This window comes from Gordonia bronchialis DSM 43247 (assembly GCF_000024785.1).
GTDB lineage: Bacteria > Actinomycetota > Actinomycetes > Mycobacteriales > Mycobacteriaceae > Gordonia > Gordonia bronchialis.
In genome coordinates, this window is record NC_013441.1 from 2,342,315 (window position 1) to 2,457,213 (window position 114,899).

Consider the following 114,899-nt stretch of genomic DNA (forward strand, 5'->3'; position numbering starts at 1 on the left):
GTGTGGGTATCGGGCTCATCCTGGGTTGGCTGGCCGTGCTGGTCCTGACCTTCCACTGGGCGCGGGTGGTGTGGGCGCGCAGCACCTACCACCTGGCGCTGGAAGAAGAACGTCGCAAGGAAGCCGCGGCGCGTGACGCCCACGCGCTGTCACTGCAGCGCAAACACGACAGCCGCGACCTGGGCGACACCGACTAGTGTTCTGAGTCATTAATTCGTGTGCAGTAGTGGGCGATGGAGTCGAGGATCTGGTCAGCGGTCTTGACCCACACGTAGGGGCGGGGGTTGTCGTTCCAGGTCTCGATCCATGCTCTGATGTCGGCGTTGAGCGCTCTCACGGTGCGGTGGGTGGAGCGTTGGAGCTTCTTGGTGGTCAGTTCGGCGAACCAGCGTTCGACGAGGTTCATCCAGGATGAGCTCGTCGGGGTGAAGTGGACAACGAATCGTGGGTGCGAGGTCAGCCATCGTTTGACCGCGGGCGTCTTGTGGGTAGAGGCGTTGTCCATGACCAGGTGGACGTCGAGCTCGTCGGGCACCTCGGCGTCGATCCTGCGGAGGAATCCGATGAACTCCGTTGCGCGATGCCGTGAGTGAAGCGAACCGATGACTTTGCCCGACGCGATGTCCAACGCCGCGTACAGGCTGGAGGTGCCGTTGCGCACGTAGTCGTGGCTGGCCCGTTGCGGGGTGCCCGGGAGCATGGGAAAGATCGGCTGGGTGCGATCGAGCGCTTGGATCTGGGTCTTCTCGTCAACGCAGAGCACCAGGGCACGTTCGGGTGGGTTCATGTAGAGCCCGACGACGTCGCGGACCTTCTCGGTGAACATGGGATCTTTCGACAGCTTCCACGAATCCTGTTTGTGTGGAGCCAATCCGAACGCTCTCCATACACGCGAAACAGTTGACTGCGACATGTCGAGATGCTCAGCCATCGCCCGCGTCGACCAGTGTGTCGCATTCTTCGGAGTGGTCTCGAGAGTTGCGGTGATCAGGTCTTTGATCTGCTCGTCGCCGACGGTTCGAGGTCGCCCGGGCCGGGGTTCGTCGAGCAACCCCTCGCAGCGGTGCTCGACGAACCGGCCTCGCCATCGCCGCACGGTACCTCGGTTGAGGCCGAGTCGTTGTGCCACTTCGGTATTCGACCCGCCATCAGCGGCAGCGAGAACGATTCGTGAGCGCATCGCCAAACCCGAGGCCGTCGTTCGCCGACGCGCCCACCCTTCGAGCTCACGGCGCTCGTCATCGGTCAGAACAATATCCACTGCTCGCGGACCCCGGGTTGCCATTCCCCAGTCTATCAACCGAATGACAATTAATGACTCAGGACACTAGCGGTCGGTGACCGCGCTCTGCGCGGCCTGCGCCCACTCCCGCCACTGTGCCGCCTGCTCGCGCAGCCCGGCGGCCTCGGACTCCTTGCCCCGGTCGGCGGCCTTGCGGGCCTGCTCCTCGAGCGCGGACGCTCGATCGGCGAACTGCGCCGCCCGTGCCAGGGCCTCGGGGTCGGTGCGCTGCCACTGCGACTCCTCGGCGTCGCGGATGCGCTTCTCCAGCGCGCGGGCGCGGGCCTCGAGCGATTGCATCTGATCGCGCGGGACCTTGCCGATCTCGTCCCACTTGTCGCGGAACACCCGGAATTCGCGCCGGGCCGCCTCGAGGTCGGCGGCCGGGTCGATCGCCTTCTCCGCGTTGTCGAGCAACGCGACCTTGGCCTGGGCGTTGGCGGCGAATTCGGCGTCACGCTCGGAGGTCGCGGCGTTGCGCGCGGAGAAGAACACGTCCTGGGCGGCCTTGAACCGCTGCCAGAGGGCGTCGTCGGCGTCGCGGGGAGCGCGTCCGACCGCCTTCCACTCGGCCAGCAACTCCCGGAAGCGCGCCGACGTCGGGCCCCAGTCGGTGGACCCGCAGAGCTCCTCGGCCGCCGCGATCAGCTCTTCCTTGCGGGACCGCGCCCCGGCACGTTCCCTGTCGAGCTCGGCGAAGTGGGCGCCGCGACGGCGGTTGAAGGCGTCGCGGGCCTTGGCGTAGCGCTTCCACAGCACGTCGTCGGTCTTGCGGTCGACACCCTTGATGGTCTTCCACTCGTCGAGGATCTCGCGGAGCCGGTCACCGGCGGACTTCCAGTGCGTGGCCTCGGCACCGAGCTGCTCGGCCTCCGCGGCCAGCGCCTCCTTGCGTGCGATGGCCTGTGCGCGCGCCTTTTCCCGGTCCACCTTGAGCTGATCGGCGACCACGTCGGCACTCCCGACGATCGCGTTGAGGCGCTTCTCGAGCGCGGCCACATCCCCGATGACGTGGGCCTGCGACAGTCCGTCCAGTAGGTGCTGCGCCGCGGCCTGTGCCTTGCGCGGATCACCCGACCGTGCCGCCAGTCGCTCTTCGAGGATCTCCACCTCGGTGGCGAGATCGTCGAAGCGATGGGCGAAATGTTCGAGTCCCTCTTCGACGGTGCCCGCATGCCACGACGCGATCTCACGTTCGCCCTCGGCCGTCTTGAGCCAGACCACACCGTATTCGTCGATCCGGCCGAACTGGTGCGGATCTCCGTGGCTGATCAACGTCGGGGCGATCGGCGGGGGGACGGCTGCGGCGTCCGCCGTCTTCGCAGTGCCGCCCAGACGCGGACCAGGTTTGGGTCGCGGGCCCGGCTTGGGTATCGACGCCGGACTGGGTGGCGTCGGGGCGGGCTGGTCCGTCGGCGTGTCCGTCGCGGATGCGGGATCGGTCGGGTTGGTCATGTGCAGTCCTACCGCTGGTTGGTGCCGCGCGTCACGGCTGCCGGTCGCTGGAGACGAGGGTCGTCGCGCATCCTACGCGCGCCTGCCACCTCGACAGTACGGATCCATTCAAGCAGTTCAGGACGGCAGATGTGGCGGCTGTGGGGGTCGGGGTGCGACGAGTCCGGCCGGGCGGGACACCGCAACTGGTTGGCCGCCGGGCGAACCACTACTTTCATGGTGTGTTGCCTGTGTCGTCCGAGGTCGTCTTCGTCCCGAGTGCCCCGCTGCTCGTTCCCCGGCTCGCTGGACCCGCGGCCACCGACACCGAACCGGTTCGCGACGCCGCGGTGTCGGCGCTGCGGATGGCCGCCGAGGGCATCGAACGGTGGGTGGCGATCGGCGTCTCCGATGAGGCCGCGCGTGGACGACTGTCGACACCGCACACCGGGACCTTCGCGGGTTTCGGCGTCGACGTGCCGGTGACACTGGACCGCGGCCGGTCCGACGGCGCGACGACCACACCGGCACCGATGGCAACGCCCATGCCGTTGTCGATGCTGATCGCCGGCTGGCTGCGTGGACAGGTGGGCGTGGTGCGCATGGGAGCGATCCTCGTCGGACGTGACACCACTCCCGAGGAATGCACGCGCATCGGGACCGAGCTGGCCGCGGAACTCGAGATCGGCGGACCGGGCGCGGAGGCGGTGCCGATCGGGGTGCTCGTCGTGGGCGACGGTGCGACCGCGCTGTCGGCGAAGGCGCCCGCCGGCGGCCGCCGGGAGTCGGCGGTGGTGTTGCAGAAGGTGATCGACCAAGCGATCGGCCGGCCCGACCCGATCGGGTTGGCCGAGCTCGGCGTGGCCGACTGCGAGGCCGAGGGCGTCGGGGGTCGGGTGGCGTGGCAGGTCGCGGCCGCGCTGTGCGCCGGTGGCGAACTCGCCGCGCGCGTCGACTATTGCGCGGCACCCTTCGGGGTGGGATACACGGTGGCGCGCTGGACCGCCAAGCCGCCCACCGGTCAGGGATCGTGATGGCCGATCGCGATCTCGCCGTCCGGCCCGTCGCGGTGGTGGGACCGACGGCCGGCGGCAAATCGGACCTCGCCCTCGACCTGGCCGAACACCTCGGTGGCGAGATCGTGAACATCGACGCCATGCAGCAGTACCGCGGCATGGACATCGGCACCGCCAAGGTGCCGGTCGCGCAGCGACGCGGCATACCGCATCACCAGATCGACGTCCTCGAGGTGACCGAGGTCGCGACGGTCGCCCGGTATCAGGCCGCCGCCACCGCCGACGTCGAGCGTCTGCTCGCCGCCGGGCGGGTACCGGTGATCGTCGGCGGCTCGATGATGTACATCCAGGGGTTGCTCGACGGCTGGAGCTTCCCGGAGACCAATCCCGACGTGCGTCGCCGCTACGAGGATGAGCTCGAGGCGCTCGGCGTGGCGCACCTGCATCGACGGCTCGGCGAGGTCGACCCGGCGGCAGCGGCCTCGATCCTGCCCACCGATGGCAGGCGCATCGTGCGGGCGTTGGAGGTGGTCGAGATCACCGGGCGTCCGTTTGCCGCGTCGGCACCGACGATCGGCGAACCACGTTGGGGTACAACAATTCTCGCTCTCGACCGGGATACCGCAGAGCTCGATGGCCGGATCCGCGAACGGACCCGGGCGATGTTCGCGGACGGTCTGGTGGACGAGGTCGTCCACCTCCGCGAGCACGGGCTCGCCCACGGCCGGACGGCGTCGCGGGCCATCGGATATGTGCAGGTCCTCGCGGCGCTGGCCGGCGAGTACGACATGGCGGCCGCGGAGGAACTCACGTTCATCGGTACCCGGCGCTATGTGCGGCGACAGCGGTCCTGGTTCCGCCGGGATCACCGCATCCGGTGGCTCGACGCGGGGGAGCCGGCGTTGCTCGACCGTGCGCTGTCCGCGATCGGCGACACCGCCCCCCCACGTACCCTGGAGTGATGACGACCAGCACCGGACTGCGTTTCGTGAAGGGCCACGGCACCCAGAACGACTTCGTGATCCTCGCCGACCCGGCCGCCGACCTCGACATCGACGCATCGCTGGTCGCCGCGCTGTGCGACCGGCCCCGCGGTATCGGGGCCGATGGCCTGCTGCGAGTGGCGCGGGCGGGTGCGCTGGTCGCGGCCGGGGTGCTCGAGATGCTGCCCGACGGTGTCGCACCCGACGACTGGTTCATGGACTACCGCAACGCCGACGGGTCCATCGCCGAGATGTGCGGCAACGGGGTCCGCGTGTTCGCCCACTTCCTGCGCGCCCGCGGTCTCGTCGACGTCGATGAGTTCACCGTCGGGTCACGGGCGGGCGGCCGGCCGGTGACCGTTCACTCCCACGACGCGCTGTCCGCGGACGTCACGGTCGAGATGGGGCAGGCGACGGTCGATTTCGATGCGGCCGTCCGCATCGGCGACGACCTGTACGTGGGCACGAAGGTCGACGTCGGCAACCCGCATCTGGCCTGCGTCGTCGGCGATCTGGACGTCGACGAACTCGCCGCGGTCGACTTCACCGCCGGGGTGCGCCTCGAGGCCGCCGACTTCCCGCACGGGGCCAACGTCGAACTCCTCACCAGGCCCGCGGTGGCCGACGACGGCGTGCTGACCGCACACATGCGTGTCTTCGAACGAGGCGTCGGCGAAACCCGCAGCTGCGGAACCGGTCTCGTCGCGGCGGCGGCGGCCGCCTTCGCCGGGCGCGGCGAACCGGGTGGCGATCTGCGCATTCACGTCCCCGGCGGGACGGTGCTGGTGACCATCGCCGCGACGGGCACGCGGCTGCGCGGACCGTCGATGCTGGTAGCCGAAGGTGAACTCCGCGACGGCTGGTGTGGCGGTCCCGGCGGAAAATGATGTGCTTGCCTGGTCGGCCACGTGCCATGATGGGTCCTGTATGACCGAATCAGCAGCACATATGTCCCCCGAGATCGACGAGCCGCCACAGTCCGTTGACGACTGGCTCGACGATCATCCCCAGTCCGCGCCGACCACCGGCGAACTCCAACTGTCCGAGCGTGCCTCTCTGCAGCGTGTCGCCGGTCTGTCCACCGAACTCACCGACGTCACCGAGGTCGAGTACCGGCAGCTTCGTCTTGAGCGGGTGGTGCTCGTCGGGGTGTGGACCGAGGGCAGCGCCGCCGCGGCGCGCGCCAACATGGTGGAACTCGCCGCGCTCGCCGAGACCGCCGGCTCGCAGGTCCTCGAAGCACTCATCCAGCGGCGCGGCAAACCCGACCCGGCCACCTACATCGGCTCGGGCAAGGCCGAGGAACTGCGCGAGGTGGTCCTGGCCACCGGAGCCGACACGGTGATCTGCGACGGTGAGCTCACACCCGCCCAACTGACCGCGCTGGAGAAGGTCGTCAAGGTGAAGGTGATCGACCGTACGGCCCTGATCCTGGACATCTTCGCTCAGCACGCCACGTCTCGGGAGGGTAAGGCGCAGGTGTCGCTGGCCCAGATGGAGTACATGATGCCGCGCCTGCGCGGCTGGGGTGAGTCCATGTCCCGGCAGGCCGGTGGTCGCGCGGGCAGCAACGGTGGGGTGGGCCTGCGCGGTCCGGGTGAGACCAAGATCGAGACCGACCGCAGGCGCATCCGCGAGCGAATGGCCAAGCTGCGCCGTGAGATCCGCGGGATGAAGAAGGCGCGCACCACCAAGCGCGCGGCCCGGCGTCGGACCGAGATCCCGGCGATCACCGTCGCCGGTTACACCAACGCGGGCAAGTCGAGTCTCGTCAACGCGATGACCGGTTCCGGTGTGCTCGTGCAGGATGCGCTGTTCGCGACGCTGGATCCCACGACGCGCCGCGCCACCCTCGACGACGGTCGCGCGGTGGTGTTCACCGACACCGTCGGGTTCGTGCGGCATCTGCCGACCCAGCTCGTCGAGGCGTTCCGGTCCACGCTCGAGGAGGTCGTCGACGCCGATCTGCTCCTGCATGTGGTCGACGGATCGGATCCGTTTCCCGCCGAACAGATCGCGGCCGTGCGCCGGGTGGTCAACGAGATCGTCGCCGAGGAGAAGGCCGACGCACCGCCGGAGATGCTGGTGATCAACAAGATCGACGCGATCGACGCCACGCGGCTCACCGAGTTGCGTGGTGCGCTCGGCGCCGACGCGGTCTTCGTCTCCGCGCGCACCGGTGAGGGACTGCCGGAATTGTTCGATCGAATCCGCGAGTTCGTCGGCCGATCCGACGTGGAACTGACCATCGCCGTGCCCTTTTCGCGCGGCGACATCATCTCGCGCATCCACCGGGAGGGTGAGGTCCTCGCCACCGACCATCACGCGGACGGCACCACGATGCGGGTTCGCGTGCCGTCGGCCTTCGCCGGCGAATTGGCACCACTGACCGTCGACCCCTGATCGCACGACCACAAGAGCCGGCCACCTGAGGGTGACCGGCTCTTGTGCTGCGATGAGGTGGTTACTCGGCGTCGAGGTCGCTCTCGACCAGCTTCACGATCGTGTCCAGCGTGGACTGGTCGTCGGCGGTCACCACCACCTTGGTGCCCTTCTCCGCGCCGAGGGTCATGATCATCAGGGCCGACCCGGCGTCCACCGGGTCGCCGCCCTCGAGGGCCAGGGTCACCGGCGACCCGGCCTCGGCCGCGGCCTCGGCGATGATGGTGGCCGGCCGGGCGTGCAGACCGACGGCCGATCCGACGGTGGCGGTGGTACTGGGCATGTGGGTCACTCCTTCAGGTGGAACGGACTAACGGTTGGGATTCACTGCTGTTGTCGTCTTGCGCACCACTCTGCCAAGTTCGGCGCCGCGGTGACGGGATTCGAGCAGACGTGTCACGCCGCGACGGCGTCGTAGGCCGGCACCTCGAGGGCGTCGCGGCTGCGATGCCACTGCTTGGCGGCGACCACCAGGACGGCCGAGAGCACGGTGCCGGCCACCAGGGACACCAGGAACAGCAGCCAGTTGTTCATCGTGAAGAACACGAAGATGCCGCCGTGCGGGGCTCGCTGGGTCACTCCGAAGGCCATGATCAAGGCACCCGACAGCGCGCCGCCCGCCATCATCGAGGGAATGACCCGCAGCGGATCGACCGCGGCGAACGGGATGGCGCCCTCGGAGATGAACGAGGCGCCGAGCAGCCATGCCGCCTTGCCGTTCTCGCGCTCGGGCTCGGTGAAGAGGCCCGGACGCAGCACGGTGGCCAGCGCCATCGCCAGGGGCGGGACCATCCCCGCGCACATCACGGCGGCCATGATCTCGAGCTGAGCGGTCGAACCGACCGCCAGACCGGTGGTGGCGAACAGATACGCGGCCTTGTTGACCGGTCCACCGAGGTCGAAGCACATCATGAGTCCCAGGACGACGCCGAGGATGACCGCCGAGCCGCCGGACATGCTGTTGAGGCCGTCGGTCATCTTCTCGGTGACCCACGCCAGCGGCTTCCCGAGCAACATGTACAACACGACACCGATGATCAGGCTGCCCAGAAGCGGGATGATGACCACCGGCATCAGGCCACGTGCCCACTGGGGCAACGGAAGTCGGGAGATCCACAGACAGACGACGCCGGCGATCAGACCACCGATCAGGCCGCCGATGAAGCTGGCCCCGACCTGAACCGACACGAGTCCGGCGACGAAACCGGGGGCGATACCGGGCCGGTCGGCGATCGCGAACGAGATGTAGCCGGCCAGCGCCGGGACGAGCATGCTCATCGCCAGACCTCCGACCGCGAAGAGCACCGCTCCGATGTACTGGCCGAGACCGCCGGCCGGCAGGTCCCACAGGCTGTTGTGCAGGGCGATGAACTGTCCGTCGTTGAGGGCTTTGTCCGGATCGAGGGTCTTGTTCGCGATCTCGTAGCCGCCGAGGAACGGCAGGAACGCAAGCGCGATCAGCAGACCACCCGCCGCGACGAACGGGATCATGTAGCTCACACCGGTCATCAATGCCTGCTGCAACTGCTTGCCCAGTCCGACGCCACCTTCCGGTGCGTCGCTCGCCGCACCGTCGCCGTCGCCGGCGGTGACCACGGCCGCGTGGGGATTCGTGGCTGCGGCAACGGCTTCGGCAATCATCGCATCGGGTTCGTTGATCGCACGCTTGACGCCGGAGGCGATCACCGGCTTGCCGTGGAAGCGTTCCTTGCCCTTCACCCCGACATCGGTGGCGAAGATGACGGCGTCGGCGTCGGCAATCGTGTCCCGGGTGAACGGGGTGGTGGCCGACGACCCCTGGGTCTCCACCGCGAACTCCACACCGGCCCGTTCGGCGGCGTACTTGAGTGCGTCGGCCGCCATGTAGGTGTGGGCGATGCCGGTGGGGCAGGCGGTGATCGCGACGATCCGTGGCCGGTCGCCGGTCGCGGCGCCCTCGCCGGGGGTACCGCCGGCGGGTGCCGCCTTGGTCGTCGTTGTCGCCGTCGCGGTGGCGGCGGTCGCGGCCTCGGTGGTGGCCGGGGAGGTGGCGGGCTTGGCCTGCGGATCGATGGCCTCGTTGACCAGTTCGATGACAGCGGCGTCGCTGGGGGCGGCGCGCAGCGCGGAGACGAAGTCCGGGCGCACGAGTGCGCGGGCCAGCGAACTGAGCAGCTTCATGTGCTCACTCGCCCCGCCCTCGGGGGCGGCGATGAGGAACACCAGGTCGGCGGGACCGTCCGGGGCGCCGAAGTCGACCTTCTGTGACAACCGGGCCATCGCGAGGCTGGCATCGGTGACCGAGGCGGCGCGGGCGTGCGGGATGGCGATGCCGCCGGGCAGACCGGTCGCCGACTTGGCTTCCCGGTCGAGGGCGCCGCGGGTGAGTTCGGCCGGGTCGCTGGTGCGCCCGGCGGCGCCGAGGGAGTCGGCGAGGTAGGTGATGACGGCGGCCGGGTCGTTGCCGGCGTCGACATCGAGGCTCACCGTCGCCTCGGAGATGATCTGTTCTGCCATGGGGGTTCCTTCGGGTGACTTCCTGCGTTGTTCGGGTCGGGGTTGTTCGGGGTGGGGTTGTTCGTGGGTCGGGGTCGTTCGGGTGGTCGGGGATCGGGTCGGGAGGGTCGTGGATGCGGTCCGTGCGCGTGCGTCAGGTCACTCGGGTGGCTCCGGTCAGCTCGGTGATCCGCACGCCGGCCAGATCGAGCTGGTCGGGAGTGGGAGCCTGCGTCCCGGCGAGCGCAGCCGCCGCCGAGCCGTAGGCGACGGCACTACGCAGACGTTCGGGTGCCGACAGATCGCGGCTCTGCGCGATCAGGTAGCCGGCCAGCGACGAGTCGCCCGCGCCGACGGTGCTGCGCGGGACGATCGGCGGCGGGGTGGCGAACCACGACCCGTCGGGGGTGGTCAGGATCGCGCCGGTCGCGCCGAGCGTCGCGAGTACGGCACCGCCGGTGCGGTCGACGATGCTGCGGGCGGCGTCGACGATGGGCCCGAATCGACCCTCGGCGGCCGACCTGCGCAGCGCGGCGGCGTCGGCTCCGGTCACTTCGGCGAGCTCATCCTCGTTGGGCTTGAGGAGATCCACCCGCCCGAGGGCCGCGGCATGTAGCGGGGCCCCGGAGGTGTCCACGGCGATACGGCAACCGACGTCGGCGAGGCCGTCGACGAGGCGTCGATACCAGTCCACCGGCATACCGGGTGGCAACGATCCGCACAGGGTCACCCAGCTCGCACCGGCGGCATGGCGCTCGACGAGGTCGGTGAATGCGACCAGCTGTGCGTCGGTGAGTTGCTGCCCGGGGGCGTTGAGTTTGGTGGTGGTGCCGTCGGGTTCGGCGATGGTGATGTTGGAACGGATCTCGCCGTCGACGGCGACCGTCTCATACGGCAGGTCCACCGCGTCGAGGGCACGCAGCAGCGGGTCGCCGTCGCGTGCGGGAAGCAGTGCGCGAGTGGCGATTCCGGCCTCCGCGATCACGCGGGAGACATTGATGCCCTTCCCGCCCGCCTCGGACCGGGTCGCGGTGGCCCGCTGGACCTCGCCGCGCTCGAGACGACTGGGCATCTCCAGCGTGCGGTCGAGGCTGGGATTGGGTGTGACGGTGAGGATCATGCGATCACCACATCGATCCCGCGGGCCGAGAGCGCCGCCGAGAAGGTGGGGTCGACCCCGGAATCGGTGATCAGCACGTCGACGTCGTCGAGGTCGGCGAACCCGGACAGGTCCTCGCGGTTCATCTTCGACGAGTCGGCGAGCACCACGACCCGCTGGGCGACCCGCACCATCGCCGACTTGACCGCCGCCTCGTCGGGATCCGGCGTCGAGAGGCCATGTGCCTCGCTGATGCCGTTGGCGCCGACGAAGGCGGTCGACACCCGCAGCCGCTCGAGGGCCGCGACGGTCTCAGCTCCCACGGTGGCTTGCGTCAGCCCGCGCACACGCCCGCCGATGGCGTGCAGACTCGCCGAGTTCTGGGCGGCCAGCAGACTCGCGATCGGCAGGCTGTTGGTGATGAGGGTGAGCCGACGGTCACGGGGGAGGGCGACCGCGGCCTGGTAGGTGGTGGTGCCGGCATCGAAGAACACCGACCCGCCGTCGGGTGGCAGGAACCGAACCGCAGTGCGCCCGATCGCTGCCTTCTCGTCGGTCTGGGTGACCTCGCGCTCGTCGATGCCGCGTTCCCCGATGACCCGCATCACGCCGGCGCGGACCGCTCCGCCGTGGACCCGTTGCAGGTGTCCGGCGCGTTCGAGGGCGGCGAGGTCGCGGCGCACCGTCTCACTGGTGACCTCGAATCTGGTGGCCAGCGCGGCGACCGACGCACGGCCGTTGGCGCGCACCTGCTCGGCTATCGCCTGCTGTCGTTCTTCGGCGTACAACACCGCTCCGATCTGTGCTGGAACCGTCTGCGCTCTGGCTTCGATTGTGTGGGAACTTCGATGTGTGTTGGAACTTCGATTGCGTGGGAAAGTGTGGCATTGCTTGTGGGTTCATCTTTGTTTACGCCTGTTTGCGTTGACAAGTCAAGCATTTCTTGTAACTTTGATCACGGGCGTTGAAATCGGCGAGCACCAGTCACACACGACCGGGTGGTCGCCACCGGCGCGACCGTGATCACCTGGATGGGACGCGCCGGCCTGTTGTGCACACGCGACCGGGAGGTCGTATGAGGCGCCGGCACGGCGCGCCGGACGAGACGACGATCGAGAGGGGTCCTCAGTGACCGAGACACTGGCGGGGTCGACATTGCAGGGCACACCGGTCGTCGGAGGGTTGGCCTATGGGCCGGCCATCTGGCCGGGTGAGCGGCCGTCCCACGACCCGGAGACCCTGGGCGTGGGCACCGAGGTCGCCGAGGCCGATCGGGAATCGGAGATCGGACGGTTCACCGACGCCGCCGGCGTCGTCGCGGGACGCCTGCGCGACCGAGCGTCACATAGTTCCGGCGCGGCGGCGGAGGTGCTGGCGGCCACCGCCGGCCTCGCCGAGGACCGCGGCTGGATCGGCGCGGCATCCGGATTGATCCGCAAGGGCGCAACGGCACCCGCTGCGGCGGCCGCGGCCACCGAGCAGTTCGCGACCATGTTCACCAAGCTCGGCGGGTTGATGGCCGAACGCGTCACCGACCTCAACGACGTGCGAGACCGCGTTCTCGCCGAACTGCTCGGGCTGCCCGAGCCGGGGGTCCCGGAACCCACCGAGCCGTCGGTTCTGCTGGCCGACGACCTCGCGCCCGCGGACACCGCAGGACTCGATCCGTCGACCACCGTCGCACTCGTCACCCGCTTCGGCGGACCGACCAGCCACACCGCCATCATCGCTCGTCAGCTCGGAATCCCCTGTGTGGTGGCCGTTTCCGGTCTCTCCGAGGTTCAGGCCGGTACCCCCGTCCTGGTCGACGGCAACCGCGGCACCCTGGCTATCGAGCCCGACGAGGCCTCGGCACGCGCTCAGGTCGAGGCGAGTAGACGGCATGCGCAGGCGGTGTCGGGATGGCAGGGCCCCGGCCGGACCGCGGACGGACACGAGGTCTCGGTCCTGGCCAACGTCGCCGACGGGGCATCGGCCCGCACGGCCACGAAATATCCGGTCGAGGGAATCGGGCTGTTCCGCACCGAACTCGCCTTTCTCGACCGCGCCGATGAGCCCTCGGTGGACGAGCAGGCCCGCATCTACGGTGAGGTGCTCGAGGCCTTCGCCGGCAAGAAGGTGGTGGTGCGCAGTCTCGACGCCGGTTCGGACAAGCCACTGAAGTTCGTCAACCACAAGGACGAGGCGAATCCCGCCCTCGGTGTGCGCGGCGACCGCATCGCGATCGAGAATCCCGACATTCGCGCCCACCAGCTCGATGCCATCGCCCAGGCAGCGGCCGCACTCAACACCACGCCGTGGGTGATGGCACCGATGATCGCTAGTCCCCGGGAGGCGGCGGCCTTTGCCGCGGAGGTTCGCGGCCGGGGCATGGTGCCCGGCGTGATGGTGGAGATCCCGGCAGCGGCCATCCTGGCCCACGCCATCCTGGCCGAGGTGGACTTCGTGTCGATCGGCACCAACGATCTGACGCAGTACACGATGGCCGCCGACCGGATGTCGGCCGACCTCGCCGCCCTGACCGATCCCTGGCAACCGGCCGTACTCAAACTCATCGAGAGTGTCGCGACCGCCGGTCAGGAGCTCGGCAAGTCGGTGGGGGTCTGCGGCGAGGCCGCCGCCGACCCGAACCTGGCATGCGTGCTCACCGGACTCGGGGTGACCTCCCTGTCGAGCGCGCCGGTCGCCGCAGCCGGCGTGGGCGCACGATTGGCCGAGGTCACCCTGGACGATTGCCGCGCGGCGGCCGCGGCCGCGCTGGCCACCGCCGACCCCGGCGATGCGCGTGCGGCCGCGGCCGAGGTGCTCGACGCCGCCGCGACACGGCACGCGACCGCGGTCTGACCGGTGTGACCGATCAGACCCGCGCGAGGTGAACTGCGTCGGATCTACACGCGGCGCATGACCGTGACGACCTTGCCGAGAATGGCGGCGTCGTCGCCGGGGATCGGCTGGAAGTGCTCGTTGTGCGGCATCAGCCAGATGTGGCCGTCCTTGCGCTTGAAGGTCTTCACCGTGGCCTCGCCGTCGATCATGGCGGCGACGATGTCGCCGTTGTCGGCGACGTTCTGCTGACGCACGACCACCCAGTCCCCGTCGCAGATGGCGGCGTCGATCATCGACTCGCCCACCACGCGCAGCAGGAACAGGGATCCGTCCCCGACGAGCTCACGCGGGAGCGGGAAGACATCTTCGACGGCCTCCTCGGCGAGGATCGGTCCACCGGCGGCGATCCGCCCGAGGACGGGTACGAACGTCGGTGTGGGCAGGTTCTCGGCCGACGGTGCGGGCTCGGATTCCTGGACGTTGACCGCGCGCGGGCGGTTGTGGTCCCGCTTGAGCAGGCCCTTGCGCTCGAGGGTGCGCAACTGATGCGCCACCGAGGAAGTGGACGTGAGGCCCACCGCGTCGCCGATCTCGCGGATGCTCGGCGGATATCCGCGCTCGCGCACGGACTTTCGGATCACGTCGAGCACCCCCCGCTGACGCGGGGTCAGCGACGCCTCGGCGACGATCGGATCGGCGGGGGTGGTGTCCTGATCGCGATCGGCGCCGCGGGCGCCGGTGCGCTTCGGCCGTGAGTCGCTCATCTGGTTGATTCCTCTCTCTGGCCGCCGCGGTGCGGCGGGATGACATGCCGGTGGTGGACCGCCGGGGGCGGCCATTTGTCGGTACCGGCCGGCAGGGTGTGGCTGTGCTCTTCGTCGGCGGGCTTCTGACTGGTGTCCATCGCGCTGATCTGAATGTCGCCGGTCTCCGTTTCGCTGTCTGTGGCCGAGCCTAGCGGAGTGTTCGGACATCTTCAAACATCTGTTCGACGTGTCGCGAGACATTGTCGGAGGCGCGTGGTACAACTCGAACATCAGTTCATCGAACACGTGGGCGACGTCGATCACGGGTCCGATGACTGCCGACAGACCATCCCAGATGGTCGTCCCACCAGGGACGATCCCGAGTTCGGAGGCCACCATGAGCATCGCCACCATGAGCCCGCGCACCGTCGGTTCGTCGCGAGTCGAGCGCGCTACTCGTCCTGATGTTCCCCTGCGGACACCGTCCGCACCGAGTGTCACGACGCCTGATCCGACCAGCCGGCGTCCGGCCACCCACCCGCGCAGCACCCCGCGTCGAACCGCCCGGCCGGCGCCGGACGCGGCGGGGCGCACCCGCCGTCCGGCGGGGCGCACCGACCGGCCCGCGGACCTGACCGCGGCAGGAGTCGGTGCGGGCGGCACACGGTGCGCTCAGCCCGTCGGGCATCGCGGCGGGCGCACGCCCATCAGCGGTATCCACGCCCGTCGGCGTGCCACCGCGGTCGGCGTCCTCGTCGGGGTGGCGCTCGCGGTGACCGTCTGGGTGATCGGCATCGTCGGCAACAACTACGCCGATTCGGTGTCCCCGCAACCGGTCAGCACGCAGGTCGTCCACGTGCGGGCCGGGGATTCGTTGAGCAGCATCGCCGCCCGGGTGGCCCCGGACATGCCGCGTCAGACGGTCATCGACGAGATCGTCGAGCTGAATGACATGCCGTCCAGCGGACTTCGGGTCGGGCAGCCGCTGCTCACCCCCGCATACCGTTGATCGACGGGCGGTATCCTCGATGACACAGGGACCGGTCGGGAACCGACCCGGCGTGCGCATCGCATGTGCCGGCGCGTCCCGCGACAGGCGTGAGGAACAGATGCGCTGCCCCTTCTGCAAGAACGAGGACACCAAGGTCATCGACTCACGTGTCGCCGACGAGGGGCAGGCGATCCGGCGGCGCCGCGCATGCGCCGAATGCGGTCGCCGGTTCTCGACGGTCGAGAGTGCGGTGCTCGCGGTGGTCAAACGCAACGGTGTCACCGAGCCGTTCAGTCGCGAGAAGGTGATGCGCGGGGTTCGGCGGGCATGTCAGGGCCGTGAGGTCGGCGACGACGACCTCGCTCAGCTGGCACAGCAGGTGGAGGACGCCGTACGGGCCAGTGGCTCGGCCGAGATCCCCAGTAACGAGGTGGGTTTGGCGATCCTCGGACCGCTGCGGGACCTCGACGAGGTGGCGTACCTGCGGTTTGCGTCGGTGTATCGCTCCTTCGACTCGCTCGACGACTTCCAGCGCGAGATCGACGATCTGCAAGGCCGCACGGCCGACTCGGCGCAGGACGCCTCGGCGCATCCCGATCCGGTGTCAGCCGAGTCGGTCCAGAGTTCGTAGCGCGCGCTTCTCGGATACCGGATATGCGGTGCCGAGCCGCTGGGCGAAGACACCGACCCGCAATTCCTCGACGAGCCATTGGGCTTCCTCGTTGACCGCGTCGCGCCGGTTCTCGGGAACCTGGGCCAGGCGCTGATTCCAGCGCTGCGTCACGCGATCGATGATGGCCACGCCGGCCCGGTCCCGGTCGGCAGATGCCGGCAGGCCCTCGAGCCGGGTCTGCGCACCCAGCAGATAGCGACCGAGTTCAGCGAGGTGACGTCGCGGGGTGGCGCGGACGAAGCCGTCGAAGATCAGATGGTCGAGTTGCTCGGCGACGTCGTCGGCGGCCACCGATCCGGCATGCCGGTCGATGAGCGTGCGTAATGGTGCAACGGCACGCAGGGCGTCGACGGCCAGCGCGAAGTACTCGGGGGCCGCGGTGGACACCAGCGGACGCAGTTCGTCACGCAGTGCGTGAAAATCCTCCGGGGTGCGGATCGCGGCGATGGCGGGACGCTGCGCCGCGAGATCACGGATGGCGCGGCGGGTGCAGTCGGCGAACAGGTCCTCGCCGTGCCGATATGGGCTCTGGCTCAACGCGAGTCGCCCCCCGGCGTCGAGGCCGCCGACGATCTTCTTCGTCAGTGGCGGTATCGCGATCTCGAGCAGGGTGGTGACGGCCCCGCCCACCAGCCGGTCCCGCGATTCGGGGTTCGACGCGTCGGTCCGGGTGACGCCCCGGGCACGTCCCTGCGCATCGAGCACCGATTCGAGTGCGGGATAGCGGGTGAGTTGCTGGCCCGCGACCCGCATCCGTGTGTGGTCGCCGAGCGTGCCGATGCCGTCCGAGGTCCAGGCGGTGTACACCTGGCGCTGCGGTGCTCGGTGGGAGTCGGTATCCGAGTGTCGGTGTTGCAGATCGGCCAGGGAGTCGTCGGTGTCCACGATCCTTCCGGAGGCATCGGCGAGTGCGAAGTGCACTCGAAGGTGCGCCGGTAGGCGATCGGTGTCGAAGTCGCCCGCCGACACGGTCATCGAGGTGATCGCGGACAGTTCGCGGGACAGGCCGGTGATGATCGGTTCGGCGCGGGGAGTGAGCCGCGACAGCGCGAGGTCGGCGAAACGTTGGGCGGGTGACATCGACTTGCGCAGGTGTTTCGGCAGGGTCTTGACCAGGGCGGTGGCGAGCTCGGACCGAAAGCCGGGCACCGACCAGTCGAATCCGGCCGAACGGACATGGGCGAGAAGCGGTTCGGGGATGACCACGGTGACCCCGTCGTCGGCGGCGGTGGGATCGAACCGGTAGCGCAACTCGAATCGGGTGTCTCCCTGCTGCCAGGCGCCGGGGAAGTCCGTGTCGGCGACGGCGATGTCGGTGACCACGTCGTCGGGGGTCAGATCGAGCAGGTCCGGCTGTGTTCGCCGCGTCTTCTTCCACCAGGTGTCGAAGTGGCGGGCCGAGGTGACCTCGGCACCCACCCGCTGATCGTAGAAGTCGAAGAGCTGATCCTCGGTGATCACCAAACCCTTTCGGCGAACCTTGTGTTCGACGTCGGCCGCCGCCTCGAGCAGAGCGCGATTGCGGGCGAAGAAGGCGTGCTGGGTGTGCCAGTCGCCCTCGACGAGAGCATGCCGGAGGAACAGTTCTCGCGACGTCTCCGGATCGATGCGCCCGTAGTCCACACGACGCCGGGCCACCAACGGCACCCCGTAGAGCGTCACCCGCTCGTAGGCCATCGCCGCGCCGCGCCGCGCCGACCAGTGCGGCTCGCTGTAGGTGCGCTTGGCGAGCGGACCGGCGAGTTTCTCGGCCCACAGCGGATCGATGCCGGCGACGGTGTGCGCGAAAAGCCGTGAGGTCTCCAGAATCTCGGCCGCCATGAGGAACGATGGCGGCTTCTTGGCCAGCCCCGAGCCGGGAAAGATCATCAGGGTGGTGTTGCGCGCGCCGGTGAACTCGCGTCCCTCGGCGTTGCGGGCGGCGATGTTGCTCAGGAGGCCGGAGAGGACGGCCCGGTGGATCGCGTCGGCGTCGCGTTCGGTGCGCGCGGTCGACCAGTCGAGGTTGCCGACGATCTCCCGCAGCTGCCGGGTGAGGTCGCGCCACTCCCGGATACGCAGGTAATGCAGGTACTCACGTTCACACATCCGGCGGAACTGATTGCCGGACAATTCGGTTCGCTTCTCTTCGAGATACGACCACAATTCGAGGTAGGACAGGAAATCCGAGTTGGGTACCGCGAAACGCCGGTGCGCGGCATCGGCCGCCTCACGGTGGTCGGATGGGCGTTCGCGGACGTCGGGCAGCGAGAGGGCCGCGGCGAGCACGACGAGATGATCGAGACAGCCGAGTTCGTGGCCCGCGATGAGCATGCGGGCGATCCGCGGGTCGACGGGCAGGCGGGCCATCGAGCGTCCGACCGCGGTGAGCCGGGGCAGACCGCTCTGTCCATCCGGCATCTCGATGGCGCCGAGTTCGGTCAGCACGGCGATACCGTCGCGGATCGCCCGCGGGTCGGGGGGGGCGACAAAGGGGAAGTCGGCGATGTCGCCGAGGCGCAGCGAGGTCATCTGCAGGATCACCGCGGCCAGATTGGTGCGCAGGATCTCCGGGTCGGTGAAGGCCGGGCGGGCGTCGAAGTCCTCTTCGCTGTAGAGCCGGATGCAGATACCCGGCGCCACCCGGCCGCAGCGGCCGGCGCGCTGGCGGGCGCTGGCCTGTGAGATCGGTTCGATCGGAAGGCGATTGACCTTGGTGCGGGTCGAGTAGCGGCTGATGCGGGCGGTCCCGGAATCCACGACATAGCGGATTCCCGGCACGGTCACCGAGGTCTCGGCGACGTTGGTGGCCAGGACGATGCGCCGGCCGTCCGACGGCGCGAACACGCGCTGCTGATCGGCCACCGACAGCCGCGCGTACAGCGGCACGATCTCGGCACCCGCGGATGCTCTGCGACGCAAGGTATCCGCGGCGTCGCGGATGTCACGTTCGGTGGGCAGGAACACGAGGACGTCACCGCGCCCGGTCGACCACAGCTCGTCGATGGCGGCGTCGATGCCCTGGAACAGATCGAGATCGGCGTGTTCGCCGCCGCCGAGGTCGTCGCCGTGGTCGGGGCTCTCACGCAACGTCAGGGCCCGGTACCGGACGTCGACGGGATAGGTGCGTCCGGAGACCTCGAGGATCGGGACCTCGCCGGCCGGTGTGCTGAAATGCCGGGCGAACCGCTCGGGTTCGATGGTGGCCGAGGTGATGATGACCTTGAGGTCGGGGCGACGGGGTAGCAGCCGGCGCAGATAGCCGAGGATGAAGTCGATGTTCAGACTGCGTTCGTGGGCCTCGTCGATGATCAGGGTGTCGTAGCGACGCAGCAGCGGATCCGTGCCGATCTCGCGGAGCAGGATGCCATCGGTCATCACCCGGATCAGGGAGTCGGCGCTTGAGCGGTCGGTGAACCGCACCGAATATCCGACGACATCCCCGAGTGTCGTCTCGGTCTCGTCGGCGATGCGGCGCGCGACGGAACTCGCCGCGATCCGACGTGGCTGGGTGTGTCCGATCATTCCGCGGACACCACGGCCGAGCCCCAGGCAGATCTTGGGCAGCTGGGTGGTCTTGCCCGAGCCGGTCTCGCCCGCGATCACCACCACCTGGTGGTCCCGGATGGCCTCGGCGATCTCGGTGCGTGCCGCCGAGACCGGCAGCTCCGGTGGAAAGGTGAGGGTGGGGACGGATGCCGTGCGCTTCGCCACGCGGCGGTGTGCTGCGGCCACATCGGCTCGCAGGCGCCGCCAGGGTTCGCTGTCAGGGGACTCGCCGGCCGAGGCGGTGGGTTTGTCCGAGCCGACGAGCTTGTCGAGGCGTCGGCGCAGACGGTGCTCGTCGGAGATCGTCAGCGTCGCCATCGACGATCTGAGCTCGGCCGCATCATCGCGATGGGCGGGATCGGTGCGGTCGGCGGACATGAGTGTCCAGGATAGTGAGGCCCGCATTCGTGGTGTGGTGGCGGCACCCGGACCGGTGCTCCGGCATGATGTGGGCATGGCTGACGCGTTGTGGCATGGTTTCGCCGACATGGGTGCGGTGTCCGGCAGTGGACCGTTCGTCGTGGTCCGCGGCGAGGGGACCCGGATCTGGGATCGGGACGGCAATCGGTATCTCGATGCGACGGCCGGACTGTGGTTCACCAACGTCGGTCACGGACGCACCGAGATCGGAACCGCGGTGGCCGATCAGCTGTCCCGGCTGGCCCACTATTCCGGTTTCGGCGATTTCACCTCCGACGTGACGCTCGAACTCGCCGAACGTCTGGCCCAGATCGCGCCGGTGCCCGGCAGCAAGGTGTTCTTCACCTCGGGCGGCAGCGACTCGGTGGACAGCGCGGCCAAACTGGCCCGCCGGTACTGGCACGAACGAGGTCGGCCGGAGAAGGAGATCATCGTCGGCCGCACCAAGGCCTACCACGGAATGCATGTGGCGGGTACCGCGCTGGCCGGTATCCCGCTCAACCGCGAGGGGTACGGCGAGCTGATGCCGTCGGCGGAGACCGTCGAGTGGGACAACGCGAAGAGCCTGCTCGGACTGATCGAGCGACTGGGGGCCGAGCGGATCGCCGCGTTCTTCTGCGAGCCGATCATCGGCGCGGGCGGTATCTACCTTCCCCCGGAGGGATATCTGCGCGAGGTGCGCGACATCTGCCGCGAGCACGACGTTCTCTTCGTCGCCGACGAGGTGGTGACCGGCTTCGGCCGCATCGGTGGCGAATCGTGGTTCGCCTCGTCGCGGTTCGGGCTGGAACCGGACATGATGACCACCGCCAAGGGACTCACGTCCGGGTATGTGCCGATGGGTGCGGTGTTCATCGCCCCGCACATCGCCGAGCCGTTCTTCTCCGGCGGCGTCTGGTGGCGGCACGGGTACACCTACGGCGGCCACGCGGGTGCCGCCGCGGGCGCGATGGCCAACCTCGACATCATCGAGCGCGAAGGGCTCCTCGCCGAGGCGGACCGGCTCGAGTCCGATCTCGCCGCGGCTCTCGCGCCGCTCGCCGAACTGGACTCGGTGAGTGAGGTACGGACCGGACTCGGTGCGGTCTCGGCGGTGCAACTCGCCGATCCGACCGCCGCCGTCGGCATGATCTCGCGCCTACGTGAGCACGGGGTGAGCGGCCGCGCGGCCGGGCAGGGCGCGCTTCAGATCTCCCCGGCCTTCGTGATGACCACCGAGGAGGTCGGCGAGCTGGCCGACCGGATGCGGGCAGCCCTGAGCGGGCGCGCCGCCGGCTGAGCGGGGCAGCGACTCAGAGCCGGTTCAGACACAGGACGACGGTGCCGGAGTAGTAGGCGGACGGCCCGATCTGCACCCAGTTGCCGTCGCAGTCGCCGGTGTTGTCGGTGCGCCGGTAGACACGGTCGGTGGCCGCGCTCGAATCGCACGCCGTGCGATAGAAGGTGGTGAGCTGACTCCCGTTGGCCTCCCGGTGGATGCAGGCCCCCACGTCGGTGGTGCGGATCTCGTTGGCGATGGTGTCCGTCGGATCGGGCGAGTAGCCGGGTGGCGTGGTCACCCCCGACTCGGTGGTCGACGGGTAGGAGTACGTCGGTGACGTCGTGGTGGTCTCGGTGGTCGTGGTCTCGGTCGTCTCGGTGGTCGTGGTCTCGGTGGTCGTCGATTCGCCTGCCGCGGTTGTCGTTTCGTCGTTGTTCGAGCCGAAGGTGCCGGTCACCACGAGGACAGCGGCCACCACTCCCACGACGGTGAACAGATACCCGATGACGAGAGCCGTGATCGCAACCGGCCGGCCCTGCTGGTGGTTACGGCGGATCTCCGAGAGGGAGAAGTGACCGAGGACGATCCCGACCGGCGCGACGATGAAGGCCGCGATGAGCGCGGCGATCGCGAGGCCGTTGGTGCCGGCAGGCTGACCACCATACGGCGACTGGCCACCATGCGGCGGCTGACCGCCATACGGTGGCTGGCTGCCGTACGGTGGCTGGCTGCCGTACGGTGGTTGACCGCCGAACGTGGGGCCGCCGTACGGGTCGGTACCGTAACCGGCCTGCCCGGGCTGCGGAGTGATCGGCCCGGCCGCCGTCTGCCCGTACGGGTCCGGTTGTTGCGGCCACGACGGCGAGCCATACGGGTCTTGCGGGCCGCCTGGCGGGCTGCCCTGGGGCCGGCGCGGATCATGCGGATCGTAGGGCTGATTCACAGTGCCATCCTCTCCCTGCAGCGGCGCCGCTTCCCAGCGATCGTCCAAGTGTCGCATTGTACTGCGGCGCACGGGTGTCCATCGGCCGGCGGACACCGGTGGCAGCACCGGGTCGACCGACGACGATGCCCCGGCCCTCGACAGGCGAGGACCGGGGCATCGGGGTCGGCGGGCAGCGCGAAAGCTACGAGGAAGGATCCCTCACACGCCGGCGAGCACCTCGGTGGTGGTGAGCGCCTGGGCGACACCGGCGACGATCGAGGCGACCTTGAGAGCCTCGAGGATCGCCTCCCGGTCGACACCGGCTTCACGCAGCGTGTTCTCGTGCGCGGCCACGCAGTGGCCGCAGCCGTTGATCGAGGACACGGCGAAGGACCACAACTCGAACAGCGCCTTGTCCACCCCCGGGTTGCCGATGATGTTCATCCGCAGACCCGGGCGCAGATCGTCGTAGCGGCCGTCGAGGAAGCCGCGGCCGCGGTAGAAGACGTTGTTCATTCCCATGATCGACGCGGCGCCGAGCGCGGCGTTGTAGGTCTGCGCCGACAGGGTGTCGGCTGCCTCGTCGGCGATCTCGCTGAGCACCTTGGCATTACGGGTGGCGGCGGCGGTGGCCAGCAGGGCGCCCCACAGCTGCTCCTCGGTCAGCGCGGTGGTCCGGCTGATCGAGGAGAGATTGAGCTTGAGGTCCTTGGCGTACTCGGGAAGTGCTTCCTTGAGATTGTCGATACTCATGTGTTCCTTCCTCAGACGCTCGCGGTGAGAAGCTCACCTGCGTCGATGGTGGGGTCGCCCTTGCGCCAGTTGCAGGCGCACAGCTCGTCGGACTGCAGGGCGTCGAGGACGCGCAGGACCTCGTCGACGTTGCGGCCGACCGATCCGGCGGTCACCGAGACGAACTGGATCTCGTTGTTGGGGTCGACGATGAAGGTGGCGCGGTCGGCCACCCCGTCGGCGTTGAGGACACCTGCCGCAGAGGCGAGTTCACGCTTGAGGTCCGACAGCATCGGGAACGGCAGCGTCTTGAGGTCCTCGTGCTGGGCCCGCCACTGGAAGTGGACGAACTCGTTGTCCACCGATGCGCCGAGCACCTGTGCGTCACGATCGGCGAATTCGTCGTTGAGCTTGCCGAAAGCAGCGATCTCGGTGGGGCACACGAAGGTGAAGTCCTTGGGCCAGAAGAAGATGATGCGCCACTTGCCGGGATGGTCGTCACTGGAGACGGTGGTGAAGTAGTCGTCGGGCTGGGATGCATTCACTTTCGAGAGATCCCCGCCGATCACGGCCGTGAGGTTGTAGGCCGGGAATTGATCTCCGATGGTGAGCAGTGCCATGGGTTTTCGCTCCTTGCATGTGTTGGTCGTCACGCGCGCGAAATCGTTACGTGTTCCTGACATGCACCATCGTGCCGGAATCTGGGCTAAAGCGAAACGTGATGAGTAGCACTACACTCATAGGCATGACCGATCGAACTTATCAACCGTCACCGGCCGGTATCCGTGCCTTCGTGGCACTGGCTCGCCGACTCCACTTCGGAACGGCTGCAGCGGATCTGGGGGTGAGCCAGCCCTCGCTCTCGCAGGCACTCGCGGCCCTCGAGGCCGGTCTCGGGGTGACCCTGATCGAGCGCACCACACGACGCGTCTTCGTCACACCGGAGGGGCAGCGGTTGTTGCCGCAGGCGATGGCCGCCATCGAGGCGATCGACGCCTTCGTGGCCGAGGCGAGCGGTGGGGGCGGCGCGCTGAGCGGGACCCTGCGCCTCGGTCTGATCCCCACCGTCGCACCCTACGTGTTGCCGACGGTGTTACGCGGGCTTGCCGAGCGGCGTCCGGAACTCAGCCTGCGCGTCGTCGAGGATCAGACCGCGCGACTCGTCGAGCAGCTACGCGAGGGCAGTCTCGATGTCGCGGTGCTCGCGCTGCCCGCCGAGGTGCCGGGCATGGTCGAGATCCCCATGTACAGCGAGGATTTCGTGCTGGCGCTGCCGGCCGACCATCAGCTGGCCGGTCGTCGTCGGGTGGACCCGGCCGCGCTCGCCGATCTGCCACTGTTGCTGTTGGACGAGGGGCATTGTCTGCGGGATCAGGCGCTCGAGGTGTGCCGCCTGGCCGGCATACGACCCGACCTGGGGCACACCCGCGCGGCGTCGCTGGCGACGGCGGTGCACTGTGTGACCGGCGGTCTGGGCGTCACACTGATACCGCAGACGGCTGTGGCATCGGAAACGGCGAGCGGGGGGCTGGCGACCGCGACCTTCGCCAACCCGCGGCCGGGACGTCGGATCGGGCTGGTCTTCCGGGCCTCGGCACGACGGGAGGAGGCCTACCGCGAATTGGCCGCCATCATCGCCGAAGTGGTCGCGGCTGGGTGTGACGTCCGTCGGGAAGCGGTGAGCTGACCGCGCTTTCGTGCTCTCGCCGGACTGAGGTCTCGTCAGTCTCCGATCCTGCAGGTTCAGATCTCGCAGGGTCAGTCCCCGGCGGACGCGGCCGGCGAGGACGACTGGGCGGCAAGGGCTTCCCACTCGTCGACGAGGCTGGAGTCCACCTCACGTACCATCGTGCCGAGGTGCGCAATGACCTCGGTCAGCTCGTCGGTGAGTACCGAGGTCGGGATTCCTTGTCGCAGAACGCGATAGCAGTCCGAGAGGTAGCGCAGCACCACACCTTCGCTGCGGGCGAGTCCGTAGGAGGAGATGAACTCGGTGAAGGTCATCGCCCGTTCGAGCATCTCGCGCAGGACCGACTTGGGTGACGGGGGTGTGGCACCCACCCACGGATGTCCGGCCCGGTACACCTCGAAGGCGTAGCCGATCTCCTCGGCCAGGGGTTGCGGCCAGGTGATCTCCTCGAGTCGCGCCATCCGTTCCTCATACTCCACACCGTCGGCCTTCATCTCCGCGATCGCCTTGTCGCGCGCCACTTTTCGTTGGGCGAGCAACACCGGACGCGGGTCCTCGAGAGTCGATTCGAGCACCGAGACCACCTCGAGGGTGTGATGGGGAGAGTCCGGGTCGAGGATCTCGAAGGCGGCGAGAGCGAACGCGGACAGCGGATTGGTGAGAGCGAAGTTCGCCGGCATGTCCACGCTCAGGGCCACGTGACGGCCGGCGTCGTCGGGTTCGGGTAGGGCCACCACGATCCCGGCGTCCCGCAGTCCGCGGTACAGAGCGATGGTGTGCCGGATGTGCCGGAGCTGCCGATCGCGGGGTTCGTGATTGGTCTCGAGTAGATGACGCAGCGCCGCGAAGCAGTCGCCGGGCCGTGCGAGCACTTCGAGGAGCATCGCGATGGTCATCCGGAAGTGCGACCGCAGCGGTTCGTCGGGCGCCTCGATCAGCGCGGTGAACGTCTTCTCGCCCCACGACACGAAACCCTCCGGCGGCTTCTTGCGGACGATCTTGCGGAGTTTCTTGGGGTCATCGCCCGCCTTGGCCAGCGCACGTGCGTTCTCCACGTCGTGCTCGGGGGCCTGGGCCACCACGTAGCCGATCGAATCGAAGCCCGCACGGCCGGCGCGGCCGGCGATCTGGTGGAACTCGCGGGCCCGCAGTCGGCGCACCCGATGACCGTCGTACTTGCTGAGCCCCGCGAACAACACCGTCCGGATGGGCACGTTGATCCCGACGCCGAGGGTGTCGGTGCCGGCGATCACCTGCAGCAACCCTTGTTGGGCAAGGCGTTCCACGAGTCGGCGGTAGCGCGGCAGCATGCCGGCGTGGTGTACACCGATACCTGCGCGCACCAACCTGGACAGGCTGTTACCGAAGCCGGTGTGGAACCGGAAGTCACCGATCGCGGCGGCGATGGCGGCGCGTTCCTCCTTGTCGCAGATCGGTACCGACAGCAGGGCCTGGGCTCGTTCGACGGCGGCCGCCTGGGTGAAGTGCACGACGTACACCGGCGCCCGGCCCCGGGTCACGAGATCGGAGATGGTCTCGTGGATCGGGGTCATCGCGTAGGAGTGTTCGAGGGGAACCGGACGGTGGGTGCCGGTGATCGCGGCCGTCGGCCGGCCGGTGCGGCGCCGGAGGTCGTCGACGAAGAAGGTGACGTCGCCGAGGGTTGCCGACATCAGTAAAAACTGGGTGTGGGGGAGCTCGATGAGCGGGACCTGCCATGCCCAGCCGCGATCGGACTCGCCGTAGTAGTGGAATTCGTCGGCGACCAGCGTGCCGATGTCGCTGTCGGGTCCGTCGGCCAGGGCGAGGTTCGCGACGATCTCCGCCGTCGCGCAGATGATGGGAGCATCGGGATTGACGGCCGCGTCGCCGGTCAACAGCCCGACCTCGTCGGCGCCGAACAGGGCGCACAGGTCGAAGAATTTCTCGCTGACCAGTGCCTTGATGGGCGCGGTGTAGAACGCACGCTCACCCCGGCACCGGGCGAAGTAGATCGCGCCCGCCGCGACGAGCGACTTACCCGAGCCGGTCGGGGTGGCGAGGATGACATGGCTGCCGGCGATCAGCTCGAGCAGCGACTCTTCCTGATGTTCGTACAGCTCGAGCCCACGATCGGTCCACCAGGATGTGAACCGGGACAGGGCTTCGTCGTCATCGGCGACGGGGGTCAGCACCGTGCCGGGTGCCGGGGTACCGATCACATCGGAGATGGGGGACCCCCGACACCACCGTGCCCGCCCGGGCCGTCACCGCCGGAGCCGTCACCGCCGGGGTTGTTGTGCCCGTCGGTGTCCTCGCCGCCCTGCCGGATCTGCTCGGCGAGGAAACGCTCGAGCTCGGCGCCGAGTTCGTCGCCGCTGGGCAGTTCCTCCTCGGCGGCCAGCAGGGAGGCACGCTCCTGTTGCGCCTGGGTGAACGAGTCGTACTGGGTCTCGAGAGCCGCGACCACCGACTCGATCTCCTCGTTGCCGGAGACCTCGTTGTCGATCTGACCACGAACCTTTTCCGCGGCACTCTCGAGCGCCGCGGTCGGCAGGTCGAGACCTGTGAGTTCGCTGACCGCTGCGAGCAGACGAGCCGAGGCGGCGGGGTAGTTGGTCTGTGCCAGATAGTGCGGCACGTGCACCGACAGACCTGCGGCCCGGTAATGGTGCTGGCCCATCCGCAGCTCGAGCAGCATGGACGCGCTTGCCGGGAGCTTCATGGCCGATCCCCAGCGCGGGAGGTCACCGAGGGCGTCGGGGTCGCTGCCGTGCGCCGTGATGGACGGCGGCCGGGTGTGCGGCACGGCCATCGGGATGGCGTTGAGCCCGACGACGTCGGTCACGCCGAAATGATCCGACAGGCGCCGGACGGCGTCGACGAACTGTTCCCAGCGCAGATCCGGCTCGGACCCGGACAGCAGCAGAAAACCGCGGCCGGCGTTGTCCCGGATGGCGTGCATGGTGAGCTCGGGCATCGCGACTTCGGTGAAGGTCTCGCCGCTGAAGGTGATGGTCGGGCGGCGGGAGCGGTAATCCATCAGCTCGTCGGAGTTGAAGGTGGCCAGGAGTTGAGAATCCAGGCTGTCCCGTAGATGTGTGGCGGCCAGCGCGACGGCGTGTCCGGCGTCGGCGAATCCCTCGAGTGCATGGATCAGGACGGGGCCGCTCTCGCCGCTGCCGAGCTGGGGCGCCGGAAAGGCGAGTTCGTAGAGGTGATCGTCCCCCTGTGGGCGCTCGTCCATCTCCGCCCTCCTTTCGGCGTTCGGTGGTGCATTACGTCGGTGACCCGGCCGGGCCGGTCGAGTCGTCTGCATCTCATTGTCCCGCACAGACCCGCCCGGGGGCCAATCACCCCATTCTCTGGGCGGTGGCAGCGGGGACATGACGTGCGAGACGGACGTGATCTACAACCACCTGCGGTCACTGGTGATTCCCGTCGTGTGCCACCGGAGTGTCGGTCGGGCCCGCGGGCCGCGGTCTTTGGCACAGTAGGCGGTTGTGAGCAGACAGTTCGGGCGGCGACGTGCCGGCGGCACACGACGGTGTACTCGCCGACGAGGCGCACCGCCGGTGGCGCTGGCGCTGGCCGCGGGCATGTGCCTGCTGCTGGCCGCGTGTTCGACGGACGGACAGCCGACCGCCGGGATGCCGGACCTCGCCGGTCGAGCCGTCGCGGCACAGGATTTCCCGGCCGGCACTGCGAGTCGCGTTCCCGACCCGGCCGTCGCCGGCGCCCTCGCCGACATCACCGGGGCATCGCGCACGGCGCTCCCCGAGCGGTGCGCCCCACCGCCGGTGATCGCCGGTGGGGCGGTGGTGCAGGTCGGTCCGGGCGGACAGGACCGCACCACGTATACGGCCGCGGTGGCCTACGCCGGCGAGCACACCCTCGACGAACTGCGTGCACAGCTCGACGGGTGCACCACGTGGACCACCGGCACCGCGACGGCGGCCACGACGGTCCGCGCCGAGGTGCTGCCCGCGCCGCCGGCGCCCGATGGGGTGTCCACCCTGGCGCTGCGACGCACCATGGAAACCGGCGGCACGCCGAACGCGCTGATCACCAGCACCGTCACCCTCATCGGGGAACGCGACGGTATCCGGGTGTACGTCGAGTACCGGTGGCCCTCCTCGGGTCCGTTGCCGCCGGCGGCCGGCACTGCCCTCGACGGACTGTTCGACAAGGCGATCGCTGCCGCCTTCGGCTGAGCACCCCGGGCCCGGCGGGCCCGCTGACCTGTGGACGCACGCCCACCTGTGCACAACCCCGGGGTCCCGGAGCCCGACGGGCCGGAACGGGGGTTCGGCGACCCGATGATGACGACATGTCATCACCGTCACCCACCTCATCCGGCGCGCGTCTCGACGCCACCGCCCTCCTGACCGCCATCCCGGCCCTGCTCGGGTTCGTCCCGGAACGATCCATCATCGTCGTCGCCGTGGGACCCGATCGCACCATCCGCGCGACGATGCGGCACGATCTCGTCCTCGACGAGCGCGGCCGGCCACACGAGTCGCTGATCCGCGTCATCGAGAATCTGGGCACGATCGGTCGCGCTTATGGCGTAGGCGAGATGATCGCGATCATCGCCGACGACCGATTCGAGCCGTCCGATGCGCGATACCGCCGCGTGATGGCGATCATCGATCGTGCCTTCGGCGACGTCGGCGGTCTCCGGTTCGGCTTCGTGGCCAACGAGTTCGTCTGCGGCACACCGTGGTTGATCGTCTGGCGGCCCATCGGTGCGGTCTCCGGTTTCGTGCGCGTCCCGACCGCGGGTTCCGGTGTGCTCGACGACCCGCACACGTGCCCGACCGCCGTGGCCACTGCTGTGCGTACCGGTCGGCGGTTGTTGTCGAGCCGGTCGGAGATGCAGCAGATGTTGGAACCGGCGCCGCGCTGCGCCGGCTGCGGAGATCACCGCGCAGAATCCGATGATGAGCGCCAGCCGAGCGACCCCGCCGACCGAGAAGCCATGCTGGCGCTCATCGTGGACTGTGCCGGACCGGTGGCGCCGCGACTGGACTGCGCCACCCTCGAGAACCTCGAACGCGCGATCACCGACCTCCGGGTACGGGATGCCGCCCTGGCGCTCGCGGTGACCGACCTGCGCGACGGGGCCGAACGGCTGTGGCGCGAGCTGACCAGGCGCCTTCGGGGGCGGGGGCGGGCGAGCGCGGCCACGTTGCTCGCGCATCTGCACTACATCGGCGGCGAGGGAGCATATGCGGGCGTCGCGCTCGACACCGCCCTGAGCGCCGAACCCACCTGGTACTTCGCCCAACTCCTCGACAGTGCGCTGCGGGCCGGGATGCGGCCGCAGATGCTATGGGAGATGATCGCCGATTCCTATCGCGCAGCGTCGGACCTGGGAGTTCGTATCCCGGAACCGACGCTGCGCGAAGTGGGGTGACTTAGTGGTCCCCACCGGACATTACTCAGACCTTCTCGACGAAAACCGAATGCGCCATCTCGTTGGACAGCGACAGTCCCTCATGCCCGGGGGTGTCGATGCTGACCGAGGTGGGATTGCATGTGACCGTCACCCGCGCGTTGGGTACCACACCGGCCTCCCGCAGCGTCGCGATGAGCTCGGCGTCGGACTGTGCGTGCTCGGACAGCCGCCGCACGATGACGGCGACCTTGTCACCCTGCGGGAGATCGGAGAGCCGGGTCGTCGCGGCGTCATTGGTCACCGGCTCGGCGCCGAGCGCCTCAAGGCCCGGGATCGGATTTCCGTAGGGCGAGGTCGTCGGATTCTTGAGAACGGTGAGCAGTCGACGCTCGACGTTCTCGCTCATCACGTGCTCCCAGCGGCATGCCTCTTCGTGGACCTCGTCCCACGGCATCCCGATGACGTCGACCAGCAGGCGTTCGGCGAGACGATGCTTGCGCATCACCGCGATCGCGAGCCCCCGGCCCTTGTCGGTGAGTTCGAGGTGGCGGTCACCGGCCACCCGGAGCAGTCCGTCGCGTTCCATGCGGGCCACCGTCTGTGACACCGTCGGTCCACTCTGCTCCAGCCGCTCGGCGATACGTGCCCGCAATGGCACGATGCCTTCCTCTTCGAGGTCGTAGATCGTCCGCAAGTACATCTCGGTGGTGTCAACCAGATCGTTCACTGTGCGCAGTCCCTTTCGTCCCTCCCAAGACTACCCTGACCAGCGGCGCGAACCGTTGTCCCGACACCCATGCGGAAAAGGATTGGCCGCGTGGCGCGATCACCGGTCCGTACGCGGGATTCCGGGCCCCTGACGCCGATACGAGACACTGGTGGTCCGTCTCGGAAATGTGTGACCAGTCTCCGGCGTTCGACCGGCGCCTGGCTGCGTTGTCGTCGATCACGGTAGCGCCGCTATCGCTCTCTCCTCCGCCTTGCCAGACACCGGTCGCTCCACCGGATACCGGCCACCTATTTCCGAGACAGACCACTAGCCTTGAGTCGTGACCGATCGAACGAGCACGCGATGAGTGCGACCGTCATCTGGAGCGAGGACTTCCTCTCCTATCGGTGGGCGGACACCCACCCGATGAATCCGGTGCGGCTGGCGCTGACGATGAGCCTGGCACGCAGCCTGGGCATTCTCGAGGGCATCGATCCGCAACCGCCGTGCGCGATCGACGACGACGTCCTCAAGGTGGTGCACAGCGCCGACTACATCGACGCGGTCCGTGCCGTCGGGTCGGGTACCGCATCGTTGTCGGGTCCATTGCTCGAGCGACTCTTCGGACTCGGTGACGCCGACAATCCGGTCTTCGACGGCATGCACGAGGCCGCCCGGCTCCTGGTGGGCGGCACCGTGGCCGCCGCGCGGGCAGTGGCCTCCGGCTCGGTGGACCGGGCGGTCAACATCGGGGGCGGCATGCACCACGCCATGCGGTCGCGCGCGGCCGGGTTCTGCATCTACAACGACTGCGCGGTCGCCATCCACTGGCTCCTGGAGAACGGATTCGACCGCATCGCCTACATCGACATCGACGCCCATCACGGCGACGGCGTGCAGGCGGCCTTCGTGAACGATCCGCGGGTGCTGACGGTGTCGGTACACCAGCATCCGGCCACCCTGTGGCCGGGTACCGGTTGGCCCACCGAGGTGGGCAACGACGACGCCGCCGGGTCCGCGGTCAATCTCGCGTTGATGCCCGACACCCCGGACCGGTTGTGGCTACGGGCGTTTCATGCCGTCGTCCCGTCGGTGATCGCCGAGTTCCGGCCGCAGATCCTGATCAGCCAGTGTGGCGCCGACAGTCACCGCGCCGATCCGCTCACCGATCTGGCGCTCACCGTCGACGGCCAGCGGGCAGCGATGATCGCCATGCGGGAGATGGCCGACCGCTACTGCGACGGACGCTGGATCGCCGTCGGCGGCGGGGGATACGGCGTGGTCAACGTGGTGCCGCGGAGTTGGTCGCATCTGATCGGGGTGGCGCTGGACCGTGAGGTCGAGGTCACCCGTGCGATCGATCGATCCTGGTGTGAGACAGCCGAACAGGTGGCCGCCACCGTGTACAGCGATTACTCGCAGCCGCCGGTCGGGGTGATGGGTGACGGTGGCGACACCGACTTCGTCGCCTGGGACGGCGACACCGGACAGAGTCCGCCCGAGGGCATCAGCCCCTCCGCCCAGCGGCAGACCGACCGCGCCATCCTGGCCACGCGGCGCGCCGTGTACCCCCTGCACGGACTCGACCCGGAGGATCCCCGTGACTGAGCAGCACACCGCCCCCGTCGCGGACCGTCCCGAGCCGCGCGGACCGTGGGATTACCCGCGGCACTGGATCGCCGACGTCCTGGCCTCCGACGGCGGCGTCGTGCACCTGCGGCCTATCGTGCCCGACGACGCCGACCGGATCGTCGCCTTCCACGCCGGTCTCTCCGAACGCACCCGCTACATGCGTTACTTCGGTCCGACGCCGACCCTGCCGCCACGCGAGGTCGCCCGCATGACGACGGTGGATCATCAGCACCGGGTGGCGCTGGTCGCGGTCCTCGGCGGCGAGATCATCGCGGTCGGCCTGTACGAGGGCCTCGCGATGGACGGCAAACCGGAGTCGGCGGAGGTCGCCTTCGTCGTCGCCGACGAACATCAGGGCCGGGGCCTCGGGCCGATCCTCCTGGAGCACCTCGCGGGGGCGGCGGCCGAGAACGGTTTCACCCGCTTCGAGGCCGAGGTGCTCAGCGAGAACCCGAACATGGTCGCCGTCTTCCGCGACGCCGGATATCAGCTGTCACGCAGTTTCGACGGCTCGACCGTGCACGTCGAGTTCCTCATCGATCCCACCGAGGCCATGCTCTCGGTGCGCAACGCGCGCGAACGGGCCTCGGAGGCCCGCAGTGTGGCCAATCTCCTGCGGCCCACCTCGGTGGCGGTCATCGGGGCGTCGAATGACCCCAAGAAGGTCGGAAACGCGTTGCTGGCCAACATCATCGCCGGTGGCTTCACCGGTCCGGTGTTCCCGGTGAACGGTCCCGGCCACGGTCCCGACGACGCGGCCGACGTGGGGGATGACCCCGCCGATCATGGCACCGCACGACCGTCGGCGGCGGGTGGCGCGTCCGGTTCCCGCGGGTCCGTGGCGGGCCGGCGCACCCGCGAGCGGCCGCCGTCGGTGCGGGGCATTCGCGCCTACGAAACCGTCCGTGACATACCCGATCCGGTCGACCTCGCCGTCGTCGCGGTACCCGCCGAACGGGTTCCCGACGTGCTCGACGACTGTCTGGTGAAAGCGGTGCGCACCCTCGTGGTGGTGTCCTCCGGTTTCGCCGACAGCGGTGCGCAAGGCCTGGCCAGCGAGCACCGACTCGTCGAGCAGGTGCGCGAACACGGCATGCGCCTGGTCGGTCCGAATGCTCTCGGGGTGGCCAACAACGATCCGACGGTCGCACTGAATGCCACGCTGGCGCCACGTATCCCGGCGGTGGGCCGGGTCGGCTTCTTCTGTCAATCCGGTGCGCTGGGCATCGCGATCCTCGACACCGCGGCCCGGCGTCAGATCGGTTTGTCGACCTTCGTCTCCGCGGGGAACCGCGCCGACGTCTCCGGCAACGACCTGCTGCAGTACTGGGACACCGACACCGCCACCGACGTGGTGCTGCTGTACCTGGAGAGTTTCGGAAACCCGCGCAAGTTCTCCCGGATCGCCCGGCGCGTGTCGCGATCCAAACCGATCGTCGCGGTCAAATCCGGGAAAGGCGCCCTGACGCCGGTGCGGGCCGCACGCTCCGGCGCGGCCGGACTCGACGATCAGATCGCCCGGATGGTGCTCGAACAGGCCGGCGTGATCCAGGTGGACACCATTCCCGAATTGTTCGACTGCGCAACGGTCTTCGCGTTCCAGCCATTGCCACGCGGGCCGCGGGTGCGGATCATCGGCAACTCCTCGGTGCTCGGCAGCCTGGCCGCCGACACCGCCCGCAGCGGCGGCCTCGACGTCCTCGACACCATCGACCTCGGTGCCGGGGCGTCCGAGGAGCAGTTCGAGTCGGCGGTCTCGGCGGCGATGGCCGACACGACGGTCGACGCCATCCTCGTCGTGTTCGTGCCCCCGGTGGCCGTCGACGCCGATTGGCACGCCCGCGCGCTGATGGCGGCGGCCAACACCCCCGACGCCGACGGGCCCAAGCCGATCGTGACGACCTTCCTCGCGGTCGACGGCATCCCGCCGGGACTGAAGAAGCCCGGACCGGGCGGTCTGCCCGACCGCGGATCGATTCCGTCCTATGCCAGCCCCGAACGCGCGGCGACGGCGCTCGCCCGGGCCTGGCAGTACGCCCGATGGCGCCTGCGGCCCGAGGCCGTGGTCGCGCGTCCCGACGGAACCGACCCGGAAGCCGCCCGGATGTTCGTGCGCGAAGCGCTCGGCGACGCCACCGACGCCGACGCCGACCGGGTTCTCGGACACCTCGACAGCGCGCGGATCCTGCGCTGGTACGGCATCGAGGTCGTGCCGTTCCGGGAGGTCACCACAATGCACGAGGCATCAGCAGCGGCCCGTGCGCTCGGCTTCCCGGTGGCCGTCAAGGCGACCTCACCCACCTGGCGCGGTCGTCTCGACCGGGAGGGGGCCCGGCTCGACCTGCCGGACGCGACGGCGGTCGTGAACGCCTTCGCGGAGCTGACCGAGCTCACCGGCGACCGGGTGCTGCACGTGCAGAAGATGGCGTCCAAGGGCGTCGGCACGGTGATCCGGGTGCGCGACGACCCGTCGTTCGGTTCGCTGGTGTCCTTCGGGCTCTCCGGGCGCACCTTCGAGCTGCTCGGCGACCACGGCTATCGCGCGATCCCGCTGTCGGAGGCCGACGCCGCCGAACTGATCGACGAGCCGCGATCGGCGCCGCTGCTGTCCGGGTACGCGGGGGAGGCCGCGGTGGACAAGGCCGCGATCATCGAGCTTCTGCTGCGGATCTCGACCCTCGTCGACGACATCCCGGAGGTGCGTGAGGTGCTGTGCGACCCCATCCTCGCCTCGCCGGAGGGCGCGGCGGTCCTCAACGCGCAGATACGCATCGGCCCGGTGCCCACTCGAGCGGACACCGGGCCGAGACGGCTGGGGTAGGAGGCGCGATCAGCCGACCGGTCAGCTGGCGTAGGCGCGCAGGCGTTCCGCGCGATCGCCCTGGCGCAGCTTGCCCATCACCTCGCGCTCGATCTGACGGACACGCTCACGGGACAGACCGAACATCCGGCCGATCTGATCGAGGGTGCGTGGCTGCCCGTCGTCGAGTCCGTAGCGCATCCGGATGACCTGCTGTTCGCGCTCGTCGAGCGTGGCGAGCACGGCGCGGACATCGGTGTGCATCAGCCCGGCGATGACGGCGCTCTCTGCCGAGGTCGCCTCGGCGTCCTCGATGAAGTCACCGAGCGGTGCCTCCTCGTCGCTGCCGACCGGCATGTCGAGGCTCACCGGGTCGCGGCTGTGATCGAGCAGATCGGCAATCTTCTCTGCCGGGATACCCGACTCGTTGGCCAGTTCCTCGTCGGTGGCCTCGCGACCGAGCTGCTGATGCAGTTCACGCTTGATGCGCGCGAGCTTGTTCACCTGCTCGACGAGGTGGACGGGGAGCCGGATGGTGCGGGACTGATCGGCCATACCGCGGGTGATGGCCTGCCGGATCCACCAGGTGGCGTACGTCGAGAACTTGAAACCCTTGGCGTAGTCGAACTTCTCCATCGCGCGGATCAGCCCGAGGTTGCCCTCCTGGATGAGGTCGAGCAGCGGCATGCCACGGCCGGTGTAACGCTTGGCCAGGGACACGACCAGGCGCAGGTTGGCCTCGAGCAGATGGGCGCGGGCCGCCTCGCCCTCCCGGACGACGATGGCCAGATCACGCTTCTTGGCCGCCGACAACCGCTTCTTGGTGGCCAGCACATGCTTCGCGTAGAGGCCCGCCTCGATCTGCTTGGCCAGTTCCACTTCCTGCTCGGCGTTGAGCAGAGCCGTGCGGCCGATCCCGTTCAGATAGACGCGGACGAGGTCGGCGGCGGGGGATTGGGCATCGAGGTCCTGCTCGGTCATGGCAGGGCGGGTACGAGTCGCGTCGTCGGCGAATCCAGTGGTCGTGGTTGAACGTGCAAGTGTCGAGCGTGACATGCGGCCTCCTGAATTGAGTGCGTTCACTGGGTGCAACGCCTCCGGCGCCCGGAAAGTTCCCGTCCCCGATGTCGGCGGACACCCGGTCTGTACCGGTTGACCTGGGCCAACGGCCGACAGAGCAGCTGTCGGTCTGAGAAGTTGCTGAGATGTCCCGAGCCGGTGAACCGGCCGGCGCGGGGTGGTACGTGGCGGATCAGGAATCCGGATCGACGGTGTGCGAATCGATGGTCCGGGAGTCCGGGCGTCGGGAGTCCGGCTCACGTGGGTCGGACTCGGTGGTGGGGTTCAGTTCCTGCGGGCCGAAGACCGAATGGTCGACGCCGTGCAGATAGTGCGGTACTGCGCCGCGTTTGCGTGGCGGCCGGTCGTTGGCCACCAGGACGGCCACCCACGGCAGCGGGATCGACAGCACGACGATGCCGAGCGCGAGGAGCCCGTTCCCGGTCGAGCTGTACACGATGCCCGCAATCACCAGGGCGGGCACCCGGAAGGCCATCAGCGTCAGGTATTTGCGCACCCGAGCCCGGTGCTGGGCCTCGTAGGATTCCTGCGCGTCGGTGATGAGGAAGGTCTCCGCCGGCACATGATGTCCGCGGCCATGCGACGACGGGGCCCCGTGCGCGGTCTGATCGTTCATGACACCCTTCTCACTGCCGGTCACCGGTCGTCGCGTCGCGTCGTCGGTCCCGTCACGAGTTGATTCGTCGCGGCCCCCGCGTCGGACGTGTCATTGCCTAGCCCATCTTCCAGCTTTCCACTTTCGCCAACCGAATGCACCACCGGCCCGGGGCGATCGTCGGCTCGCCCGACTGATGTGCCGGGGCGTGCCAGGGTGACGCACAATGGACGTATGGGAACCGAAACCATCGAACGCCCGGACCTCGACGAGTGGTCCGACACCAAGACCGACGAACGCCCGGATGCCGACGCCACCGATCGCGGGGACGACGACCGGCCGAAGTTCTTCCACTACGTCAAGAAGGAGAAGATCGCCGAGAGCGCGGTCATGGGCACCTACGTGGTGGCGCTGTGCGGGGAGACCTTCCCGGTGACCCGCTCGGCCAAGCCGGGATCACCGGTGTGTCCCAAGTGCAAGAAGATCTACGGCCGCATGCGCAAGAGCTGATCAGCCCTCGGTCCGGTCGTCGGACGGCGAGCGATCCGATGACGGGCGCGAGCGGCGGATGGGGCCCGAGGAGAGCCGGTCGGGCAATGTCCGCAACTGCCCGGTGATGTCGGAGGTCTGCGAGTTCACCCACTCCCGGACCTGCGTGGTCGCCGACGCCTTGGCCGGCCACAGCGCCTGCACGGCGGCGTTGAACTCGGCCCCCAGCACGATCGCGAAGCCGAGGAAGAACGCGAACAGCAGGAAGGCGATCGGCGTGGCGAGCGCTCCGTAGGAATAGTCGGCGCGGGTGACGGCGGTCAGATAGATGCGCAGGATGTAGCTCGCGATCCAGAACACCATCCCGGCCAGCACCGCGCCGCCCATCAGCCGGTGCCAGGGCAGCGGGTTGGGTAACGCGAGGTGATAGAGGGTCGTCAGCACCCCGAGCAGCAGAACCGACACGAACGGGAAGTAGCCGACGTCGATCAGCGTGGTGATGATCGGATCCCAGGACTGCGGGACGATGTCGTGCAGGTAGTTGGGACCCAGCGCCACCAACGGCAGCAGGGGGACGGCCGCACACAGGAACCCGATGTAGAGCAACAGAGCAAAGATGCGCTGCCACACCGGGTTTCGTACTTCGTGCTGATCGTGTGCATGCACGATCGAGGAGATGAAGCAGGACACCGCCGACGACCCCGCCCACAGCGACAACACGAAGCCGAGCGACACCAGACCCACCCGGCCGCGGTTGAGTACGTTGTCGACGGTCGGGGTGATCAGGTCGTTGACCACGCTCTCGGAGAAGGTCCGGTCGGCGAAGGAGATGATGCGCTCGTAGATGACGTCGACGGTGTCCGGCCCGAACCAGCCTGCGATGTAGCCGACGCTGCCAAGCAGCCCGAGCAGCAACGGCGGTAGCGACAGGGCCTGCCAGAACGCGGCCTGCGCCGACCATCCGACGATGCCGTGATCCCAGGCGTTGACGGTGGTGCGCCATGCCAGCCGGTGCAGGTTGCGCAGGACCGGGAGCCGGGCGCCGGGCTCGGTGTCGTCGTCGGGATGGTCGAGCGGCTGATCGTGCCCGGGCCGCGACGGGGCATGACCGGAGGGGGCAGGTGGTGAGGGGACGTGCCGATCATTCTCGGCCGGCCGGCGGTCGTCGATCGGCAGATCGGCCGACTCCGCCGGTGCCGGGCGTCTGACCCGGATCGGATCGGTGGGAGCCGCCGTGGGGCCCTCGGGCAGGGTGTTGCCCCGTAGCGGTGCGGTGGGCCGGGATGTGGTGCCGGACCGCATCGCACGCACCGGGACGCCCGGCGACGTTCCGTCGTCGGCGATGGGTGCGGGGTTGCGGTTTCTGCCTGCGATACCTTCAGCATTCCTGATCGTGGTCACGAATGGGTATTCCGGGCGGCCGGTGTCCGTCGATTCATGCCGGTCGATTGCCGCGGCTGGGCGCGATTGTGGCGCCGGCCACGTGTCGCGATGCGTGCTGAGACCCCGCGCGCCGGTAGCATGAGCGAGGTCCCTTGCCGGTGCGGACACCGCATCGACAGGGGTGGTTTTGTGCCTCCCGCCGGAAGTTCCAGGTCGGCGCCGACCGGCAGGTCAGCGCCGTCACGGACGCCGGTGGTGGTGAGCATTCCGAGCGCAGTGGAGGAGCAGCACCCTGGTGACGTCCGCCGAGAACTCCGTAGCCGGTGTCCACGCAGCCGGTGTCCACGCACCTGCCGGGGAGCCGGTCACCGCCCGGGTGTCCTCGGGCCCCCCGCTGCGTGCCTGGCAGCGCCGGGCGCTGACCAAGTACCTCACCCGCCGCCCGCGGGATTTTCTCGCGGTGGCGACACCCGGGGCCGGCAAGACCACCTTCGGTCTGCGGATCGCACGCGAGTTGCTCGACGATCGCACCGTCGACCAGATCACCGTGGTCGCGCCGACCGAACACCTCAAGCACCAGTGGGCGCAGGCCGCCGCCCGGGTCGGAATTGCCCTGGACTCGCGGTTCAGCAACTCCGCGGGCCAGACCAGCTCGGATTTCGACGGGGTCGCGGTCACCTATGCCCAGGTCGCCGCCCATCCCGCCCGGCACCGGGTGCGCACCGAGAACCGGCGCACGCTGGTCATCCTCGACGAGATCCACCACGGCGGCGACGCCAAGTCCTGGGGTGAGGCCATCCGCGAGGCGTTCTCCGACGCCACCCGACGCCTCGCCCTGACCGGTACCCCGTTCCGGTCCGACGACTCGCCGATTCCGTTCGTCACCTATGAGCCCGAACCGGGCGGCGTGCAACGCTCTCGCGCCGACCACACCTACGGGTATGCCGACGCGCTGGCCGACGGAGTCGTGCGGCCGGTGGTGTTCCTGGCGTACTCGGGGCAGGCGAGCTGGCGGACCAGCGCGGGCGAGGAGTTCACCGCCCGCCTCGGTGAGCCGTTGTCGGCCGAGCACACCGCCCGCGCCTGGCGGACCGCGCTCGACCCGCACGGTGACTGGATTCCGGCGGTCCTGACCGCGGCACACACCCGTCTGGGACAGCTCCGTGCCTCCGGTGTGCCCGATGCCGGTGGGCTGGTCATCGCCACCGACCAGACCACCGCGCGCGACTACGCCGAACTGCTGGCCTCGATCACCGGGAAGGCCCCGACGATCGTCCTGTCCGACGACCCGAAGTCGTCGTCGCGGATCGCCGAGTTCGCCACCTCCGACGACGAATGGATGGTCGCGGTTCGCATGGTGTCCGAGGGTGTCGACGTGCCCCGGCTCGCCGTCGGGGTGTACGCGACCAGCGCGTCGACTCCCTTGTATTTCGCTCAGGCGATCGGCCGGTTCGTGCGGTCACGGCGCCCGGGTGAGACGGCGAGCGTTTTTCTCCCATCGGTCCCGGTCCTGCTGGATCTGGCGAGTCAGATGGAGGCCGAGCGCGATCACGTGCTCGGCAAGCCGCATCGGGAGAGCGACGGCCTCGACGACGCGTTGCTCGAGGATGCGAACAAGCAGAAGGACGAACCCGGCGAGGACGAGAAGGGTTTTCAGTCACTGCACGCCGACGCCGAACTCGACCAGGTGATCTTCGACGGGTCGTCGTTCGGCACCGCCACCTTCGCCGGCACCGAGGAGGAGTCGGATTACCTGGGGTTGCCGGGGCTGCTCGACGCCGATCAGGTGCGGGCGCTGTTGCGTCGACGCCAGGACGATCAGGTCGCCGCGCGCACGACGGCAGCCGCCGGGAACAAATCCGATGCCGGCGCCGGGGCGCAGACTCCGCGCAGCACGGGGGAGAATCTGCATGCCCTGCGCAAGGAACTGAACAGTCTGGTCGCCATGCATCACCACCGCACCGGTAAACCGCACGGCATGGTGCACAACGAGTTGCGCACCCGCCTCGGTGGTCCGCCCACCGCGATGGCGAGCGCCGACCAGCTACGCGAGCGCATCAACGCGCTACGTGAGTGGCGCTAGTGTTCTGATAAAGACCACCCGACGACAGACCACTCGACAGGCGGCGACCGCCAGACAGCAGCAGGCCCGGCCGGAGAACTCCGGCCGGGCCTGCTGACGTACTGCGTGTCGGTCGCTAGACGAGTTCGCCCGCGGACTCCACGACGGTCGCACTGAGTTCCACGAGGCGCGCTTCATGCTCGTTGAAGTGATGACGGCAGAAGAGAAGCTCGCCTCCCGTGGGGAGAACGGCGCGTACCTTGGCCGCGGCGCCGCAGCGATCGCAGCGATCGGCAGCGGTGAGCGGCATGGAGATCGGGGCTGTGGTGGCAGTGTCTGTCATGATTCCTCCGTCCCGGTCCGGCGCCTGTCGGTCGCCTTCCCTTCGTGAGCCGACACATCCGGGCGATGCATCGACCTTCACTCTGTCAGACGCTCGGGGGTTTCGTATTGTTCCGCGCGCCGCCTCGGTGTGTCGTCACTCACCGTTAACACCGCACACATCGACCGCAACACCGGTACAAGCGGGTGTTACGCATGATGCGACCCGGCTCACAGCGCCGGGCCCGGTCGTCGAATCAGAGCGGTCCTAACCGGCGGCCGCCGCGGTCGGACGGCCCTCGGCGACCGCCTCCTGCTGTTCGCGCAGTTCGCTGACCGCGTCCGAGGACTCGCTCTCCCGATCGCGCAGGTACGCACGCAGGGAGTAGGCGAAGGCTGCCGCCCAGGCGATGCTGATGACCACGTAGAACGCGGTGCGCACCGGCGCCGACGCGTCGATCAGATCGCTCTTGAGCAGGCTGCGGGCGTTGGTCAGAACGATCAGACCACCCACCGAGGCACCGAGCAGTCGCGGCGGGATGTGCCGGACCAGCCAGGCAGCGATAGGGGCCGCGACGACGCCGCCGACGAGGATGGCACCGACCCACGCGAAGTTGATGCCCTGCGATCCGAGGCTGAACAGGAATCCGAGGCTGGCCGCGACCGCGATGATGAACTCGCTGGTGTCGATCGATCCGATGACCTTGCGCGGCTCGAGGCGTCCGCTGGCCAGGATCGCCGGGGTGCCCACCGGGCCCCATCCGCCGCCGCCGGTGGCGTCGACGAAGCCGGCGACGAAGCCGAGGGGACCGAGGAACCGCTTACGCAGCGGCTTGCCCAGGTGATGACGAGGGATGCCCTGGAAGGTGAAACGCAGCAGGATGTAGAGGCCGAGAAGCAGCAGGATCACGGCCATGACCGGGGCAGCCGCCTCGGTGGACAGCTGCGACAGGATGGTGGCACCCAGGAAGGCGCCCACGGCACCGGGGATCGCGATCCGCCGCACCACACGCCAGTCGACGTTGCCGAACTTCCAGTGCGAGACACCCGATACGAGGGTGGTCCCGATCTCGGCGAGGTGCACGGTGGCCGACGCGGCGGCCGGGTTGGTGCCGATCGCCAGGAGCAGCGTCGTCGTGGTGACGCCGTAGGCCATGCCGAGGCTGCCGTCGACGAGTTGGGCGGCAAAACCGACCAGGGCGATGAGAACGATGGTGCGCATGTGTCAGGGGCTTTCGATGCCGGTGCCGCTGCGGGCAGAAGTCGTCGTGGGGGACAGGTACGACGGATGAACCGTCGGGGCACCTATCGACACAGCATCGACGCGACCCGCACCAGATCGACCGCACGGCGCGACACCAGAAGTGGCGTCGAGGGTCGCGGATGGACCCAACTCCCCAAATGCGGCATTCGGACATCGTACGAGGTCCGAGCCCTCGATCGGGAATCGTCAACGGCCGATGAAATCCGGCTGGCCACAAAGGTTGACATGCGCACTCGCCCGTGGTTGCGGGCGAGTGGCATCAGTCCAGATAGTCGCGCAGGACCTGCGACCGCGACGGGTGGCGCAGCTTCGACATCGTCTTGGACTCGATCTGCCGGATGCGCTCGCGGGTGACGCCGTAGACCTGACCGATTTCGTCGAGGGTTCGCGGCTGACCATCGGTCAGGCCGAAACGCAACCGGACCACGCCGGCCTCCCGCTCGGACAGGGTCTCGAGTACCGACTGCAGCTGATCCTGGAGCAGGGTGAAGCTCACCGCGTCCACGGCGACCACGGCCTCGGAGTCCTCGATGAAGTCTCCGAGCTGGCTGTCACCCTCGTCGCCGATGGTCTGGTCCAGCGAGATGGGTTCCCGAGCGTACTGCTGGATCTCCAGCACCTTCTCCGGAGTGATGTCCATCTCCTTCGCGAGCTCCTCCGGGGTGGGTTCGCGACCCAGATCCTGGAGCAGTTCACGCTGGATGCGGCCCAGCTTGTTGATCACCTCGACCATATGGACGGGGATGCGGATCGTGCGCGCCTGGTCGGCCATGGCGCGGGTGATCGCCTGCCGGATCCACCAGGTGGCGTACGTGGAGAACTTGTAACCCTTGGTGTAGTCGAACTTCTCGACCGCGCGGATCAGACCGAGATTGCCCTCCTGGATCAGATCCAGGAACGCCATACCGCGGCCGGTGTAGCGCTTGGCCAGCGAGACCACCAGTCGTAGGTTGGCCTCGAGCAGATGGTTCTTCGCGCGGTTGCCGTCGCGGGAGATCCAGTTGAGGTCGCGCTTCTGGGCCGTGGTGATCTTCTCGCCGGACTCCATGATGCGGCGCAGCCGTTCCGTCGCGAACAGGCCGGCCTCGATGCGCTTGGCGAGCTCGACCTCTTCCTCGGCGTTGAGCAGTGCGACCTTGCCGATCTGCTTGAGATAGGCGCGCACCGAGTCGGCGGAGGCGGTGAGTTCGGCGTCCTTGCGGGCCTGCCGCAGCGCCTCGGACTCCTCTTCGTCCCAGACGAAGTCACCGGCCGTCTTCTCCGGTGTGGCGGTCTCCTTGGCGGCCGCGGACTTGCCCGTGGCGGTCTTGGCCGTATCGGCGGCGACGACGGTGACCGAGTTGTCCTCGTCCTCGTCGTCGGCGTCCTCGGCGGTGGCGTCGTCGGTGTTATCGTCGTCGACCTCGAGGTCGTCGTCGATCTCCACGTCGTCGTCGAGTTCGGTGTCGGGGGCGTCGATGTCGTCGATCGAGTCCGGGCCGTCCTCGACGTCACCGTCGGGTTCGCCGGCCGGACCCGCGGCAACCTTCTTCGCCGCCTTCTTGGCGGGTGCCTTCCGAGCGGCCTTCTTGGCCGGCGCCTTCCGGGCGGCCTTTTTCGCCGCCTTCTTGGCGGGTCGTTGTGTGGATGTCTCGTCGCTCGCGGCGTCGGCCGACGGATCCGCGGTGGTCTCGACCACGGCGTTCTCGTCGATCCCGGCGTCCGCATGACGGGTCTTGGTGGCTGCCACGTACAACCTTTCAGAACTGACTCTTGACGCGTCGCGGCAGCACGGGCCACCGCGGGTGAGGGCTTGGATGTCGGCGCATGATGACCGGTGCCGACCATTGTAACGACATCGACCTGTCCGATGTGTCAAAGGCCAGGTCACGGCCGTCGCCGGTGCCGCGCGGAACCGGTGTCGCCGTAGACATTGCGGAGTTGTGCCGGAAGTTCACGACAGCGGAGCGGGCGTTGCGTGGTCACGTCTTCAAGCCGCGGGACACGGCCATCGCGGCGCCGACGATGCCCGCGGTGTTGAGCAGGGTCGCGGGTACGACCGGCGTCGAGTTGGTCAGCAGCGGAATCCACTTGTCGGACTTGCGGCTGATGCCGCCCCCGGCGATGAACAACTTGGGCCAGAACAACGCCTCGTAGGTGGACAGGACCTCGGAGACCTTCTCGGTCCACTTCTCATACGACCATCCCTTCTCCTCTTTGATCCGCGACGACGCCTGGTGCTCGGCCTCCTTCTTGCCGATGTGCATGTGCCCGAGCTCGGTATTGGGCACCAGGGTCCCGTTGATCAGGATCGCCGACCCGATGCCCGTCCCGAAGGTCAGGAGCATCACCACGCCGTCGACGCCGCGGCCGGCGCCGTGCGCGTCCTCGGCCATGCCGGCCGCATCGGCGTCGTTGAGCACCGACACCTGACGACCGCCGAGACGCTCGCTGAACAAGGCGTACACATCGGTTCCGATCCAGGACTTGTCGACGTTGGCCGCCGTGCGCATCACGCCGTCGGTGATGACCCCGGGCAGCGTGATCCCGACCGGTCCGGTCCAGCCGAAGTGACCGACCACCTCGGCGACGCCTCCGGCGACCGCATCCGGCGTCGCCGGTCGAGGAGTCAGCACCTTGAATCGTTCGCCGACCAGTTCACCGGTGTCGAGATCGACCACCCCACCCTTGATGCCGGACCCGCCGACGTCCACACCGAAGGCGAGATGCGTTGACGTGGAACCGGTGTCGGGGATGTCGGCGGTTCCCGACCCCTCTGGTGCTGACGTGGCTGACGCTGACTCGGTCATCGCGACCGTCCTCTCCGGCGGTGACGGGAACTCTCGTACACAGGCTATCCAGGCGGCGGGGCGCACGCTCGGTGTAGGCGAACAGGCGGCCGGTACCGGGGGTACACCGCGGCGAGGGCGTGTCTCCCGATCCTTGCAGGGGAGTTGGGCGCAGGGGAGTTGGGCGCAGGGGAGTTGGGCGCAGGGGAGTTGGGCGCAGTGGAATTGGGAGACACGCCCTAGTTGAATGGAGACGTGAACTCACCCGCCGAACAGCGACCCGCGAACGACGACCTCGAGGCGATTGCGAGGTCGGTGGCACAGGCGGCGGCCGAACACGTCCGCAGCCGGCGACCCGAACTCTTCGGTTCGAGCGCCGATCCTGCCGCGGACACCATTCCCGCCGTGTCGACGAAGTCGACCGTGCCCACCGTGCCCACCGTGTCGACGAAGTCGACGGAAACCGATCCGGTGACGGTCGCCGACACCGAGACCGAGCACCTCATCCGGTCACTGCTGCGCACCGCGCGACCCGACGACGAGGTGCTCGGCGAGGAAGCCGGCGGCAGCGTCGATGTACCGTCCGGTGTGCGGTGGGTCGTCGACCCCATCGACGGCACGGTGAACTTCATGTACGGGGTGCCCGCGTATGCGGTCTCGGTGGCCGCGCAGATCGACGGGCAGTCGGTCGCCGGTGCTGTCGTCGACGTCGCCCGCGGACTCACCTACAGCGCCGCGCGCGGAGGTGGTGCCTACCTCCACGGCGCCGACGGCACACGAATTCGGTTGTCCTGCAATGAGATCGATCGTGCAGATCTCGCTCTGGTCGCCACCGGATTCGGCTATGAGGCCACGCGCAGGCGGATTCAGGGCGAGATTGTCGCCGGGCTGTTGCCGCGGGTGCGTGACATCCGCCGGATCGGGGCGGCCGCCCTTGACCTGTGCATGGTCGCCAGCGGGGCCGTGGACGCGCACTACGAACACGGTCTGAGCCCCTGGGACTGGGCGGCCGGCGCCCTGATCGCCGCCGAGGCGGGCGCGGTGGTTCACATCCCGCCGCCGGACTCGCGGTCCTCGGAGGGATATCTCACCCTGGCGACCGCCCCGGGTATCGCTACCGAACTGGTGTCCATCCTCGACGAACTCGGCGCACGCGACCGCGTCGCCTGAGGCAGGTGCGTCGCCGCCGTCAGCAGGTGGACGAGTGCACCGCTTTCAGCAGTGCCGGGTCCACGCCGGTTTCCGGCTTCTTGGGGTCGGCGGTGCGCAGCACCTCGAGGGCGGCGAGGGTGTCTTGGGACAGCTCGCTGCTCTTGTAGTACTCGCCGAGGGCCACGTCCACCGTGGTCCCGCGCCGGTTGTCGTTCACCAGCTGGGCGCACGGGAACGCGAGCCAGACCGCTGCCGCCCCGGCCCGGCCGGCCGGACCGAACCGGATCTGCGCCACACAATGCAGATCGCGGTTCGGGTAGACCGTGTCGTCGCCATAGGGGTTGTCGGGGGCCGGATTGAATCCCTGACCGCTGAGGTCGTCGGCCACCGATCGCGCCACGCCGCGCTCGCCGGAGGCGTTGAGCACCCGCACCTGGAACGTCGACAGCGGGGCGGGGGACACCTCGAGCATGTCCGCGCGGGCAACCGCATCGAGGCGCACCGGTGCTGCCGGGGTCGCCGCGGGCGTCTCACCGGGGGTGGATGTCGCCGGCGTCGGTTGGTTGCAGTCGGTCGGCGCAGACGACGCCTGCGTATCGGAGAGGGCCACCACCCACACCACGACCCCGACGATCACCAGCACAACGGTCACGATGATCGCCGGCGCATAACGTCGGCGCCGGTAGGACCGACCGTTCTCGTCGGCCGGATACCCGGTCGTAATCTGCGACACCACGGTGCGGTGGCTCCTCTCCCGACAGGGGACTGGCTTGGTTCGGGCAGCCCTTGGTGTGGGTGGTTCTTGATCTGGGCAGCTTGGTTCTGGGGGTCAGCGTAGAGGGTCGTGGAGGGTGTGGTCGGCAACGGGCGTCGGCGTGCCCGGGCGCGTCGCCGCACAGGTGGACGGCCCCCTCGGAGACACCCGGGAATTCCAGGTGCCGACGATTGTTGACCCAGCGGGGTCCGTCCACTATTCTTCGGGCGCCCGCTCTCCACGGCCCATGGGGAGCGAAATGACGGAATGTGAGCAAGATCACATCCGACTAACGGGTTACGGGTAACGAATTGCACCGGTCATGACGTTGTAGTGACGCCGCCGGCAAGACAATCCCGGCGGGGCTGCGCGCATCCACCGGCTGATCGGCCACAAGCCGAACAGCCCAGAGAGCGCCCCTTGAGACTCTCAACCACGTAAGGCACACAATGGCTACTGATTACGACGCGCCCCGACGCACCGAGACCGAGGACCTCAACGAGGACTCGCTCGAGGAACTGAAGGCACGGCGCAGCGAGGCGCAATCCGCTGCGGTCGATGTCGACGAGAGCGACACCGCCGAATCCTTCGAACTGCCCGGCGCCGATCTGTCGGGCGAGGAGCTGTCGGTCCGGGTGATCCCCAAGCAGGCCGACGAATTCACTTGCACCAGCTGCTTTCTCGTCTACCACCGCAGCCGTCTGGCTCGCGAGAACGGCAGCTCGATGATCTGCGTGGACTGCGCCTGACCGGCTGATCGCCGAGAAGGACACCACGTCGACCGGGGCCGCTCGTCGCACAGCGCGCGGCGGCCCACCGGATCGGTGCCGTCGAGCCGAGGCAGCACCGATCTCACGGGGAAGAACCCGTTCGCACAGTGCCGAGCCCCGACACATGACGGTGGCCTCGGCACTTCAGTTGTGGCACACCGGCCCGGCCCACGGACGGCTGTGACCACCGCCGCAGATGCGAAGATCACCTTGCTACACGCATCACCCAGTACGGATCACTTGTCAGTGCTGATCACGCGCCGGTGCAGAGCAATCTGCGCGACGACGGCTATGGGGATGAATCAATCCGCCGGACCCGAATCGGCGGGACCCGAATCTGTCCGGCCCGAATCGGCGGGGGGAGTGGCCGCCGCGTCGGGGATACCAAGCGCGGCCAGCAACTCCGCCGGGTGCCGCGTCGACACCAACCAATAGGGCGTCGGATCGTCCGGGTCATCGAGGACCACGAGAATCATGGTCTTGACCCACGCCCGATGGACCAGGAACGCTGCCGGATCGAGCTGCCGCCCGAGCGCTGCGCTCTTCGCCGAGGCGGGGATGCTCGCGCCGCGGGCGATCACCGACCGCGGCAGCCGTGCACGATTGGCCTGCAGCTCACCATCGGCCGTCACACTGATCCGCACCCGACCCGCCGACCACAGCACCGCGGCACACAGCACCGCCGTCACCGGGTAGCCCAGCAGACCCCAGGGTGAGCTGTGCGCGGCCAGTTCGATCTCGTGGCCGACCACGCCGGTCAGCACCGCGGCGGCCAGCCACCACCACCACGGCACGAAGAGCCGCTCGTCGTAGCGGTAGGCGCCGTCATCGCCGGCCGGACCCTTTCCAGTGGAGCCGGTCGAGTGGTCGGGCGAGTGCGGTTCGGTCACGCGGCCAGCGTAGTCTGCCTGCGTGACCGCAGATTCGACCCCCGCTGACCTGACCCCCGAGGGCCGGATTCCGGTCCGCCGACTCGATCCCGAGTTGCCGATGCCGGCCCGGGCCCACCCTGGTGACGCGGGTGTGGATCTGTATTGCGCCATCGACCTCGAACTGCCCGCCGGGCGGCGTCAACTCGTACCGACCGGGATCGCGGTCGCCCTGCCGGTCGGCACCGTCGGCCTCATCCACCCCCGCTCGGGGCTCGCGGCGCGGACCGGGCTGTCGATCGTCAACACGCCGGGGACCATCGACGCCGGATACCGAGGTGAGATCAAGGTCTGCCTGATCAACCTCGATCCGGAGCAGCCCATCACCATCTCCCGCGGCGATCGCATCGCCCAGCTCGTCGTGCAGCGGGTCGAACTGCCCGACTTCGTGGAGGTCGACGAACTCGACGACACCAGCCGCGGCGCAGGCGGATACGGATCCAGCGGCGGCCACGCCGCCCTGCACGACGTGCCGTCGGCCGACGCCTGAGTCCGATCACCCGCCCGGTCGGTTAATCTGCGTTCATGGTCGAGAAGGCGGGGGCTGACAGGGACATGGGGGCGCAGGTGGGCGCAGACGCGCGTGCGGCGTCCGCCGTCCGAACCGACACGAGGAGCACCCATGGCCGGTGACGATGCACCGCGGATCGGTCAGGCACTCGGTCCCTACGACATCGAGGAACTGGCCACCGATCCCGGCGAGCTGGAGAACTCCCACCTCGATCTGGGGTCGGTTCTCGTCCCGGTCGTCGAAGGCGGGCAGGTCACCGTCGAGATGTCCGCGGACCATCAGCCGCAGGCCGTCTACCTGGTGACCCCACACGGCCGAATCACCGTGTCCGCCTTCGCCGCTCCCAAATCTCCCGGGCTGTGGCGCGAGGTGGTGCGCGAGCTGGCCGGCTCGTTGCGCGACGAGGGCGCCACCACCGGCATCTCCGACGGACACTGGGGTCGGGAGGTGATCGCCGAAGTCGACGACGCCACCCACCTGTTCATCGGTGTCGACGGCCCGCGCTGGATGGTGCGCTGTGTGGCCAGCGGTCCGAGCGTCTCGGCCGACGAGATGGCCCGCCTCGCGCGCGCCGTGCTCGCCGAGACGGTCGTGCGGCGTGGAACCGAGCCGTATCCGCCGCGCGATCCGTTGCCGATCGTGCTGCCGCCCGTCCTCGCCGAGCAGGTGGCCGCGGCGCAGCAGCAGATGATGGACGAGATGGCCGCCGAGCAGTCGGGTGCGCCGGCCGCACCCGTCCCGCAAGCCCCGACGCCACAGCCCGCCGAACCCGATCCCGACGCGGCCCCCGTCCCCGGTGGTGCACTCGACCAGCTCGCCCAGGCGACGGTCTGGACCGACGAGCAGGCACTCCTCGACGCTGATCCGGACACCGATGAGGCGGACACGGATGACGCGGGGACCGGCGGGGACGAGCCGAGCGGGGTCGCCGAGGAAACCGCGGAACCCGGCACCGACATCGCCGACGATGCGCCGCCGCCGTCGTCGGGCTCCGCGATGCAGCGCTTCCGCAGGCGCGGGCGGCGCTGACCACGGCGTCCTGACCGATCGGCTAACCCTCGGGATCCTGTTGCCCGTGATGCAGGGCCGCCCAGGCCCGAGCGCAGGAGTCGCCGAGCAGCGCCGGCCGCGCACCCCATCCGGCCAGCGTGACCTCGACCAGCGCCGAGCGCGGTGCGGCCGCACACCACTGCCGGGCCACCCCGATCGGATGCACCGGATCGTCGATGGCGGCGGTCACCGCCAGCGGGACCCCGAGGTCGGCGATCTCGGCCGGCCCCGGCGCACGATAGGCCGCTCCGCACCGCAACTGCGTCACCAGCCCGTCCGCCAGACCCCGCCAGGATCGGGTCAGCTCGGCGGCCAGCCACTCCGGACTCGTCGCGGTCATCGCCCCGATCGTCGGCTCGAGACCGTCCCGCTCGATCGACGAGGCGGTGAGTGTCGCGCTGTGCGCGGCCGCGGCGTGCTCCGGTGATCCCGACCACGCCGGCAGGGCGGCCAACACCCCGCAGCACCGGGACCGGCCGGCATCCAGTGCCCACTCGAGCGCGATCGCCGCGCCGATGGACACCCCGCCGACGAGGATCGGGCGGCCCTCTCCGGCAGCTGCGTCCAGCGTGGCGCGATATCCGCCGACCAGGTCGTTCGCCGGTTCCGGAGCAATCAGGTCCACCCCGAGCGACGCCGCCGCGGGACCGAAGGCACGCCGTATGTAGTCGGCGTCGGATCCGGTGCCCGGCAGCGCCACCAGGACGGCGGGATCGGGTGCGCCGGCGGCGTCATTCGCGGGCATGCAATGATCATGCTCCGGCGTTGTAAGTGATGGACGGAGAGGTCTACGCTGGCGACAAATGGGGTCTTTCGGACTCCCGGTCAAGCCCGCCGGTCGCCGACCCACACCAGACAGAGAAGCGTGGAGGTTGTGATGCCCACAGCCGGATATCTCAAGCGACTCACCCGCCGGCTGACCGAGGATCTCGGTGACGCCGACGCGGAGAAGATCGCCGAGGAATCGCGTGCGACCGGTGCCCAGCGGGCATCGGACTGCGGCCGCGGCGACGAGGTCGCCATGCACGGTGAGCTGAGGTCGGTCGAGACGTGCTCGAAGGCGGCCAAGGCGGGGGTGAAGGCCGAGTTCTTCGACGGCACCGACGTCGTGCTCCTCAAATGGCTGGGCCGCAACCGGATCCCGGGTATCGAGCCCGGCCGCAAACTGACCGTTCGGGGCCGGCTGGCGATGCACGAGGGAACCAAGGTCATCTACAACCCCTACTACGAACTGCATGGCGCAGAGGACTGAGTCCGACGCCGCCGAACCGGACGATCGACCCGATCACGTGCCCACCGGGGACAAGCCCGGCGCAACCGTTCTCGAACAGCTGGGCGGCGTCTCGGGGCTGATCTACTCGACCGTGCCGATCGTGGTCTTCGTGCCGGTCAATTCCTTCTTCGGTCTGCGGGCCGCGATCATCGCGGCCCTGGCGACCGCGGTGGCCGTCTTCGGCGTTCGATTGCTGCGACGCGAAGCGCTCACCCCGGCGGTATCCGGTGTCATCGGGGTCGCCATCTGTGTGTTCATCGCCCACCGGGTGGGAGATGCCAAGGGCTACTTCCTGTTCGGCATCTGGACCACCCTGGTCTACGCACTCGTCTTCGTGGTCTCGATCATGGTTCGGTGGCCGCTCGTCGGTGTCGCATGGCATCTGGTGAACGGGCAGGGAACAGGGTGGCGTCGTGATCGGCGCATCCTGCACGCCTACGACCTCGCCACCGCCTTGTGGGCGCTGGTCTTCGCCGCGCGCTACCTGCTGCAGTCGCAGCTCTACGACCACGATCAGACCGGATGGCTGGCCGTCGCGCGAATCTCGATGGGCTGGCCGCTGACCGCCGTGGCCGTTCTCGGAACGATCCTGCTGGTCCGTCGCGCCACGACGCGCGAGACACTCGGCGCCTGACCGGGCGGCGTCGGGGGTGTTCCGGCCTGCTCGGCGGCTTCAGCGCTGCTCGGTCAGCGTTGCTTGACGGTCAGAGTTGCCTGGCGGTCAGAGCTGCATGGCGTCGCGCAGCGCCGGTTCCACCTCGGCGGGGGCAATGAAGACCAGCTCGTCGCCACCCTCGATCGGATCGTCGGACTGGGGCACGATCACCCGCCCGCCGCGCAGGATGGCGACCAGTGCGACATCACGCGGAAGCGCCAGCTTGCGGACCGGCTTACCCGCCAGCGGCGTGTTCGACGGCAGAGTCAGCTCGACGAGGTTGGCCTGACCTTGCCGGAACGTCATCAGCCGCACCAGATCGCCCACCGTCACCGCCTCCTCGACGAGCGAGGCGAGCAGACGGGGAGTGGACACGGCGACGTCGACACCCCAGTCCTCGCCGAACAGCCACTCGTTGCGTGGATCGTTGACGCGGGCGACGACTCGGTTGACCGCGAACTCGGTCTTGGCGAGCAGACTCACCACGAGATTGGCCTTGTCGTCACCGGTCGCGGCGATCATCACGTCGAACGTGTGGAGCTCGGCCTGCTCGAGATTGGACAGTTCGCAGGCATCGGCGAGAACCCACGCCGCGCCGGGTACGGCGTCGGAGTCGATGTGCTCGACCTTGCGCTCGAACAGCGTCACCTCATGATCGTTGACGAGCAACTCCCGGGCGATCGAACGGCCCACGGCGCCGGCTCCGGCGATGGCGACTTTCACGGAAATGTGCTCCTGGCTGGTTGATGGGGCTCAGTCGTGGGTGGCGGGCGCCGAGGCGATGCCGCGGGCGTTGCGCAGGTTGTCGAGAAGACTGGCCGCGAACACCACATCATCTTGCTGCAGAACGGTTTTCGCGTCCGGCAGGATGGGGTGTCCGACGCGGTTGAGGAAGGCGATGCGAGCTCCGGTGATCTCCTGGAACTTGCCCACGGTGGTCCCGATCCACGATTCGTGGACCTCCAGCTGGGCCACGGCCAGCGACCCTGACGGATCACGCCACTCGGTGGTCGTCGACGTCTCGCCGAGCGCCGAGACGAAACGCTCCGTCGTCCACGGCACGGTGGCGACCGTCGGAATCCCCAGCCGCTCGTAGACCTCGGCTCGTTTCGCATCGTAGATCCGGGCGACCACGCGCTCCACGTCGAAGGTCTCCCGCGCGACCCGAGCCGAGATGATGTTGGAGTTGTCACCGGAGGAGACCGCGGCGAAGGCGTCGGCGTTCTCGATGCCGGCACGCTCGAGGACGTCACGGTCGAAGCCGACCCCGGCGATCGTCACCCCGGTGAAATCGGGACTCAGCCGGACGAAGGCCGACGGATCACGGTCGATGATCGCGACGTCGTGACCTCGCTTCTGCATCGCCATCGCGAGCGACGACCCGACTCGCCCACACCCCATGATCACAACCCGCACGTCGTTCCTTCCACCGGTCGCGCGCAGCCCGAGGACCCGCGGTTCGTCCAACCCGATAACCACCTAGAACCTACCCGTCGCAGCCCGTCCCGCGGTGTCGACGCGGCCTCTGGTGGCCTTCGAATATCGCACGCTCTAGTGTTGCCTGGTGTCCACCGTGTCAAAGGTGTCCGTCGCGACCAAACGTCTGCTGCTGGGCCGGCCGTTCCGCAGTGACACGCTGGGGCACACCCTGCTCCCGAAGCGGATCGCGCTGCCGGTTTTCGCCTCCGACGCGATGTCGTCGGTCGCCTACGCGCCGCAGGAGATCTTCCTGGTCCTGTCGGTGGCCGGTGTCACCGCCCTGGCCTACACGCCGTGGGTCGCGCTGGCTGTCGCAGCCGTCATGGTCGTCGTGGTCGCCAGCTACCGGCAGAACGTGCACGCCTACCCCTCCGGCGGGGGTGATTACGAGGTCGCGACGGTCAACCTGGGCCCGAGCGCGGGACTCACGGTCGGCAGCGCGCTGCTCGTCGACTACGTGCTCACCGTGGCCGTGTCGATCTCGTCGGCCGCGGAGAACATCGGCTCGGCCATCCCGTTCGTCCAGGAACACAAGGTGTGGTTCTGCGTCGCGGCGATCGTGCTGCTCGCCGCGGTCAACCTGCGCGGTATCAAGGAATCCGGCGCGGTGCTGGCCACCCCCACCTACGCCTTCATCGTCGGTGTCGTCGCCATGCTCGTCTGGGGTTTCATCGAGATCTACATCCTCGGCGACTCCGTGCGTTCCGAGGCCGCCGACTTCGAGATCAAGGCCGAGAACGATCATCTGATGGGTGTGGCGTTCGTCTTCCTGATCGCGCGGGCCTTCTCCTCCGGTTGCGCCGCCCTGACCGGTGTCGAGGCCATCAGCAACGGCGTCCCGGCCTTCCGGAAACCCAAGTCGCGCAACGCCGCCACCACTTTGCTCATGCTGGGCAGCATCGCCATCGTGCTGCTCCTGGGCATCGTCATGCTGGCGCAGAAGATCGGTGCGAAGTACGTGATGGACCCGGCGAAGGATCTGATCGGCGCCCCCGAGGGATACCAGCAGAAGGCGATGATCGCCCAGCTCGCGCACGCCGTCTTCGACACCTTCACCCCCGGCTTCTACTTCGTGGCGATCGCGACCGCACTGATCCTGATGCTGGCCGCCAACACCGCATTCAACGGTTTCCCGGTGCTGGGTTCGGTTCTCGCCCAGGACCGATACCTGCCGAGGCAGTTGCACACCCGCGGGGACCGCCTCGCGTTCAGCAACGGCATCTTGTTCCTGGCGCTGGCGGCGATCGTGTTCATCGTCGCGTTCGGTGCGCAGGTCACGGCCCTGATCCAGCTCTACATCGTCGGCGTGTTCGTGTCGTTCACGCTGAGCCAGACGGGAATGGTGCGGCACTGGACGCGACTGCTGCGCACCGAGACCGACCCGCGCGCACGCCGGCGCATGATGCAGTCGCGGGTCATCAACACCATCGGGCTGGTCATGACGGCCACGGTGCTCGTCGTCGTCCTCATCACGAAGTTCACCGCGGGCGCCTGGATCGCGATCCTGGCGATGGTGGTGATCTTCGTGCTGATGAAGCTGATCCACCATCACTACGCGACGGTGCAGCGCGAACTCGAACGCGCCGAGGCCGACGGCGACGAGACCGTGCTCCCCAGCCGGACACACTCGGTCGTCCTGGTCTCCACCCTGCACCTGGCCACCAAACGCGCCTTGCTCTACGCCCGCGCCACCCGGCCCGACGTGCTGGAGGCGATCACCGTCAACGTCGACGACCGGGACACCCGAAAACTGGTGTCGCAGTGGGAGGCCAGCGACATCTCCGTGCCGCTCAAGGTGATCGCGTCGCCCTACCGCGAGATCACCCGGCCGGTCATCGACTACGTGCGCCGGGTGCGCCGGGAGAGCCCCCGCGACGTGATCACCGTGTTCATCCCCGAGTACGTCGTCGGCCATTGGTGGGAACAGATCCTGCACAACCAGTCCGCCCTGCGACTCAAGGGCCGGTTGCTGTTCGAACCCGGTGTGATGGTGACCTCGGTGCCGTGGCAGCTGAGTTCCTCCGACCGGCGCAAGGACGACCCGAGCTACTGGGCGCCCGGTGAGACCCGCCGCGCCCTCGGCGGCGACGCCGAGCACCGATGAGCCCGCCGATGATCGAGCTCACCGTCGAGCGCCCCGCGAACGGCGGTGAGGCGGTCGGCCGGGCGGACGGGCGTGTGGTGTTCGTCCGCGGTGCCATCCCCGGCGAAACCGTCCGGGTGCGCATCGTCGACCAGCGGCATCCCTCGTTCTGGCGGGGCGAGACGATCGAGATACTCGACGCCTCACCGTTCCGCGTGCCGCAGCGTTGCCCGGCGGCGGCGCACGGCGCCGGGTGCTGTGACCTCGGGTTCATCCGCCCCGACCATGCGCGTGACCTGAAACGCGATGTGCTGCTCGATGTTGCGGCCCGGATAGGGCACCTGCCGGCGCAGGTGCTGGAGTCGACCGCACTCGTCGGCACCGGCGTGGAGGCGCTCGCCGCCGCGAGCGGCACGGCCACCGCATCCGCCGACGCGGCGACCGGGTGGCGGGTGCGCACCCGGCTGGCCGTCGACGGCAACGGAGTGGCCGGTCAGCGCGCGTTCCGTGGTGACGACGTGATCACCGGCGGCCGCTGTGTGGCACCGGTCGCCGGTCTGCTCGACGACATCGACGGGGGATTCACGCCGCGCGCTGAGCTCGTCATCGTGGCCGACGCCGCCGGCGGCCGGCATATCAGCGAACTCGCGCCGATCGTCGAACCCGTCACTGCAGCCGGTCGGCGGGCGGGCCGAGGTGACCGATCGCGCCGCCGCGCGCAGCAGTCCCGGCACCGGCGTCGGATTGAGCGGGCCACCCGCGTCGTCGAAGGCGCCGGTGTGGCCGAGCACCGGGTGGGCACACGCGCCTGGCAGATCCCGGTCACCGGTTTCTGGCAGGCCCACCGCGAAGCACCGGCAACCTACGCGGATGCCGTGGCCGGCTTCGCGGCGCGGCACCTCGACCGATCACCCGGCGTCGCCTGGGATCTCTACGGCGGTGCCGGTGTCTTCGCCGCCGCACTCCTCGACAACCCCGATGTCGCCCCGGGGTCGGTACACGTTGTCGACGCCGACACCGGCGCACTGACCGCGGCCGCCGCGACCTTCGCCGGCGACAACCGCGTGATCACCCACCCCGGTGAGGTGATCGAGCAGATCGAGGCGCTGCCCGCCCCCGACGTCGTGGTCCTCGATCCACCGCGCACCGGGGCCGGGGAGAAGGTGGTCACGGCGATCAGCGACGCCCGACCGCAGGTCATCATCCACATCGGATGTGACGCGGCTCGCTTCGCACGTGACCTCGGTCTTTTCGTCACTCACGGCTACCGAATCGCCGAACTGCGGGGATTCGACGCCTTCCCGCTCACCCACCACGTCGAGGTCATCGCCTGCCTGGTCCGCGGCTGAGGGCACGGGCGCTCGCACCGGGCGCTGGCACCGGTACGGCCGACGGAGCCCGTAGACTGTCCACACACGGGCGGGGCGGGCAGTCTCGTCCCTGCGGACAGCCCCGGAACCCTGATGGAGGAAAGCGATGAGCGTGCTCGACCGGATCAACTCGCCGGCCGATCTGGCCGCGTTGTCGCCCGCCGAAATGGACGCACTGGCGGTCGAGATCCGGGACTTCCTCATCGCCAAGGTGTCGGCGACCGGCGGCCACCTCGGCCCCAACCTCGGCGTCGTCGAACTCACGCTGGCGCTGCATCGCGTCTTCGACTCCCCGCATGATCCGGTCATCTTCGACACCGGCCACCAGTGCTACGTCCACAAGATCCTGACCGGCCGCAAGGACGGCTTCGACGCGCTCCGGCAGAAGGATGGCCTCACCGGGTATCAGGAACGTGCCGAGAGCCCGCACGACTGGGTGGAGTCCTCGCACGCCTCGGCCGCACTGTCCTACGCCGACGGGCTGACCAAGGCCTTCGCACTGACCGGACAGACCGACCGCACAGTGGTCGCGGTCGTCGGTGACGGCGCGCTGACCGGGGGCATGTGCTGGGAGGCGATGAACAACATAGCCGCCGCGGAGCGACCACTGGTGATCGTCGTCAACGACAACGGCCGATCCTATGCGCCGACCATCGGCGGATTGGCCAGCCATCTGTCCGGGCTGCGTCTGCAGCCGGGCTACGAGCGCTTTCTCGACGAGAGTCGCAAGGTGGTCAAACAGCTTCCGGTGGTGGGTGATTCGGCCTACGCCGTGCTGCACGGGGTGAAGAGCGGACTCAAGGATCTGCTCACGCCGCAGGCCATGTTCACCGACCTCGGACTCAAGTACGTCGGTCCGGTCGACGGTCATGACGTCGCCGCCGTCGAATCCGCGCTGCGTCAGGCCCGCGACTTCGGCGGTCCGGTGATCGTGCACGTCGTGACCCGCAAGGGCATGGGGTACGCACCGGCGGAGAACCACGAGGCCGATCAGATGCACGCCACCGGCATCATCGACCCGCTCACCGGTCGCGCGACGAGCGTCGCCCCGCAGGACTGGACCTCGGTGTTCTCCGCCGCACTGCTCGACGCGGGGGCGGCCCGCGACGACGTGGTGGCCATCACCGCGGCGATGCCCGGACCCACCGGGCTCACCCCGTTCGGGGAGCGGTACCCGGACCGGATGTTCGACGTCGGCATCGCCGAACAACACGCGATGACCTCGGCTGCCGGACTAGCGCTCGGTGGTCTGCACCCGGTCCTCGCGATCTACTCCACCTTCCTCAACCGTGCCTTCGACCAGCTGCTCATGGACGTCGCCCTGCTGCGGCTCCCGGTCACCCTGGTGCTCGACCGGTCCGGGGTCACCGGTCCCGACGGGCCCAGCCACCACGGCATGTGGGACCTCTCGCTGATGGCGATGGTCCCGGGCCTGCGGGTGGCGGCGCCGCGCGACGCCGTCCGGCTGCGGGAGGAATTCGACGAGGCGCTCGGCACCGACGACGGCCCCACCGCCCTGCGTTTCTCCAAAGGCGCTGTCCCCGAAGACATCCGCGCGATCGAGCGACTGGCCGACGGTGTCGACGTGCTCCACCGGGCCGACGGTGCCCGGCTGGGCCCGGCCGCCGCAGATGTGCTGATCGTCGCCGTTGGCGCCTTCTGCGGACTCGCCGTGGACGCTGCGGCGCGGCTGGCCCGGCAGGGTATCGACGCGACCGTCGTCGACCCGCGGTGGGTGCTGCCGGTACCGGAATCGATCGTCGACGCCGCGCGTCGGCACCGGCTGGTGGTCACCCTCGAGGACGGCGGGGTCAGTGGTGGTGTGGGATCGGCGGTGGCCGCCGCGATCTCGGCGGCCGAAATCTCGGTGCCCGTTCAGATACGCGGTGTGCCACAGCAATTCGTCCCGCACGCCTCGCGCGGCGAGATCCTTGCCGAGCTGGGTCTCACCGCCCAGGACCTGGCCCGCACGATCACCGCGACGGTCGCCGGTATGCACAGCACACCGGGGCTCGAGGGCCAGCTGTCCGACGAGGTCCGCGGCGTCGCGGGCGATGCCCCGGTCAACGGCACCGGCGTCGAGGATGGCGGCTCACGTGCCGGCGCGCCGACCGAGCGGCAGGCCGCCGACACCCGCGCCGACGACCAGCACTGATCGCACGGCCCGGTGGCCGGCGGGTGAGTCAGTCCTCGGCGTCGGGTTGCTGCGCGACGGCGTCGGGTCCCAGTGCGAAGGCGTCGGCGATCGCCGACGCGCACAGTTCACGCTGCCAGGTCCGCGCTCCGTCGTCGGCCAGGCGTCGATCCACGTCCGCGGCGTTTGCCCGACCGGGGAGCCCGTCCCAGCACAGCTGACGCATCACGTCGGGCGCGAGCAGATTCTCGACCGGCAGCGAATGGGCCTCGGCAATCTCCTTGAGCGCGGACCGGACTCGCGCCAGTCGCGTCGCGGCTTCCGGATTGCGTTGCTCCCACCGCGTGATCGGTGGCAGCCCGCCGGGCCCCGGCGACTTGCGGTCCGGCAACTCGGACTCCGGGAGTTCGCGCGCCCGCTTCAGCGCGTCCAACCAGGTCGCCGCCTGCCGCCGCTGCCGCGGTCCGCCGAACACCGGCAGCCGGGTGAGTTCGGCGATCGACGTCGGATTCGCGGTGGCGGCGTTGACGATCGCCGAATCGGGCAACACCCGACCCGGTGCCACGTCGCGACGTTCGGCGATGCTCTCGCGGGTGGTCCACAGTTCACGGACCGCCGCGAGGGTGCGCGCACTCTTGATGGTGTGGATGTTGGAGGTCCGGCGCCAGCGATCGGGCCGTGGGGGAGCGGGTGGCCGATTCAACACATAGGCGAATTCCTCACGCGCCCAACGATCTTTCCCCGCAGCGGCGAGAGCGGCATCCATCGCGTCCCGCAACTCCACGAGGACTTCGACGTCGAGTGCGGCGTAGTTGAGCCAGTCGTCGGGCAGCGGGCGACGGGACCAGTCCGCGGCGCCGTGCCCCTTGCGCAGCCCGAGACCGAGGAACTCGGCGACCATGGCGGCGAGATTCACCTTGGCCAGCCCGAGCAGTCGCCCGGCGAGTTCGGTGTCGTAGAGCTCGGCGCACACGAACCCCAGCTCCCGCAGACACGGCAGATCCTGGTCGGCGGCGTGCAGAACCCACTCGGGCCCCCGCAGCGCGTCGATCACCGGGGCCAGGGCGTCGGGCTCGTCGATCGGGTCCAGCAGGAACGTTCCGGCACCCCGTCGTCGGATCTGGATCAGATAGGCCCGCTGTGAGTAGCGGTATCCCGAGGCGCGTTCGGTGTCGACGGCGACAGGTCCGTCACCGGCCCGCAAGGCGGCGGCGGCAGCGGTGAACTCGGCGGCCGAACGCAGGACCGGGGGGACGCCGTCGGCGGGCGAGAGCAGCGGGGTGACCTCGCGCCCCGACGGGTCTGTGTGTGCCGGCGGGTCTGTGTGCTCCGGTCGGTCTGCGGCCGGGACGGATCGGTCGCCGGGCGGTCCGCCGGTCCCCGCATCGGTCATGCCGACCCGAGTTCGGTCACGCCGACCGGCGGTAGTCCGGCCGCGGAACCCAGGACGTCGCAGAAGGCCTCCAGATGCGCACCGAGTCCGTCACCGGTGATCGCGGTCCACGAGGCGCGCAACTCGAGCTGATGGGCGCGGGGTGGGCCGGCGATGTCGCCGTAGCGCACCGAGGTGGTGGAGGTGACCGTGCCGCCGAGGGCCGTCACCTCGACCGGCGATCCGGCATCGGGGGCCGTGGCCGTGGCTCCCACCGGCACGCCGAGGGCGTCGCTGAGCCAACTCCAGGCAACCTCGGGCAGCAGTGGGTCCATCGCCAGCGCGGCCTCCACCTCGGCCTGAATGTAGGCGACCAGCCGCATCGTGCCGTTCCACGCGTCCTGCCCGGCCGGATCGTGCAGCAGGATCAACCGCCCGAAGGCACTGCCCTGGGCGTCATCGGGGACCTCGGCCGCCGGGTCCAGATCGTCGGCCGGGCGCACCTCTGCGCCCACCGCGTAGCTGTACGGGGCGAGGCGTTGCGGCGGACGGATGGGGCCGACCTCGATCTCGCGGCGGATCCGGGCGGCATGCAGCGACTCGACCGCGGCGCGGAAATCAGCAGGCTCGCTCGGAGCTCCCGAAGAAGTCACCCCTCGACGGTAGGTCGACGGTGGCGGTGGACGGCGGAGGCGCGCCGCACACCCCCGGGTACGGACCGCGAAGCCCCCGCCGGGTGGCGGTCGTGACCACCGGCGATGGTGACCACCGGCGATGGTGACGGGCGGCCGACATGGCAGAGTGAACGGTGATGTCCAACGCACCTCGTCTCCGGGCCGATCGATCACACCTGCCGCTGATCGCGGCCGCAACCGGCGCCACGCCGTCGCGGCGACCCGTCTGGTTCATGCGGCAGGCCGGACGCTCCCTGCCGGAATACCGGGCGATCCGTGCCGAACACGGCATGCTCGAATCCTGTTTCGACGCCGAGATGGTCTGCGAGATCACCATGCAGCCGGTCCGGCGCCACGACGTGGATGCCGCGATCCTGTTCTCCGACATCGTCGTACCACTGAAGGCCGCCGGCGTCGACCTCGACATCGTGGCCGGCACCGGACCGGTCATCGCCGAACCGATCCGCACCGAAGCCGACGTGACACGCCTTCCTCGGCTGGCACCCGAGGCGGTCGGGGCGGTGGCCCGGGCCGTCGAACTCATCCTCGCCGAACTCGGCGGCGACACCGCGCTGATCGGGTTCGCCGGCGCCCCGTTCACCCTGGCGTCGTATCTGATCGAGGGCGGACCGAGCCGCAATTACGAGCGGACCAAGGCGATGATGCACGGCGCGCCCGTGGTGTGGAACGAGCTGATGGGGCGGCTCGCCGACATCACCATCGCCTTCCTGCGCGTGCAACTCGACGCCGGCGTCGACGCCATCCAGCTCTTCGACTCCTGGGCGGGCATGCTCTCGGCCGCCGACTACGCCCGATTCGTCGCGCCGCACAGTTCCCGGGTGCTGGCCGAAGTTGCCGAATACGGTGTTCCGCGAATTCATTTCGGCGTCGGGACCGGCGAGTTGCTGGCGCCGATGGCGCATGCCGGTGCCGATGTCATCGGCGTCGACTGGCGGGTGCCGCTCGACGAGGCGGCCCGGCGGGTCGGGCCTGGAAAAGCGGTGCAGGGCAACCTGGATCCGACGATGCTCTTCGCCGGAGACGATGTGGTGGACCGGGAGATCCGGCGGGTCGTCGACGACGGCGACCGCGCCATCGCCGAAGGCGCCGTCGGGCACATCTTCAACCTCGGACACGGGGTGCTGCCGGGCACCGATCCCGACGTCCTGACCCGGGCGGTCGATCTCATTCACCGTCTGTGATGTCGCGGCCGGTGATGTCGCGGCGGATTCGGGTTGCGGTGGTCGGCGGCGGGATCTCGGGACTGACCGCCGCGTTCCGTCTTCGCCAGGCGCTCGGATCCGACGCACAGATCGACGTCGTCGAATCGAGTGACCGGCTCGGTGGCGTCCTGCGCACCGTCGACGTGGGCGGGCGGGCGGTGGACGTGGGCGCTGAGGCGTTCATCGTGCGACGTCCCGAGGCGCTCGCGTTGATCGACGAGCTGGGCCTGGCCGATGACGTGGTGTCGCCGTCGGGAGCCCGCCCGGCGATCTGGTCCGGCGCGGGACTGCACCCACTGCCCGCGCCCGCCTTGATGGGTATTCCCGCGTCACCCGAACCCGTTGCCGGACTTGTCGATTCCGACGATCTCGACAGGCTGGCCGGTGAAGCTGACCGCCCGCTGAACTGGTCGGTGACGCAGAATCCGACGGTCGGGGACCTGGTGGCCGACCGGTTCGGTCCATCGGTGGTGGCACGCAGTGTGGACCCGATGCTGGGCGGTGTCTACTCCAGCCTGGCCGCCGACATCGGGCTGCGAGAGGCGATCCCCGCCCTCGCCGCGCGACTCGACGGCGGCTCGCCGTCACTGACCGCGGCGGTGCGGTCGGTCATCGACTCCGGTGCCGGTGCGTCGGGTCCGGTGTTCGGCACGCTGATCGGCGGCTATCGGAGACTGCTCGACGCGCTGACGGCGGCGGCAGCGGTGACCCCCGCGTTGGCCCGCGCGGTCGTCACCCTGGGTTCCGGCGCCGACGGGTGGACACTCGGGTTCGGTGACGGCGGATCGGCCGACTACGACGGCGTCGTGCTGGCGGTTCCGGCACCGGTCGCCGGAGAACTGCTCACCGAATCCGCGCCGGCGATCGGCGAGGCACTCGTCGCGGTGCCGCGCGCGTCGTCGGTGGTGGTGTCAATCGCCCTGGAACCCGGCACGCGCCTGCCCGATCACTCTGGAGTTCTCGTGGCCACCGGAGAAACCCTGCGCGCCAAGGCATTCACCTTCAGCTCTCGTAAGTGGCCGCATCTCGCGGGCGACGACGAGCCGGTGTCGGTGCGGGCATCGTTCGGCCGCCATGGCGCACCGGTCCCCGACGAGGACGACGAACCCGGCGTCGGGGAACGGCTGGTGGCCGACGCGCTCGCCGACCTCGACGCGGTGTGTGCGGCGGCCGGGGTGAACGCGGTGTCGGCACGGGTCGTCGACTCGTATGTCCAGCGCTGGCCCGGTGGCCTGCCCGTCTACGGGCCGGGTCACCTCGCGGCGATGGCCAGGGTCGATGCGCACCGGCCGCCCCGTCTGGCCCTGGCCGGCTCGGCCTACGCCGGTGTCGGCGTGCCCGCCTGCATCGGGCGGGCCGGTCGGGCGGCGGCGGCGGTGGTCGCCGATCTCACACCCGAGACCTGACTGACCGTCCGGGTCGCTCCGGTGGCACCATGACTGTCATGAGCCGATTGGACTACGCAGAACTCAACTCCACCATTCGCTACCTGATGTTCTCGGTGTTCGCTGTCCGGCCGGGCGAGCTGCCCGCCGACCGTGACCAGGTCAAATCGGACGCCGCCGACTTCTTCAAGACACTCGAGGACAGCGGCGTGGTGGTGCGCGGCGTCTACGACGTGTCGGGGCTGCGTGCCGATGCGGACTTCATGATCTGGTGGCACGCGGAGAAGATCGAGGAACTCCAAGCCGCGTACGCCCGCTTCCGGCGGGAGACCGTGGTTGGCCGGGCGTCCGACGCCGTGTGGAGCAACGTCGCCCTGCATCGGCCCGCCGAGTTCAACAAGAGTCACATCCCGGCGTTCCTGGCCGGTGAGGAGCCGGGCAACTACATCTGCGTCTACCCGTTCGTGCGGTCCTACGACTGGTACCTGCTGCCCGACGAGGAACGCCGCAAGATGCTCGCCGACCACGGGAAGGCCGCCCGCGAGTACAAGGACGTCCGGGCCAACACCGTCGCATCGTTCGCCCTCGGCGACTACGAATGGCTGCTCGCCTTCGAGGCCCCGGAACTGCACCGGATCGTCGACCTGATGCGCGATCTGCGGGCCACCGAAGCGCGTCGTCACGTACGCGAGGAGACGCCGTTCTTCACCGGCCCACGCGTTGAGGTCGACGCCCTCATCGACGCCTTACCGTGACGGCGCTCGGTCGCCAGCGGCGGGGCGCCGCGATCGGAGTGCTCGGGCTGGCCGCCGGCTTGGCGGTGGGCGCCTGCGCGATCTCGGTGGACGGAACCCCGGTGGCCGCCCCCGACCCGCCGGTTCGCACGGTGGCGTGCGACTACCAGGTGGCTCCCAACGCCTTCGACAGCCTGCCGACCACGGTTCCGCCGTCGGTCCCGGCCGACCAGCGCGACGCATATCTGCGGTACATGGCGTCACTGCGGGCAGGTGCGTCCAAGCAGCGAAGCGCGCCGCAACCGGCGCCTCGGCAACCCGAGACCGGGCGGGTCACCGTCACGCTGACCACCAGTCAGGGCACGATCCCGATCACCGTCGAACACACCGGTGCGCCGTGTAACGCCGGAGCCGTCCTCTCGCTCGCCCACAGCGGCTACTACGACAACACCGACTGTCACCGGCTGACAGCGGCCCCCGCCCTGAAGGTGCTCCAGTGCGGCGATCCGACCGGGACCGGTATCGGCGGCCCCGGATGGAACAGCCCCGACGAGTTCCCGACCGATCTGCGCCCGAGCGGTCCACCGGACCCGTACACCGGGCTGCAGGCGGTCACCTACCCGCGTGGCGTCGTGGCCGTCGCCAACAGCAACTCCTCGGGAAGGACACACACCGGTGATGCACAGTTCTTCATCGTGTACGGGGACAGTCAGATCGCGGCCAACTATGCGGTGATCGGCAGCGTCGATACGGCCGGTCTGGGGGTGGTCGACCGCGTGGCCGCGGGCGGAATCGCACCCGACTTGCCGACCGAGACGCTGCAGGACGGAACCCCGAAGGTGAGGCTGTCGATCACCTCCGCCACGGTCAGCTGACGCCGAGAGTGGGAGTGGCGCAACAGTTCAGGCGTCTGGCGGACCGGCCGGCTCCAGCGTGAGACTGATGGAGTTGATGCAGTAGCGGAGGTCGGTCGGGGTGTCGTAGCCCTCCCCGGCGAAGACGTGGCCCAGGTGGCTGCCGCAGTTGGCGCACAGCACCTCGGTACGGCGCATGCCCATCGAGTCGTCGGCGCGTTCGACGACGGCATCGCCGGCCAGCGGGGAGAAGAACGACGGCCATCCGCAATGCGACTCGAATTTCTGTTCGCTGCGGAACAATTCGGCGTCGCATGCCCGGCAGCGGTACACCCCGATGGTGGTGGTGTCGGTGTACTCGCCGGTGAACGGCGCCTCGGTACCGGCTTGGCGCAGCACCCGGTATTCCGCGGGCGTCAGTCGTTCCTTCCACTGCTCGTCGGTCAGGTCGGCGAGTTCGGCACGGTTGTCAGAGGTCATGTTCCCCACGGTAGCGATCCTGTCCGGCAGAGTGCCACGGCCGGGTCGGGCTCAGCCGGTCGTCGCGGTCCTGTTCACCGCCGTCGGCTCGTCGGAGGCCGGTGTGGGGCGCGGTGCCGTCGGCTCGGCGTTCGTTGTCGTCGAGCGGATGTCGAGGTAGCGGAACAACAGCGAACAGAACACTGCGATCATCAGCAGCGACCAGCCCCAGGTGACCTTCCCGTACTCGAGGATCCAGCCGAGGGCGTTCCAGCGTTCGGAGTAGAAGCTGTCGAAGGCCATGCATCCGTAGACGCCGAGCCACGCCGGCCAGTTCCGCATCGGCGAACCGGGCAGCACCACCGACATCAGCAGCGGGAACAGCAGCATCGAGTAGTAACCCTGACCAAGCGATCCCACCAGGAAGGTGGTCACCAGCAACACACCCGACGATGTGCTGAGCCACAACAGTTCGTTGGTCGTCCGGTAGTAGCGGTAGAGGAACCACAGCGAGAACACGGCCATCGCCACGAACGCGACGCGCAGCAGGACGACGAGCCATGGTGCGACGCCGAAGTACGCGCCGTTACCGGCGATCGACGAGTTGTAGTAATCGCGGGCCTCGAACAGGTAGGGCGCGGTCTTGGTGACAAAGTCCATGGCGTCGACGCCGATGGGCCAGGCGACCGCCATGAGCGCCGCCGGGATGGCGATCGCGGTGATGAGGACCTTCCACTGCCGATTCAGCAGGGCGAGCAACAACAACGGCGCCAGCACCGGTTTGACCGCGAGGGTCAGACCCAGCGGAACCCCCGCCCACAGGTCGTGGCGGCGGATCATCAGCATCATGAACGCGAGCATGCCGAGCAGGACGAAGGCGTTGAAGTTCGTGAAGATCAGCGTGTTGGCCACCGTCTCGGTGCTGAAGAAGACGAACAGCACCGTCGGGAACACCCAACTACCCGCCGAATACCCGAACATCCTGGTCAGCAGGTAGGCGCATCCGACCAGCGCGATGGCGCTCACCGCGATGAACAGCCAGCGCGCACGCTCGTAGTCGAGCACCGCGACCGGCGCCATCAGCAGCGTCCCTGACGGCGGGTACAGGTAGTGCGGGCTGACCGTGGAGTAGTTCTCCCCGTAGACGGGCAGATTGTTCAGGAAATTGAAGGCAGCGGCGTACACCGGTTTGAAATCGTCGGTGCGGGACCCGTTGACGCCGAGAATCAGTGCGCGCTGGATGACCATCATCACGCTGATCGGCCACAGGATCATCGGGACGATCCGCTGCACGCTCACCTGCGGGTAGAGATACCTGTCGAGATTGGCCACCCGCGAACCGTACTACGAACGCGATGCCCGATCGGGACAACCCCGGCCGACGGGCAGCGTCATGGGTGCGGGCGTTCGGCGTCGACGGATTCGTATCTGGACAGTCGGCGATACAGCTCGCGCATCGTGGCCTCGACATCGTCGAGGAACGAGTCGACATGGTCTTCGTTGTAACCCCGACGCCCCATCGGGGGTTTGCCGAAGGCCACGTTGTGCACGTCGTCCGGTGTCAGCATCCGAGGATCATCCCACACACTCAACGCCAGGCCGACGGGGCTCAGGCGGGACAACCGCGATCCGTCGGACCGGCCAGCGGGGTGGGCCCGAGGTACTCGGCAACTGTTTGTGCAGCACAGGAACTGCGTGCCAACACCGAGTATCCGATCCCTTCCCAGCCGACCGTCACCGGCGCGATGCCCGCGTTGAGGAACGTCGCGCGCAGGGCGCTGGCCCCGTTGCCACCGTTGATGGTGTCGTTGGTGCCGTTGAGCACCAGCGGCGGCGTCGGCAGCGAGCCGGGGGCGGCGGTCGGGTTTCCGGCTGCCCAGCCGTTGCACCTCATCAGGGACAGTGCGCTGTCGGTGCCGGTGAGCGGACTCTGTCGCGACCACGTATCGATGAGGGTGGGGATCTCGTTCTGCCCGACCGGTCCGTACACGTCGTTGCAGCGAGACACGAGTGCACCGTCACTGAGCCGCAGCGCGTCCGCGTCGTCGGCGAGTGCACTGAGCGCGCGGACGTCGCCCCGGTCAGCGGCGGTGATGGCCGACGCGATCGAGGTCAACGCGTCGGGCCGGTTGGGTGCGAGCGCCACCGCAGTGGTGATGGCGGCCAGCACCCGGGTGTCGGAGAGATTCGCGAGCCGACCCTGCGCGGCCTTGTCCATGAGGCGCGTCATCGTCGCCACACCGTCGGTGCCGAAGGTGCAGCCGGGCAGATTGGCGCACCGCTGCGCGAAGGTCTGCAGGCCCGCCTGGACACCCGTCGACCGGGCGAGGCCGCGGTCGCGCGCGTTGGCGCCGAATGGGGTGGGCGTGTCGAGGACGACCCGACCCACATGCGCCGCGTGCAGCGAACTGTAGGCGAGCACCACGTCGGCGCCCTCACCGATCCCGATGAGCCCGAGGCGATCGACACCCCAGCGGTTGCGCAAGGTCTCGAGATCCGACGCGGCGAAGGCGATGGAGAAGTCGAGTTGATAGGGAGTCAGCGTCTCGGTGCACCCATCCGACGCCGACGACGCGTTGGTTGCCAACTCGGCGATCCGTGCGGCTGGTGATCGGCCGGCGGAGAGTCCGTTGTCGGCCATCGCGGCGCGTTCGGCCCGGGTCATGCAGTCGAGCGGATTGCTCTGCGGCAGACCGCGCCGGTCGACAGCAACGATCGGGTGCGAACGCAGCAACTCTCGTCCCTGATCGGAGGCCAGCAGGAGCAGTGCCCGCGACGACGGCATGTCGCTGCCGGTGGTCAGGGCGAGGGGAGCGGCGTCCGCGGGCGTCGCCGACGTGCGCACGCGGGTCGCGGCGACCGTCAGGGTCTCGTCGTCGGGTTGGGCCGGGTCGACGGGCGAGTCGAACTCGGCGCACTCCACGATTGCCCCGGGCGGTGCGGTCACACCGAAGCGCGCGGCCGTCGCCGAGCCGCACTCCCGCCACGCGAGGTCCTGACGCGGCGCGGTCAGCGCCGGTGGGGGCGGGGTAGCCGATGAGGACGTCGCCGGATTCTCACCGTGATCGCCCGACACCAGATCCGGACCGGGGTCGGGCCCGACGGCGCAGGCGGAGACGATCAGCGTGGTGGTGAGCAGTCCGGCGCCGGCCATCGCCCGCATTCGACGCCCTGCCCACCGAATCCGGCCACCCCGCGCAACACGCATGCCCGCGAGCTTAGTGGTAGCCGAGGAGTCGCCGTCCGCGGCGTTCGTCGTCCGGTGGGTTGGCCTCGGTCAGTAGGTCGTGACGTCCGGGGTCGGCTCACCCATCGTCGGCTCAGTGCGTCGTCGGTGCTGACCGGACCCAGCGGGAGAAGACGAATCCGTCGTCGTCGGTGAGGATCGTCTCCGCCCGCATGCTCCGCAGCACCCCGGGTCGACGGTCGTGCGCGATCCGGCCGGCGTCGCCGGACACCAGGTTCGGGCTGATGGTCAGACACATCTCGTCGACGAGATCCTCGGTGACCAGGGACCCGAGAAGTGTCGGTCCACCCTCGCAGAGGACACGGTGCCAGCCTCGTTCCGCGCATCGGTCGAGCACGATCGGGAGGTCTACGGTGTCCTCGCCGCAGTCGATCAGGGTAGCGCCCGCGTCGACGAGCGACTGCCGGTTCTCCCGGGGTGCATCACGGCAGGTGAACACCACCGTGTCGGGATTGCCGAGCGGCGGATAGCCGATGGGGAACGCGAGTGTGCGGGAGACCAGCGCCAGGGCGGGCGCAGGTGTTTGCTCGGCACGTCGGCGATCGCCGGCGAACACGGGGTATTCGGCCGGCTGACCGTAGTCTTCGACGGTCGCGGTGCGGGCACCGACCAGTACCACGTCGGCGAGTGCGCGCAGGACGTGAAAAAGTGCGTGGTCGCCGGGCCCGGCCAGTTCGGCCGAACGCCCGTTGTGCGTCACCGCGCCGTCGATGGAGGACACGAAGTTGGCTCGCACATACGGCCTGGTCAGGCAGGGTGGTGAGGTGGGCTTCGGCGGGTAGGCATAGGTCTGCGCAAGCCACCGGAGGGTCGCGGCGTCATCCGTACCGGATGTGACCTGGGTCGCTTTCTGCAGGTGGTACATGACTCCCTCATCGAACACATGGCTAGGCTCCCCATATGGTGGCACGACTCAGCGATCGCAATCCCGTGGTCTCGCCCGATGCGCTCATCGACGAGATGGTGCCTCCGTCGACCTTCGACGAGGTCAGGTTCGACAGCTACATCCCCGACCCCAACGAGCCCTCGCAGTCCGAGGCGGTCGCCAAGGCGCGCGACTTCGTCGCCCGGGCGAGCAAGGTGCGGTCGGGTAAGCGTGGCTTCTTCTCCCGGAAGGGACCGAGCACCGGCATCGGCCTCTACCTCGACGGCGGATTCGGTGTCGGCAAGACCCACCTGCTCGCGTCGATCTATCACTCGATGCCCGAGCCCAAGTCGTTTGCCACCTTCGTCGAGGTCACGCACGTCGTGGGTGCGCTCGGCTTCATGAAGGCGGTCGAGCGCCTGTCCGAGCACACAGTTCTGTGCATCGACGAGTTCGAACTCGACGACCCTGGCGACACCATGCTCGTGTCTCGGTTGTTGACCGAGCTGACCGCCAACGGTGTCTCCGTCGCAGCGACCTCGAACACTCTGCCCGGCCAGCTCGGCGAGGGTCGCTTCGCTGCGCAGGACTTCCTCCGCGAGATCCGCAAGCTCTCGTCGGTCTTCGAAACCATCCGCGTCGACGGCCCCGACTACCGACACCGTGATCTGCCGCCGGCTCCGGACCCGCGTACCGACGAGGAACTGACGGAGGTCGCCGAGTCCACCCCGGGAGCGACCCTCGACGACTTCGATGCTCTCTGTGACCACCTGAGCACCCTGCATCCGTCGAAGTACAAGGACCTGATCGAGGACGTCTCGCTGGTCTGTATCTCTGGTGTCCACCCGGCGCGGGATCAGTCGGTCGCACTTCGCCTGGTGGTCCTCGCCGATCGCCTCTACGACGCGAACATTCCGGTGACCGTGTCGGGAAACAAACTCGACGAGATCTTCACCGACGAAATGCTCTCCGGTGGTTACCGAAAGAAGTACCTGCGCGCGACCTCGCGACTCCTCGCGCTGTCTCGGTTCGCCGAGTCCGCCGTCTGATCGATCGGGCAACTGGTTGCCGCGCAACCGAATACATCGATGACTGGAAGGTGTCGCTGTACTGGGTTGCGCGACAACCGGTTCCCCGGCGTCGTTTCACTCTATGGAGTTCTCAAAGGACTGATGCGGTCCCGGCTGGGCCGGGTGCTGGTTTCGTTGGTCTAGTTCATGATGCGCTGGGGTACTGACAATTTCGCGGTGCTACGGCGTTTGAGGCTCGCAGCTCGGACAGCGTCAGGATTCTCATGCGGCAACGTTGTCGAGTCGCATGGTGCGCCGGTTGTAGGCCGGTTGGGGTCGTCTGCGGGGGTCGACGCTGGCGGGTGGGATGAGCCAGGGGTGTCGGTCATCGCCCATCACGACATCCCAGCCGTTGTGGTGGACGTCGGTGTGACAGGACGGGCAGAGGAGGCATCCGTTGTCGAGGACGGTTTTGCCGCCGTGGGAGTAGAACGTGATGTGGTGGGCGTGGGTCCAGCCGGCGGGTGCGCCGCATTTGATGCAGCACTGATCCCGCGCAATCAGGGCCTTTCTGAGTTTCGGGCCGAACAGGCGGTCGTCTTGGCCGACGGCGATGGGGATGTTGTCGCCGTTGATGATGATGTCGGTGATGGTGGAGTCACAGGCGAGCAGGGTGGTGGTGGCTCCGGCGACCGGTCCGGTGAAGGCGAGGATGCCGCGGCCGTCGGCGTCGGCGGGCATGGTGAGCAGGATGGATTGTTTGGGGGCACCACCGAGGAGGCCGTGGTCGGCGGCGGTCATGGCGGCGTCGAGGATGCGTTCCAAAGCATCGGAGCGGCGTCGTCCGGGTGCGCGGGTGTCTTCGGCGCCGTCGGGTTCGGGTCGGGGTGTACTGAAGGCGTCGATGAGGGTGTGCAGTTCTTCTCCGATGACGGCGTCGAGGTCTCCGCGCACGATGGTGCGCCCATCCCCACCGGTTTTCGGTTCGTTGACGGTGACGGTGAAGTCGTTGATGGCACGGTCTTCGGTCGTAGGCAACCCGGTGTCGGAGTGGTCGGCGAGTTGATTGCCTAATGCGCGGGCGCGGTTGGTGATCTCCGACGGCGTGGCACCGGAGAAGGTGTGGGCGAGCAGGTCGGTCACCATACTGTGACGCTGGGAGTCGGAGAGCGGTTCCCCATTCCGGGTGGCGATATGCGTCATCCCGCGCACCACCGCGTCGGCATGCTCGCCGGACACTGTTCCGTCCGCGGTATGTCCGGCCAGGCGCGGCAGGGGCGCCAGGTTCCCGGCGACACGTACCAACCGTGATGCGACGGCGGGGGCGCAGCCCATGACGATCAGCAACTCCCGCATGGTGCGGCCCTGTTTCTTGGCGAGGCCGAGTGCGGTCAGCCGGGCGACCAGGACTGCGGCGTGGTGTTCGACGAGATTGCGTAGCCGCAGGATCGAGGTGAGTGTGGTGTGGGCCTCGGGTCCGGTGGTGTCGTCCCAGGTGTGGTTGGCCAGCTGCTCGACCAGGTGTTCGATCTGCTTCATGTGCTCTAGATTACTCGCACATGTGTTCGTGTCAAGGGCTGTTTTTGCTGGTCAGACCCCATGAGCCTCAGCGGTGACTGCAGTGAACCGTGGTGAACAGAAGTCACACCAGTCACAGAGCCGGTGAGGACAGATCCTGTGCGAGGACGTAGTCGTGCTCGATGGAACCGTTCAGCGAGAAGGTCTTCACGCCGACACGGTGGAAGCCCATCTTGGCGTAGAACCGCTGTGCTCGACGGTTCTCCTGATTGACTCCGAGCCATACCTGCACGCGTCCGCGGGCGCGAGCGGAGTCGATCGCCGCCGTCATCAGCGCCCGCGACGCTGACTGGCTTCGTCCGCGGGCGTGGTGGTCGGGTAGCACGTACATCTTCGACACCTCGGACACCGGACGCCGCGTGATCACCGCGCGCACGTCGTCGTCGGTCGGATCTCGGTGAAACACCAAGGCGTAGCCGAGGATCGGGCCTTCGGGCAGCGGGCGAGCGATCAGGACGTCGGCGTCCGGGTCGTCGATGTAATCGCGAAAGTCCTGTGGGCGAAGGTTGTTCGCGAGGTGCTCGGCGATGTCGGCGGGAGACGAGTGTGGCGGACACGCCAGCGGAAATGTCTCCTGTGCGACTGCGGAGACGGCATCGGCCAGTGCCACGTCGTGAACCGGTTCGACGACGAGGGTGGCTGTCGGGTCCTGACTCACGCTCGGCAGTATCGCAGAGCTTGTCGGACCCTTCAGCACTGTCCTCGGGTCAGTTCGGCGGGCAGGGTGCCGCTCAGGACGACCCTGCTGCCGTTCCACTCGAAGGAGACGTCGACGCTGCCCGACGGCGCGGCGCTGGCGTCATCGCCGCGCAGATAGCGGTAATTGACGTACACAGCCTCCGTCGACGCCCCCGTCACGCGTTGATACGCGAGGTTGCATCGCACTCCCGTCCCGACGAAGACGCCTCGGTGGAATAGCAGCAGTTGGTTCGGTGATGACGCGGTGGCGCCCTGGGTGTCGAGTGTGGCGTAACTGAGGTCGTTGCACGTGTTGTAGTTCGTCGCCCCGCCGAAGACCCACGGAACGTCCGGGTTGGTCGTCGGGAGCGGTCCTGCGATGCGGGCGGTGGCCGATGCGATCGCCTCCGTGCTCTCTGTGGAGCAGTTGGCATGTGGGGATGCGTCAGTGGTGGCGGCGGGGGAGTCGGTGCCCGAGGCGGTCGTAGTGCCCGGCTGCGAGCCCTCCGTCGATGTGGGCCGCGGTGATTCGGTGACGGTTCCGGTCGCCCCTGGCGGCTGTGTCACCGAGTCGGATGCCGGCGCTGCCTGGTCATCGGTGGATTGACAGGCGGACAGCGAGACGGCAGCCGCAGCAAGGGCACCGACGGCGAGGCGGGTGGGGATGGTGGTGCGCATGAGTTCCTGCTTTCGGTGAGCGGCATCGGTGATGGATGTGTCGCCCGCCGGACCGGGATCGTTAGGGGAGTGAACAGATAGTCGTGTGTCCGAATGACGTGTCGCATCGACGCGACGCGGAAACGGGAAAGGCCCGGTCCTGAGACCGGGCCTGACCAGATGAATCGTGGTGCGCGATACTGGGATTGAACCAGTGACCTCTTCCGTGTCAGGGAAGCGCTCTCCCACTGAGCTAATCGCGCGGGTATGAAATTGGTGTGGAGGTGGCGACGGGAATCGAACCCGTGTACACGGCTTTGCAGGCCGTTGCCTCACCACTCGGCCACACCACCAGATGCGAGTCGACTCGCGCCGAGCGGATGACGGGATTCGAACCCGCGACCCTCACCTTGGCAAGGTGATGCGCTACCAGCTGCGCTACATCCGCATGCTCGTGAGCTGATCTTGTGGATCATTTTGTTGCTCACGACGCGATGAGGAACATTATCCGACCAATCCGAACAAGCCAAATCGCCTGGTCACAGCCTCGACCGCGCGGTCGCTTGGGGTAGAGCCGAACACGACGCAGAGGATTTGGGAACCAGCGGTCCAGACGTGTAATCTTCTGGCTCGTGCACAGCGCTGCGGCGCAGACGCACGCAAGGTCCCGTGGCTCAGTGGAAGAGCGTCCCGTTCACACCGGGAAGGTCGCTGGTTCGATCCCAGCCGGGACCACCGAGGAAACATCAACCAGAGGCCCTGTCCGAGTCAATCGGGTGGGGCCTGTGTCATACCCGTGGACCCGCTTTGGACGCGCGTCCGTTCGGCGGTCTCTGTTCGGACAGTCTGACGCCACGGTTTCGGGTCGTCGGGAATGAGGTTCGCCTACGCGTCCCAGGCCAGAACGGCCTCACTGCAGTCCGTTGAGCACACCGACCAGATCCGCGACCAGCGGCTCGGCTTCGGCCCGGCGACGCAACCACACCGCGACCGTGCTCAGATGCGCTCTGGTGCCCCGCAACGGGATCACCGCGACCGGCTCACCGGCGAACATCCGGGCCGGGATTCCGTCACCGAGGGAGACCAGGGTGAACGCCTGACCCGTCGCGACGAGATGCGTCAGGCCGGCGAAGTTGCCGTCGGGCAACGTGATTCGCTTGTGGACCCCGTGCCGGGTCAGAAGCCGGTCGAGGTTGGCGTAGATGTCGGGCGCGGCGTCGTGGTTGATCGAGGCGAACGGGACCCCGGTCAGCTCGGCCAGCGTGATCGTCTCCGGGCTGCCGTCGACGAGTTTCGAGCCGATGGCCACGCCGACGGGGTTCCGCTCGAGCAACAGACTGGCCACACCGTCGCCGTCCACCGGACCGTGCACCAGGGCGACGTCGACCGTGCCCGCCCGTAGGTCTCGCAGGAGCGGAGCGGTACTGGCCGGCAACAATTGGGGCGCGATGTCGGGATGGCTGTCGGCCAGGGCGTCCAGAACGGAATCCCGGACCGTCGAGGAGACTTCCGGAGCAATCCCGATGACGACCCGTCGAACGCTGTGGGCCTCGGTGACCACGTCAGCCAGCGCGTCGACCCGATCGAGAATGTCGATCGCCCTGGGTAGCAAAGCCGTACCGGCGTCGGTGAGATCAATACGGTGGTGGGCCCTGATGAACAACGGGGTGCCCAGTTCACGCTCGAGATCCTTGATGCGCTGGCTCAGCGGTGACGCCGCCATGTGCAGGCGGGTCGCGGCGCGGGTGAAGCTGCGCTCTTCGGCGACTGCGACGAAGTACCGCAGATGGGGGAGGTCCGCCCTCCTCACGATAAGGCACCTATCTGCGACGACAGGATGACCGGTGCAGTCATCTCACGTTTCGTGAATCGGTCGTGGTGCTCGGGTGAGGTGGTGGATAGCGTCGACTGCGGTATCCGCTCGGCGGACACCGACGACGTCCACGAGCGAAAGGCGGGCACGATGACACCGACCGCGTCCAGACCGATCAGGATCGCCAACTTCTCCGGGTATCTCGGCGACCGGCGCACGGCGATCGTCGAGGCGATGGCCGGTGACCCGATCGACGTGCTGATGGGGGACTACCTCGCCGAGATCACCCTGGCGTCGCTGGCGGCCGTCCATCATCGAGACCCCGAGCGTGGGTACGTCGAGTACTTCGTCACGCAGTTGCGGCCGCATCTGGCGGCTCTCGCCGAGCGCGGCATCAAGGTGGTGACCAACGCGGGCGGCTTCTCCCCGGACCGCTTGGCGCAGGTTCTGCGTGACGACATTCGTGCGGCCGGTCTGGATCTGCGCGTCGCCCATGTCGAGGGCGACAACATCCTCGGCGCGCTCGACGATCTGCGCAAGGAGGGACACCGCCTCGACAATCTCGATTCCGGTGAACCACTGGAGAATTGGTCGGCGAACCTGATCGCCGCCAACGCCTATCTCGGTGGGTGGGGGATCGCCGCGGCCTTGCGCGAGGGTGCCGACATCGTCGTCTGTGGGCGGGTCACCGATGCGTCGATGACCGTCGGTCCCGCCGCCTGGTGGCACGACTGGTCCACCGACGACTGGGATGCGCTCGCCGGAGCCGTGGTGGCCGGCCACATCATCGAATGCGGCCCCCACGCGGTGGGCGGCAACTTCTCCGGGTTCCTCGAAATCCCCGATCTCACCGTGCCGGGCTTCCCGATCGGTGAGGTCGCGGCCGATGGATCGTGTGTCATCACCAAACACACCAGGGATGGGGGAGCGGTCACCGCGGACACCGTCACTGCGCAGCTGGTCTACGAGATCCAGGGACCGGTCTACCTGAATCCCGACGTCACCGTGCACCTCGACCACGTCCGCGTCGAGCAGGTCGCACCGGACCGGGTGTCGGTCACCGGCGCCACCGGCACTCCGCCGCCACCCACCACCAAGGTCGCGATGTTCGGCACCGTCGGCGCAAGTGTGGTGAACACGGTGTTCGTGACATCCCCGCACGTCGAGGAGAAGATCGCGCTGATCCGCGTCAACTGTCCCGCAACCTCCCCGACGGCGTCGACCTTGACCTGACGCAGATCGGTCAACCGGCCGACGACCCCGAATCCCAATGGGCGGCAACGGTTGCGCTGCGGGTGATGGCCACCGCCGGCGACGCCGCGACACTTGCCGGCGCCGACATCGGAGCCCGCCTGGGCAGCCTCTACCTGCAGGGTATTCCCGGCTTCTTTCACGACGGAGCGGCCGGCCTGCATTCCCGACCCAAGCCGCGAGTCGACTACTGGCCGGGTGTGCTCCCGCAGAGCGCGCTGACGCACCGCGCCGTCATCGACGGCAACCGCATCGTCGACGCCCCGATCCCGCCCGCCACGGCGGTCACCGCGCAGCCGACACACCCGGAGCCCCGCGATGCGCCGTTGGCCGAGCGGGTCACCCGCGCCCCCTTGGGTTCGGTGGCCTACGCCCGCAGCGGCGACAAGGGCGGCAACTCGAATGTGGGTATCTGGACCCCGGATCCGAGGGTGTGGCCGTGGTTGCGCAGGTTCTTGTCCACCGACGAGATCCGCCGCCTGGTGCCCGAGACGAAGGACATCGACATCGAACGCCACGAGTTCCCCGAGATCCGCGCGGTGCATTTCGTCTTCAAGGGCCTGCTCGGAACCGGCGGATCGTCGAACCTGCGGGTTGACCAGGTGGGCAAGGCGATCGGGGAGTGTCTGCGATCACGTCAGGTCCTCATTCCCGACGACCTCCTGGGTTCCACCCGCCGTTCTGGCGATCACGCAGTGCGACAACATCTTTCCGGACACGCCACGACAGGACAGACACGATGAGCCGACTGACCACCGCGTTACAGAAGGCCATCGCCACGCCGGCCACCGACGACACCTTCGACCCGCACGCGCAGCTCGACGAGGTGCTGGCCGGAATCGGTATGAGCACCAAGGACACCGGGGGAGACGTCACGTTCCTCGGCGCAGATCCGGTGGTGCCGAGCACCTTACGTCTCGGTGGCGCCTCGGCCATCGCGCTGGCTGCGAAGTCCGCCGCGATCGCCAAGCTGTGGCAACTCCGCGATGGTGCGGGTCAGGACATCGCCGTCGATCTGCGCAGCGCGCCACATCGACTGCCCGTTCTACGATCGACGCTGGGAACTACTCAACGGGTATCCGCCGGCCACCCCGTCCAACCCGTCGAATGCGCTCGGGTTCCGCTTCTACCGCACCGGCGACGACCGCTGGATGATGCCCCTCAACCCGTACCCCAAGATCAAGGTCGGTGCCCAACGACTTCTCGGGGTACCCGACGACTCCCGCGCTGCCGCCGCCGCCATCGCCGAATGGAAGGCCGCCGAACTCGAGGCCGCGGCCACCGAGGCCGGCGTGGTGATGCCCATGCTGCGCACCACCGCCGAACTGCTCGACGAACCGCACTACCGTGACGTCTTCGCGGACATGCCGCTCATCGAGATCACCCGCATCGCCGACGGCGAACCGATCGAATTCACTCCCGGACCCGAGCAACCCCTCGACGGCGTGCGCGCGCTCGGCATGGGCCACGTGATCGCGGGAGCCGGTGTGGGCCGAGCGCTGGCCCTGCATGGCGCCGACGTCCTGAACCTGTTGCGCCCCAACGAACTCGAGCACGACGCCACCTACGCGACCGCGAACGTTGGTGTGCGATCGTCGACGATCGATCCCTACACCCCCGACGGCGCCACCACCATCGCGGCTCTCCTCGACGACGCCGATGTGTTCTACGCCAATCGCCGTCCCGGATACCTGGACAAGATCGGACTGTCCGCCGACACCGTCGCCGAGAAACACCGCGGCATCGTCTACGCCACCGCGTCGCTGAACGGCGAGAGCGGGCCGTGGTCGCACCAGGTGGGCTTCGATCAGACCGCGGGCAGCCTGGCCGGCATGATGCTCCTCGAGGGCGATGGCGAAACACCAGCCCTCCCACCGATTCTCGTCGTCAATGATTACATCGTCTCGTGGCTGATGACGGCCGGCATCGTGGAGGCACTGACTCGGCCGGCACGCGACGGCGGCAGCTACCGCGTGCACGTCTCGCTGACCCGAGCAGCCCTGTGGATCGTGGGCATGGGGATCTTCGATCGTGCGTACGCGCACGAGATCGCCGGTACCGACGCAGCCGACGGCGCGCATCGCTACCTCGACCCGGAGACGTTCACCGCCGCCACGCCTCTCGGCGACTATCAGGGTGTGACCGATCAGGTACGGATGAGCGTGACCCCGGTCACTACCGCACGGTCCTGGTACCGCGGGGTTCGTGTCGGCCGGAGTGGGTGGCGCGGGGGAGCTGATCTCCCCGCCCAGGTCACGGCCACCGTTGTCGAAAGCCGGACCGTGGGCGCACCATTGAACCATGCCTGTATCTGAACTTCTGCGTCTCGGTACGCCGCGTCCCATCGTCCGGTGGGGGAGTCCGGTGCTGCACTCGTCGGGACGGCCGGTCAGCGACTTCGGAAGCGACCTCCAGCGGCTGCTGGCCGACATGTTCGCGACGAACACCGCCGCCAACGGCGCCGGCCTCTCCGCGGCACAGATCGGGGTCGATCTTGCGGTGTTCATCTATGACTGCGCCGACGAGACCGGGCGCAGGCGCACCGGTGTCGTCTGCAATCCAGTCGTCGAGGTGGCCGACGGACAGGACAGGCGTCTCGTCGAATACGACGAGGGGTGTCTGTCATTGCCGGCGAGTACCCCGCTGACTGGCCTGCGTAGGACTAGGTTGCCACGCCTTCGGAGGCAGCTTTGACCTTCTCCAGCGTCTCCCGCATCCCGGCCCGCATGACTCGGGTGAACTCTGCCTGCCCGCCGAGGTACTTCTCGGTGAGATCGAGCGAGTAGGGCGAAATACCGTCGGGAGTCAGTCGCTGGTGCACGATGCGGGTGATTCCCCCCTCGATCGGCCGTAGTGTGAAGGACCAGACGACCCAGTTCTCGGCAATGCGAAAGGCGAACTCCCGCAAGGGATCGAAGCGCACGATCGTGCCGTGGGTCGCCCACGCCAGATCCCCCTGGTGGTTGCGGTTGGTGAACTCGGTGCCCACGCTCACCCGGTCGTGCCCGTCGCGCAGCCGCACCGAGTCCACCTGGGGACTCCACTCCGGCATCCGGCGGGGATCGCTGATCAGCCCCCACACGCGCTCCTCAGTGGCGTGCACATCGACGTTCTCTTCCATGTGCGCCTCGTACTCAGCCGTCATGCGTATCTCCAAACTATGAGACCGATCGGACGTTTAAAAGCGTAGATGCAGTGCATGAAACACGTCCAGTTGGTCGCATAGAGTGGCCCTCATGTCGAGCAATGTCACAGACGGTCGCCGTGCGCGCGGGGACATCACGCGACGTACCGCGGCCCGCAAGGCCGCCGAGATCGCGACCACCCACGGGCTCGACTCGATCACCGTGGGATCACTCGCGACAGCCACCGGACTCAGTAAGAGCGGAATCCTCACCGTGTTCGGCAATCGGGAGGCGATCCAGGTGGCCGCTGTCGCCGAGGCGCGGCAGATCTACATCGAGACGGTCATCGCCCCGGCCTGGCGCGAAGCCCCCGGTCGACCGCGGCTACGCGCGCTGCTCGACTGCTGGGTTGACTACCTACGTGCAGAAGTGTTTCCCGGCGGTTGCTTCATCGTCGCCAGCACTGCCGAATACGGGCGCCGGGACGGGCCCGTCGCCGACGGTGTCCGCGCACTCAAGCGGGAGTGGCTCGACCTGCTCGAATCCGAACTCGCCGTTGCGGGATCGGCTGCCCCCGCCCAGGACGCCTTCCGGATCGACGCCTTCCTGTGCGTGGGCAACACCCGCCGCGAGTTGTTCGGCGACGACGACGAACTGGACCGAGCCCACGCCCTGGCATCGGAGATCATCGGCTAATCTCCTGCTCATGGGTGTGATCGAGCGCGTCGCCGCGACGCGGGTAACCCGGGACACCCGGACCGTGCCGTGGTTGTTGGTCTATCTGGCAATCGGCGGCATCGTCGCGACGCTGTTCGTCAACATCTTCGTCAGCGGCTTCAACGGCCCCAGCAGCCTGTTTGCCGTCGCCATCGACATCCAGGTCTATCAAGCAGGCGCCGAACATCTGTGGTCCGGTCTGCCGCTCTACGACGGTCCGGTCTTTCCGACGCCCACCATCGACCTGCTGTTCACCTACCCGCCGTTCTCGGCGGTGCTGTTCCTGCCGCTGGTCGCACTCGGCACCACCGGCCTGTTCCTGTTCGCCTACATCGGCAACGCGATCCTCATCGCCACCCTGATCGCGCTGTGCATGCGACTGCTCGGGTATCGATACAGCGCGTCGTTCTGGGTGTTCGCGGTCACCGGAACCGTGGCACTCCTGGCGATCGAACCGATCCGCACCACGTTTTCGCTCGGCCAGATCAACGTGCTGCTGGCGCTCCTCGTCATCGCCGACATCGCCCGACCCCGCAGCGGCAGGTTCCGGGGCGTCGGCGTCGGGCTTGCGGCGGGCATCAAGCTGACCCCGCTGATCTTCGTCGTCTATCTCCTCGTGACCAAGCAGTGGCGTGCTGCGGGTACGGCGCTGGCGACGTTCGCCGCGACCGTCGTCGTCGGATTCATCGCAATGCCCGGTGACGCGTGGAAGTTCTGGACGGACAAGGTGATCCACTCCGGCCGCGTCGGCGCGATCGACTCGATGTCCAACCAGTCGATCAACGGCTATGTGTCGCAGTTGCTACGGCTCTTCGACGTCACGGCGTACCGAGACGCCAGCAGCGGCGTCTTCGAGGCGCCGGGCTGGATGTGGATGCCGATCGCACTCGTGGTCGGCGTACTCGGTATGTGGGCCGCACGACTGATGCGTGATCGCGGCAAGGATCTGCTCGCGATCAGTGTCGTCGGGATGACCGGCGCTGCGATGTCACCGTTCTCATGGGGCCATCACTGGGTGTGGTTCGTGCCGCTGCTGCTGATCACGCTGGACCGGGCGGTCCGGGCGGGCGGTCGTGATCCGTGGCTGTGGCTGCCGCCCGCGGTGATCGTGGTCCTCACCTTCGTTTGGTGGTTCCCGCTGCCGGACCGGCCCGGTTTCGACTTCGGACTGTGCCTCATGCCGCGTCCCGAGGACCCGAACTTCCTGCAGGCCGTGTGGTTCGTGATGGTCTGCGGACTCTATCCGCTGCTGTTGCTGGCCACGCTCGTCGCGATCTTCGCCGGTGTGTGGCGGACACGCCAACGAGCACCCGTAGAAGAGCCGCGTGTCGCGCGGACCGGTGGGACCGATGTGGTCGACGGGGCCGACGTCGACGATGAGCAGAGCGCGCGTCGCTAGTGTCCCGTGTTGGAAATTCGTTTGCGCGAGTCCGGCGATCCAGGTGGATGCATCGCAAGGCGGCGGAGGACGCAGCTACTGGATGTACCTGCGACGACGCCAACGCAGCGCGGCGCCGCCTGGGCGTCGGAATCGTCAACGAATTTCCTACACGGGACACTAGCTGTCACCCAGGCAGGTTGTGAACCGCGGGATGAGTCACGAGTGACGCAGGTGCCCGTAGAGCGCGGCCCGGTAGCCGCGGACATAGCTCACATCGGAGTCCGGCCCGGATCGGTTCTCCAGCGTCGTCGACGCGTAGTGCTTCGCCCACGGAACCGGTAGCCGTGCGAGATGGGCGACGGCGTCATCGAAGCCCTGCTGGAACCGGTCGGGATCGAGGTGCGCGTCGATCTCCGGGTCGGTGATGGGGAACGACGTGGGCAGGCGGGTGATCGTCCCGTACGGCGTGACGATGTCCAAGTCGGGGAGTTCTGGTTCGGTTGTCAACGGACCGACCGCGTTTCGGCGAGGATGCGGTACAGGGTGGCGCGGCTGACGCCGAGTGCTGCGGCGATCTCGGGTACCGGTTCGCCTTCGGCTCGACGACGCCGGGCCAGGGCCACCTGCTCGTCGTCGAGGACGCGGGGCCGGCCCACCGAGGCGCCGTGGCCGGCGCGGCTGCCGGTGTTCGCTCGTCGTCGGGTCCGATCGAGTTCGGCGTCGAGTTCGGCGAGGGACGCCAGGAGTCCGATGATCATCCGCCCGGTCGGGTCGCCGCTGTCGAGGCCTTCGCGCAGCGAACGCAACCCGATACCGCGCAGCGTCATCTGCCGAGTCGTCGCGAGAACCTCCCCGGCGGTGCGGCCGAGGCGATCGATCCCGACAACCACGGTCGTATCGCCCGGGCGCGCGTAGTCCAGGAGTGCCTCGAGTCCGGGGCGGCTGCGCAGTAGGGGGATGCCCGACGCTGGGTCGGTGTAGATCCTGGCCTGCTCCACACCCGCCTCGGTCAGGGTGTCGATCTGCGCCTCGAGCGTGTTCTCGCCCGCACCCGCACGGGCGTATCCCAGCCACATGCCGGTGCTCGCGTCATCTGTTGTCACGTCGAGAAGACTATCTCAAAAATGTCTCGTATTGAGTCTCGATACTGAGCGTGTCGCGATTCGATTCATGTCGAAAGTAGCCGAGCTACATATGTAGGCGCGACGGAGAGTTGTGAGACGAATAATTATGAGACGGACAAATTATGAGAACGCGACGACGACGGTGAGCATCCGGTGTCCCGCCGCAACCGCCACGTGAAACCCGAACAGCCCGGGGGACACGGCGTTTCATCCGGTCCGTGCTCGGCGCCGGGCGTACTTTCGAGCTGTGCTCGCGCCGGATCGCACCCGACGGGCGGACTCCACAGCTCCGCCGATCTCGTGGTGGGTCATCGTCGGCGCTGCGGTGCTCGCGGTGCTGTCGGTCGCCTGGCAGATCCGGGCACTGCCGTTCGATGATCCGTTCTACGGCCTGTTCCAGAACGGCACCGACCTGCGCGTCTACCAGGCGGGCGGGCGGGTGGTCCTCGACGGAATCCCGTTGTACCGCCACAGCGTGCTCTGGGGGCTGGACTTCACCTACCCGCCGTTCGCCGCGCTGATCATGACGCCGCTGGCGCTCGTCGCGACCGGCACCGCGATGGCGATCTGGTGGTCGGTGACCTTTGCGGCGCTGTTCGCCGCGATCATGCTGAGCTTCCGGAGCCTCGGCTATCGCGTCGACGCCCGCCTGCTGGTCCTGTCGGCGCTGGCGGCGGTCGCTGCCACGTCACTCGAACCCGTCCGCACCACCATCTGGCTGGGTCAGATCAACATCATCCTGATGCTGTTGGTCCTCGTCGACCTGGTTCTCCTGGACACCCTGCGTCCCGGCAGCCGACTGCAGAAACTCCGGTTGGGCGGGATCGGCGTCGGGATCGCCGCCGGCATCAAACTCACCCCGGCCTTCTTCGTCGTCTATCTGCTGGCGCTGCGCCGGTGGCGATCCGCGCTCACCGCGGCGGTCGCCTTTGTCGTCACCGTTGCCATCGCCTTCGTGATCGTCCCGTCGGACTCCTGGCGGTACTGGACCGTCGACGCCGCCGGGGCCTCGACGCGCATCGGCCGGGTCGACTCGCCCGCCAACCAATCCGTAAACGGGTTCATCTGCCAGTTGCTCGCCTACTTCGACATCCGCCGGTTCGCCCACCCCGGTCCCGGTGGTCCGGTCTTCACCGCGCCGTGGTGGCTCTGGATGCCGATCGCACTGGTCGCGGCCGGTCTCGGCTTGTGGGCGGCGGTGGTGGCCCACCGGCTCGGTCGGCAGTTGCTGTCGGTGACGATCGCCGGGATGACGGCGTCGGCGGTGTCGCCGTTCTCGTGGGGACATCACTGGGTGTGGTTCGTGCCGCTGCTCGTGGTGGCCTTCGACCAGGCCTATCGGTCCCGCTCCCGGTGGTGGTGGGCCGCCCCCGCGGCGATCGTCGCGCTGTCGTTCAACTATTGGTACAACTGGTGGAACAGCGGTCCGCGCTGGACGGCTGATCACGCGATTGCGTTGGGGCTCTTCATGATGCCGCGCTGGCCGGACCCCCAATGGTTCGATTACCCCCTCGTCCTGCTCTACGCCGGCTGCTATCCGCTGGTGTTGTTGCTGACCATCGTCGTCACTCTCGTCGGAGCCGCCCGGACGCGGCGGAGCACCGCGACCACGGACGCCGTGTCCGTCACGACCGCATAAGCTGTTTGTCATCTGACCAATCGGACACGGCGGAAGGACAGGGGGCCCATGTCGGTGGTGACCAGGGTGCGGCTGTGGCATCGCAAGGGGCGTTACGTGATCCGCCGAAACCGGCACCTCAACCTGGCCTACCGGATCGCGGTGGGCGTGGTGGGGGCGCTCGTCCTGGCCGGCGGCATCGTCGCTATCCCGTATCCGGGTCCCGGCTGGCTCATCGTGTTCCTGGGTCTCGGCATCCTCGCGTCCGAGTTTGACTGGGCCCATCGGCTGCTCACCTTCGCGCGGGGGAAGTACGACGCGTGGGTGGAGTGGCTCAAGCGACAGCACTGGTCGGTCCAGGGTGGCTTCGCCCTCGGGACCTGTGTGATCGTGCTGGGCACCCTCTGGCTACTGGGTGCGCTCGCCACCGTGGCGGGCTGGTTCGACGTCGACGCGCAGTGGCTCGCCAGTCCGATTTTCTGACCCGGCCACCGGCGGGTGCATGGCCGTTCGCTCTCCGCGGATACGATCATCGGTGCAAGGTCCGATCCGCCGGATCCGGATGTACCCCCGACATTCATGAGGAGCGCTCGACGTGCCCGACGAAGTGATGGTGACCAGCCCCGCCACGATCCGTGTGCCAGCTGGGACTACCGCGGGCACCGCGCTGCGGGAGCACGAGCAACCCAACAAGGGACCCGAGGCGATCGTGGTGGTCCGCGACGCCGACGGAGAGCTCCGTGACCTGTCCTGGGCACCTGAGCACGACACCGACGTGACCCCGGTGGCCGCGAACACCGACGCCGGGCGCAGCGTCATCCGGCACTCGGCCGCCCACGTGCTGGCCCAGGCCGTCCAAGACCTCTTCCCGGGCACCAGGCTGGGCATCGGGCCGCCGATCAAGGACGGCTTCTACTACGACTTCGACGTCGACGAGCCCTTCACGCCCGAGGACCTGTCGAAGCTCGAGAAGAAGATGCGCCAGATCATCAAATCGGGTCAGCGCTTCTCCCGCCGCGTCTACGCGTCCAAGGACGAGGCGCGCGCCGAACTCGCGAACGAGCCGTTCAAGCTCGAACTCATCGACGACAAGGGTGCGGCCGACGACAGCGAGGTGATGGAGGTCGGCGGAGCCGAACTCACCGCCTACGACAACCTCAACCCACGCACGGGCGAACGCATGTGGTGCGACCTGTGCCGCGGCCCGCACGTGCCGACCACCAAGTACATCGCGGCGTTCAAGCTGACCCGCAGCTCGGCCGCCTACTGGCGGGGCGATCAGGACAACGCCGACCTGCAGCGCATCTACGGCACCGCCTGGGAGTCGACCGAGGCGCAGGACGCCTACCTGGAAATGCTCGCCGAGGCCGAGAAACGCGATCATCGCAAACTCGGCTCGGAGCTGGACCTGTTCAGCTTCCCCGACGAAATCGGGTCGGGACTGCCGGTCTTCCATCCCAAGGGTGGTGTCATCCGCAAGGAACTCGAGGACTACTCACGACTGCGTCACGCGCAGGCCGGATACGAGTTTGTCTACACCCCGCACGCGACCAAGGGCGACCTGTTCTCGCTGTCGGGACACCTGGACTGGTACGCCGACGGCATGTACCCCCCGATGCAGCTCGACGAGGAGGTCGACGCCGACGGCACCGTGCGCCGCCCGGCCATCGACTACTACCTCAAGCCGATGAACTGCCCGATGCACAACCTGATCTTCCGGTCGCGCGGACGTTCCTATCGCGAGCTGCCGCTGCGGCTGTTCGAGTTCGGCACCGTCTACCGCTACGAGAAATCCGGTGTGGTGCACGGCCTGACCCGGGCCCGCGGCTTCACCCAGGACGACGCGCACATCTACTGCACCCGTGAGCAGATGGGCGAGGAGGTGCGATCCCTACTGCAGTTCGTCCTCGACCTGCTGCGCGACTACGGACTCGACGACTTCTACCTCGAACTCTCGACCCGCAACCCGGACAAGTCGATCGGCTCCGACGAGGCGTGGGAGGAGGCGACCGAGGTGCTGCGCGCGGCGGCGACCAGCTTCGGCCTCGATCTCGTCGACGATCCGGGTGGCGCCGCGTTCTACGCGCCGAAGATCTCGGTGCAGGCCCGCGACGCGATCGGCCGGACCTGGCAGATGTCGACCATCCAGGTGGACATGATGCTGCCGGACCGCTTCGAACTCGAATACACCGGCACCGACGGCGCCAAGCACCGGCCGGTGATGATCCACCGGGCGCTGTTCGGCTCGATCGAACGGTTCTTCGGGGTGCTCACCGAGCACTACGCGGGCGCGTTCCCGGCCTGGTTGTCACCGGTACAGGTGGTCGGCATCCCGGTCGCCGACGCCTTCGCCGATCACCTGCAGGGCGTCGTCGACACACTGCGCGCGGCCGGTCTGCGCGCCGAGGTGGACCATTCCGATGACCGGATGCAGAAGAAGATCCGCAACCACACGACCGGTAAGGTTCCGTTCATGCTGTTGGCGGGGGAGCGTGACGTCGAGGCCGGCGCGGTGAGCTTCCGATTCCGGGACGGAACGCAGGTCAACGGGGTTCCGGTGGCCGAGGCGGTCGGCATCATCACCGACTGGGTCACCTCCCGGCGCAACGAATCACCCACCGCCGAGCTGGTGCGCCCGGCCGCGACCACGCCGGAGCCGGCCGATGGCTGAGCCGGGCGGCGAGATCCGCGACTGCGGGACCGGTGACCCGGACCGGTTGCAGCGACTGTGGAGTCCGCACCGGATGACCTACATCACCTCCGATCCGGCGACGTCGTCGGAGGACAGCGCCGACAAGACCAAACCGGCCACCAGCGGTCATCCGTTCCTCGACATCCCGCGGATGTCGGATGAGGACGGGCTGATCGTGGCGCGCGGCGAGGCGGTGTACGCGGTGCTGAACCTGTACCCGTACAACCCGGGGCACACCATGATCGTCCCGTACCGGCAGGTCGCCGACCTGGAGGATCTGACCCCGCTCGAGTCCGCCGAGCTGATGTCGTTCACCCAGCGCATCATCCGGACCATCAAGAACGTCTCCAATCCGAACGCCTTCAACGTGGGCCTCAACCTCGGATATGCCGCGGGCGGTTCGCTGGCCGAACACATCCACCAGCACATCGTGCCGCGCTGGATCGGCGACGCGAACTTCATCACCGTCGTCGGCGAGACCAAGGTGATGCCACAGTTGTTGCGTGACACCCGAACCCTCCTCGCCCAGGCGTGGCACCGGCTCGATGATTGATTCCGGGGTGAGCCGATGCTGAGCATTCTGGGGCGGGCCTCGGTCTCCAAGGTCACCCTGCCGATCGGGCGGGGACTGCTGCGCACCGGCCTGACCCCCGACGGCATGACCATCATCGGCACCGTCGCGACCATCGCCGCCGCGGTCACGCTGTTCCCGATGGGTCACCTGTTCTGGGGAACGATGGTGATCTGGCTGTTCGTGATGTTCGACATGCTCGACGGCGCGATGGCCCGCGCGCGGGGCGGCGGAACCAGATTCGGTGCCGTACTCGACGCCACCTGCGACCGCATCGCCGACGGCGCGATCTTCGCCGGACTCGCCTGGTGGTGCGCCATCACCACACCCCATCACCTGCTGCTGATCGCGACCCTGATCTGCCTGGTCACCTCGCAGGTGATCTCGTATGCCAAGGCGCGTGCCGAGGCCAGCGGGCTCTACGGCGACGGCGGGCTCATCGAACGCCCCGACCGGCTCATCATCGTGCTCGTCGGGGCCGGCCTCACCGGTCTCGGGCTCGACTGGGCCATTCATGTCACCATGTGGGTGCTCGCCGTGCTCAGCGTCGTCACCGTCGGGCAGCGCATGTGGTCGATCGCGCGGTCACCCGGCGCGCGTGACCTCATCCCGCTCCCTTCGCCATCCGCACCCGCTGATGACCAGAGCGGTGATGATCCGACCGACCCGACCGGCGAGGCGCCCGCCGGTGACGGGCCGAAGTGATGCGCGTCCCGAGCATCGGCCCGTTACGTACCACGCTGCGGGAAACGTTGTCCGACACCGCGTATCGCACCGGATGGGCGGCCGTCCGGTATGCGCCGGACGGGCTCGCCCGACGCGGCTTCGACGCGGCCGGACGCGCCTTCGGACGCCGTGGCGGGGGACCGGATCAGTTGCGCCGCAACCTCGCCCGCGTGCTGGGCGTCGCGCCGCGCGACGTCGACGACGAGCTGATCGCGGCCGCCATGGCGTCGTACGCCCGCTACTGGTACGAGGCATTCCGCTTGCCGTCCATGGATTTCGCCGAAGCCGCCGCCAACGTACACATCACCGACGACGAGATCGCGCTCTTCGAAAACGAACGCGCCAAGGGCAAGGGGCTGATCTTCGCCCTGCCGCACAGCGGCAACTACGACATGGCCGGCGTCTGGCTGGTCCAGCACCTGGGATCGTTCTCCACCGTGGCCGAACGCCTCGAACCGGAGTCGCTGTTCCGACGGTTCGTCGAATACCGCGAACGGCTCGGCTTCGAGATCTTCCCGCTGACCGGCGGCGAACGCCCCCCGTACGGACTGCTCGCCGAACGATTGCGGGCGGGCAAGGTCATCTGCCTGATGGGGGAGCGCGACATCACCCACACCGGAGTGCCGGTCACCATGTTCGGCGAACCCACCCGCATGCCCGCCGGGCCGGCCAAACTCGCCATCGACACCGGCGCCGCGCTGATGCCGGTGCATCACTGGTTCACCGACGGTCCCACCTCACGTCTGACCTGCGGCGAACGCCTGTCCACCGAGGGTGGCGTGGTGGCGACGACCCAGCGTCTCGCCGACGCCTTCGCCGCGAACATCGCCGCACACCCGCAGGATTGGCACATGCTGCAACCCTTCTGGGAAGCCGACTGGACACAGCGTCAGCGGGCGCGTGTCGCCGGTGACGCCGCACGGGGAGATCGGTCATGAGGATCGGCATGGTGTGTCCGTACTCCTTCGACGTGCCCGGTGGCGTGCAGGCCCACGTGGTGGAACTCGCGCACGTGTTCATCGAACGCGGCCACGAGGTGAGCGTGCTGGCACCTGCCGCCGGCGAGACCGACCTCCCCGACTACGTGGTGCGCGCCGGGCCGGCGCTGGCCATCCCGTACAACGGCTCGGTCTCGCGGGTGAACTTCTCGCCCAAGGGATATCTCACGCTGCGGCGCTGGATCGCCGAGAACGGCTTCGACGTGCTGCACGTCCACGAACCGAATGCGCCGAGTATCTCGATGCTCTCGCTCATGGTCGCGTCCGGGCCGATCGTCACGACCTTTCACACGGCCACGTCACGATCGTTGTGGCTCAGCACTTTTCAGGGCATCCTGCGCCCCTATCACGAACGCATCGCCGGCAAGATCGCCGTCAGCGAGCTGGCCCGGCGCTGGCAGATGGAATCCCTGGGTTCCGACGCCGTGGAGATCCCGAACGGCATCAACGTCGCCGGGTTCGCCGACGCGCAGCCGCTGGACGGGTATCCGTGGCCGGGTGGGTCGGTGTTGTTCCTGGGCCGATTCGACGAACCCCGCAAGGGGATCGACATCCTGATGCGTGCGCTGCCGGCCGTCGTCGAACAGTTCCCCGACGTACGCGTCCTGGTGGTGGGCGGCGGCAATCAGCGCGCGCTGCGCCGCCGGGCCGGTGACCTGGCCGACCACCTGGTGTTCCTCGGTCAGGTCGACGACGCCACCAAGGCCCGCGCGCTGCGCTCGGTGGACGTCTACTGCGCACCCAACCTCGGTGGCGAGAGCTTCGGCATCGTGCTGGTGGAGGCGATGGCCGCGGGGGCCGCGGTGATCGCGAGCAGCCTCAACGCCTTCCGGCGGGTGCTCGACGACGGCCGCGCCGGCCGGCTGGTGGCCACCGGGTCACCCGAGGAACTCGCCGCGGGCATCGTCGGGCTGCTCGGCGACCCCGGCGCCCGGGCCGAACTCGTCGCCGCGGGCCGGGTGCGCGCGCACCGGTACGACTGGTCCCGGGTGGCCGATCAGATCCTGCGCGTCTACGACACGGTGACGGTCGGGGCCGGCCCGGTGGTGGTGTCGGACTGATGACCTTCAACCCGACGACCACGATCGTCGTCGTTGTCGTCCTGGCGGTCGTGGCGCTCATCGGCTGGGCCGTGCAGACCGCCAACCGTCTCGACCGCCTCAACGTGCGGGTCGATCTGGCACGCCAGTCGCTGCACGCCTCGCTGGACCGACGCGCGGTGGTGGCCCGCACGATCGCCACCGACATCGCCGCCACCGACCGCAACCTGGCCGCGCAGGAATCTGCGCGCGATCTGATCGCCGTCGCCGACCGGGCCGAACGATCCGGGCCCGCCGACCGCGAGGCCGCGGAGAACGCGGTCTCCTCAGCACTCGCCCGCGCCGACACCCGATCCCGGCCGCCCGGACTGATCGCCGAACTCGCCGACGCCGAGACCCGCGTGATGATGGCCCGACGGTTCTACAACGACGCGGTCCGCGACACCCGCAACCTCGCCGAGCGCCGCGCGGTGCGGTGGCTGCGGCTCGGCGGCCGGGCCGGATTGCCGGAGTACTTCGAGATCATCGAACGAGGCGGCTCGGCCGGCCAGTGACCGGGCTCACGCGCCGGTCGCAGCGGTGGCCTGCGGATGCGATGTGGGCCACCACCTAGACTGTTGCGTATCACTGCCGCGGGTCGGACCGCGGCAGGGCATCTCGAGTGGAGAACGAGGAGACATGGCAGCGAGTCACAACGGCGCGAGGGTCCCAGAGGCCGGTCAGGGCACCGCGCGGGTCAAGCGCGGCATGGCGGAGATGCTCAAGGGCGGCGTGATCATGGACGTGGTCACCCCCGAGCAGGCGAAGATCGCCGAAGACGCCGGCGCGGTCGCGGTCATGGCGCTCGAGCGGGTACCCGCCGACATCCGCGCCCAGGGTGGCGTGTCGCGGATGAGTGACCCGGACATGATCGACGGGATCATCGCCGCCGTCAGCATCCCGGTGATGGCCAAGGCCCGCATCGGGCATTTCGTGGAGGCGCAGATCCTGCAGAGCCTCGGCGTGGACTATGTCGACGAGTCGGAGGTCCTCACCCCCGCCGACTACGCCAACCACATCGACAAGTGGCAGTTCACCGTGCCGTTCGTGTGCGGCGCGACCAACCTCGGTGAGGCGCTGCGGCGGATCACCGAGGGGGCGGCGATGATCCGGTCCAAGGGCGAGGCGGGCACCGGTGATGTCTCCAACGCCACCACCCACATGCGCCGGATCCGCGACGAGATCCGTCGGCTGACGTCGTTGCCGAAGGACGAATTGTTTGTCGCCGCAAAGGAATTGCAGGCTCCCTATGAACTCGTCACGGAGGTCGCCGAGGCCGGTAAGCTGCCGGTGACGCTGTTCACCGCCGGTGGTATCGCGACCCCGGCCGACGCGGCGATGATGATGCAGCTCGGCGCCGAAGGCGTCTTCGTCGGCTCGGGCATCTTCAAGTCGGGTAACCCCGCCGAGCGGGCCGCGGCGATCGTGGCGGCCACCACCTTCCACGACGACCCGGATGTGCTGGCCAAGGTCTCGCGCGGACTCGGCGAGGCAATGGTCGGGATCAACGTCGACGAGATCCCCGCCCCTCACCGGCTCGCCGAGCGCGGCTGGTAATCGCGCAGTGATGTCCACCGAACGCACGATCGTGCCCGCCACGGCCGACGAAGAGCGGACATCGTTGCCGTTTGCGGCGGTATCCACCGGTAGTATCTGCTGACCATGGATGCGGCGACGATCGTCCGGGACGAGACACGTTCGGGAACGGACTTTGTGGGGGAGCTGCGGCTCGAATGGGCGGCGGCATGCAACGTCGGCCGGGTGCGCGAGACCAACGAGGACGCCGCACTGGTCCGTCCCGGGATGTACCTGCTCGCCGACGGTATGGGTGGCCATGACAGCGGCGAACTCGCCAGCGAGGCCGCGCTGATGACGCTGTCGGAGGCACAGACCGTCGGTGGGCTCGCCGACACCCAGGGCGTGCTCAACGACCTGCTGGTCCTGGCGCAGGAACGCATCGGCGCGATCGACACCGAGACCGACCGCCGGGCCGGAACCACCACGACCGGCGTCGTTTTGGTCACCGAAGACGGGCATCCGCACTGGCTGGTACTCAACATCGGCGACTCGCGCACCTACCGCTACCAGAACGGCACCCTCAATCAGCTCACCACCGACCATTCGCAGGTGCAGGAGTTCATCGAGGCCGGATTCCTCACCCCGGAGCAGGCCCGCACCGATCCGCGCCGCAACGTGATCACCCGTGCGCTCGGTGCCGGCATGGTGGACCCGGTCGCCGACTTCCGCAGTACCCCCGCCTATCCCGGCGATGTGTTGCTCATCTGCAGCGACGGCCTCACCGGTGAACTACCCGACGAGGAGATCGCCGACATCCTGTCGCAGGCCCAGAGCGCCGAGGAAGCCGCCGGACGGCTGGTGGACGAGGCCCTGGCCCTCGGCGCGCACGACAACGTCACGGTGATCGTGGTGTCCGCCCACGATTCGGTCGAGACCCTGCAGTCGCCGGTCATCGAGGACGCCGGCTGATCGAGGTGCGGGTATGACAATCCCAGGGCACGACCGGCCATACGACGAGCCGGTCGGTACCGACGACGCCACGATGACCTACGTCGAGTACTGCGGCGAGCGGTTCGCGCTGGAGGCCGACCGTCGATTCTTCATCGGCCGCGAGGCCGATCTGTCGATCGACGACAACCCATATCTGCATCGGCGATTCCTGGTGCTGCACAACGAGAACGGGCTCTGGTGGCTCACCAACCTGGGTACCCATCTGTCGGCGAGTGTGTCGGCCGGTGACGTCGGCTTCTCGGCGATGCTCGGGCCCGGTGCGCGGATGCCGCTCGTCTTTGGCGAGACGACGGTGGTGTTCACGGCAGGACCCACGACTTACGAGATGAGTGTGTTCGCGCGGGCGCCACAGGTACGGGCCGTGACGCGTCCGTCCTTCGACGGCGGTCGCACCACACAGGGCGTGCCGACGCTGACCGAGAGTCAGAAGCTGCTGATCGTCGTGCTCGCCGAGGAGATCCTCCGTCGGGAGGGCACCGGGGCCAGTGCGATCCCGTCGTCGGCGCAGGCAGCAGCCCGGCTCGGCTGGCCGCTGACCAAGTTCAATCGCAAACTCGACAACGTCTGCGACAAACTCGATCAGCTCGGTGTCAGCGGGATGCGCGCCGGCGGCGGCAAACTCGCGAGCAACCGCCGCACCAAACTCGTCGAGTATGCCGTGTCCTCACGCATCGTGACCCGCGCCGACCTCCAGATGATCGACGCCGAGGCCGCGCGCAACGCCATTTCCTGACCGTCGCTGGGTACCCGTCACCCCACTGCGTCGCAGGCTCGGTGAACACCCCCTCTGACCTGCGGTTTCATCATGGGTAGTTCTCCCCATGGGCTGGGTAGTTCTCCCCATCGACCGCACCGATGATCGCTTATAGTGTCTTACTCACGACAGGCGGGACATCCCGCCCGGGACAGCAGAACGACTCCAGTGCAGAGGATTTCGACATGACCGCGATTGCCCATCACGTGCCCCAGTACCAGCGCCCCGTCGATGCCCGCCGTCAGGCAGCGGCCGCCGCACGACGCCAGGAGGCCCTCGCCCGGCTCGCCGCCCGGCGCATGCCGCTGCCGGGCCAGCCGATCGGGGATCGGACGGCCGCACCCGCCGGTGCCCGGATGGCGCTCGTCCCGAACGTCGAGGACGCGGCACCCACCGTGCGCGAGGAGGCGCAGCGTCCCGCGCTGCCCCGGCCCAGCCTCACCTCCCGCGAGGTAGAGGTCCTGCGGACCTGGATGCTGGTGGACTCGAAACCCGCAGTCGCACAACAGCTCTTCATCTCGCTGGGCACGGTCAACACCCACCTGACCCGCATTCGGGCCAAGTACGCCGAGATCGGCCGGCCGGCACCGACCAAGGCGTCGCTGGTCGCCCGCGCCGTGCAGGACGGGTTGATGACCCTCGATGAGCTGTAAGGCGGCCAGACGGGGCCGGACCCTCGCGGCGCCGGGGAGTTCCCACGGAGGTCGGGGACGCGGGAACTCGCACGGCGTCGGTAGTAGATACTTGTCTGCGTGGCAGCCATCGAGGACATCCTTCAGGTCGAGCGCATCGAAACCGACATCTATCGGGGCCCGGCGTTTCCGAGCCACCTGCAACGCACCTTCGGCGGGCAGGTCGCCGGGCAGGCACTGATGTCGGCGACCCGCACCGTCGACGACGAGTTCGCGGTGCACTCGCTGCACGGCTACTTCCTGCGGCCCGGCAACCCCGATCTGCCCGCGGTGTTCCTCGTCGACCGAATCCGGGACGGGCGCTCCTTTGTGACGCGGCGGGTCACCGGCATCCAGAACGGCGAGGCCATCTTCATGATGTCGGCGTCGTTCCACGTCCGCACCGATCAGGGATATGAGCATCAGGACCGGATGCCGCCGGTGCTCAAGCCCACCGAACTGCCCGACCGGCTCGACGACTTCTCCGCCGAGGAACGTGCGGTCTTCAAGGAATGGCAGAACTTCGACATCCGGATCGTGCCGCGCGAGCACCTGGTCACCTCCGACTATTTCGCCGCCCAGCAGCGGGTGTGGTTCCGCTACCGGCACCGGCTGCCCGACGATCAGGTCTTCCACGTCGGGACACTGGCCTACATGAGCGACATGACGTTGCTCGGTTCGTCGAAGGTGCCCCATCCCGACGCCAACCCGCAGGTCGCCTCGCTCGACCACGCCATGTGGTTCATGCGCCCCTTCCGCGCCGACGACTGGCTGCTCTACGACCAGACCTCACCGTCGGCGGACGGCGGTCGCGCGCTCACCCAGGGCCGGATCTTCGACCTGTCGGGCCGGATGGTCGCCGCGGTCACCCAGGAGGGGCTGGCCCGCACCGGCCGCGACATGCCCGCCGATCAGCACGCCCGACGCGATCGGTGAGCGCCGCGTATCGCGCGTCGAGCGCGCGCCCGCGCATCGGTGTCCTCGCGCTGCAGGGCGATGTGCGCGAACACGTCCATGCGCTCGACGCCGCCGACGCCGACGCTGTCCCGATCCGGCGGGCGGCCGAACTCGACGACATCGACGGCATCATCATCCCGGGTGGCGAATCGACGACGATGAGTCGCCTGCTGGGGGTCTTCGACCTCTTCGAACCGCTGCAGGAGGCGCTGGCCGACGGGCTGCCCGCCTACGGCTCATGTGCCGGGATGATCCTGCTGGCCACCACGATCCTGGACACCCGCCCCGATGCCCGTCACCTCGATGCGCTCGATGTGACGGTGCGGCGCAACGCCTTCGGGCGTCAGGTGGAGAGCTTCGAGACCGATCTGGAGTTCGCCGGGATCACCGACATCGACGATGCCGACCCGATGCGCGCGGTGTTCATCCGGGCGCCCTGGGTGGAGTCGGTGTCCCCGGACGTCGAGGTGCTGGCGCGCGTACCGTCGGGTCCCGCGGCCGGCCGGATCGTCGCCGTGCGGCAGGGCGACGTGCTCGCGACGTCGTTTCATCCGGAGGTCACCGGGGATCGACGGGTACACGAATACTTCGTGACCATGGTGCGTCGGTAAGATCGACGAGAGCGAAGTGTGCGCGGCGAGAATGCCGCGAGGCCAACCGGAACACCGCGCCGCAGGGCGCGCGGAGACGATCGATCGTCTCAGAAAGGATCACCGAGTATGAGCGGCCACTCCAAATGGGCCACCACCAAGCACAAGAAGGCGGTCATCGACGCCAAGCGCGGCAAGATGTTCGCCAAGCTGATCAAGAACATCGAGGTGGCCGCACGCACCGGCGGTGGTGACCCGGCCGGAAACCCGACGCTCTTCGACGCCATCCAGAAGGCCAAGAAGTCGTCGGTGCCCAACGACAACATCGAGCGTGCCCGCAAACGCGGCGGTGGTGAAGAGGCCGGCGGTGCCGACTGGCAGACCATCACCTACGAGGGCTACGGCCCCAACGGCGTGGCGATCCTCATCGAGTGCCTCACCGACAACCGCAATCGCGCGGCCGGGGAGGTCCGCACCGCGATGACCCGTAACGGTGGCAACATGGCCGACCCGGGTTCGGTGGCCTACCTGTTCACCCGCAAGGGCGTGGTCACCCTGGAGAAGAACGGGCAGAGCGAGGACGACGTGCTGATGGCGGTCCTCGACGCCGGCGCCGAGGAAGTCACCGACCTCGGGGATTCCTTCGAAGTGATCAGCGAACCCGGTGACCTGGTGGCCGTACGTACCGCGTTACAGGAGGCGGGCATCGACTACGACTCCGCCGAGGCGAGCTTCCGTGCCTCGGTCGAGGTGGCCGTTGACGCCGACGGCGCCCGCAAGGTGTTCAAACTGATCGACGCGCTCGAGGACTCCGACGACGTGCAGAACGTTTACAGCAACGTCGACATCAGCGACGAGGTGCTCGCCGAACTCGACGCCGACTGAGCCGACGCCCGCCCCACCGGCTGGTTGAGCAGATCTCGGCGCATGTTAGTTGCGTAGAGCTCCACCCTAGTGGGCCGAGTGTGTCGGTCCGCGGAAATGTCCGCCCCTCCCGCTAGAATCTCGAACAACTGTTCGTTCTGGCGGGAGGTCGCGTGTGCGTGTGATGGGGGTGGACCCGGGGCTCACCCGGTGCGGTATCGCCCTGGTGGAGTCCGGACGCGGCCGGGCGGTGACCGCCCTCGACGTCGACGTGGTGCGCACGCCCACTGACATGGAACTCGCCGACCGGCTGCTCGCGGTGTACACGGCCGCCTGTCACTGGATCGACGTGCACCAGCCCGACGTGGTGGCCATCGAGCGCGTCTTTGCGCAGAATCAGGTGTCGACGGCGATGGGCACCGCGCAGGCGGGCGGGGTCATCGCACTCGCCGCCGGACAGCGTGGCATCCCGGTGCGGTTCCACACCCCGTCGGAGGTGAAGGCCGCGGTCACCGGGAGCGGCCGGGCCGACAAGGCCCAGGTGACGGCGATGGTGACACGCATCCTCGGGATGCAGACCAAGCCCCGGCCGGCGGACGCGGCAGACGCCCTGGCGTTGGCCATCTGCCATTGCTGGCGGGGTCCGATGATGGAACGGATGGCGCAGGCGCAGCGTCAGGCGCAGGAGGCCGCCGCCCGGCATCGGCGCCGAGTGGCCGCGGCACGGGCAGGAGGACAGTCATGATCGCTTCGGTGCGTGGACCCGTACTGGAGGTCGCGCTCGATCACGCCGTGATCGATTGCGGCGGAGTGGGTTACCGGGTTCTGGCGACCCCGGTGACGCTGTCGCGGTTGCGGCGCGGTGAAGAATCCACACTGCTGACGTCGATGATCGTGCGGGAGGACTCGATGACCCTCTACGGGTTCACCGAGCCCGACGCGCGAGCGTTGTTCGCGTTGCTGCAGACCGTCACCGGTGTCGGGCCGCGGCTGGCGATGGCCACCCTCGCGGTCCTCGAACCAGAGGCGTTGCGACGCGCGCTGGCCGAGTCCGACACCAAGGCGCTGACGTCGGTGCCCGGCATCGGAAAACGCGTCGCCGAACGCCTGGTGGTGGAACTGCGCGACAAAGTGGATCGCCCGACCGGTGAATCGGCCGTCGGGGTCGTCGCCCCGGGCGGCGTCCGCGAACAGGTCGCCGACGCCCTGGTCGGTCTCGGATTCACGGCCGGTCCGGCCGAGAAGGCCGTGGCCGCCGTTCTCGCCGACCATCCCGACGCCGACGCGTCGACGGCGCTACGACAGTCGCTGTCGCTGTTGGGAAAGGCGTCGTAGATGTCCGGGGACGATCGTGAGTTCACCGAGGACCGAGAGGTCAGCGCACTGCCCGTGCGTTCCGACGGTGACCTCGACGCGGGTCTGCGGCCGCGGTCGCTGGCCGAGTTCATCGGCCAGCCGCGGGTCTGTGAGCAGCTCGAGCTCGTGCTGCACGGCGCCAAGGGCCGGGGCGGGACACCCGATCACATCCTCCTGTCCGGTCCACCCGGCCTGGGCAAGACCTCGCTGGCGATGATCATCGCCGCGGAGATGGGTGCCGCCATCCGGGTGACCTCCGGTCCGGCGCTCGAGCGGGCAGGCGATCTGGCCGCGATGCTCTCCAATCTGGTGGAGGGCGACGTCCTGTTCATCGACGAGATCCACCGCATCGCGCGGCCCGCCGAGGAGATGCTCTACCTCGCGATGGAGGACTTCCGGGTGGACGTGGTGGTCGGCAAGGGTCCGGGGGCCACGTCGATCCCGCTCGATGTGGCGCCGTTCACCCTGGTGGGTGCGACGACGCGATCGGGTTCACTCACCGGGCCGCTGCGCGACCGGTTCGGCTTCACCGCGCACATGGAGTTCTACGACACAACCGAACTGGTGCATGTCCTGCGCAGGTCGGCGGGCATCCTCGGGATCGTGCTGGGCGACGACGCCGCGTCGGAGATCGCGAGCCGTTCCCGCGGGACGCCGCGCATCGCCAACCGGCTGCTGCGCCGGGTCCGGGACTATGCGGAGGTGCGTGGCGACGGCACCATCACGGTCGATACCGCTCGGGCCGCACTGGCCGTCTACGATGTCGACGAACTGGGCTTCGACCGGCTGGACCGGGCTGTTCTCAATGCGCTGATCAGGGCGTTCGGCGGTGGTCCGGTGGGGGTGTCCACGCTGGCCGTGGCGGTGGGGGAGGAACCGGCGACCGTCGAAGAGGTCTGTGAACCGTTCCTGGTGCGGGCCGGGATGGTCGCGCGCACCCCCCGCGGCCGGGTCGCGACCGCCGCGGCGTGGCACCACCTGGGTCTCACCCCGCCGGCCGGTGCACTCAACGCATCCTTCGGCGTGCGTCCCCGGGACATGGAAACCGGCAGCCTGTTCGACGATCTGTAGGGCGCCGCCGGACCTGCGATATCGGACATCACCGACGGCATGGCACACTGGGAGGACCGCCGTCGACCGGAATGTTGGCCATCCTGGGCCCTCGTCACCTCGGTCGACGCCCTGTGGCGAGCGGGTCGGACCCGCACGTCACCGACGTACCCCCGTCCCGCGGAGTACCTCGCGACCGAGTACACAAGCACATCGATGAAGGACTGACGTTCACCCATGGAGTTTCTCTTCCCCGTCCTGCTGGCCATGCTGGCCGTGTTCATGTTCATGTCCATGCGCAAGCAGAAGAAGCGCATGAGCGAGATGCAGGAGATGCAGGACTCCGTGCAGACCGGCACCCGCATCCAGCTGACCTCGGGCCTGTTCGGCACGGTCATCGACGCGTCGTCGTCGGATGTCATCGACGTCGAGATCGCGACCGGCGTGGTCACCCGGTGGAATCGGCTGGCCGTGATGCGTGTCATCCCGACCGAGGAGGCCGCGGCCACCTACCCGGGTTACGTCGCCCCCGAAACCGACGACGAGGACGATGACTTCGACGTCGATCATGTGAGCCTCGACAAGTCCACCGACGACGCCGAGACCGACGTGACCGGCACCGCCGACCAGAAGCGCGACGGCGACAAGTAGGACGCGACGCCCGGAATACTCGGTGCAGCCCCAGCGAGTGGTTCCGGGCAAACCTCACGACACGGACACCGCCGCATGCCGGGGGTGACCCCGACCTGCACGTGCCGGTACGGTTATCCGTTGGCCGAGGGGCCGGGATGATCTGTGCAGTCAAAGGAGACTCGAAGAGCAGTGACAACAACTCGCCGCGCAGGGACGGACACACGGCGGGCGAAACGGTCGGGACCCAGCCGTGAGATCCCGCCGTGGCAGCCGCTCGCCGTCTTCCTCGCCCTGTTGGCCGTGGTCTACGGCCTGATCTTCTTCACCGGCGCCAAGACGCTGGAGCCCAAGCTCGGCATCGACCTGCAGGGCGGAACACGGGTCACCCTGACCGCGCGCACCGAGAACGGGCAACAGCCCAGCCGGGAGCAGCTCGACCGCGCCAAGCAGATCATCGAGCAGCGTGTCAACGGTCTCGGCGTGGGTGGCTCGGAGGTCGTCATCAACGGCGACAACCTCGTCATCACCGTGCCCGGCAAGGACGGCTCGCAGGCCAGGACGCTGGGCCAGACCGCCCGCCTGTACGTGCGTCCGGTGATCGGGGAGCCGCAGCTCGCCCGGCCGCAGGCCCCTAAACCCGAGGATCAGGCACCGCCGCCCGGACAGACCCAGTCCGAGCAGGTCCAGCAGGCGATCGCCGAGCAGCGCAAACTGCGTCAGGCCCCGGCGAACGCCGATCAGCAGACCATCGCCCGGTTGCAGGCCCAGATGGCGCAGATGAACTGTGCGGAGGGCACCAGCGATCCCCTGATGGGCAACGACCTGCCCGATCAGTACCTGGTGGCGTGCTCCCAGGACGGCTCACAGGTCTATCTGCTCGGCCCGGAGATCATCGACGGGCGCGACATCAAGGAGGCGAGTGCCGAGACCGACTCGCAGACCGGCGAGTGGATCGTCTCGCTCACGTTCAAGGGTGATGCCGCCAGTTTCTGGCCGCAGTACACCGCCAGCCACGTCGGAACGGCCACAGCGTTCACCCTCGACACCCGCGTGGTGTCGGCGCCGGTGATCAACCAGGCGATCCCCGGCGGTTCCACCCGCATCAGCGGCGGTAGCGCGGATCCGTTCACCGAGGCGTCGGCCGGGGATCTGGCCAACGTCCTCAAGTACGGTTCGCTGCCGTTGTCCTTCGACGCCTCCAACGCCGAAACCGTCTCCGCCACATTGGGATTGTCGTCTCTGCGGGCAGGTCTCCTGGCCGGCGCGATCGGTCTGCTCGCGGTCCTCATCTACGCGCTTGCCTACTACCGGATGCTGGGCATCCTGACCTTCGCGTCGCTGGTGCTCGCCGGGCTGATGGTCTACGGCATCATGGTCCTGCTCGGGCGGTGGATCGGCTTCACCCTTGACCTCGCCGGCATCGCCGGTCTGATCATCGGTATCGGCATGACCGCCGACTCCTTCGTCGTGTACTTCGAGCGAATAAAGGACGAGATGCGTGAGGGCCGAAGTTTCCGGTCCGCGGTGCCACGCGGCTGGGCCAGCGCGCGGCGCACCATCTGGTCGGGTAACGCGGTCAGCTTCATCGCCGCCGCGGTGATCTACATCCTCGCCGTCGGCGAGGTCCGCGGGTTCGCGTTCACCCTGGGCCTGACGACCATCCTCGACGTGGTCGTCGTATTCCTGGTGACCCATCCGCTCGTGGTGTACGCGAGCCGATCGACATTCCTGTCCCGCCCGAGCGTCAACGGCCTCGGGGCCGTGGCCGAGGTGGCTCGGCAGCGCCGGGTCGCCACCCGTGCCACCACGACGACCGGACCGGCGAAAGGATCGGCGCAGTGAGTTTCTCCACGCCAGGCGGCGGTTCAAACACCACCGGCCGCACCGACCTGACCAAGGCGTCCGGTGGCACCGACCCGGTCACCGAGGTCATCGACACCGCGACGACCGAGCAGCCGTCCCCGAGCATGGGATCGGATGCCGACTTCGTCTCGGACAGCAAACGCTCGTTCCTCTCCCGCCTCTACACGGGTACCGGCGCCTTCGAGATCGTCGGGCGCCGGCGCATGTGGTACCTCGTCACCGCGGTGATCCTGCTGATCTGCGCGCTGTCCATCGGGCTGCGCTGGTTCACCCTCGGTATCGACTTCGAGGGCGGCACCCAGATCTCCATCCCGGTGTCGTCGGGCATCACCGCCGACTCGGTGGAGAAGGTGGTCACCGACGCCCTCGGTTCGGCGCCCGAGTCGGTACAGACCGCGGGTTCGGGGGCGAGCGAGACCGTGCAGGTGCGCACCGAGGCGCTCGAGCTCACCCAGGCCGAAGCGGTCACGCGGGCCCTGGTGGGCGAGTTCGGGCCGGGGTTGACCACCGAGGAGATCAGCATCTCCGACGTCAGCTCCACCTGGGGACGCGAGATCACCGAGAAGATGCTGATCGCCCTCGTGGTGTTCCTCGTCATCGTGTTCGTCTACATCGCGGTGCGCTTCGACCGTGAGATGTCGATCGCGGCGCTGACGTCGCTGTTCTTCGACATCGTGTGCACCGCCGGCGTGTACTCGCTGGTCGGCTGGGAGGTCACCCCGGCCACCGTGATCGGTTTGCTCACGATTCTCGGCTTCTCGCTCTATGACACCGTCGTCGTGTTCGACAAGGTGTCGGAGAACACCCGGTCGGTGCTGCAGACCTCGCGGCGTACCTACGGCGAACAGGCCAACCTGGCGATCAACCAGACCCTGATGCGGTCGATCAACACCACGGTCATCTCCGTGCTGCCGATCATCGCGCTGATGGTCATCGCGGTGTGGCTGCTCGGGGTGGGCACCCTCAAGGACCTCGGACTGATCCAGCTCGTCGGCGTGGTCGTGGGTGCCTACTCATCGATCTTCCTGGCCGCCCCGCTGCTGGTCACCCTCAAGGAGCGTCGCCCCGACATCGCGCGGCACACCAAGCGGGTCCTGGATCGCCGCGCGGCGATCGAGGCGGGCCAGACGCCCGCCGAGGAGTTCCGTCCGCGGACCGGTCGACGTTCCTCCGGTACGCGCGGCGAGATCATCGACGCCGAGGCCGCGCGGCCCACCGGAAAACGCCGCCGCACACGTTAGTCTCGGCAGGTGCTCACGAGGTCCCGGACGTTCATCCGAGCCCTGGCGTCGACCGTCGCCGTCGCCTTCGCGGCCGGTCTGCTGACCGCCTGCGGCGACGACGGACCACCTACCGTCGACTATCTCGTCGACGCCCGGATCACCACCTACAACGCGAACACCGTGTCGGGCAACGCCGACGGCGCACTCATGGTCACCGGTCGTTTGCTGCCCGGTTTCAGCCTGCTGGGCGCCGCCGGCCAGGTCATCCCGGATCGCGACGTCGGGTCGGTGACCCGTCTGGACGGTGACCGGCTCACCCTGCGCTACGAATTCGTCCCGGAGGCCGCGTTCTCCGACGGCGTGGCCCTCGACTGCGATGATCTGTTGCTGGCCTGGGCCGCGATGAGCGGCCGGTTCCGTGGATTCACACCCGCCACCACCGCGGGGTACCGCGACATCGACTCCGTCGAGTGCGCCGCGGGGGAGCGGACCGCGACGGTGACGTTCAAACCGGGCCGCGACTACCGGGACTGGGCGTCGCTGTTCGGAGCCGGCACCATGCTGCCCGCGCACGTGGTGGCCCACGACGCCGGGATCGCCGACGTCATCGACCCGATCCGGGCCGGCAACGACGCCGTCATCGCGCGCATCGCCAAGGCGTGGAACGAGGGATTCCCGCTGGTTCCCGGGCCGGTCGACGAGACACGTCTGCCGTCGTCGGGCCCGTATCGCGTGGACCGCTACTCCCGTACCGACGGGCTCGTGCTGGTGGCCAACGACAAGTGGTGGGGTGAGCGGCCCAAGACCGCCCGGATCGTCGTCTGGGGACGCGGTACCGACGCCACCCGCCGGCTGCCGGAGGGCCGCTTCGACATCGCCGACGTCACCGCGGGAATGATCGACGGGGACGTCGCCGGTACCCATGGCGCGGCGAACCCGGCACGCGCGCTCGCCGTCGAGGAACTGGTGCTCGCCACGCGCGGCGTCTTCGGCGATGTGCGGGTGCGTCAGGCCTTTGCGTCGTGCATGCCACGTGAAGGGCTCGCCCGCCGGTTCGGGCAGGGGGCGCGGATGTGGAATCAGCGGCTGCTGGCCCCGGCCGACAACCTGGCCGGTCAGATCAACAACGACTTCGGGCGCGCGTATCAGCGCCCCGACCCCGCCCGCGCCCGGGCGCTGCTCGAGCAACACGGTTCCGCAAAGGTGACCGTGCGCATCGGCTACGTCGCGCCGACCGCCCGCTGGCAGCAGATGGTGGCGGCCATCGCCGAGGCGTGCGCCGGCGCCGGGATCACCGTCGTGGACGCCTCCAGCGATCGGATCGCCCCCGGTGACCTCGGTACGAGCCTCGACGCGCTGGTGGTGGCCGGTGGCACCTCGTTTGCCGCGGCCGGGGCGGCCGACCCGGCCCGTGACGCGTACTCGCTGCGCGGCGGCGACCCGGCGGACCTCGGCGGCTTCCGGGACCCCCAGGTCAGCCGGGCCATCGACCAGCTCGCGGTTGTCTCGTCGCCGACCGATCAGCTCCCGCTGATCCGTGTGATCGAGAACGCGGCCTGGACGGCGGTGCCGTCGATCCCGCTGTTCGCTGCCCCGCGCGTGCAACGGTGGAATGATCGGGTGGGTAACGTCGTCGCCGGACTCGCCCGCAGCGGGACCGGCTGGAACATGGATCGGTGGACGGTTGATGGCTGAGCTGGCCGACGAGACGACGGGGCAGGCGCTGACACGTGCGCGTGCGGCGATCGAACTGCATGCGCGGCGGGTGCCGGATTTCCCGAGCCCGGGCATCGCGTTCAAGGACCTCACGCCGGTGCTCGCCGACCCCGAGGGACTCGCGGCCATCGTCACCGCACTGACCCACGGGTGCCGGGAGGTCGATCTCGTTGCTGGTATCGACGCGCGCGGGTTCCTGCTCGGCGGGGCAGTCGCCCGTGAACTCGGCGTCGGGGTGCTGGCCGTCCGCAAGGGTGGCAAACTGCCACCGCCGGTCACGTCGGTGTCTTACACCCTGGAATACGGGACAGCCAGTCTGGAGATCCCGGCCGATGGCATCGATCTGACCGGGTTGCGTGTCCTGCTCGTCGACGACGTCCTCGCCACCGGTGGCACCGCGGTCGCCGCCGCCGAACTCCTCGAGCGCGCCGGTGCCGAGGTGATCGGCGTCGCGGTGATCATGGAACTCGGTGACCTCGACGGTCGCGGCACTATCGCTCGCGGCCTCGGGCCCGCGGTGCCGGTGCATGCGGTCGCGGTGGACTGACTCGGTACCCCTGAGCGCGACCCGGCGCGCGCGGCGGATCCGGCCGAATAGACTGGACTGATCGCCGACGTCCACCCGGTCTCGGCACCGGATCACAGCGGAAGGAGGACGTCGATGGCCGACGAACCCGATACGGCACGACGCGACGTGCCGCAGACTCCCGCCCGGCCGTCCGCCGCCGACGGCCGCACCGATACCGAACCGGCCCGCGCGACCGCGACCCAGACGTCGTCGGCGTCGCGACGCGTGCGCGCCCGACTCGCGCGCCGGATGACGGCCACCCGCTCGCAGGTGCGCCCGGTCCTCGAGCCCCTCGTCACCCTGCACCGGGAGATCTACCCGAAGGCCGACGTCGCACTACTGCAGCACGCCTACGACGTCGCCGAGGAACGTCACCGCGGTCAGAACCGCAAGTCGGGCGACCCCTACATCACCCACCCGCTGGCGGTGGCGACGATTCTCGCCGATCTCGGGATGGACACCACCACGCTGGTCGCGGCGCTGCTGCATGACACCGTCGAGGACACCGGGTACACCCTCGATCAGCTCGAGAAGGACTTCGGCGCGGAGGTGGCCCATCTCGTCGACGGCGTCACCAAACTCGACAAGGTGGCGCTCGGCAGCGCCGCCGAGGCCGAGACCATCCGCAAGATGATCATCGCGATGGCGCGGGATCCGCGGGTCTTGGTGATCAAGGTCGCCGACCGCCTGCACAACATGCGCACGATGCGTTTCCTGCCGCCGGAGAAGCAGGCCCGCAAGGCCCGTGAGACGCTGGAAGTCATTGCGCCGCTTGCTCATCGACTTGGTATGGCGACGGTGAAGTGGGAACTCGAGGACCTGTCCTTCGCGATCCTGCATCCCAAACGCTACGAGGAGATCGTGCGGCTGGTCGCCGACCGGGCACCATCGCGGGACACCTATCTGGCCCGCGTCCGGGCCGACATCAACAATGCGTTGTCGGCGGCCCGGATCAGCGCGACAGTGGAGGGCCGGCCCAAGCACTACTGGTCGATCTATCAGAAGATGATCGTCAAGGGACGCGACTTCGACGACATCCATGACCTGGTCGGCATGCGCATCCTGTGCGACGAGGTCCGCGACTGCTATGCCGCGGTCGGCGTGGTGCACTCGTTGTGGCAGCCGATGGCCGGCCGCTTCAAGGACTACATCGCGCAGCCGCGGTTCGGGGTGTACCAGTCGCTGCACACCACGGTGATCGGTCCGGAGGGCAAACCGCTGGAGGTGCAGATCCGCACCCACGAGATGCACCGGACCGCCGAGTTCGGCATCGCCGCGCACTGGCGGTACAAGGAGAGCGGCTACAAGGACCGGAAGGGCCGTCGTACCGACAGCACCGAGATCGACGAGATGGCCTGGATGCGCCAGCTCCTCGACTGGCAGCGGGAGGCCGCCGACCCGGGCGAATTCCTGGAGTCGTTACGCTACGACCTTGCGGTCCGCGAGATCTTCGTGTTCACCCCCAAGGGGGACGTGATCACCCTGCCCGCCGGGTCGACCCCGGTGGACTTCGCCTACGCGGTGCACACCGAGGTCGGTCACCGCTGTATCGGTGCCCGGGTCAACGGTCGACTCGTCGCGCTGGAACGGCAGCTGGAGAACGGCGAGAGGGTGGAGGTGTTCACCTCCAAGGCGCCCAACGCCGGTCCGTCCCGGGACTGGCAGGGCTTCGTCGTCTCGCCACGCGCCAAGGCGAAGATCCGTCAGTGGTTCGCCAAGGAACGCCGCGAAGAAGCGCTGGAGGCCGGCAAGGACGCGATCGTCAAGGAGGTCCGCCGCGGCGGCCTGCCCCTGCAGCGCCTGATGAGTGCGGAATCGATGGCGGCGATCGCCAAAGAGCTTCGCTATACCGACGTGACCGCTCTCTACACCGCGGTCGGCGAGAATCACGTCTCGGCACGGCATGTGGTCAACCGACTGGTGGCGGCGCTCGGTGGCATCGACGACGCCGCCGAGGAGATCGCCGAACGATCCACCCCGTCGACCATGCCGACCCGCGCGCGACAGGGCGGCGACGCCGGCGTGGTCGTCGAGGGCGTCGACAACGTGGTGATCAAGCTGGCCAAGTGCTGTACGCCGGTACCGGGCGACGAGATCCTCGGTTTCGTCACCCGGGGCGGTGGGATCAGCGTGCACCGCACCGACTGCACCAACGCCGAATCACTGCGCGCACAATCCGAGCGCATCATCGATGTGACCTGGGTCCCGTCGGCCGAGTCGGTGTTCCTCGTCGCGATCCAGGTGGAGGCACTCGACCGGCACCGGCTGTTGTCCGACGTGACCAAGGTGCTCGCCGACGAGCGGGTCAACATCCTGTCGGCGTCGGTGACCACCAGCCGCGACCGCGTGGCGATCAGCAAGTTCACCTTCGAGATGGGTGATCCCAAACACCTCGGCCACGTCCTGAACGTGGTGCGCAACGTCGAAGGCGTCTACGACGTGTACCGCGTCACCTCGGCCGCCTGAGGCGTTTCATGCCGAGGTGACGCCAGGTACGTCAGTCGGTGCTGGCGTTCTCGATCGTGACGGGGAGCTTGGGTCGTCCGTCCTCGGCCTGACCGGTGGGACCGGGGATGATGCCGCCCTTGTAGATCTTGTCGAGCACCGCGAGCCCGGCCTCGTCGACCTTGCCGACCACCGTGTAGTTGGGTGCCAGCTGGCTGTCGGCGATGACGAAGAAGAACTGGCTCGACCCGGTGTTGGACGTGCCCTGCTGCTCATTGTTGCTGTTCGCGATCGCGATGGTGCCACGCGGATAGACGACCGGTCCGCCCTGCTGGCCGCCGTAGGGGTTGTTCGCCGGTGGCTGCAGGTCGGTGGGCAGCTCGTCGGGGCTGGCCCAGCCCGGACCGCTCTGCCCGGTGCCGGTGGGATCGCCGCACTGCAGCACCTTGAGCGCTTCGCTGCCCGTCATCCGATGGCACGGGGTGTTGTTGTAGAAGCCGTTGTCGATCAGCGAGATCATCGCACCGGTGTTACACGGCGCCGACTTGCGGTCCAGGGTGACCGGGATCGCGCCCTGATTGGTGGTGAACACCGCGGCGACGGTGCCGGAATTGAGCTGCTTGTCGTCGGGCTTCGGCGAGCTGCGTAGATTCTTCTGTCCGAGCCGCACCGCCTCGTTGGTCTGCTTCTGATACGAGTCGTAGAGCGCGTACTGGCTGGGGTCGACGCCCTGCGGCGGTTTGACCGGCACGGTCCGCAGCTCATTGGACAGGTCGGTGTAGGTGCAGTCCTTGTGCGCCGCGTTGAACCGATCGGTCTGGATCTTGTCGACGATGAAGTACGTCGCCGTACCGACGATCGCTACGACGACCGCCGCGGAAACCGCGGAGATGATGATCTTGCGCTTCTTGCGGGCCTGCGCCTCGGCGTCGAGGCGTTCCTGCAGTTTGCGTTTGGCCGCTTCGCGACGCTCGGTGTTGGAGAGTTCGCGGGGCGTGGCCCCAGCGTCTGTCTCAGCAGCGTCGGCCGCGTCCTTGTCGAGCGACACGGTGTCGTCGGTGGTGGCTGATTCGCTTCCGGAACTGTCGCTGTCGGGACCTTCGGGGTCCAGCTGATCCTTGGGCTCGGCCGAATCGCTGGGCTCTTTGTTGCTCGACACGCTGTTTCCGCCCTCCCTGATGCCGTTCTGATGCCATGCGCCATGCCCGGGCAGTGGCGCCCGACACCCCATGCAGTCTGCCAGCACTGCCTGAGAACGTCGCGCACCGGGTCGAATGACAGAATGGTCGGCATGTTGATCACCGGATTCGCCGCGGGGATGTTCCAGACGAACTGCTACATCGTCGCGTCCGGGGCGGGATCGGATGCGGTCATCATCGACCCGGGCCAGGATGCGGCGCCACGGGTGCGTGAGTTGCTCGCCGAGCACGATCTGACGCCGGTCGCCGTCCTGCTGACCCACGGCCACCTCGACCACACGTGGAATGCGCAGGAACTCTGCGACGAGTATTCGATCCCCGCCTACATCCACACCGCCGATCGTCCGATGCTGGCCGACCCGGCGCAGGGCCTCGGCCGGGCGCTCGGCCCGATGCTGGGTGATCTGAGTTTCCGGGAACCGGAAAAGGTGATCGACTTCGTCGACGGTGAGCCCGTCGACGTCGCCGGCCTGCGGTTCACCGTCGACCTCGCGCCCGGCCACACGCAGGGCTCGGTGCTGCTCGGGCTCGACGTCGATATCGAGACGCCGGAAGCGGGGTCCGATGGGGAGCCGACGACGGTTCCGGTCTGCTTCTCCGGTGACGTACTGTTTGCCGGGTCGATCGGGCGGACCGATCTGCCCGGCGGCAGCCACGAGCAGCTGCTCGAGTCGATCGCGGCCAAGTTGTTGCCGCTGCCCGATCACACCCAGGTGCTGCCCGGGCACGGCCCGCAGACCTCGATCGGTGCCGAGCGCGCCACCAACCCGTTCTTGGTGGATCTGCCCGGCACCCCGACCACGAAGGGACGATTCGGACTGTGAGCCAGGGCTTCCAGGCGCCGCGGGGCATTCCCGACTACTACCCGCCGGCGTCGGCGGACTTCCGCCGGGTACGCGACACCCTCACCGACGCGGCACGACGCGCCGGCTACGGACACATCGAACTGCCGGTCTTCGAGGACACGGCGCTGTTCGCCCGGGGCGTCGGCGAATCCACGGATGTGGTCAGCAAGGAGATGTACACCTTCGCCGACCGCGGCGACCGCTCGGTCACCCTGCGTCCGGAGGGCACCGCGGGCGTGATGCGCGCGGTCATCCAGCACGGTCTCGACCGCGGCCAGCTGCCGGTCAAGCTCAGCTACGCGGGCCCGTTCTTCCGCTACGAGAAGCCGCAGACCGGCCGGTACCGCCAGCTGCAGCAGGTGGGGGTGGAGGCCATCGGTGTCGACGACCCCGCACTCGACGCCGAGGTGATCGCGGTCGCCGACGAGGGCTACCGGCGCCTCGGGCTGTCCGGGTTCCGGCTGGAGATCACGTCGCTGGGTGACGACGAGAGCCGGCCCCGATACCGGGAGGCGTTGCAGCAGTTCCTCTTCGGCCTCGATCTCGACGAACCGACACGGCAGCGGGCGCAACTCAATCCGCTGCGGGTGCTCGACGACAAACGCCCGGAGATCAAGGCCGCCACCGCGGACGCACCGCTGCTGATCGACTACCTCTCCGACGACGCGCGCGCCCACTTCGAGCTGGTGCTGGCCCACCTCGACCGTCTCGGCGTGCCCTACGAACTCAATTCGCGCCTCGTCCGCGGACTCGATTACTACACCAAGACCACCTTCGAGTTCGTGCACGATGGCCTCGGCGCGCAGTCGGGGATCGGGGGTGGCGGACGCTACGACGGTCTGATGCGCCAGCTCGGCGGCAAACAGGACCTCTCCGGCATCGGCTTCGGGCTCGGCGTCGACCGCACCATGCTGGCGTTGGAGGCCGAAGGGGTGGCCGGGACCGAGGCGGCCCGCTGCCAGGTGTTCGGCGTGCCGCTCGGGACGGCCGCCAAAGCGGAATTGGTCGGTGTCGCAGGACAATTGCGGGCCGCCGGGATCAGCGTCGACCTCGCCTACGGCGATCGCGGGCTGAAGGGCGCGATGAAGGCGGCCGACCGCTCCGGCGCGAAGATCGCACTGGTGCTGGGGGATCGGGAGATCGAGCAACGCGTCGTGGAGGTCAAGAATCTGACCGACGGTGTGCAGCAGCAGGTCTGCATCGACGATGTGGTCGGTCAGGTCCAACGCCTGCTGGGCTGATCGGCGGGCACTGGTCGATCGTCGATCAGCTGGGCCCGCCGGCCCAACTGCTCGGGCCGATCACCGAACCATCCATCACAGCCCTCCCGTCGCTGTCCGTGTCATCTCGGCTGCCAGGACGTCCAGGGTCACACCACCGAGAGCCAGTGCGCGAGTGTGGAACTCCTTGAGCGACCAGTCGGGGTGTGCGGCGAGCGCGGCCGTTCGGGTCTGCTCCCACACCCGCTGACCGAGCGCGTACGACGGCGCCTGACCCGGCCAGCCGAGGTAGCGGTCGAGTTCGAAACGCAGTACGGCGGGGTCCATCGCGACCGACGAGCTCAGGAAGGCCCACGCCTTCTCGGCGTCCCACACCCCGCCACCGAGTGCGTCCGGTGCGGGCAGCGCGCAGTGCACCCCGATGTCCACGACCACCCGGGCGGCCCGGAAGCGTTGGCCGTCCAGCATGCCCATCCGATCACCGGGATCATCGAGCCACCCGAGTTCGGCCATCAGCCGCTCGGCGTAGAGCGCCCAACCTTCCCCGTGCCCGGACGTGAAGGACGCGAGTTTGCGCCACGCGTTGAGGTCCGGATCGACGATCGCGGCGCCGAGCTGCAGGTGATGGCCGGGTACGCCCTCGTGATAGACGGTGGTCTTCTCCCGCCAGGTGTGGAAGGTGGCATGACCCGGCGGCACCGACCACCACATCCGGCCGGGCCGGGACAGGTCGGCCGTCGGCTGCGTGTAGTAGATGATCCCGGTGGACGACGGCGCGAGGCGGCACTCCAGCCGGGTGAGTCGCTCCGGGATGTCGAAGTGCCGGCCGGCGAGCCCGGTCACCGCCGCGTCGGAGGTGGCCTGCATCCACTCCACGAAGGCGTTGCGGTCGTGGATCTGATACTGCGGCAACGTATCCAGGTGTGCGAGGGCGTCGGACACCGTGCCGTCGGGTACCAGGTCGGCGGCGATCCGCCGTTGCTCGTCGATGATCGCCTCGAGGCGCCCCAGCGCCCAGTGGTAGGCCTCGTCGGGGTCGACGTCGGCGCCGAGATAGACCGGCAGGTGCAGCCGGTAGCGATCGCGTCCGATGCCGTCGTCGAGGACGGCGTCGGGCGCGACGACGGAGCGCAGGTGCTCGGCGAACCGGCCGAAGGCGTCGCTCGCCGCGCTGACGGCCCGGGCGAGCGGTTCGGCGAGGTCGGGGTCGTCGACGATGGTGGCGGTGTTGACCGCGATGGCCGCGGCCGCGCCGGTTGCCTGTTCGGCCACGTGCTCGACCTGTCGTCGGGCGGTCGGTGGACCGTGTCGCCGACGGTGTGCCAGCCCGTCGAGCACGGTGTCGAGGCAGGCGGGGACCGCGGCGAGACGTTCGACGAAGACGGCTCGCTGCTCGGGTGTGTCGGTGGACATGAGGTCGAAGATGTCGCGCACCGCCTGCAGCGGCGAGGCGATGACATTGCAGACGCCGGTGAGTTCGCCGGCGTCGGACAGGGCGACCTCGCGGCGCAGCGCCGCACTCATGGTGGCGACGGTGACGTCATCGACGTGGTCGGTGACAGGCGCGGCGGCGAGCGCCGCGAGGGTGTCGGCGGCGATGCCGGCGCGTTCGGCGACCGCGCCGGCCGAGAAATCGGTGAGCAGATGGTCGTGGCCGGGCAACCCGATCTCGGTCGCGAACACCGGATCGAGTGCGGCCGTCCGATTCAGATGGTTCTCGGCGATCCTGTCGATGGGGCTGGCGACACGGGTCGGGCCGGTCACGGGTTGCTGACGGCGAAGGTGTCGCACTTGTTCATGTCGCCGTACTGGTACCCGATGCCGAACCAGCGGGACCGCTGTGCCGCCGACCCGTGGGTCCAGCCCTCCTTGTTGGAGTTGGCCCCCTGGATCGAGTCGTCACCGATGGCCCGTGCGGTCTGCCCGACGCGCTCGATGTCCTCGGCGGTGAGCGGCTTGAGCAGCGCGTCGCCGGTGCCGTCGTCGGCGTGGTTGGCCCACACCCCCGCGTAACAGTCCGCCTGCAATTCGATCCGCACCGATCCGGCGTTGCTGCCCTGTCCGTGCTGCAGGGCGCCGGTGAGATTCTGCACGTGGTGCCCGTATTCGTGGGCCACGACGTACTCCTGGGACAGGGCGTCGTCGCTGCCGCCGAGCTGGCCCACCAGGACCTCGGAGAAGAAGGACGGATCGATGTAGACGGTCTGGTCGGCAGGGCAGTAGAACGGCCCGGTCGCCGACGTCGCGGCACCGCACCCGGTGTTCACCGACCCGGAGAAGATGTTCGTCTTGGGTGCCGTGTACCGGCTGTAGAGAGTGGGCCAGATGGTGTCGAGGCTCTTGGTGGTCGCCACGATGCGGCAGATCTCGTCGCCCTGATTGGCCATCTCGTAGGTGCATGAATCGATGTGCTGCTGGATCTGGGCAGACCCGGTGGTGTTCTGTGTGGTGGTGCCGCCGCCCATGATCTGACCGGGGTTCACCCCGAACAACAGCGCCACGATGGTGATGATCAGACCGGCACCACCGCCGAGCGCGATGCGCCCGCCACCGCCGCCACCCCCGCCACCGGTGACGTTGCCGCTGCCGATCGAACCGCTGCCTTGGAAGGTCACCCGTTGATTCTGGCATGCGCGAACCCGTTGGCTGTGGCTATCGGCGCCACCGCGGGCGGGTGGCCGGGTGCGGGGCGGACGGGCCGATGGGGCACCATTGCATCAGAGACCGGCGCGCCGTCGCAGGCTGCGCGCGCCGCATCGGTAGCTGTTCACTCCGGGAAGGACCCTTCTGTGCTCCGCACGCATTCCGCAGGTTCGCTTCGTCGCGCCGACGCGACGCAGACCGTCACCGTCGCCGGCTGGGTGGCGCGGCGTCGAGACCACGGCGGTGTGGTCTTCATCGACCTGCGCGACTCCACCGGGCTGGTGCAGGTGGTGTTCCGCGATGAGACCGTGGCTGCCGCCGCACATCGGCTGCGTGCCGAGTTCTGCGTCGCGGTGACCGGCGTGGTGGAGGTGCGTCCCGACGGCAGCGAGAACCCGAACCTGGCGTCGGGTGAGGTGGAGATCAACGCCACCGCACTCGAGGTCCTCAACGAGTCGGCACCGCTGCCGTTCCAGCTCGACGAGTCGCCGGGCGAGGAGACGCGGCTGCGCTACCGCTACCTCGATCTGCGCCGCGACGCCCCGAGCGCCGCGATCCGGCTGCGCTCGAAGGTCAACGCCGCCGCCCGCGGGGTGCTCGCCGCCCACGACTTCGTGGAGATCGAGACCCCCACCCTGACCCGCTCGACGCCCGAGGGTGCCCGTGACTTCCTGGTCCCGGCGCGTCTGCAGCCTGGCACGTTCTATGCGTTGCCGCAGAGTCCGCAGCTGTTCAAGCAGCTGCTCATGGTCGCCGGCATGGAGCGGTACTACCAG

At 68.5% G+C, this 114,899-nt stretch carries 106 protein-coding genes and 4 tRNA genes (2 of these 110 running past the window's edge); 64 read left to right on the forward strand and 46 right to left on the reverse strand.

Features of this window, described 5'->3' with window-relative positions:
• Window positions 1–197, forward strand: partial view of an Rv2732c family membrane protein gene (locus tag GBRO_RS10965; RefSeq protein ID WP_012834012.1) — the end only. The gene continues 514 nt to the left of window position 1, outside the view; only the last 197 of its 711 coding nucleotides appear in the window; the start codon falls outside the window, past its left edge; the stop codon is at window positions 195–197.
• Here the strand turns inward: GBRO_RS10965 and GBRO_RS10970 are convergent.
• Window positions 194–1,285 (reverse strand): IS630 family transposase, encoded by a 1,092-nt coding sequence (locus GBRO_RS10970; protein WP_012834013.1) that lies wholly within the window; start codon window positions 1,283–1,285, stop codon window positions 194–196. The genes GBRO_RS10965 and GBRO_RS10970 overlap by 4 nt on opposite strands.
• Before the next feature lie 42 nt (window positions 1,286–1,327).
• The gene (locus GBRO_RS10975) at window positions 1,328–2,737 is read right to left on the reverse strand and encodes a DUF349 domain-containing protein (protein ID WP_012834014.1); all 1,410 of its coding nucleotides are present in this window, start codon (window positions 2,735–2,737) and stop codon (window positions 1,328–1,330) included.
• A gap of 221 nt (window positions 2,738–2,958) precedes the next feature.
• Between GBRO_RS10975 and GBRO_RS10980 the strand changes: the two genes are divergently transcribed.
• The 4 genes from GBRO_RS10980 to hflX are packed head-to-tail and all read left to right on the forward strand — an operon-like array spanning window position 2,959 to window position 7,118.
• Complete coding sequence (locus GBRO_RS10980) at window positions 2,959–3,750, forward strand: class III extradiol ring-cleavage dioxygenase family protein (protein ID WP_321573982.1); 792 nt, start codon at window positions 2,959–2,961, stop codon at window positions 3,748–3,750.
• Window positions 3,750–4,694 carry a tRNA (adenosine(37)-N6)-dimethylallyltransferase MiaA gene (miaA, locus tag GBRO_RS10985; RefSeq protein ID WP_012834016.1) on the forward strand — a complete coding sequence of 315 codons (945 nt, stop codon included), beginning with the start codon at window positions 3,750–3,752 and terminating at the stop codon, window positions 4,692–4,694. Before GBRO_RS10980 ends, miaA begins: the two co-directional genes overlap by 1 nt.
• Window positions 4,694–5,602: a diaminopimelate epimerase gene (dapF, locus tag GBRO_RS10990; protein WP_012834017.1), complete on the forward strand. Its 909-nt coding sequence runs from the start codon at window positions 4,694–4,696 to the stop codon at window positions 5,600–5,602. Before miaA ends, dapF begins: the two co-directional genes overlap by 1 nt.
• Window positions 5,603–5,642: 40 nt before the next feature.
• Window positions 5,643–7,118 (forward strand): GTPase HflX, encoded by a 1,476-nt coding sequence (gene hflX / locus GBRO_RS10995; RefSeq protein ID WP_041919857.1) that lies wholly within the window; start codon window positions 5,643–5,645, stop codon window positions 7,116–7,118.
• Between the two features lie 61 nt (window positions 7,119–7,179).
• On the opposite strand, the gene GBRO_RS11000 is transcribed toward hflX, so the two are convergent.
• The 4 genes from GBRO_RS11000 to GBRO_RS11015 form a co-directional block, all read right to left on the reverse strand.
• On the reverse strand, window positions 7,180–7,440 hold the full coding sequence (locus GBRO_RS11000) for an HPr family phosphocarrier protein (RefSeq protein ID WP_012834019.1): 261 nt from the start codon (window positions 7,438–7,440) through the stop codon (window positions 7,180–7,182).
• 113 nt (window positions 7,441–7,553) lie between these two features.
• A complete protein-coding gene (locus GBRO_RS11005) occupies window positions 7,554–9,653 on the reverse strand; it encodes a PTS fructose transporter subunit IIABC (RefSeq protein ID WP_012834020.1) in 2,100 nt (699 codons plus the stop codon).
• A gap of 133 nt (window positions 9,654–9,786) precedes the next feature.
• The gene (locus tag GBRO_RS11010) at window positions 9,787–10,752 is read right to left on the reverse strand and encodes a 1-phosphofructokinase family hexose kinase (RefSeq protein WP_012834021.1); all 966 of its coding nucleotides are present in this window, start codon (window positions 10,750–10,752) and stop codon (window positions 9,787–9,789) included.
• Entirely contained in the window at window positions 10,749–11,519 is a 771-nt protein-coding gene (locus GBRO_RS11015) for a DeoR/GlpR family DNA-binding transcription regulator (protein ID WP_012834022.1), read from the reverse strand. The genes GBRO_RS11010 and GBRO_RS11015 overlap by 4 nt, the downstream gene beginning before the upstream one ends.
• Before the next feature lie 340 nt (window positions 11,520–11,859).
• On the opposite strand from GBRO_RS11015, the gene GBRO_RS11020 reads away from it, so the two are divergent.
• Complete coding sequence (locus tag GBRO_RS11020; protein WP_012834023.1) at window positions 11,860–13,575, forward strand: putative PEP-binding protein; 1,716 nt, start codon at window positions 11,860–11,862, stop codon at window positions 13,573–13,575.
• 44 nt (window positions 13,576–13,619) lie between these two features.
• On the opposite strand, the gene lexA is transcribed toward GBRO_RS11020, so the two are convergent.
• Window positions 13,620–14,321 carry a transcriptional repressor LexA gene (gene lexA, locus GBRO_RS11025; protein WP_012834024.1) on the reverse strand — a complete coding sequence of 234 codons (702 nt, stop codon included), beginning with the start codon at window positions 14,319–14,321 and terminating at the stop codon, window positions 13,620–13,622.
• Window positions 14,322–14,700: 379 nt separating this feature from the next.
• Between lexA and GBRO_RS11030 the strand changes: the two genes are divergently transcribed.
• Entirely contained in the window at window positions 14,701–15,312 is a 612-nt protein-coding gene (locus tag GBRO_RS11030) for a LysM peptidoglycan-binding domain-containing protein (protein WP_012834026.1), read from the forward strand.
• Between the two features lie 100 nt (window positions 15,313–15,412).
• Window positions 15,413–15,925: a transcriptional regulator NrdR gene (nrdR, locus tag GBRO_RS11035; RefSeq protein ID WP_012834027.1), complete on the forward strand. Its 513-nt coding sequence runs from the start codon at window positions 15,413–15,415 to the stop codon at window positions 15,923–15,925.
• On the opposite strand, the gene hrpA is transcribed toward nrdR, so the two are convergent.
• Window positions 15,899–19,873 (reverse strand): ATP-dependent RNA helicase HrpA, encoded by a 3,975-nt coding sequence (gene hrpA / locus GBRO_RS11040; RefSeq protein WP_012834028.1) that lies wholly within the window; start codon window positions 19,871–19,873, stop codon window positions 15,899–15,901. The genes nrdR and hrpA overlap by 27 nt on opposite strands.
• Window positions 19,874–19,949: 76 nt before the next feature.
• On the opposite strand from hrpA, the gene GBRO_RS11045 reads away from it, so the two are divergent.
• Window positions 19,950–21,194 carry an aminotransferase family protein gene (locus tag GBRO_RS11045; protein ID WP_012834029.1) on the forward strand — a complete coding sequence of 415 codons (1,245 nt, stop codon included), beginning with the start codon at window positions 19,950–19,952 and terminating at the stop codon, window positions 21,192–21,194.
• A 13-nt stretch (window positions 21,195–21,207) separates the two neighbouring features.
• Here GBRO_RS11045 and GBRO_RS26945 read toward each other — a convergent pair whose 3' ends face one another.
• The 3 genes from GBRO_RS26945 to GBRO_RS11060 all read right to left on the reverse strand — a co-directional run bounded on the left by GBRO_RS26945 (window position 21,208) and on the right by GBRO_RS11060 (window position 23,453).
• Window positions 21,208–22,167 (reverse strand): DUF4190 domain-containing protein, encoded by a 960-nt coding sequence (locus tag GBRO_RS26945; RefSeq protein WP_223374024.1) that lies wholly within the window; start codon window positions 22,165–22,167, stop codon window positions 21,208–21,210.
• A gap of 153 nt (window positions 22,168–22,320) precedes the next feature.
• Window positions 22,321–22,854, reverse strand: a complete 534-nt coding sequence (locus GBRO_RS11055; RefSeq protein ID WP_012834031.1) for a carboxymuconolactone decarboxylase family protein — start codon at window positions 22,852–22,854, stop codon at window positions 22,321–22,323.
• A gap of 11 nt (window positions 22,855–22,865) precedes the next feature.
• Window positions 22,866–23,453 (reverse strand): peroxiredoxin, encoded by a 588-nt coding sequence (locus GBRO_RS11060; RefSeq protein ID WP_012834032.1) that lies wholly within the window; start codon window positions 23,451–23,453, stop codon window positions 22,866–22,868.
• Between the two features lie 125 nt (window positions 23,454–23,578).
• Between GBRO_RS11060 and GBRO_RS11065 the strand changes: the two genes are divergently transcribed.
• Window positions 23,579–24,520 carry a hydrogen peroxide-inducible genes activator gene (locus GBRO_RS11065; protein WP_012834033.1) on the forward strand — a complete coding sequence of 314 codons (942 nt, stop codon included), beginning with the start codon at window positions 23,579–23,581 and terminating at the stop codon, window positions 24,518–24,520.
• A 71-nt stretch (window positions 24,521–24,591) separates the two neighbouring features.
• Here the strand turns inward: GBRO_RS11065 and GBRO_RS11070 are convergent, their stop codons facing one another.
• Both GBRO_RS11070 and GBRO_RS11075 read right to left on the reverse strand, forming a co-directional pair.
• Window positions 24,592–26,724, reverse strand: coding sequence for a DEAD/DEAH box helicase (locus GBRO_RS11070; protein WP_012834034.1), 2,133 nt, complete (start codon window positions 26,722–26,724; stop codon window positions 24,592–24,594).
• Entirely contained in the window at window positions 26,721–27,749 is a 1,029-nt protein-coding gene (locus GBRO_RS11075; RefSeq protein WP_012834035.1) for a PAC2 family protein, read from the reverse strand. The genes GBRO_RS11070 and GBRO_RS11075 overlap by 4 nt, the downstream gene beginning before the upstream one ends.
• A gap of 256 nt (window positions 27,750–28,005) precedes the next feature.
• Here GBRO_RS11075 and GBRO_RS11080 point away from each other — a divergent pair, with 256 nt between their 5' ends.
• Both GBRO_RS11080 and GBRO_RS11085 read left to right on the forward strand, forming a co-directional pair.
• Window positions 28,006–28,716, forward strand: coding sequence for a hypothetical protein (locus tag GBRO_RS11080; RefSeq protein WP_223374026.1), 711 nt, complete (start codon window positions 28,006–28,008; stop codon window positions 28,714–28,716).
• Between the two features lie 116 nt (window positions 28,717–28,832).
• Window positions 28,833–29,921: a DUF4192 domain-containing protein gene (locus GBRO_RS11085; RefSeq protein WP_012834037.1), complete on the forward strand. Its 1,089-nt coding sequence runs from the start codon at window positions 28,833–28,835 to the stop codon at window positions 29,919–29,921.
• A gap of 25 nt (window positions 29,922–29,946) precedes the next feature.
• Here GBRO_RS11085 and GBRO_RS11090 read toward each other — a convergent pair whose 3' ends face one another.
• Window positions 29,947–30,630: a metal-dependent transcriptional regulator gene (locus GBRO_RS11090; RefSeq protein ID WP_012834038.1), complete on the reverse strand. Its 684-nt coding sequence runs from the start codon at window positions 30,628–30,630 to the stop codon at window positions 29,947–29,949.
• A gap of 345 nt (window positions 30,631–30,975) precedes the next feature.
• Between GBRO_RS11090 and GBRO_RS11095 the strand changes: the two genes are divergently transcribed.
• A complete protein-coding gene (locus GBRO_RS11095; RefSeq protein WP_012834039.1) occupies window positions 30,976–32,220 on the forward strand; it encodes an acetoin utilization protein AcuC in 1,245 nt (414 codons plus the stop codon).
• On the forward strand, window positions 32,213–35,065 hold the full coding sequence (locus GBRO_RS11100) for a bifunctional acetate--CoA ligase family protein/GNAT family N-acetyltransferase (protein ID WP_012834040.1): 2,853 nt from the start codon (window positions 32,213–32,215) through the stop codon (window positions 35,063–35,065). Before GBRO_RS11095 ends, GBRO_RS11100 begins: the two co-directional genes overlap by 8 nt.
• A 21-nt stretch (window positions 35,066–35,086) precedes the next feature.
• On the opposite strand, the gene GBRO_RS11105 is transcribed toward GBRO_RS11100, so the two are convergent.
• Both GBRO_RS11105 and GBRO_RS11110 read right to left on the reverse strand, forming a co-directional pair.
• The gene (locus GBRO_RS11105; protein ID WP_012834041.1) at window positions 35,087–36,100 is read right to left on the reverse strand and encodes a sigma-70 family RNA polymerase sigma factor; all 1,014 of its coding nucleotides are present in this window, start codon (window positions 36,098–36,100) and stop codon (window positions 35,087–35,089) included.
• A gap of 196 nt (window positions 36,101–36,296) precedes the next feature.
• Window positions 36,297–36,740, reverse strand: a complete 444-nt coding sequence (locus GBRO_RS11110) for a DUF3099 domain-containing protein (RefSeq protein WP_012834042.1) — start codon at window positions 36,738–36,740, stop codon at window positions 36,297–36,299.
• 213 nt (window positions 36,741–36,953) lie between these two features.
• On the opposite strand from GBRO_RS11110, the gene GBRO_RS11115 reads away from it, so the two are divergent.
• Entirely contained in the window at window positions 36,954–37,229 is a 276-nt protein-coding gene (locus GBRO_RS11115; RefSeq protein ID WP_012834043.1) for a DUF3039 domain-containing protein, read from the forward strand.
• Here GBRO_RS11115 and GBRO_RS11120 read toward each other — a convergent pair whose 3' ends face one another.
• A complete protein-coding gene (locus tag GBRO_RS11120) occupies window positions 37,230–38,510 on the reverse strand; it encodes a YihY/virulence factor BrkB family protein (RefSeq protein ID WP_012834044.1) in 1,281 nt (426 codons plus the stop codon). It lies immediately after the preceding gene.
• 457 nt (window positions 38,511–38,967) lie between these two features.
• Here GBRO_RS11120 and GBRO_RS11130 point away from each other — a divergent pair, with 457 nt between their 5' ends.
• Window positions 38,968–40,674, forward strand: a complete 1,707-nt coding sequence (locus GBRO_RS11130; protein WP_041920431.1) for a DEAD/DEAH box helicase — start codon at window positions 38,968–38,970, stop codon at window positions 40,672–40,674.
• A 115-nt stretch (window positions 40,675–40,789) separates the two neighbouring features.
• Here the strand turns inward: GBRO_RS11130 and GBRO_RS11135 are convergent, their stop codons facing one another.
• The 4 genes from GBRO_RS11135 to ppgK all read right to left on the reverse strand — a co-directional run bounded on the left by GBRO_RS11135 (window position 40,790) and on the right by ppgK (window position 45,027).
• Window positions 40,790–40,996, reverse strand: a complete 207-nt coding sequence (locus GBRO_RS11135; protein ID WP_012834046.1) for a DUF7455 domain-containing protein — start codon at window positions 40,994–40,996, stop codon at window positions 40,790–40,792.
• Between the two features lie 246 nt (window positions 40,997–41,242).
• Window positions 41,243–42,196, reverse strand: coding sequence for a sulfite exporter TauE/SafE family protein (locus tag GBRO_RS11140; RefSeq protein ID WP_012834047.1), 954 nt, complete (start codon window positions 42,194–42,196; stop codon window positions 41,243–41,245).
• 301 nt (window positions 42,197–42,497) lie between these two features.
• The gene (locus tag GBRO_RS11145; RefSeq protein ID WP_012834048.1) at window positions 42,498–43,967 is read right to left on the reverse strand and encodes an RNA polymerase sigma factor; all 1,470 of its coding nucleotides are present in this window, start codon (window positions 43,965–43,967) and stop codon (window positions 42,498–42,500) included.
• Window positions 43,968–44,199: 232 nt separating this feature from the next.
• Window positions 44,200–45,027 (reverse strand): polyphosphate--glucose phosphotransferase, encoded by an 828-nt coding sequence (gene ppgK / locus GBRO_RS11150; protein ID WP_012834049.1) that lies wholly within the window; start codon window positions 45,025–45,027, stop codon window positions 44,200–44,202.
• A gap of 234 nt (window positions 45,028–45,261) precedes the next feature.
• On the opposite strand from ppgK, the gene GBRO_RS11155 reads away from it, so the two are divergent.
• On the forward strand, window positions 45,262–46,176 hold the full coding sequence (locus GBRO_RS11155) for an inositol monophosphatase family protein (RefSeq protein WP_012834050.1): 915 nt from the start codon (window positions 45,262–45,264) through the stop codon (window positions 46,174–46,176).
• 19 nt (window positions 46,177–46,195) lie between these two features.
• Here the strand turns inward: GBRO_RS11155 and cei are convergent, their stop codons facing one another.
• Window positions 46,196–46,894 (reverse strand): envelope integrity protein Cei, encoded by a 699-nt coding sequence (cei, locus tag GBRO_RS11160; protein ID WP_012834051.1) that lies wholly within the window; start codon window positions 46,892–46,894, stop codon window positions 46,196–46,198.
• A 467-nt stretch (window positions 46,895–47,361) separates the two neighbouring features.
• Here cei and GBRO_RS11165 point away from each other — a divergent pair, with 467 nt between their 5' ends.
• The gene (locus GBRO_RS11165) at window positions 47,362–47,661 is read left to right on the forward strand and encodes a DUF4193 domain-containing protein (RefSeq protein ID WP_012834052.1); all 300 of its coding nucleotides are present in this window, start codon (window positions 47,362–47,364) and stop codon (window positions 47,659–47,661) included.
• A gap of 323 nt (window positions 47,662–47,984) precedes the next feature.
• On the opposite strand, the gene GBRO_RS11170 is transcribed toward GBRO_RS11165, so the two are convergent.
• On the reverse strand, window positions 47,985–48,572 hold the full coding sequence (locus GBRO_RS11170) for a DUF3093 domain-containing protein (protein WP_012834053.1): 588 nt from the start codon (window positions 48,570–48,572) through the stop codon (window positions 47,985–47,987).
• A gap of 22 nt (window positions 48,573–48,594) precedes the next feature.
• Between GBRO_RS11170 and dut the strand changes: the two genes are divergently transcribed.
• Together dut and GBRO_RS11180 are read left to right on the forward strand one after the other, a co-directional pair.
• Window positions 48,595–49,101: a dUTP diphosphatase gene (dut, locus tag GBRO_RS11175; protein WP_052298260.1), complete on the forward strand. Its 507-nt coding sequence runs from the start codon at window positions 48,595–48,597 to the stop codon at window positions 49,099–49,101.
• A 132-nt stretch (window positions 49,102–49,233) separates the two neighbouring features.
• Window positions 49,234–50,151 carry a DUF3710 domain-containing protein gene (locus tag GBRO_RS11180; protein ID WP_012834055.1) on the forward strand — a complete coding sequence of 306 codons (918 nt, stop codon included), beginning with the start codon at window positions 49,234–49,236 and terminating at the stop codon, window positions 50,149–50,151.
• A 22-nt stretch (window positions 50,152–50,173) separates the two neighbouring features.
• On the opposite strand, the gene GBRO_RS11185 is transcribed toward GBRO_RS11180, so the two are convergent.
• The gene (locus GBRO_RS11185) at window positions 50,174–50,917 is read right to left on the reverse strand and encodes an alpha/beta hydrolase (RefSeq protein ID WP_012834056.1); all 744 of its coding nucleotides are present in this window, start codon (window positions 50,915–50,917) and stop codon (window positions 50,174–50,176) included.
• Window positions 50,918–51,049: 132 nt separating this feature from the next.
• Between GBRO_RS11185 and GBRO_RS11190 the strand changes: the two genes are divergently transcribed.
• Window positions 51,050–51,424: an OB-fold nucleic acid binding domain-containing protein gene (locus GBRO_RS11190; protein ID WP_012834057.1), complete on the forward strand. Its 375-nt coding sequence runs from the start codon at window positions 51,050–51,052 to the stop codon at window positions 51,422–51,424.
• Entirely contained in the window at window positions 51,408–52,079 is a 672-nt protein-coding gene (locus GBRO_RS11195) for a DUF3159 domain-containing protein (protein WP_012834058.1), read from the forward strand. Before GBRO_RS11190 ends, GBRO_RS11195 begins: the two co-directional genes overlap by 17 nt.
• 87 nt (window positions 52,080–52,166) lie before the next feature.
• On the opposite strand, the gene GBRO_RS11200 is transcribed toward GBRO_RS11195, so the two are convergent.
• On the reverse strand, window positions 52,167–52,823 hold the full coding sequence (locus GBRO_RS11200; RefSeq protein WP_012834059.1) for a potassium channel family protein: 657 nt from the start codon (window positions 52,821–52,823) through the stop codon (window positions 52,167–52,169).
• A gap of 30 nt (window positions 52,824–52,853) precedes the next feature.
• Window positions 52,854–53,516: a potassium channel family protein gene (locus GBRO_RS11205; RefSeq protein WP_012834060.1), complete on the reverse strand. Its 663-nt coding sequence runs from the start codon at window positions 53,514–53,516 to the stop codon at window positions 52,854–52,856.
• A 148-nt stretch (window positions 53,517–53,664) separates the two neighbouring features.
• Between GBRO_RS11205 and GBRO_RS11210 the strand changes: the two genes are divergently transcribed.
• The 3 genes from GBRO_RS11210 (at window position 53,665) to dxs (ending at window position 59,187) form a co-directional block, all read left to right on the forward strand.
• On the forward strand, window positions 53,665–55,683 hold the full coding sequence (locus GBRO_RS11210) for an APC family permease (RefSeq protein WP_012834061.1): 2,019 nt from the start codon (window positions 53,665–53,667) through the stop codon (window positions 55,681–55,683).
• Window positions 55,680–57,011: a class I SAM-dependent RNA methyltransferase gene (locus tag GBRO_RS11215; RefSeq protein WP_012834062.1), complete on the forward strand. Its 1,332-nt coding sequence runs from the start codon at window positions 55,680–55,682 to the stop codon at window positions 57,009–57,011. Before GBRO_RS11210 ends, GBRO_RS11215 begins: the two co-directional genes overlap by 4 nt.
• Before the next feature lie 127 nt (window positions 57,012–57,138).
• Entirely contained in the window at window positions 57,139–59,187 is a 2,049-nt protein-coding gene (gene dxs / locus GBRO_RS11220; protein ID WP_012834063.1) for a 1-deoxy-D-xylulose-5-phosphate synthase, read from the forward strand.
• Between the two features lie 28 nt (window positions 59,188–59,215).
• Here dxs and GBRO_RS11225 read toward each other — a convergent pair whose 3' ends face one another.
• Window positions 59,216–60,559: an HRDC domain-containing protein gene (locus tag GBRO_RS11225; RefSeq protein WP_012834064.1), complete on the reverse strand. Its 1,344-nt coding sequence runs from the start codon at window positions 60,557–60,559 to the stop codon at window positions 59,216–59,218.
• Window positions 60,556–61,191: a DUF3000 domain-containing protein gene (locus tag GBRO_RS11230; protein WP_012834065.1), complete on the reverse strand. Its 636-nt coding sequence runs from the start codon at window positions 61,189–61,191 to the stop codon at window positions 60,556–60,558. Before GBRO_RS11230 ends, GBRO_RS11225 begins: the two co-directional genes overlap by 4 nt.
• A gap of 158 nt (window positions 61,192–61,349) precedes the next feature.
• On the opposite strand from GBRO_RS11230, the gene hemE reads away from it, so the two are divergent.
• From hemE to GBRO_RS11250, 4 genes are read left to right on the forward strand one after another with little or no spacing between them, the layout of a single operon-like run.
• Window positions 61,350–62,414: a uroporphyrinogen decarboxylase gene (gene hemE / locus GBRO_RS11235; RefSeq protein WP_012834066.1), complete on the forward strand. Its 1,065-nt coding sequence runs from the start codon at window positions 61,350–61,352 to the stop codon at window positions 62,412–62,414.
• Window positions 62,415–62,428: 14 nt separating this feature from the next.
• Window positions 62,429–63,841, forward strand: a complete 1,413-nt coding sequence (gene hemG / locus GBRO_RS11240) for a protoporphyrinogen oxidase (RefSeq protein ID WP_041920435.1) — start codon at window positions 62,429–62,431, stop codon at window positions 63,839–63,841.
• A 38-nt stretch (window positions 63,842–63,879) separates the two neighbouring features.
• Window positions 63,880–64,575 carry a hydrogen peroxide-dependent heme synthase gene (gene hemQ, locus GBRO_RS11245; RefSeq protein WP_041919861.1) on the forward strand — a complete coding sequence of 232 codons (696 nt, stop codon included), beginning with the start codon at window positions 63,880–63,882 and terminating at the stop codon, window positions 64,573–64,575.
• The gene (locus GBRO_RS11250) at window positions 64,572–65,429 is read left to right on the forward strand and encodes a peptidylprolyl isomerase (RefSeq protein WP_012834069.1); all 858 of its coding nucleotides are present in this window, start codon (window positions 64,572–64,574) and stop codon (window positions 65,427–65,429) included. The genes hemQ and GBRO_RS11250 overlap by 4 nt, the downstream gene beginning before the upstream one ends.
• A 27-nt stretch (window positions 65,430–65,456) precedes the next feature.
• On the opposite strand, the gene msrB is transcribed toward GBRO_RS11250, so the two are convergent.
• The 5 genes from msrB to GBRO_RS11275 all read right to left on the reverse strand — a co-directional run bounded on the left by msrB (window position 65,457) and on the right by GBRO_RS11275 (window position 69,979).
• Window positions 65,457–65,888: a peptide-methionine (R)-S-oxide reductase MsrB gene (gene msrB / locus GBRO_RS11255; RefSeq protein WP_041920437.1), complete on the reverse strand. Its 432-nt coding sequence runs from the start codon at window positions 65,886–65,888 to the stop codon at window positions 65,457–65,459.
• Window positions 65,889–65,939: 51 nt separating this feature from the next.
• Complete coding sequence (locus tag GBRO_RS11260; RefSeq protein ID WP_012834071.1) at window positions 65,940–67,199, reverse strand: glycosyltransferase family 87 protein; 1,260 nt, start codon at window positions 67,197–67,199, stop codon at window positions 65,940–65,942.
• Between the two features lie 59 nt (window positions 67,200–67,258).
• Entirely contained in the window at window positions 67,259–67,435 is a 177-nt protein-coding gene (locus GBRO_RS27710; protein ID WP_012834072.1) for a DivIVA domain-containing protein, read from the reverse strand.
• A 41-nt stretch (window positions 67,436–67,476) separates the two neighbouring features.
• Window positions 67,477–69,030 carry an alpha/beta hydrolase gene (locus GBRO_RS11270; protein ID WP_012834073.1) on the reverse strand — a complete coding sequence of 518 codons (1,554 nt, stop codon included), beginning with the start codon at window positions 69,028–69,030 and terminating at the stop codon, window positions 67,477–67,479.
• Between the two features lie 157 nt (window positions 69,031–69,187).
• Entirely contained in the window at window positions 69,188–69,979 is a 792-nt protein-coding gene (locus GBRO_RS11275; protein ID WP_012834074.1) for a pyrimidine reductase family protein, read from the reverse strand.
• A 35-nt stretch (window positions 69,980–70,014) separates the two neighbouring features.
• Between GBRO_RS11275 and zapE the strand changes: the two genes are divergently transcribed.
• On the forward strand, window positions 70,015–71,028 hold the full coding sequence (gene zapE / locus GBRO_RS11280) for a cell division protein ZapE (protein ID WP_012834075.1): 1,014 nt from the start codon (window positions 70,015–70,017) through the stop codon (window positions 71,026–71,028).
• Window positions 71,029–71,271: 243 nt separating this feature from the next.
• On the opposite strand, the gene GBRO_RS11285 is transcribed toward zapE, so the two are convergent.
• The 6 genes from GBRO_RS11285 to GBRO_RS11310 form a co-directional block, all read right to left on the reverse strand.
• Window positions 71,272–72,528, reverse strand: coding sequence for an HNH endonuclease (locus GBRO_RS11285; RefSeq protein ID WP_012834076.1), 1,257 nt, complete (start codon window positions 72,526–72,528; stop codon window positions 71,272–71,274).
• 112 nt (window positions 72,529–72,640) lie between these two features.
• A complete protein-coding gene (locus GBRO_RS11290) occupies window positions 72,641–73,225 on the reverse strand; it encodes a GNAT family N-acetyltransferase (RefSeq protein ID WP_041919862.1) in 585 nt (194 codons plus the stop codon).
• A gap of 32 nt (window positions 73,226–73,257) precedes the next feature.
• The gene (locus tag GBRO_RS24695; RefSeq protein WP_012834078.1) at window positions 73,258–73,923 is read right to left on the reverse strand and encodes an LppP/LprE family lipoprotein; all 666 of its coding nucleotides are present in this window, start codon (window positions 73,921–73,923) and stop codon (window positions 73,258–73,260) included.
• A 167-nt stretch (window positions 73,924–74,090) separates the two neighbouring features.
• Window positions 74,091–74,165: transfer RNA gene (locus GBRO_RS11300), tRNA-Val, on the reverse strand.
• Between the two features lie 16 nt (window positions 74,166–74,181).
• Window positions 74,182–74,255: transfer RNA gene (locus GBRO_RS11305), tRNA-Cys, on the reverse strand.
• 22 nt (window positions 74,256–74,277) lie between these two features.
• Window positions 74,278–74,350 (reverse strand) — tRNA-Gly (locus tag GBRO_RS11310).
• Window positions 74,351–74,565: 215 nt separating this feature from the next.
• Here GBRO_RS11310 and GBRO_RS11315 point away from each other — a divergent pair.
• Window positions 74,566–74,637: transfer RNA gene (locus GBRO_RS11315), tRNA-Val, on the forward strand.
• A 175-nt stretch (window positions 74,638–74,812) separates the two neighbouring features.
• Here the strand turns inward: GBRO_RS11315 and GBRO_RS11320 are convergent.
• Window positions 74,813–75,712, reverse strand: coding sequence for a LysR family transcriptional regulator (locus GBRO_RS11320; RefSeq protein WP_012834079.1), 900 nt, complete (start codon window positions 75,710–75,712; stop codon window positions 74,813–74,815).
• 84 nt (window positions 75,713–75,796) lie between these two features.
• On the opposite strand from GBRO_RS11320, the gene GBRO_RS26955 reads away from it, so the two are divergent.
• The 4 genes from GBRO_RS26955 to GBRO_RS11335 all read left to right on the forward strand — a co-directional run bounded on the left by GBRO_RS26955 (window position 75,797) and on the right by GBRO_RS11335 (window position 79,660).
• The gene (locus GBRO_RS26955) at window positions 75,797–76,948 is read left to right on the forward strand and encodes an acyclic terpene utilization AtuA family protein (protein ID WP_227892875.1); all 1,152 of its coding nucleotides are present in this window, start codon (window positions 75,797–75,799) and stop codon (window positions 76,946–76,948) included.
• A gap of 5 nt (window positions 76,949–76,953) precedes the next feature.
• Window positions 76,954–77,709 carry an AtuA-related protein gene (locus GBRO_RS26960; RefSeq protein ID WP_440588766.1) on the forward strand — a complete coding sequence of 252 codons (756 nt, stop codon included), beginning with the start codon at window positions 76,954–76,956 and terminating at the stop codon, window positions 77,707–77,709.
• Between the two features lie 243 nt (window positions 77,710–77,952).
• Window positions 77,953–79,281, forward strand: a complete 1,329-nt coding sequence (locus tag GBRO_RS11330) for a CoA transferase (RefSeq protein ID WP_227892877.1) — start codon at window positions 77,953–77,955, stop codon at window positions 79,279–79,281.
• A complete protein-coding gene (locus tag GBRO_RS11335; protein ID WP_083775574.1) occupies window positions 79,268–79,660 on the forward strand; it encodes a peptide deformylase in 393 nt (130 codons plus the stop codon). The genes GBRO_RS11330 and GBRO_RS11335 overlap by 14 nt, the downstream gene beginning before the upstream one ends.
• Here the strand turns inward: GBRO_RS11335 and GBRO_RS11340 are convergent.
• Window positions 79,629–80,111 (reverse strand): SRPBCC family protein, encoded by a 483-nt coding sequence (locus tag GBRO_RS11340; protein WP_012834080.1) that lies wholly within the window; start codon window positions 80,109–80,111, stop codon window positions 79,629–79,631. The genes GBRO_RS11335 and GBRO_RS11340 overlap by 32 nt on opposite strands.
• Window positions 80,112–80,202: 91 nt before the next feature.
• On the opposite strand from GBRO_RS11340, the gene GBRO_RS11345 reads away from it, so the two are divergent.
• Window positions 80,203–80,787 carry a TetR/AcrR family transcriptional regulator gene (locus GBRO_RS11345; protein ID WP_012834081.1) on the forward strand — a complete coding sequence of 195 codons (585 nt, stop codon included), beginning with the start codon at window positions 80,203–80,205 and terminating at the stop codon, window positions 80,785–80,787.
• A 10-nt stretch (window positions 80,788–80,797) separates the two neighbouring features.
• On the forward strand, window positions 80,798–82,207 hold the full coding sequence (locus GBRO_RS11350) for a glycosyltransferase 87 family protein (protein WP_012834082.1): 1,410 nt from the start codon (window positions 80,798–80,800) through the stop codon (window positions 82,205–82,207).
• 198 nt (window positions 82,208–82,405) lie between these two features.
• Here the strand turns inward: GBRO_RS11350 and GBRO_RS11355 are convergent, their stop codons facing one another.
• Both GBRO_RS11355 and GBRO_RS11360 read right to left on the reverse strand, forming a co-directional pair.
• The gene (locus GBRO_RS11355; protein WP_012834083.1) at window positions 82,406–82,696 is read right to left on the reverse strand and encodes a hypothetical protein; all 291 of its coding nucleotides are present in this window, start codon (window positions 82,694–82,696) and stop codon (window positions 82,406–82,408) included.
• A complete protein-coding gene (locus GBRO_RS11360) occupies window positions 82,693–83,265 on the reverse strand; it encodes a recombinase family protein (protein WP_012834084.1) in 573 nt (190 codons plus the stop codon). The genes GBRO_RS11355 and GBRO_RS11360 overlap by 4 nt, the downstream gene beginning before the upstream one ends.
• Before the next feature lie 295 nt (window positions 83,266–83,560).
• Here GBRO_RS11360 and GBRO_RS11365 point away from each other — a divergent pair, with 295 nt between their 5' ends.
• From GBRO_RS11365 to GBRO_RS11480, 24 genes are all read left to right on the forward strand, one after another.
• A complete protein-coding gene (locus GBRO_RS11365) occupies window positions 83,561–84,952 on the forward strand; it encodes a glycosyltransferase 87 family protein (RefSeq protein ID WP_012834085.1) in 1,392 nt (463 codons plus the stop codon).
• Window positions 84,953–85,000: 48 nt separating this feature from the next.
• Window positions 85,001–85,414, forward strand: coding sequence for a TIGR02611 family protein (locus GBRO_RS11370; RefSeq protein WP_012834086.1), 414 nt, complete (start codon window positions 85,001–85,003; stop codon window positions 85,412–85,414).
• Between the two features lie 112 nt (window positions 85,415–85,526).
• Window positions 85,527–87,602, forward strand: a complete 2,076-nt coding sequence (gene thrS / locus GBRO_RS11375; protein ID WP_012834087.1) for a threonine--tRNA ligase — start codon at window positions 85,527–85,529, stop codon at window positions 87,600–87,602.
• Window positions 87,595–88,176 carry an HIT family protein gene (locus GBRO_RS11380; RefSeq protein WP_012834088.1) on the forward strand — a complete coding sequence of 194 codons (582 nt, stop codon included), beginning with the start codon at window positions 87,595–87,597 and terminating at the stop codon, window positions 88,174–88,176. Before thrS ends, GBRO_RS11380 begins: the two co-directional genes overlap by 8 nt.
• Before the next feature lie 15 nt (window positions 88,177–88,191).
• A complete protein-coding gene (pgsA, locus tag GBRO_RS11385) occupies window positions 88,192–88,899 on the forward strand; it encodes a phosphatidylinositol phosphate synthase (protein WP_012834089.1) in 708 nt (235 codons plus the stop codon).
• Window positions 88,899–89,858, forward strand: a complete 960-nt coding sequence (locus GBRO_RS11390) for a phosphatidylinositol mannoside acyltransferase (RefSeq protein WP_012834090.1) — start codon at window positions 88,899–88,901, stop codon at window positions 89,856–89,858. Before pgsA ends, GBRO_RS11390 begins: the two co-directional genes overlap by 1 nt.
• Window positions 89,855–90,979, forward strand: a complete 1,125-nt coding sequence (locus tag GBRO_RS11395; RefSeq protein ID WP_012834091.1) for a glycosyltransferase family 4 protein — start codon at window positions 89,855–89,857, stop codon at window positions 90,977–90,979. The genes GBRO_RS11390 and GBRO_RS11395 overlap by 4 nt, the downstream gene beginning before the upstream one ends.
• Window positions 90,979–91,512, forward strand: coding sequence for a LemA family protein (locus tag GBRO_RS11400; RefSeq protein ID WP_012834092.1), 534 nt, complete (start codon window positions 90,979–90,981; stop codon window positions 91,510–91,512). The genes GBRO_RS11395 and GBRO_RS11400 overlap by 1 nt, the downstream gene beginning before the upstream one ends.
• Before the next feature lie 124 nt (window positions 91,513–91,636).
• Window positions 91,637–92,554, forward strand: coding sequence for a pyridoxal 5'-phosphate synthase lyase subunit PdxS (gene pdxS / locus GBRO_RS11405; protein WP_012834093.1), 918 nt, complete (start codon window positions 91,637–91,639; stop codon window positions 92,552–92,554).
• 105 nt (window positions 92,555–92,659) lie between these two features.
• Window positions 92,660–93,484: a PP2C family protein-serine/threonine phosphatase gene (locus tag GBRO_RS11410; protein ID WP_012834094.1), complete on the forward strand. Its 825-nt coding sequence runs from the start codon at window positions 92,660–92,662 to the stop codon at window positions 93,482–93,484.
• 13 nt (window positions 93,485–93,497) lie between these two features.
• Window positions 93,498–94,259: a hypothetical protein gene (locus GBRO_RS11415; protein WP_012834095.1), complete on the forward strand. Its 762-nt coding sequence runs from the start codon at window positions 93,498–93,500 to the stop codon at window positions 94,257–94,259.
• Between the two features lie 206 nt (window positions 94,260–94,465).
• Window positions 94,466–94,933 (forward strand): helix-turn-helix transcriptional regulator, encoded by a 468-nt coding sequence (locus tag GBRO_RS11420; protein WP_041919863.1) that lies wholly within the window; start codon window positions 94,466–94,468, stop codon window positions 94,931–94,933.
• Between the two features lie 99 nt (window positions 94,934–95,032).
• The gene (locus tag GBRO_RS11425; protein ID WP_012834097.1) at window positions 95,033–95,887 is read left to right on the forward strand and encodes an acyl-CoA thioesterase; all 855 of its coding nucleotides are present in this window, start codon (window positions 95,033–95,035) and stop codon (window positions 95,885–95,887) included.
• A complete protein-coding gene (pdxT, locus tag GBRO_RS11430; protein WP_012834098.1) occupies window positions 95,884–96,519 on the forward strand; it encodes a pyridoxal 5'-phosphate synthase glutaminase subunit PdxT in 636 nt (211 codons plus the stop codon). The genes GBRO_RS11425 and pdxT overlap by 4 nt, the downstream gene beginning before the upstream one ends.
• A gap of 108 nt (window positions 96,520–96,627) precedes the next feature.
• Window positions 96,628–97,383 (forward strand): YebC/PmpR family DNA-binding transcriptional regulator, encoded by a 756-nt coding sequence (locus GBRO_RS11435; RefSeq protein WP_012834099.1) that lies wholly within the window; start codon window positions 96,628–96,630, stop codon window positions 97,381–97,383.
• A gap of 154 nt (window positions 97,384–97,537) precedes the next feature.
• On the forward strand, window positions 97,538–98,107 hold the full coding sequence (ruvC, locus tag GBRO_RS11440) for a crossover junction endodeoxyribonuclease RuvC (RefSeq protein WP_012834100.1): 570 nt from the start codon (window positions 97,538–97,540) through the stop codon (window positions 98,105–98,107).
• Window positions 98,104–98,697, forward strand: a complete 594-nt coding sequence (gene ruvA / locus GBRO_RS11445) for a Holliday junction branch migration protein RuvA (protein WP_012834101.1) — start codon at window positions 98,104–98,106, stop codon at window positions 98,695–98,697. The genes ruvC and ruvA overlap by 4 nt, the downstream gene beginning before the upstream one ends.
• The gene (gene ruvB / locus GBRO_RS11450) at window positions 98,698–99,789 is read left to right on the forward strand and encodes a Holliday junction branch migration DNA helicase RuvB (protein ID WP_012834102.1); all 1,092 of its coding nucleotides are present in this window, start codon (window positions 98,698–98,700) and stop codon (window positions 99,787–99,789) included.
• A gap of 216 nt (window positions 99,790–100,005) precedes the next feature.
• Window positions 100,006–100,419 (forward strand): preprotein translocase subunit YajC, encoded by a 414-nt coding sequence (gene yajC, locus GBRO_RS11455; RefSeq protein ID WP_012834103.1) that lies wholly within the window; start codon window positions 100,006–100,008, stop codon window positions 100,417–100,419.
• A 171-nt stretch (window positions 100,420–100,590) separates the two neighbouring features.
• On the forward strand, window positions 100,591–102,243 hold the full coding sequence (gene secD / locus GBRO_RS11460; RefSeq protein ID WP_012834104.1) for a protein translocase subunit SecD: 1,653 nt from the start codon (window positions 100,591–100,593) through the stop codon (window positions 102,241–102,243).
• 125 nt (window positions 102,244–102,368) lie between these two features.
• A complete protein-coding gene (gene secF, locus GBRO_RS11465) occupies window positions 102,369–103,505 on the forward strand; it encodes a protein translocase subunit SecF (protein ID WP_115311818.1) in 1,137 nt (378 codons plus the stop codon).
• A 9-nt stretch (window positions 103,506–103,514) separates the two neighbouring features.
• Window positions 103,515–105,182 carry an ABC transporter substrate-binding protein gene (locus tag GBRO_RS11470; protein WP_012834106.1) on the forward strand — a complete coding sequence of 556 codons (1,668 nt, stop codon included), beginning with the start codon at window positions 103,515–103,517 and terminating at the stop codon, window positions 105,180–105,182.
• A complete protein-coding gene (locus GBRO_RS11475; protein ID WP_012834107.1) occupies window positions 105,175–105,750 on the forward strand; it encodes an adenine phosphoribosyltransferase in 576 nt (191 codons plus the stop codon). Before GBRO_RS11470 ends, GBRO_RS11475 begins: the two co-directional genes overlap by 8 nt.
• 114 nt (window positions 105,751–105,864) lie before the next feature.
• Window positions 105,865–108,237: a RelA/SpoT family protein gene (locus GBRO_RS11480; RefSeq protein WP_012834108.1), complete on the forward strand. Its 2,373-nt coding sequence runs from the start codon at window positions 105,865–105,867 to the stop codon at window positions 108,235–108,237.
• Between the two features lie 31 nt (window positions 108,238–108,268).
• Here GBRO_RS11480 and GBRO_RS11485 read toward each other — a convergent pair whose 3' ends face one another.
• Window positions 108,269–109,375, reverse strand: a complete 1,107-nt coding sequence (locus tag GBRO_RS11485) for a peptidylprolyl isomerase (protein WP_370452898.1) — start codon at window positions 109,373–109,375, stop codon at window positions 108,269–108,271.
• A gap of 132 nt (window positions 109,376–109,507) precedes the next feature.
• On the opposite strand from GBRO_RS11485, the gene GBRO_RS11490 reads away from it, so the two are divergent.
• Both GBRO_RS11490 and hisS read left to right on the forward strand, forming a co-directional pair.
• The gene (locus GBRO_RS11490) at window positions 109,508–110,239 is read left to right on the forward strand and encodes an MBL fold metallo-hydrolase (protein WP_041920444.1); all 732 of its coding nucleotides are present in this window, start codon (window positions 109,508–109,510) and stop codon (window positions 110,237–110,239) included.
• Complete coding sequence (hisS, locus tag GBRO_RS11495; RefSeq protein ID WP_012834111.1) at window positions 110,236–111,501, forward strand: histidine--tRNA ligase; 1,266 nt, start codon at window positions 110,236–110,238, stop codon at window positions 111,499–111,501. Before GBRO_RS11490 ends, hisS begins: the two co-directional genes overlap by 4 nt.
• 75 nt (window positions 111,502–111,576) lie before the next feature.
• Here hisS and GBRO_RS11500 read toward each other — a convergent pair whose 3' ends face one another.
• Both GBRO_RS11500 and ypfJ read right to left on the reverse strand, forming a co-directional pair.
• Complete coding sequence (locus GBRO_RS11500; protein WP_012834112.1) at window positions 111,577–113,244, reverse strand: DUF885 domain-containing protein; 1,668 nt, start codon at window positions 113,242–113,244, stop codon at window positions 111,577–111,579.
• Window positions 113,241–114,095, reverse strand: coding sequence for a KPN_02809 family neutral zinc metallopeptidase (gene ypfJ / locus GBRO_RS11505; protein WP_012834113.1), 855 nt, complete (start codon window positions 114,093–114,095; stop codon window positions 113,241–113,243). Before ypfJ ends, GBRO_RS11500 begins: the two co-directional genes overlap by 4 nt.
• Window positions 114,096–114,269: 174 nt before the next feature.
• Here ypfJ and aspS point away from each other — a divergent pair, with 174 nt between their 5' ends.
• Window positions 114,270–114,899 carry the 5' end (the start) of an aspartate--tRNA ligase gene (gene aspS, locus GBRO_RS11510; RefSeq protein ID WP_012834114.1) on the forward strand. The gene runs 1,173 nt beyond the window's last position, so the window shows 630 of its 1,803 coding nt (coding positions 1–630); the start codon lies at window positions 114,270–114,272; its stop codon lies off the right edge, out of view.

Coding starts and splice junctions, on each gene's coding strand:
- GBRO_RS10970 (WP_012834013.1), bottom strand. CDS start 1,285: ATGGCAACCCGGGGTCCGCGAGCAGTGGATATTGTTCTGACCGATGAC.
- GBRO_RS10975 (WP_012834014.1), bottom strand. CDS start 2,737: ATGACCAACCCGACCGATCCCGCATCCGCGACGGACACGCCGACGGAC.
- miaA (WP_012834016.1), top strand. CDS start 3,750: ATGGCCGATCGCGATCTCGCCGTCCGGCCCGTCGCGGTGGTGGGACCG.
- dapF (WP_012834017.1), top strand. CDS start 4,694: ATGACGACCAGCACCGGACTGCGTTTCGTGAAGGGCCACGGCACCCAG.
- hflX (WP_041919857.1), top strand. CDS start 5,643: ATGACCGAATCAGCAGCACATATGTCCCCCGAGATCGACGAGCCGCCA.
- GBRO_RS11000 (WP_012834019.1), bottom strand. CDS start 7,440: ATGCCCAGTACCACCGCCACCGTCGGATCGGCCGTCGGTCTGCACGCC.
- GBRO_RS11005 (WP_012834020.1), bottom strand. CDS start 9,653: ATGGCAGAACAGATCATCTCCGAGGCGACGGTGAGCCTCGATGTCGAC.
- GBRO_RS11010 (WP_012834021.1), bottom strand. CDS start 10,752: ATGATCCTCACCGTCACACCCAATCCCAGCCTCGACCGCACGCTGGAG.
- lexA (WP_012834024.1), bottom strand. CDS start 14,321: ATGAGCGACTCACGGCCGAAGCGCACCGGCGCCCGCGGCGCCGATCGC.
- GBRO_RS11030 (WP_012834026.1), top strand. CDS start 14,701: ATGAGCATCGCCACCATGAGCCCGCGCACCGTCGGTTCGTCGCGAGTC.
- nrdR (WP_012834027.1), top strand. CDS start 15,413: ATGCGCTGCCCCTTCTGCAAGAACGAGGACACCAAGGTCATCGACTCA.
- hrpA (WP_012834028.1), bottom strand. CDS start 19,873: ATGTCCGCCGACCGCACCGATCCCGCCCATCGCGATGATGCGGCCGAG.
- GBRO_RS11045 (WP_012834029.1), top strand. CDS start 19,950: ATGGCTGACGCGTTGTGGCATGGTTTCGCCGACATGGGTGCGGTGTCC.
- GBRO_RS11055 (WP_012834031.1), bottom strand. CDS start 22,854: ATGAGTATCGACAATCTCAAGGAAGCACTTCCCGAGTACGCCAAGGAC.
- GBRO_RS11060 (WP_012834032.1), bottom strand. CDS start 23,453: ATGGCACTGCTCACCATCGGAGATCAATTCCCGGCCTACAACCTCACG.
- GBRO_RS11065 (WP_012834033.1), top strand. CDS start 23,579: ATGACCGATCGAACTTATCAACCGTCACCGGCCGGTATCCGTGCCTTC.
- GBRO_RS11075 (WP_012834035.1), bottom strand. CDS start 27,749: ATGGACGAGCGCCCACAGGGGGACGATCACCTCTACGAACTCGCCTTT.
- GBRO_RS11085 (WP_012834037.1), top strand. CDS start 28,833: ATGTCATCACCGTCACCCACCTCATCCGGCGCGCGTCTCGACGCCACC.
- GBRO_RS11095 (WP_012834039.1), top strand. CDS start 30,976: ATGAGTGCGACCGTCATCTGGAGCGAGGACTTCCTCTCCTATCGGTGG.
- GBRO_RS11105 (WP_012834041.1), bottom strand. CDS start 36,100: ATGTCACGCTCGACACTTGCACGTTCAACCACGACCACTGGATTCGCC.
- GBRO_RS11110 (WP_012834042.1), bottom strand. CDS start 36,740: ATGAACGATCAGACCGCGCACGGGGCCCCGTCGTCGCATGGCCGCGGA.
- GBRO_RS11115 (WP_012834043.1), top strand. CDS start 36,954: ATGGGAACCGAAACCATCGAACGCCCGGACCTCGACGAGTGGTCCGAC.
- GBRO_RS11120 (WP_012834044.1), bottom strand. CDS start 38,510: ATGCGGTCCGGCACCACATCCCGGCCCACCGCACCGCTACGGGGCAAC.
- GBRO_RS11135 (WP_012834046.1), bottom strand. CDS start 40,996: ATGACAGACACTGCCACCACAGCCCCGATCTCCATGCCGCTCACCGCT.
- GBRO_RS11140 (WP_012834047.1), bottom strand. CDS start 42,196: ATGCGCACCATCGTTCTCATCGCCCTGGTCGGTTTTGCCGCCCAACTC.
- ppgK (WP_012834049.1), bottom strand. CDS start 45,027: ATGACCGAGTCAGCGTCAGCCACGTCAGCACCAGAGGGGTCGGGAACC.
- GBRO_RS11165 (WP_012834052.1), top strand. CDS start 47,362: ATGGCTACTGATTACGACGCGCCCCGACGCACCGAGACCGAGGACCTC.
- GBRO_RS11180 (WP_012834055.1), top strand. CDS start 49,234: ATGGCCGGTGACGATGCACCGCGGATCGGTCAGGCACTCGGTCCCTAC.
- GBRO_RS11185 (WP_012834056.1), bottom strand. CDS start 50,917: ATGCCCGCGAATGACGCCGCCGGCGCACCCGATCCCGCCGTCCTGGTG.
- GBRO_RS11190 (WP_012834057.1), top strand. CDS start 51,050: ATGCCCACAGCCGGATATCTCAAGCGACTCACCCGCCGGCTGACCGAG.
- GBRO_RS11195 (WP_012834058.1), top strand. CDS start 51,408: ATGGCGCAGAGGACTGAGTCCGACGCCGCCGAACCGGACGATCGACCC.
- GBRO_RS11215 (WP_012834062.1), top strand. CDS start 55,680: ATGAGCCCGCCGATGATCGAGCTCACCGTCGAGCGCCCCGCGAACGGC.
- dxs (WP_012834063.1), top strand. CDS start 57,139: ATGAGCGTGCTCGACCGGATCAACTCGCCGGCCGATCTGGCCGCGTTG.
- GBRO_RS11225 (WP_012834064.1), bottom strand. CDS start 60,559: ATGACCGATGCGGGGACCGGCGGACCGCCCGGCGACCGATCCGTCCCG.
- hemE (WP_012834066.1), top strand. CDS start 61,350: ATGTCCAACGCACCTCGTCTCCGGGCCGATCGATCACACCTGCCGCTG.
- hemG (WP_041920435.1), top strand. CDS start 62,429: ATGTCGCGGCGGATTCGGGTTGCGGTGGTCGGCGGCGGGATCTCGGGA.
- hemQ (WP_041919861.1), top strand. CDS start 63,880: ATGAGCCGATTGGACTACGCAGAACTCAACTCCACCATTCGCTACCTG.
- msrB (WP_041920437.1), bottom strand. CDS start 65,888: ATGACCTCTGACAACCGTGCCGAACTCGCCGACCTGACCGACGAGCAG.
- GBRO_RS27710 (WP_012834072.1), bottom strand. CDS start 67,435: ATGCTGACACCGGACGACGTGCACAACGTGGCCTTCGGCAAACCCCCG.
- GBRO_RS11270 (WP_012834073.1), bottom strand. CDS start 69,030: ATGCGGGCGATGGCCGGCGCCGGACTGCTCACCACCACGCTGATCGTC.
- GBRO_RS11275 (WP_012834074.1), bottom strand. CDS start 69,979: ATGTACCACCTGCAGAAAGCGACCCAGGTCACATCCGGTACGGATGAC.
- zapE (WP_012834075.1), top strand. CDS start 70,015: ATGGTGGCACGACTCAGCGATCGCAATCCCGTGGTCTCGCCCGATGCG.
- GBRO_RS11285 (WP_012834076.1), bottom strand. CDS start 72,528: ATGAAGCAGATCGAACACCTGGTCGAGCAGCTGGCCAACCACACCTGG.
- GBRO_RS24695 (WP_012834078.1), bottom strand. CDS start 73,923: ATGCGCACCACCATCCCCACCCGCCTCGCCGTCGGTGCCCTTGCTGCG.
- GBRO_RS11330 (WP_227892877.1), top strand. CDS start 77,953: ATGGTGCGGGTCAGGACATCGCCGTCGATCTGCGCAGCGCGCCACATC.
- GBRO_RS11335 (WP_083775574.1), top strand. CDS start 79,268: ATGCCTGTATCTGAACTTCTGCGTCTCGGTACGCCGCGTCCCATCGTC.
- GBRO_RS11340 (WP_012834080.1), bottom strand. CDS start 80,111: ATGACGGCTGAGTACGAGGCGCACATGGAAGAGAACGTCGATGTGCAC.
- GBRO_RS11345 (WP_012834081.1), top strand. CDS start 80,203: ATGTCGAGCAATGTCACAGACGGTCGCCGTGCGCGCGGGGACATCACG.
- GBRO_RS11350 (WP_012834082.1), top strand. CDS start 80,798: ATGGGTGTGATCGAGCGCGTCGCCGCGACGCGGGTAACCCGGGACACC.
- GBRO_RS11360 (WP_012834084.1), bottom strand. CDS start 83,265: ATGTGGCTGGGATACGCCCGTGCGGGTGCGGGCGAGAACACGCTCGAG.
- GBRO_RS11370 (WP_012834086.1), top strand. CDS start 85,001: ATGTCGGTGGTGACCAGGGTGCGGCTGTGGCATCGCAAGGGGCGTTAC.
- GBRO_RS11380 (WP_012834088.1), top strand. CDS start 87,595: ATGGCTGAGCCGGGCGGCGAGATCCGCGACTGCGGGACCGGTGACCCG.
- pgsA (WP_012834089.1), top strand. CDS start 88,192: ATGCTGAGCATTCTGGGGCGGGCCTCGGTCTCCAAGGTCACCCTGCCG.
- GBRO_RS11390 (WP_012834090.1), top strand. CDS start 88,899: ATGCGCGTCCCGAGCATCGGCCCGTTACGTACCACGCTGCGGGAAACG.
- GBRO_RS11395 (WP_012834091.1), top strand. CDS start 89,855: ATGAGGATCGGCATGGTGTGTCCGTACTCCTTCGACGTGCCCGGTGGC.
- GBRO_RS11400 (WP_012834092.1), top strand. CDS start 90,979: ATGACCTTCAACCCGACGACCACGATCGTCGTCGTTGTCGTCCTGGCG.
- pdxS (WP_012834093.1), top strand. CDS start 91,637: ATGGCAGCGAGTCACAACGGCGCGAGGGTCCCAGAGGCCGGTCAGGGC.
- GBRO_RS11410 (WP_012834094.1), top strand. CDS start 92,660: ATGGATGCGGCGACGATCGTCCGGGACGAGACACGTTCGGGAACGGAC.
- GBRO_RS11415 (WP_012834095.1), top strand. CDS start 93,498: ATGACAATCCCAGGGCACGACCGGCCATACGACGAGCCGGTCGGTACC.
- GBRO_RS11420 (WP_041919863.1), top strand. CDS start 94,466: ATGACCGCGATTGCCCATCACGTGCCCCAGTACCAGCGCCCCGTCGAT.
- GBRO_RS11435 (WP_012834099.1), top strand. CDS start 96,628: ATGAGCGGCCACTCCAAATGGGCCACCACCAAGCACAAGAAGGCGGTC.
- ruvA (WP_012834101.1), top strand. CDS start 98,104: ATGATCGCTTCGGTGCGTGGACCCGTACTGGAGGTCGCGCTCGATCAC.
- ruvB (WP_012834102.1), top strand. CDS start 98,698: ATGTCCGGGGACGATCGTGAGTTCACCGAGGACCGAGAGGTCAGCGCA.
- yajC (WP_012834103.1), top strand. CDS start 100,006: ATGGAGTTTCTCTTCCCCGTCCTGCTGGCCATGCTGGCCGTGTTCATG.
- secF (WP_115311818.1), top strand. CDS start 102,369: ATGGGATCGGATGCCGACTTCGTCTCGGACAGCAAACGCTCGTTCCTC.
- GBRO_RS11475 (WP_012834107.1), top strand. CDS start 105,175: ATGGCTGAGCTGGCCGACGAGACGACGGGGCAGGCGCTGACACGTGCG.
- GBRO_RS11480 (WP_012834108.1), top strand. CDS start 105,865: ATGGCCGACGAACCCGATACGGCACGACGCGACGTGCCGCAGACTCCC.
- GBRO_RS11490 (WP_041920444.1), top strand. CDS start 109,508: ATGTTGATCACCGGATTCGCCGCGGGGATGTTCCAGACGAACTGCTAC.